At 55.2% G+C, this 86,295-nt stretch carries 75 protein-coding genes (1 of these 75 only partly in view); 39 read left to right on the forward strand and 36 right to left on the reverse strand.

Annotation, left to right across the window (positions count from 1 at the left end; genetic code table 11):
* From ABIE64_RS10160 to ABIE64_RS10210, 11 genes are all read right to left on the reverse strand, one after another.
* Positions 1-725, reverse strand: the 5' portion of a protein-coding gene (locus ABIE64_RS10160; RefSeq protein WP_354377341.1) for an ABC transporter ATP-binding protein. It extends 385 nt beyond the left edge of the window; only the first 725 of its 1,110 coding nucleotides appear in the window; its start codon is at positions 723-725; its stop codon lies off the left edge, out of view.
* Between the two features lie 29 nt (positions 726-754).
* Positions 755-1,633, reverse strand: coding sequence for a carbohydrate ABC transporter permease (locus ABIE64_RS10165; protein WP_354377342.1), 879 nt, complete (start codon positions 1,631-1,633; stop codon positions 755-757).
* Positions 1,633-2,526 (reverse strand): carbohydrate ABC transporter permease, encoded by an 894-nt coding sequence (locus ABIE64_RS10170; RefSeq protein WP_007089755.1) that lies wholly within the window; start codon positions 2,524-2,526, stop codon positions 1,633-1,635. Before ABIE64_RS10170 ends, ABIE64_RS10165 begins: the two co-directional genes overlap by 1 nt.
* 65 nt (positions 2,527-2,591) lie before the next feature.
* On the reverse strand, positions 2,592-3,851 hold the full coding sequence (locus ABIE64_RS10175; RefSeq protein ID WP_354377343.1) for an ABC transporter substrate-binding protein: 1,260 nt from the start codon (positions 3,849-3,851) through the stop codon (positions 2,592-2,594).
* Between the two features lie 272 nt (positions 3,852-4,123).
* Positions 4,124-5,506: a M20 family metallopeptidase gene (locus tag ABIE64_RS10180; RefSeq protein WP_354377344.1), complete on the reverse strand. Its 1,383-nt coding sequence runs from the start codon at positions 5,504-5,506 to the stop codon at positions 4,124-4,126.
* Positions 5,507-5,572: 66 nt separating this feature from the next.
* Positions 5,573-7,159, reverse strand: coding sequence for a gamma-glutamyltransferase (locus ABIE64_RS10185; protein ID WP_354377345.1), 1,587 nt, complete (start codon positions 7,157-7,159; stop codon positions 5,573-5,575).
* Positions 7,156-8,121 carry an ABC transporter ATP-binding protein gene (locus ABIE64_RS10190; RefSeq protein ID WP_007089759.1) on the reverse strand — a complete coding sequence of 322 codons (966 nt, stop codon included), beginning with the start codon at positions 8,119-8,121 and terminating at the stop codon, positions 7,156-7,158. The genes ABIE64_RS10185 and ABIE64_RS10190 overlap by 4 nt, the downstream gene beginning before the upstream one ends.
* Positions 8,121-9,134 carry an ABC transporter ATP-binding protein gene (locus tag ABIE64_RS10195; protein WP_354377346.1) on the reverse strand — a complete coding sequence of 338 codons (1,014 nt, stop codon included), beginning with the start codon at positions 9,132-9,134 and terminating at the stop codon, positions 8,121-8,123. Before ABIE64_RS10195 ends, ABIE64_RS10190 begins: the two co-directional genes overlap by 1 nt.
* A 10-nt stretch (positions 9,135-9,144) precedes the next feature.
* Positions 9,145-10,068: an ABC transporter permease gene (locus ABIE64_RS10200; RefSeq protein WP_007089761.1), complete on the reverse strand. Its 924-nt coding sequence runs from the start codon at positions 10,066-10,068 to the stop codon at positions 9,145-9,147.
* 1 nt (position 10,069) lies between these two features.
* Complete coding sequence (locus tag ABIE64_RS10205) at positions 10,070-10,987, reverse strand: ABC transporter permease (RefSeq protein ID WP_007089762.1); 918 nt, start codon at positions 10,985-10,987, stop codon at positions 10,070-10,072.
* 25 nt (positions 10,988-11,012) lie between these two features.
* Complete coding sequence (locus ABIE64_RS10210; protein ID WP_354377347.1) at positions 11,013-12,530, reverse strand: ABC transporter substrate-binding protein; 1,518 nt, start codon at positions 12,528-12,530, stop codon at positions 11,013-11,015.
* A 178-nt stretch (positions 12,531-12,708) separates the two neighbouring features.
* Between ABIE64_RS10210 and ABIE64_RS10215 the strand changes: the two genes are divergently transcribed.
* The 8 genes from ABIE64_RS10215 (at position 12,709) to ABIE64_RS10250 (ending at position 23,677) form a co-directional block, all read left to right on the forward strand.
* Positions 12,709-13,488, forward strand: a complete 780-nt coding sequence (locus ABIE64_RS10215) for an IclR family transcriptional regulator (RefSeq protein WP_037992128.1) — start codon at positions 12,709-12,711, stop codon at positions 13,486-13,488.
* Positions 13,489-13,675: 187 nt separating this feature from the next.
* Entirely contained in the window at positions 13,676-14,926 is a 1,251-nt protein-coding gene (gene ftsA, locus ABIE64_RS10220; protein ID WP_007089765.1) for a cell division protein FtsA, read from the forward strand.
* A 255-nt stretch (positions 14,927-15,181) separates the two neighbouring features.
* On the forward strand, positions 15,182-16,867 hold the full coding sequence (ftsZ, locus tag ABIE64_RS10225; protein WP_354377348.1) for a cell division protein FtsZ: 1,686 nt from the start codon (positions 15,182-15,184) through the stop codon (positions 16,865-16,867).
* Positions 16,868-17,177: 310 nt separating this feature from the next.
* Positions 17,178-18,146 carry a UDP-3-O-acyl-N-acetylglucosamine deacetylase gene (lpxC, locus tag ABIE64_RS10230; RefSeq protein ID WP_354377349.1) on the forward strand — a complete coding sequence of 323 codons (969 nt, stop codon included), beginning with the start codon at positions 17,178-17,180 and terminating at the stop codon, positions 18,144-18,146.
* A gap of 222 nt (positions 18,147-18,368) precedes the next feature.
* Positions 18,369-19,193 (forward strand): outer membrane protein assembly factor BamD, encoded by an 825-nt coding sequence (locus ABIE64_RS10235; protein WP_007089768.1) that lies wholly within the window; start codon positions 18,369-18,371, stop codon positions 19,191-19,193.
* A gap of 225 nt (positions 19,194-19,418) precedes the next feature.
* The gene (recN, locus tag ABIE64_RS10240) at positions 19,419-21,089 is read left to right on the forward strand and encodes a DNA repair protein RecN (RefSeq protein ID WP_354377350.1); all 1,671 of its coding nucleotides are present in this window, start codon (positions 19,419-19,421) and stop codon (positions 21,087-21,089) included.
* Between the two features lie 91 nt (positions 21,090-21,180).
* Entirely contained in the window at positions 21,181-23,250 is a 2,070-nt protein-coding gene (gene ligA, locus ABIE64_RS10245) for an NAD-dependent DNA ligase LigA (RefSeq protein WP_503012847.1), read from the forward strand.
* Positions 23,251-23,284: 34 nt separating this feature from the next.
* Positions 23,285-23,677: a hypothetical protein gene (locus tag ABIE64_RS10250; RefSeq protein WP_063095085.1), complete on the forward strand. Its 393-nt coding sequence runs from the start codon at positions 23,285-23,287 to the stop codon at positions 23,675-23,677.
* Here ABIE64_RS10250 and ABIE64_RS10255 read toward each other — a convergent pair.
* Positions 23,674-24,888 carry a YuxH family protein gene (locus ABIE64_RS10255; RefSeq protein ID WP_354377352.1) on the reverse strand — a complete coding sequence of 405 codons (1,215 nt, stop codon included), beginning with the start codon at positions 24,886-24,888 and terminating at the stop codon, positions 23,674-23,676. The genes ABIE64_RS10250 and ABIE64_RS10255 overlap by 4 nt on opposite strands.
* A gap of 311 nt (positions 24,889-25,199) precedes the next feature.
* Here ABIE64_RS10255 and ABIE64_RS10260 point away from each other — a divergent pair, with 311 nt between their 5' ends.
* Positions 25,200-25,751, forward strand: a complete 552-nt coding sequence (locus ABIE64_RS10260; RefSeq protein ID WP_007089773.1) for a thermonuclease family protein — start codon at positions 25,200-25,202, stop codon at positions 25,749-25,751.
* A 9-nt stretch (positions 25,752-25,760) separates the two neighbouring features.
* On the opposite strand, the gene ABIE64_RS10265 is transcribed toward ABIE64_RS10260, so the two are convergent.
* Complete coding sequence (locus tag ABIE64_RS10265) at positions 25,761-26,807, reverse strand: DMT family transporter (RefSeq protein ID WP_354377353.1); 1,047 nt, start codon at positions 26,805-26,807, stop codon at positions 25,761-25,763.
* A 141-nt stretch (positions 26,808-26,948) separates the two neighbouring features.
* Between ABIE64_RS10265 and ABIE64_RS10270 the strand changes: the two genes are divergently transcribed.
* Positions 26,949-27,854 (forward strand): LysR family transcriptional regulator, encoded by a 906-nt coding sequence (locus ABIE64_RS10270; RefSeq protein WP_037992114.1) that lies wholly within the window; start codon positions 26,949-26,951, stop codon positions 27,852-27,854.
* Positions 27,855-27,912: 58 nt separating this feature from the next.
* Here ABIE64_RS10270 and mgrA read toward each other — a convergent pair whose 3' ends face one another.
* Positions 27,913-28,968 (reverse strand): L-glyceraldehyde 3-phosphate reductase, encoded by a 1,056-nt coding sequence (mgrA, locus tag ABIE64_RS10275; RefSeq protein ID WP_354377354.1) that lies wholly within the window; start codon positions 28,966-28,968, stop codon positions 27,913-27,915.
* Between the two features lie 162 nt (positions 28,969-29,130).
* Positions 29,131-31,155, reverse strand: a complete 2,025-nt coding sequence (locus ABIE64_RS10280; RefSeq protein ID WP_354377355.1) for an aminopeptidase P family protein — start codon at positions 31,153-31,155, stop codon at positions 29,131-29,133.
* Between the two features lie 276 nt (positions 31,156-31,431).
* Between ABIE64_RS10280 and ABIE64_RS10285 the strand changes: the two genes are divergently transcribed.
* The 3 genes from ABIE64_RS10285 (at position 31,432) to ABIE64_RS10295 (ending at position 33,487) form a co-directional block, all read left to right on the forward strand.
* Positions 31,432-31,629 carry a hypothetical protein gene (locus ABIE64_RS10285; protein ID WP_139834699.1) on the forward strand — a complete coding sequence of 66 codons (198 nt, stop codon included), beginning with the start codon at positions 31,432-31,434 and terminating at the stop codon, positions 31,627-31,629.
* Positions 31,630-31,825: 196 nt separating this feature from the next.
* A complete protein-coding gene (locus tag ABIE64_RS10290; RefSeq protein WP_354377356.1) occupies positions 31,826-32,566 on the forward strand; it encodes an SDR family oxidoreductase in 741 nt (246 codons plus the stop codon).
* Positions 32,567-32,725: 159 nt separating this feature from the next.
* Complete coding sequence (locus tag ABIE64_RS10295; protein WP_354377357.1) at positions 32,726-33,487, forward strand: sulfite exporter TauE/SafE family protein; 762 nt, start codon at positions 32,726-32,728, stop codon at positions 33,485-33,487.
* An 11-nt stretch (positions 33,488-33,498) separates the two neighbouring features.
* Here the strand turns inward: ABIE64_RS10295 and mauJ are convergent, their stop codons facing one another.
* From mauJ to ABIE64_RS10310, 3 genes are read right to left on the reverse strand one after another with little or no spacing between them, the layout of a single operon-like run.
* Positions 33,499-34,257 carry a methylamine utilization protein MauJ gene (mauJ, locus tag ABIE64_RS10300; RefSeq protein WP_354377358.1) on the reverse strand — a complete coding sequence of 253 codons (759 nt, stop codon included), beginning with the start codon at positions 34,255-34,257 and terminating at the stop codon, positions 33,499-33,501.
* 18 nt (positions 34,258-34,275) lie between these two features.
* Positions 34,276-35,157 carry a 50S ribosomal protein L11 methyltransferase gene (locus tag ABIE64_RS10305; protein ID WP_354377360.1) on the reverse strand — a complete coding sequence of 294 codons (882 nt, stop codon included), beginning with the start codon at positions 35,155-35,157 and terminating at the stop codon, positions 34,276-34,278.
* A 60-nt stretch (positions 35,158-35,217) separates the two neighbouring features.
* Positions 35,218-37,575 (reverse strand): ATP-dependent helicase, encoded by a 2,358-nt coding sequence (locus tag ABIE64_RS10310; protein ID WP_007089783.1) that lies wholly within the window; start codon positions 37,573-37,575, stop codon positions 35,218-35,220.
* Between the two features lie 207 nt (positions 37,576-37,782).
* On the opposite strand from ABIE64_RS10310, the gene ABIE64_RS10315 reads away from it, so the two are divergent.
* Entirely contained in the window at positions 37,783-38,514 is a 732-nt protein-coding gene (locus tag ABIE64_RS10315; RefSeq protein WP_354377362.1) for a hypothetical protein, read from the forward strand.
* A 100-nt stretch (positions 38,515-38,614) separates the two neighbouring features.
* Here ABIE64_RS10315 and ABIE64_RS10320 read toward each other — a convergent pair whose 3' ends face one another.
* The gene (locus ABIE64_RS10320) at positions 38,615-40,408 is read right to left on the reverse strand and encodes a chloride channel protein (RefSeq protein WP_063095135.1); all 1,794 of its coding nucleotides are present in this window, start codon (positions 40,406-40,408) and stop codon (positions 38,615-38,617) included.
* Positions 40,409-40,707: 299 nt separating this feature from the next.
* On the opposite strand from ABIE64_RS10320, the gene ABIE64_RS10325 reads away from it, so the two are divergent.
* Positions 40,708-41,952, forward strand: coding sequence for a multidrug effflux MFS transporter (locus ABIE64_RS10325; protein ID WP_354377363.1), 1,245 nt, complete (start codon positions 40,708-40,710; stop codon positions 41,950-41,952).
* A 64-nt stretch (positions 41,953-42,016) separates the two neighbouring features.
* Here the strand turns inward: ABIE64_RS10325 and metH are convergent, their stop codons facing one another.
* The 4 genes from metH to ABIE64_RS10345 form a co-directional block, all read right to left on the reverse strand.
* A complete protein-coding gene (metH, locus tag ABIE64_RS10330) occupies positions 42,017-44,662 on the reverse strand; it encodes a methionine synthase (protein WP_354377364.1) in 2,646 nt (881 codons plus the stop codon).
* Positions 44,663-44,698: 36 nt separating this feature from the next.
* Entirely contained in the window at positions 44,699-45,763 is a 1,065-nt protein-coding gene (locus ABIE64_RS10335; protein ID WP_354377365.1) for a homocysteine S-methyltransferase family protein, read from the reverse strand.
* Positions 45,764-45,810: 47 nt separating this feature from the next.
* Complete coding sequence (metF, locus tag ABIE64_RS10340) at positions 45,811-46,713, reverse strand: methylenetetrahydrofolate reductase (protein ID WP_354377366.1); 903 nt, start codon at positions 46,711-46,713, stop codon at positions 45,811-45,813.
* Between the two features lie 76 nt (positions 46,714-46,789).
* The gene (locus ABIE64_RS10345; protein WP_354377367.1) at positions 46,790-47,767 is read right to left on the reverse strand and encodes an ArsR/SmtB family transcription factor; all 978 of its coding nucleotides are present in this window, start codon (positions 47,765-47,767) and stop codon (positions 46,790-46,792) included.
* Positions 47,768-48,072: 305 nt separating this feature from the next.
* Between ABIE64_RS10345 and ABIE64_RS10350 the strand changes: the two genes are divergently transcribed.
* Positions 48,073-48,858 (forward strand): MlaA family lipoprotein, encoded by a 786-nt coding sequence (locus ABIE64_RS10350; protein WP_341364753.1) that lies wholly within the window; start codon positions 48,073-48,075, stop codon positions 48,856-48,858.
* A 14-nt stretch (positions 48,859-48,872) separates the two neighbouring features.
* On the forward strand, positions 48,873-49,520 hold the full coding sequence (locus ABIE64_RS10355) for an MlaC/ttg2D family ABC transporter substrate-binding protein (RefSeq protein WP_233495338.1): 648 nt from the start codon (positions 48,873-48,875) through the stop codon (positions 49,518-49,520).
* 121 nt (positions 49,521-49,641) lie between these two features.
* On the opposite strand, the gene ettA is transcribed toward ABIE64_RS10355, so the two are convergent.
* Positions 49,642-51,324: an energy-dependent translational throttle protein EttA gene (gene ettA / locus ABIE64_RS10360; protein ID WP_007089794.1), complete on the reverse strand. Its 1,683-nt coding sequence runs from the start codon at positions 51,322-51,324 to the stop codon at positions 49,642-49,644.
* A gap of 538 nt (positions 51,325-51,862) precedes the next feature.
* Between ettA and ABIE64_RS10365 the strand changes: the two genes are divergently transcribed.
* The 8 genes from ABIE64_RS10365 (at position 51,863) to modC (ending at position 59,970) form a co-directional block, all read left to right on the forward strand.
* Positions 51,863-52,120, forward strand: coding sequence for a DUF4212 domain-containing protein (locus ABIE64_RS10365; protein ID WP_007089795.1), 258 nt, complete (start codon positions 51,863-51,865; stop codon positions 52,118-52,120).
* Between the two features lie 36 nt (positions 52,121-52,156).
* Positions 52,157-53,923 (forward strand): sodium:solute symporter family protein, encoded by a 1,767-nt coding sequence (locus tag ABIE64_RS10370; protein WP_354377368.1) that lies wholly within the window; start codon positions 52,157-52,159, stop codon positions 53,921-53,923.
* Positions 53,924-54,036: 113 nt separating this feature from the next.
* Complete coding sequence (locus ABIE64_RS10375; protein WP_354377369.1) at positions 54,037-55,905, forward strand: DUF294 nucleotidyltransferase-like domain-containing protein; 1,869 nt, start codon at positions 54,037-54,039, stop codon at positions 55,903-55,905.
* Positions 55,906-55,907: 2 nt separating this feature from the next.
* Positions 55,908-56,597: an exonuclease domain-containing protein gene (locus tag ABIE64_RS10380; protein ID WP_354377370.1), complete on the forward strand. Its 690-nt coding sequence runs from the start codon at positions 55,908-55,910 to the stop codon at positions 56,595-56,597.
* A gap of 75 nt (positions 56,598-56,672) precedes the next feature.
* Positions 56,673-57,188, forward strand: a complete 516-nt coding sequence (locus tag ABIE64_RS10385; protein ID WP_354377371.1) for a hypothetical protein — start codon at positions 56,673-56,675, stop codon at positions 57,186-57,188.
* A 182-nt stretch (positions 57,189-57,370) separates the two neighbouring features.
* Positions 57,371-58,159 (forward strand): molybdate ABC transporter substrate-binding protein, encoded by a 789-nt coding sequence (gene modA / locus ABIE64_RS10390; protein ID WP_354377372.1) that lies wholly within the window; start codon positions 57,371-57,373, stop codon positions 58,157-58,159.
* Positions 58,160-58,165: 6 nt separating this feature from the next.
* Positions 58,166-58,858: a molybdate ABC transporter permease subunit gene (gene modB / locus ABIE64_RS10395; RefSeq protein WP_085644179.1), complete on the forward strand. Its 693-nt coding sequence runs from the start codon at positions 58,166-58,168 to the stop codon at positions 58,856-58,858.
* Positions 58,855-59,970 carry a molybdenum ABC transporter ATP-binding protein gene (gene modC / locus ABIE64_RS10400; RefSeq protein ID WP_354377373.1) on the forward strand — a complete coding sequence of 372 codons (1,116 nt, stop codon included), beginning with the start codon at positions 58,855-58,857 and terminating at the stop codon, positions 59,968-59,970. The genes modB and modC overlap by 4 nt, the downstream gene beginning before the upstream one ends.
* On the opposite strand, the gene ABIE64_RS10405 is transcribed toward modC, so the two are convergent.
* Positions 59,967-60,347 carry a winged helix-turn-helix domain-containing protein gene (locus ABIE64_RS10405; RefSeq protein ID WP_354377374.1) on the reverse strand — a complete coding sequence of 127 codons (381 nt, stop codon included), beginning with the start codon at positions 60,345-60,347 and terminating at the stop codon, positions 59,967-59,969. The two genes, modC and ABIE64_RS10405, sit on opposite strands and share 4 nt — an antisense overlap.
* Positions 60,348-60,413: 66 nt before the next feature.
* A complete protein-coding gene (locus ABIE64_RS10410) occupies positions 60,414-61,361 on the reverse strand; it encodes a 2-hydroxyacid dehydrogenase (protein WP_354377375.1) in 948 nt (315 codons plus the stop codon).
* A gap of 245 nt (positions 61,362-61,606) precedes the next feature.
* Here ABIE64_RS10410 and ABIE64_RS10415 point away from each other — a divergent pair, with 245 nt between their 5' ends.
* The 4 genes from ABIE64_RS10415 to ABIE64_RS10430 are packed head-to-tail and all read left to right on the forward strand — an operon-like array spanning position 61,607 to position 66,766.
* Positions 61,607-62,860 carry a sarcosine oxidase subunit beta family protein gene (locus tag ABIE64_RS10415; RefSeq protein ID WP_354377376.1) on the forward strand — a complete coding sequence of 418 codons (1,254 nt, stop codon included), beginning with the start codon at positions 61,607-61,609 and terminating at the stop codon, positions 62,858-62,860.
* A gap of 11 nt (positions 62,861-62,871) precedes the next feature.
* The gene (locus tag ABIE64_RS10420; protein ID WP_354377377.1) at positions 62,872-63,192 is read left to right on the forward strand and encodes a sarcosine oxidase subunit delta; all 321 of its coding nucleotides are present in this window, start codon (positions 62,872-62,874) and stop codon (positions 63,190-63,192) included.
* Entirely contained in the window at positions 63,189-66,182 is a 2,994-nt protein-coding gene (locus tag ABIE64_RS10425) for a sarcosine oxidase subunit alpha (protein WP_354377378.1), read from the forward strand. The genes ABIE64_RS10420 and ABIE64_RS10425 overlap by 4 nt, the downstream gene beginning before the upstream one ends.
* A 32-nt stretch (positions 66,183-66,214) precedes the next feature.
* Positions 66,215-66,766 (forward strand): sarcosine oxidase subunit gamma, encoded by a 552-nt coding sequence (locus ABIE64_RS10430; RefSeq protein ID WP_354377379.1) that lies wholly within the window; start codon positions 66,215-66,217, stop codon positions 66,764-66,766.
* A 1,383-nt stretch (positions 66,767-68,149) separates the two neighbouring features.
* Here the strand turns inward: ABIE64_RS10430 and ABIE64_RS10435 are convergent.
* From ABIE64_RS10435 to ABIE64_RS10450, 4 genes are all read right to left on the reverse strand, one after another.
* Entirely contained in the window at positions 68,150-68,845 is a 696-nt protein-coding gene (locus ABIE64_RS10435) for a Crp/Fnr family transcriptional regulator (protein ID WP_062960761.1), read from the reverse strand.
* Positions 68,823-69,599, reverse strand: a complete 777-nt coding sequence (locus ABIE64_RS10440) for a Crp/Fnr family transcriptional regulator (RefSeq protein ID WP_097051928.1) — start codon at positions 69,597-69,599, stop codon at positions 68,823-68,825. Before ABIE64_RS10440 ends, ABIE64_RS10435 begins: the two co-directional genes overlap by 23 nt.
* A gap of 70 nt (positions 69,600-69,669) precedes the next feature.
* The gene (locus ABIE64_RS10445; RefSeq protein WP_007089811.1) at positions 69,670-70,338 is read right to left on the reverse strand and encodes a Crp/Fnr family transcriptional regulator; all 669 of its coding nucleotides are present in this window, start codon (positions 70,336-70,338) and stop codon (positions 69,670-69,672) included.
* Positions 70,325-71,116 carry a CbiX/SirB N-terminal domain-containing protein gene (locus ABIE64_RS10450; protein WP_007089812.1) on the reverse strand — a complete coding sequence of 264 codons (792 nt, stop codon included), beginning with the start codon at positions 71,114-71,116 and terminating at the stop codon, positions 70,325-70,327. Before ABIE64_RS10450 ends, ABIE64_RS10445 begins: the two co-directional genes overlap by 14 nt.
* Positions 71,117-71,315: 199 nt before the next feature.
* On the opposite strand from ABIE64_RS10450, the gene ABIE64_RS10455 reads away from it, so the two are divergent.
* The 10 genes from ABIE64_RS10455 (at position 71,316) to ABIE64_RS10500 (ending at position 80,321) form a co-directional block, all read left to right on the forward strand.
* Entirely contained in the window at positions 71,316-73,043 is a 1,728-nt protein-coding gene (locus ABIE64_RS10455; RefSeq protein WP_354377380.1) for a cytochrome D1 domain-containing protein, read from the forward strand.
* Positions 73,044-73,117: 74 nt separating this feature from the next.
* On the forward strand, positions 73,118-73,948 hold the full coding sequence (cobA, locus tag ABIE64_RS10460) for a uroporphyrinogen-III C-methyltransferase (protein WP_354377381.1): 831 nt from the start codon (positions 73,118-73,120) through the stop codon (positions 73,946-73,948).
* Positions 73,932-74,270, forward strand: a complete 339-nt coding sequence (locus ABIE64_RS10465; protein ID WP_007089815.1) for a c-type cytochrome — start codon at positions 73,932-73,934, stop codon at positions 74,268-74,270. The genes cobA and ABIE64_RS10465 overlap by 17 nt, the downstream gene beginning before the upstream one ends.
* The gene (locus tag ABIE64_RS10470) at positions 74,267-75,490 is read left to right on the forward strand and encodes a cytochrome D1 domain-containing protein (RefSeq protein ID WP_354377382.1); all 1,224 of its coding nucleotides are present in this window, start codon (positions 74,267-74,269) and stop codon (positions 75,488-75,490) included. Before ABIE64_RS10465 ends, ABIE64_RS10470 begins: the two co-directional genes overlap by 4 nt.
* 9 nt (positions 75,491-75,499) lie before the next feature.
* Positions 75,500-75,961, forward strand: coding sequence for an Lrp/AsnC family transcriptional regulator (locus ABIE64_RS10475; RefSeq protein WP_354377383.1), 462 nt, complete (start codon positions 75,500-75,502; stop codon positions 75,959-75,961).
* Positions 75,952-76,503 carry a siroheme decarboxylase subunit beta gene (gene ahbB / locus ABIE64_RS10480; protein WP_354377384.1) on the forward strand — a complete coding sequence of 184 codons (552 nt, stop codon included), beginning with the start codon at positions 75,952-75,954 and terminating at the stop codon, positions 76,501-76,503. The genes ABIE64_RS10475 and ahbB (ABIE64_RS10480) overlap by 10 nt, the downstream gene beginning before the upstream one ends.
* Positions 76,500-76,952 carry an Lrp/AsnC family transcriptional regulator gene (locus ABIE64_RS10485; protein ID WP_082822633.1) on the forward strand — a complete coding sequence of 151 codons (453 nt, stop codon included), beginning with the start codon at positions 76,500-76,502 and terminating at the stop codon, positions 76,950-76,952. Before ahbB (ABIE64_RS10480) ends, ABIE64_RS10485 begins: the two co-directional genes overlap by 4 nt.
* Entirely contained in the window at positions 76,949-77,482 is a 534-nt protein-coding gene (gene ahbB, locus ABIE64_RS10490) for a siroheme decarboxylase subunit beta (protein ID WP_354377385.1), read from the forward strand. The genes ABIE64_RS10485 and ahbB (ABIE64_RS10490) overlap by 4 nt, the downstream gene beginning before the upstream one ends.
* Positions 77,470-78,714, forward strand: a complete 1,245-nt coding sequence (gene nirJ / locus ABIE64_RS10495; protein ID WP_354377386.1) for a heme d1 biosynthesis radical SAM protein NirJ — start codon at positions 77,470-77,472, stop codon at positions 78,712-78,714. Before ahbB (ABIE64_RS10490) ends, nirJ begins: the two co-directional genes overlap by 13 nt.
* Entirely contained in the window at positions 78,711-80,321 is a 1,611-nt protein-coding gene (locus ABIE64_RS10500) for a cytochrome D1 domain-containing protein (protein WP_354377387.1), read from the forward strand. The genes nirJ and ABIE64_RS10500 overlap by 4 nt, the downstream gene beginning before the upstream one ends.
* Positions 80,322-80,337: 16 nt before the next feature.
* Here the strand turns inward: ABIE64_RS10500 and ABIE64_RS10505 are convergent, their stop codons facing one another.
* From ABIE64_RS10505 to ABIE64_RS10530, 6 genes are all read right to left on the reverse strand, one after another.
* A complete protein-coding gene (locus ABIE64_RS10505; RefSeq protein ID WP_354377388.1) occupies positions 80,338-80,703 on the reverse strand; it encodes a cytochrome C oxidase subunit IV family protein in 366 nt (121 codons plus the stop codon).
* A gap of 7 nt (positions 80,704-80,710) precedes the next feature.
* Positions 80,711-81,331, reverse strand: a complete 621-nt coding sequence (locus ABIE64_RS10510) for a cytochrome c oxidase subunit 3 family protein (protein WP_354377389.1) — start codon at positions 81,329-81,331, stop codon at positions 80,711-80,713.
* Positions 81,332-81,345: 14 nt separating this feature from the next.
* Positions 81,346-83,313, reverse strand: coding sequence for a nitric oxide reductase activation protein NorD (locus ABIE64_RS10515; protein WP_354377390.1), 1,968 nt, complete (start codon positions 83,311-83,313; stop codon positions 81,346-81,348).
* Positions 83,314-83,329: 16 nt separating this feature from the next.
* Positions 83,330-84,139, reverse strand: coding sequence for a CbbQ/NirQ/NorQ/GpvN family protein (locus ABIE64_RS10520; RefSeq protein WP_354377391.1), 810 nt, complete (start codon positions 84,137-84,139; stop codon positions 83,330-83,332).
* A gap of 128 nt (positions 84,140-84,267) precedes the next feature.
* Positions 84,268-85,611, reverse strand: coding sequence for a cbb3-type cytochrome c oxidase subunit I (locus ABIE64_RS10525; RefSeq protein ID WP_114110834.1), 1,344 nt, complete (start codon positions 85,609-85,611; stop codon positions 84,268-84,270).
* Between the two features lie 27 nt (positions 85,612-85,638).
* Entirely contained in the window at positions 85,639-86,091 is a 453-nt protein-coding gene (locus tag ABIE64_RS10530; protein ID WP_114110835.1) for a c-type cytochrome, read from the reverse strand.
* Between the last annotated feature and the right edge of the window lie 204 nt (positions 86,092-86,295).

Here is an 86,295-nt window from a genome sequence, read left to right on the forward strand (position 1 = left end):
ATCAGGTTCATCGCAGGCGATCCCATGAAATCGGCAACAAACAGGTTGGCCGGATCGTTGTAAATCTCGGCCGGGGTGCCGTATTGCTGGACAATACCGTCCTTCAGGACCGCGATACGTGTGCCCAGCGTCATGGCTTCGATCTGGTCATGGGTGACATAGACAATCGTGGTGCCGAATGTCTGATGCATGCGTTTGATTTCGGTACGCATATCCACGCGCAGCTTGGCATCAAGGTTTGATAGCGGTTCATCAAACAGGAACAATTGCGGATTACGCACAAGCGCCCGGCCCATCGCAACGCGCTGGCGCTGCCCGCCCGAAAGCTGGCCGGGTTTGCGATCCAGAAGATGTTCGATCTGAAGCGTTTTGGCGACTTCGGCGACCTTGGCGTCGCGCTCATCCTTTGGCATGCCGCGCATTTCAAGGCCAAACGCGATGTTCTGCCCGACATTCATGTTGGGATAAAGCGCATAGCTTTGAAACACCATCGCGATATTGCGCTCCGACGGCGGCAGGTCATCAATGACATTCCCCGCAATACGGATTTCCCCGGTTGTCAGCTTTTCCAGCCCGGCAATGGTATTGAGCAAGGTCGATTTGCCACAACCCGACGGCCCGACAAGCACCAGAAAACCGCCTTCTTCAACATCAAGCGTAATGTCGCGCAGAACCTTGATCGGACCGAAACTTTTGCACACCTTGTCGATTTGCAGAAAGGACATGATAACTTCCCTGTAAGTCTTTTTATGAGCTAACCCTTGACCGCACCGGCCATCAATCCGCGCACGAAATAGCGCCCGGAAACGATGTAAACGATCAGTGTCGGAAGGGCGGCAAGGACAGCACCGGCAAAGTGCACATTGTATTCCTTGACACCGGTCGAGGATGAAACGAGGTTGTTGAGCGCAACCGTCATCGGCATCGAATCAAAATCGGCAAATGACGCCCCGAACAGGAAGTCATTCCAGATATTGGTAAATTGCCAGATCACGGTCACCACAATGATCGGCCCGGAACTCGGCAGAAGAATACGGGTAAAAGTCCGCCAGAACCCGGCCCCGTCCATCTTTGCCGCCTTGATCAGCTCGTCGGGGAATGCCGCATAATAATTGCGGAAAAACAGCGTGGTAAAACCAAGCCCGTACACCACATGCACCAGAACCAGCCCGCCGGTCGTACCTGCCAGACCAATCATGCCCAGCACGCGTGCCATCGGGATCAGCACGATCTGGAACGGGATAAAACAGGCAAACAGCATCAGTCCGAAAATGATCTTGTCGCCCGGAAACCGCCATTTGGTCAGGACATACCCATTCAGCGCCCCAAGCCCGGTCGAGATGGCGACCGCTGGCACCACCATCATGATGCTGTTGATGAAATAGGGTTTAAGTCCCGTCGGCTCGACCCCGATCTGGGCCTCGGACCACGCGGTCAGCCACGGCTCGATGGTGAACATTTCGGGGAACGACATCATGTTTCCGCCCCGGATTTCATCAAGCGTCTTGACCGAATTGACCAGCATGACAAACAGCGGCAGCAGGTAATAAACCGCAAACAGGATCAGGACCGCATAAAGGGCTGCGCGCAAAAGTTTTCCGGTGCCAAAGGAGGATTGTGTTGAACGCGACATCAGCGGCGCTCCCGAAGTTCGGAATAAAGATAGGGCACAATGATCGAGGCAATCATCGCCAGCATGATCACCGCCGACGATGCCCCGACCCCCATCTGATTTCGCGTGAAGGTATAGGAATACATGAAGGTCGCGGGCAGTTCGGTGGCCCGGCCCGGCCCGCCATTGGTCAGCGCAATGACAAGGTCATAGGCCTTGATCGCCAGATGGGCCAGAACCACAAAGGCCGATAGAAACACCGGGCGCAATTGCGGAATGACGATACGGGTATACAGGCTCCATCGGCTGGCACCATCCATCTGGGCGGCCTTGAGGATTTCAGTGTCAATCCCGCGCAAACCCGCCAGAAACATCGCCATGACAAAACCCGACGATTGCCAGACCGCCGCAATCACCACGGTATAGATCGCCATGTCGCGATCCTTGATCCAGTTGAAGGTAAAGCTTTCCCACCCCCAAAGATGCATGGTGTTTTCAAGGCCAAGCCCCGGATCAAGAAACCATTTCCATGCCGTACCGGTGACAATGAAGGACAGCGCCATCGGATACAGATAGATCGGGCGCAAAATGCCTTCACCGCGAATTTTCTGATCCAGCAGGATCGCCAGAACCAGCCCCAGTACCGAACAGATCGCAATGTAAAGAATACCGAAAATCGCAAGGTTTTGCAGGGCAATCAGCCAGTTCCGCTGCCCCCACAGATTGGCATAGTTGCCAAACCCCTCAAGCTCGTAGGAGGGCAGCATCCGGCTATCGGTCAGCGACAGATAGCCGGTGTAAATGATAAATCCGTAAACGAATAAAAGGATCAGAAACAGGCTGGGGCTCAGCACCAGACGGGGCAGAACCTCCCGCAGGGTTGCCTGTGCCTTGCCGGGCAAGGATGATTGCATGGGTGATGCTCCGCACTTTGTCCGGCGGCCGGGATGCTATCCGGCCGCCGGTTTCGTTTTTGGTCTTATTGAGCGGATTCAACCGCGTTGACGAGTTCCTCGACAGCGGCCGCACTGTCATATTCGCCGTTAAAATGCGCGGTAATCACGTCATACATCGCGTTTTTGACCCCGGCCGGAACCGAATGGCCATGCGCCATCGACCCGAACAGTGTGCCCTTTTCATTGGCAGCAGCAAGTTCGGCCATGCCTTTTTTGCCACAGGCATCAAAATCGTCATTGGGCACATCGGTGCGCGCCGGGACCGATCCCTTGACCACGTTGAATGCCGACTGGAAGCTTGGCGACATCACGGCTGATGCCAGTTTCATCTGCGCGTCCTGACGGTCTTCGCCAACCTGGAACATCACGAACTGGTCAGAGTTGAACGTCACTGCATCCTGTGTTCCGGGGAAACGGAAGCACATGAAATCAGTGTCGGGCACCTTGCCGGCATTCAGAAACTCGCCCTTGGCCCAGTCGCCCATGAACTGCACCCCGGCTTCCTTGTTGATCACCATCGCGGTCGCAAGGTTCCAGTCCCGACCCGAGAAATTGTCATCAACATAGGTGCGCAGTTGCGCCATGCGTTCAAACACGGTTTTCATCGTGTCCGACCCCAGCGCGTCCGGATCGGTATTGATCATGGATGCCTGATAGAATTCCGGCCCGCCGGTTGCCATGACGACCGCATCAAAGATCGTGGCGTCCTGCCATGCCTGACCACCGTGGGCGACCGCTGTGTAACCGGCATCCTTGATTTTATCGAGCACCGCAATCAATTCGTCCCAGTTGGTCGGCTGCTTCAGGCCCAGTTCATCAAAGATCGCCTTGTTGGCCCAGACCCAGTTGGTCGAATGGACGTTGACCGGGGCCGCGATCCAGTGACCGTCATATTTCGAAAACTCTTTCAAGGCATCGGGAACAACATCTTCCCAGCCTTCCTTTGCGGCAAGGTCGTCAAGATTGCCCAGAACACCCTCGCCCGCCCAATCCTTGATATCAAAACCAAGCATCTGAACCGCGGTCGGTGCATTGCCCGATGTAACGCGTGCGCGCAGCACGGTCATGGCCTGTTCGCCACCACCACCAGCAACCGGCATGTCGTTCCATGAAACACCCTGATCTTCGAGATCCTTTTTAAGAACCTGAAGCGCCTTCGCTTCGCCGCCCGCCGTCCACCAATGCAGGACTTCCACACTTTGCTGTGCCGATGCGATGCTGGTTGAAAGCCCGAATGCCGCGATCATACCGATCCCGGCACATGTCATTTTGCCAAGAAACATGCTGTTTCCTCCCTGTTGGCTTTTTTGATTTGGCAGTTGATTACTGCAACGTTACAGGTCGGAGTCAAGCGCCTCCTGTAACGTTGCAGTACAGCAAAGCCGCCAACAGGCGCAAAACCTGTGATTGATCAGACTGCGTTATTGCGTCGCAAAATAGTGCATTCGTTATTGCCGGAAACTGGAACGCGGAAGACTCCGCCCCATATAAAAGGGCGCCAGCCATGATCCTGTCATGGTTTCTGGCGCCCGAATTTTCGGATGGCTTGCTATGGTCAGGCGGCGTCGCCGATATCCCAAAACACACCGGCCATCATTTGCAGGGCCTGTCGGCTGAGGCTTTGCAGGATGTGTTCGTTGGGCGCATGCTGAGAGCATGACGCATAGGAATGCGGCACCCAGACGGTTGGCAGATCAAGGATATAGGCAAATGTATCATTGGGCAGCGACCCGCCAAGATTGGGCAGGATTGCCGGTTTGGTTCCGGTGGTCTTGATGATTGAATCGCGTACACGCGTGACCCACGGATGGGACGGGTCAAGCCGGGTTGCCCGGAAGAACCCCTTGGCCGAGGGAATGATTTCAACATCCGTAAAGCCATGTTTATCAAGGTGGCGGCGCAAAGCCGGCAGAATGTCATCCGCATCCGTGCCGACCACATAACGCAACTGGCAATGCGCAATAGCTTCAGGCGCGATGGCGTTGACCGGTTTTTCAGGGTTTCCGGCCTTTGCCGCAAGTACCGCAAAGCTGTTCCAGCCATAAACCTTTTCCGCCAGTGACAGGCTTTCCTCGCCCCAGTCAGGGTTGATTGTCGGCCCGGTTTCGGGTTGGGTGATTGCGCAATCCTTCAGGGCTTCCCGGACTTCGTCATTCAGGCTGTCAGGACGCCATTCCGGCACCTGAATCTGTCCTCGACGATCAACGATGGATGCAATCGCATGCGAAAGGACAATCATCGGGTCTTTCAGCAAACCGCCCCAGTTCCCGGAATGGTGGCCGCCTTCACGATATTTAAGCGACAGCGCAAAATTGATCGCCCCGCGTGACCCCATGAACATGGTCGGGCGTTCGGCACTCAGGCGCGGACCGTCCGATGCAATCAGGACATCGGCGGCAAACAGATCGCGATAATAGGTAAACAGTTCGGCAAGGCCAGGCGACCCCGCCTCTTCGCCCATCTCAATGATGACCTTGCAGTTAAAGCCCAATGCACCACGTGTCTGAATGACCGACCGCAGGGCCGCCAGATTAATGCAATGCTGCACTTTGTTATCCGCCGTACCGCGCCCGTAAATCCGATCACCTTCGATCACCAGCTTGAAAGGTTCAAGGCCTTCGCGCCATTCGCCTTCCTGTGCGAGGATCACATCGCCATGCCCGTATGTCAGAACAGTCTGCAGGTCATCACCTTCGTGTCGTTCGGCAAACAGGAACGGTCCGAAACCGGGCTTGGGATTATCGATGATGCGGGTTTCAAACCCCATATCGCGCACCATCGGAACAATCACATCGGTAAGATACCCATAAAGCGCTTCGAGATTATCGGGCTTCTGGCTTTCGGTTTTCTGCTCGACCATTCGACGCAGTTCGTCGATGAACTGCCCATCTTCAAAATACCGGGTTACATTTTCGATAGCATCAGCACGCGTTGACATTGATTGATCCTTGTTCTTTCCGATAAGCCATCCAATTCCCAAAGGAACGACGGAGCATTTTGTGTTTCACGAACCATCCCGGTTTTCCGCCACCGCATCGCCCCAGGGCGACATGATTTCGGTCATGCCCTGATTGATGTTTCCCTGCCGAAGAACCCCCGCCGGGCAGGCAAAGGCATAGGGGAAAGCGGTCCGGCGCGTGGTCACGCAACGATGCCCTTCCCCCAGAGCCGCAATGATATCGGGCGAAAGACTTTGATCGATGATCACCGTATCGCCGCCGCTGAAATCAACCCGCGCCTGATGGAAGGCGTCTTCGAGGGTCATATCGAAATCCATCAGGCAGGATGTCAGTTGCAGGATGGCTGGCAAAATCTTGCGCCCGCCCGATGCCCCGATGGCAAACCGCCGGTCCTTTTGCTGCCCGATTGCCGGGCAGACATTCATCAAACACCGTTTGTCGGGTGCTAACGAGTTTGGCCGTCCCGGTTCGGGGTCGAACCACAGGATCCCGTTATTCATCAAAAGCCCGCTTCCGGGCAGCACGACCTTGGATCCGAAAATGGACAGCAATGTCTGGGTCACCGCGACCATGTTGCCATGTCGATCCGTCACACTGAAATGCGTGGTGCAGGCGGGGGCGCGACTGTCATCAACGTCCCCCATATCGCGCAACCGGCGTTTATAGGTCGTCTTAAGCGCATCGACATACGCCCCATAGGCATCCACCCCCGGTGACGTCCCCTCAAAATTCTGATGCGACAGGATTTCCAGACATTCGGCAAGGTTTTCACCCGCCGTCATCGCAGGCGGTGTATAGACCGTCCCCCCGCGATAGGATGTTGTCAGCGGATCAGACAAAACAGCCTGATAGGACTTCATGTCATCAAGGGACAAACATCCCCCGGCAGCCCTGACATCGGCAACGAGCCCCGCCGCAAGATCCCCTTCGTAAAATTCGCGCGCGCCTTTATCGGCGATGCGTTGCAGGGTGGCCGCCATCCGGTCAAGATTGATCCGCTTGTCCGAAAGGGCCGTCCATCCGGCAATAGTCGGCCACTGCCCGTCTTCCAGAAAGGTCTCTGCTGCGGTCGGGTTTTTGGCAAGTTCGCGGGTACTAGACGCGATGATAAGGGCGGCATACCAATCAACCGATAGCCCACCCGACGCAAGCTTGGCCGCCGGCGAAACAAGATCACGCCACGGCATCGTGCCAAACCGGTCAAAGGCAAGCTCCATACCGGCAACGGTACCGGGTACCGCAATCGCGGTTGCGCCAATCTGGTTACGATCCCCGACGACCCGCGCCCACGGGAACAGGTCACCCGCAACGCCTTCGCCCGATAACGGATAATCGGCGATATCAAGCCCGGCGGGGGACCGCATCCCGAAGGTAATGCTATAGGTCCGGTCTTCATCGGCACGATAGATCATCATCGCACCGCCACCGGCCGGGCCACTCATCCAGGGTTCGACCACCCCCATGGCAAAGGATGTGGCAATCGCGGCATCAATGGCATCGCCACCGGCGGCAAGAATATCAGCCCCGACCTGGGCCCCGTGCTTATGCTGGGCTGCGACCACCCCACCATTTTCGACGGTGACGACGTTTTTACGGACCGACTGCATGTTGGAAAAATTGTCGCGGATCATTGAACCGCCCCTTCGACCAGATGACATTCAACCCGCTTGCCCTGATGCAGGGTCGCCACCGGTGCCTTGGTCGAACAGATATCAATCGCGCGCGGGCAACGCGGATGGAAATGACATCCACTGGGCGGGTTGATCGGATTGGGGAATACGGCCCCCAATTGCGTGTCGGGCACGCCAAGGGACGGGTCCGGCGTCAGAACGGATTCCAGCAACGCATTGGTATATGGATGATCCGGACCGGCAAACAGCGAAGATGCTTCTGCTTCTTCGACAATGCGCCCCAGATACATGACCGCCACCCTTGTTGCGAGATGTTCGACCACCGCAAGATTGTGGCTGATGAACAGATAGGTAAGCCCGAATTCATTGCGCAAATCCGACAGCAGATTAAGAATTTGCGACTGTACCGACACATCAAGCGCCGATGTCGGTTCATCGCAGATCACGATTTCCGGGCGCATGATCAGGGCGCGCGCAATCGCAACACGCTGACGTTGCCCGCCCGAAAGCTGGCTTGGATAACTGCGCAAAACCCGTTTGGGCAAACCGACAACATCAAGAATATCGGCGGTCTGCTTATCCCAGTCACGCGGATCGCCGACCTTGTGCACCCGCAGCGGCAGCGAGATGATATCTCCAATCGTCTTGCGCGGGTTCAGCGATGAATAGGGATCCTGGAAAATCGGTTGGATACGCCGCGCCAGATAGGATCTGTCATGGCTGGTAATGTCTTCGCCATCGACCAGAACCCGGCCCTGTGTCGGCGTTTCCAGTCCCAGCAAAATACGTGCAAGGGTACTTTTGCCACAGCCGGATTCCCCGACAAGGCCAAGGACCTCTCCCTTTTGCAGTTTCAGGGTCAGTTCATCGACCGCGCGTAGATCCTTGCGTTTGCCAAAGATGCCCTGCTTGATCGAAAAAATCTTCGACACATTTTCAAGTTCAAGAACCGGAACGGACATTATGCTTCCCCCGATTTTGGCTGGTTCATCGACAGGGATGCAGACCTGTCATAATCGTGAACACAGCGATAAAGATGCCCGGCGGGTGAAATCCGGGCCGGTATATCGGACGCACATTGCGCTGTTGCCTCGTCACAGCGGCTTCGGAAAGCACAACCAGCAACATCACCGATAAGAGACGGCACAATACCGGGGATCGAGCCCAGATGTTCGCCAACTGCGGTTTTGCCCGGCACCGGAATGCAATTAAGCAACCCGCGGGTATAAGGGTGCTTTGGCGCGGTAAAGACTTCGGTGGCACTACCGGCTTCGACCATTTCACCGGCATACATGATGGCGACCTTGTCCGCGACGCGGGCCACCACGCCAAGATCGTGGGTAATCAGGATCATCGCCATGTTCAATTCACGCTGAAGATCCTTAAGCAGGCGTAATATCTGGGCCTGAATGGTGACATCAAGGGCGGTTGTCGGTTCATCCGCAATGATCAGATCAGGTTCGCCCATCAGGGCCATGGCAATCATAACGCGTTGGCGCAGACCGCCTGAAAGCTGGTGGGGATATTGTTTCATACGGTTGGCCGCCGCCGTGATCCCGACCTTTTCCAGAAGTTCGATGGCACGGTCACGCGCTACCGTCTTGGGGACCTTGCGATGAAGCAAAAGGGCTTCCATCAGTTGATCGCCAATCGTGTATGCCGGATTAAGCGAGGTCATCGGTTCCTGAAAGATCATCGAAATCCGGTTGCCGCGCAGTTTGCGCATATCCCGATTGGATGCGGTTTGCAGATCGACACCTTCAAAATCCAGAACCTGTGCCGAACGTTGCGCCTGCTTGGGCAGAAGCCCCATGATCGCAAGCGATGTCAGGGATTTGCCACTACCTGATTCACCCACCACACACAGGGTTTCACCGCGCTTCACATCGAAATCAATGCCGCGCACGGCATGCAGCGTTCCGGCTGCCAGCGGGATATCAACCGTCAGGCCGCGAACAGAAAGAATGTTTTCCATGCTGATGCCCCTAGTTGCGGTTTTCAGGTGCGGAAACGTCACGAAGACCGTCACCCAGCAAATTGATCGCCAGAACAAGGATGAACAGCGCGACACCCGGGATGGCAATCATCCAAGGCTGGAACAGAAGCATCTGTTTGCCTTCCGACACCATCAATCCCCAGGACGGAGTTGGCGGTTGCACCCCGAGGCCCAGGAACGACAGGGCAGCTTCAAGCAGGATGGCATGCGCCATTTCAAGCGTCACAATCACGATCAGACTGTTGGCGATATTGGGCATGATTTCGCTAAACAGGATGCGCTTGGTCGAACAGCCGATGGCCTTGGCCGCCGTAACATATTCCATGGATCGCAATTGCAGGGTGGCAGATCGCATCACGACCGCGAAACGATCCCAAAGCAAAAGACCAAGAACCGTAATCACCACCTGAAGTGATCCGCCAAACAGTGCGACCACCGCCAACGCCACCAGAACCACGGGCATCGCAAGACGCACATTGATCAAAAAGGTGACACAGGCATCGACACGTCCGCCGAAATAACCGGCGGCAACGCCCATGCTTGTGCCGATAATGCCGGAAATCAGGGCCGCAATCGCCCCGATGGCCAATGAAATGCGTGCGCCATAAAGCAACCGTGAAAGATAATCCCGCCCCAGATGATCGGTACCAAGAATGTTTTCCCAACTGCCTTTGGCATCCCAGACGGGCGGGATCATTCGATGCATCAAATCCTGATGATAGGGATCATAAGGTGCCAGAAGAGGCGCGAAAAGCGCCATCAGGAAGATGGTCAGAAGCACGATGGCACCAAACATCAGTCCCTTGTGACCAAGGACTTTGGTCAGCAGAACCTGTCGCGGCGTCGGGCCGCTCAGGACTTCAGCTTCAACCTTGGGTGCCACTGTGTTGATGGTTTCGGTCGTGTTGGTCATGTCAGCCCACCCTCATGCGCGGATCAAGCCACGCATTCAACAAATCCGACAGGAAGGTGAAGACGATATAAAACATCGAAAACACCAGAATCAGGGCCTGAACGGTTGGCAGATCGTTGCGACCAATGGATTCCCACGCCAGATAGCCCGCCCCATGCAGGGCAAAGATCGATTCAACGACAATCGACCCGCCTAGCATGAAGCCCATCTGAACGGCGGCCAGACTGACAACCGGGATGATGGCGTTGCGAAGGGCATGCTTGAACATGACCCGGAATTCACCCGCCCCCTTGGCGCGTGCGGTGCGGACATAATCCGCCCCCAGCACATCAAGCATTCCGGCACGGGTCAGGCGCATGATGGCAGGCATCGCGTAATAACCCAGCACGATGGTCGGCATCACAAAGTTCTGCCAACTGTCCGAACCGGAAGGCGGCAGGATGCGAAGCTTGATACTGAACAGGACAATCAGGACCAGGCCAAACCAGAAACTGGGCATGGCCTGCCCCATGACCGAAAGGAATAGCGCAATCCGGTCAATAAGACTGTTGGGGCGAACGGCGGCGGCAACGCCCAACGGCACCGCCGTCAAAAGCGCAAACGAGATTCCGCATACGCCAAGCAACATCGTGACGGACAGGCGTTCGGCAACCAATTGCGACACCGGCAGTTTGAAATAGTAACTTTCGCCGAAATCGCCCCTGATCGCGTTGAACATCCATTCGCCATACTGAACGACCCATGGTCGATCAAAACCGTAATAAACCCTTACAGCCTCGATATCCTCGGCATTTGCCGTTTCACCCGCAATAGCCGCCGCAGGATCCCCCGAAAGATAGAGAAGCGCGAAGCTAAGCATGGAGACGGCAAGCGTCACCAGCAAGGCCAAGCCAAGCCTTTTTAACGTATATACCAACACCGTTCTGAACCCCTGATCCGGAGGATTATTTCCAGTTCATCTGGAAGAAGCGCGGAATTGCATCCGTGGTCGGTGCATATTCCAGATCCTTGGTGAACACGTAGTTCGAGTTATAGGAGAACAACGGCAACCAATAGGCTTCTTCCGCAATGCGCTTCAGGGCTTTGGAATAATATTCCTTGCGCTCCTCGGAATCGACGGAACTGTCGGCAACATCCAGCCATTCCTTGACCTGCTCGTCTTGCGCACTGTCAAGACTGCCAAGCTTGAAATACTGGCTGACGATCGCCGACGCATCATTGATCGAATAGGATCCCCATGTCTGGAACGACATCGGTACTTCGCCCTTCATGCTCAGTTCACGCAGGGCGGAGTATTGCAAAAGCTTGAAATTGCTTTTGATACCGACCGCTTCGAGATAGCCCAGCATCGCTTCGGCATATTCGCGATCACGATAGGCATAGAAGTCAATTTCCAGCCCGTCCGGATAACCAGCTTCGGCAAGAAGCTGCTTGGCTTTTTCAGGGTTGTAATCATAGACCATAACGTCCTGTTCACAGCCGAACTGCGACGGGAAGCAGGCCGAATTGACCACACGGGATTTCCCTTTGAGCATCGATGCAACGATGGCTTCGCGGTCAATGGCATGCGAAATTGCCTGACGCACAAGCTTGTTGGTGAACGGGTTGCTTTCACCGCTGCGACCGGCGGCATCAAATTGCAGATAACCGATGCGCATGGTGCTTTCGTTGGCAACCGTGAATTCACCCATCACACCAAGGCTTTCGGCCTGATCTGGCGGCACCTGCCAGATCCAGTCCAGACCGCCACTGAACAGTTCGGCGGCCTGCGTATTGAAATCGGGAATGGTACGGATATCCAGACGACCGATATTGGCCTGCCCCTTCGGGCTGTCCTTGTGATAATTTTCGTACTTCTCCAGCACGAAATGCTTGCCCGGCTCGACTGAAACAACCTTGTAAGGACCGGTCCCTACAGGATTAAGTCCCATGCCGGTCGGACCGGCTTCGGCGTAATATTCGTTGGGATAAATCGATACCGGCCCGGCAAGATATTCGATTGCTGCGGGGAATGCCGCTTTCAGATGAATGCGGACCTTGAACTGGTCAATCTTCTCGGCACTTTCCATCCAGTTGACGTTGCGCTGGGTTTTCACCCCGTTCTTTTCGTCCGCAACCCAGTTCACGGTCGCGACCACATCGTCGGCGTCGAAAGGCTCGCCATTGTGGAACGTCACACCCTGGCGAAGATTGAATTCAAGGGTTTTGTCATCAACCCATTTCCAGTCCGTCGCCAGATTGCCCTGATACTCGCCGGTATAAGGATCGCGATACACCAGCCCATCCCAGATGGAGCGTTGCAGAATAACGCCTTCACGTGCCGAGTTGAAATAACTGTCGACATTTTCAAGTTCTTTGGAGAATGCGACATTGAGGGTATCGTCTGCTTTGTTGGCAGCGGCTGTTCCAGCAGCGGCCATGACGAGGGCAAAGATTCCAGCCCCCTTAAGGATCTGTTTCATTATAGCCTCCTGATATGCGTGCCTTACTTCACGGTGTTCGCGGCAAGACACATTAGATGCATTTAAAACATCTTGTATTATATTGTAATACAGCGTACTGTATAAAACTACGATAAGGCAACTGGAAGCTGCATGTCAACCAGCACGTTTGCCATTAAAAAACCGAGGAAACGCGACCATGGCGAATGCCAAAGCCCGGCAGCAGGACACCCTTTTTGTCACATCCCTTGAAAAGGGCATGCGGATACTCGAAGCTTTTTCAGAAGACAAAACCGAACTTGGCCTGGCCGATCTTGTAAAGGTTACCGGCCTTGAGAAGAGTGCGGCACAACGATATGCCAACACGCTTTACGAGCTTGGCTATCTGGAAAAGAATCCGGAGACTCGCCGGTTTCGGCCATCCGTCAAATATCTGGAAATGGCGTACAGTTATCTGTGGGCTGATTATCTGGCGCAGCTGGCAATGCCCCGCCTGATCGACCTGAGCCGCCAGACATCCCAAACCATCAACATGGCAGAGCCAATCGGAACCGACATTATTTATGTCGTGCGCATGCCCAACCACCGCACCAATTTCGGGGCTTCTGCGATTGGCCGACGGGTGCCGGCACTGGTTGCCTCGTCCGGGCGCATTATCCTGAGCCGCCAGTCAGATCAGGCCATTCGTGACGCAGTGAACAATTGGCCAATCCGGCAATACACCCCCCGGACAACGATGGATCGCGATGCCATACTCGACAATATCCTGATGGCACGCGAAAAGGGGTATTGCACGACACAGGGGCAGGTTTTACCCGATGAAGTCAACGTTGCCGCCCCGATCTGCAGCATTGACGGAATACCGGTTGGTGCCATCCACTGTTCTTTGCCATCAATCCGATGGACAATCGAACGCGCGGAAGCAGAAATTGCCCCGCTTGTTGTTGAAGCAGCCCAATCGATCGTGCCATCCAGATAAGGTAAAACTCGGTCCGGCCAGACCAAGCGAACGCCAGCACAGCCTCAGACAGACGCACAGCTTTGGAAAATACCGAATAACGCGCCCCTGCCTTAACCAATTTGCAACAGCTTATGGGCGAAAACCGGCATAAGATCTGGCGGACAGAAATCAGATCATAATTTTTAAAAAAGTTCAGAGCATTCAATTGGCACGCAGCAAAACCAGATCAGGCTTGATCGCGGCCTTGGACATCGGCACGTCCAAGGTCTGTTGCTTTATTGCCCGCCGTGAAAAGGGCGAAGCCCCGAAAGTCATCGGCATCGGACATAACATGTCCAAGGGGCTGCAAAGCGGGTCAATTGCCAATCTAGATGCTGCACAGGAAGTTGTCCTTGCGGCGGTGAATGCGGCCGAGAAAATGGCAGGCCACACGATTGATTCCGTCATCGTCAATCTGTCAGGCGGCAGCCCGGAATCAGAAACCCACACGGTTGAACTGCCGCTGGGATCGCGTCCGATTGGCAATCTTGAAATCCGTAAACTGAACGATCAGAAGGACGCCGTTCTGCGCCAGGCGGGTGACGAGTTGATCCACACCGTGCCGCTGGGCTTCAGGGTCGATGCCGCCACAGGTCTTCGTGATCCGCGCGGCATGTACGGGTCTGTCGTCGGGCTTGATCTGCATTTTGTGCGCACCCAGACCGCCCCGCTTCGCAATCTGGAAACCCTTCTGGGGCGTTGCCATCTGAGGATCGAGGAAACGGTCGTCACCCCGCTGGCATCGGGCCTGTCGGCTTTGACTGCCGATCAACGCGACCTTGGCGCGACTGTCATCGATATGGGGGCCGGCACCACAAGCGTTGCCGTCTTCCACGGTGGACAGGTGATCTATACCGCGACCGTACCGGTCGGCGGGGCCCATGTGACGCGCGATATCGCCTATGGGCTCAATACATCGCTTAATCATGCCGAACGCATGAAAACACTGCATGGCAGCGCGCTGACATCGCCATCCGACGATCAGGAAATCCTGGCGGTCCCTGTGATCGGCGATGAAGACGAAAACAACGTCAATCACGTGCCGCGTTCGATGCTGATCAACATCATCAAACCGCGCCTTGAAGAAACGTTTGAGTTGATTCGCGATCAGTTGGACGAGCATGGCCTGTCACAGATCGGCGGCCGTTCCATCGTTCTGACGGGTGGTGCCAGCCAGCTTAACGCGATTGCCGATCTGGCAAGCCAGATGTTCGAACGCCCGGCCACCATTGCCACACCGCACGGGGTATCAGGTCTTGCCGAAGCCACAGCCGGCCCGGCATTTTCGGCCTGTGCAGGTTTGTTGTTGCGCGCCCTTCAGCAGCAGAACGATCCGCTTAGCGAAGCAATGGCTCAAATCCGTCAATCGGGTGGGCGTTGGGGTCGACTTGGCGCATGGTTCAAGGAAAACTTCTAGTTTCCCTGTCCGTTCCAAGGCTTTTCGCGGCCTGCCCGATCCGGCAGGAAAGGCGTTTTACGCAACGCGAAAATTATTTCGCGAAAAAAACGCGATAATTTTCGAAATCTTCCATTGTTATTAATACGGCAATAACTCTTTGCCCGCTAAAACGAATGCCAAGGTCTAATGTCCGGGGGACACCTGAGACTTAGCGTGGCAACGGGAAGGCCGCGCCGATCTTAAGCTCTAAAGCGCGGAGAGGAAGAGCAAACAATGAGCACGATCAATTTTTCCGTTCCTGAAACGGAAGAAAACCTGAAACCGAAGATTACCGTTATCGGCGTCGGTGGCGCTGGCGGAAACGCCGTTAACAACATGATCGCATCCGAACTTGAAGGTTGTGATTTTGTTGTTGCCAACACCGACTCACAGGCCCTGAGCCAGAGCAAAGCCGCACGCAAGATGCAGCTTGGTCGCAAAATCACCCAGGGTCTGGGTGCTGGCGCACGTCCCGATGCGGGCAGTGCGGCCGCCGAAGAATCCATCGAAGACATTCAGGCCCAGCTTGAAGGCAGCCACATGGTGTTCATCACCGCGGGCATGGGCGGCGGTACCGGTACCGGTGCGGCCCCGGTCATTGCACGTGCTGCCAAGGAAGCCGGCATTCTGACGGTTGGGGTCGTTACCAAACCGTTCCATTTCGAAGGCACGCGCCGTATGCGCACTGCCGAACAGGGGATCGAGCAGCTTCAGCAATATGTTGATACGCTGATCATCATTCCGAACCAGAATCTGTTCCGGGTCGCGAATGAAAAAACCACATTCGCAGATGCCTTCCAGATGGCTGATGACGTTCTGCGCAACGGCGTGCGCTCCATCACCGATTTGATGATGGTCCCGGGCCTTGTGAACCTTGACTTTGCCGACATTCGCACCGTCATGAGCGAGATGGGCAAAGCCATGATGGGCACCGGTGAAGCCACGGGTGAAAAACGTGCCCTTGAGGCCGCCGAGGCCGCCATTGCAAATCCGCTTCTGGAAGATGCTTCGATGAAGGGCGCACGTGCGGTCCTGATCAACATCACCGGCGGCATGGATATGGCCCTTTACGAAGTCGACGAAGCCGCGAACCGTATTCGCGAGGAAGTTGCTTCGGAAGCCAACATCATCTTTGGTTCGACGTTCGACCCGACCATCGAAGGCGCACTGCGCGTTTCCGTGGTTGCCACCGGTATCGATGCCGAGGAAGTCCGTCGTCCGCAGCCGACCACCGTTTCGGTTGCCCCGGTCAAACCGGCCGAGCAGGCCGCAAAACCGGCAACCCCATCCTTTGGTCAGCATGGTGCGGCAGCCGCCGTCGCCAGCGCCGCGGACGCCGCCATTGCAAATGGGCATGATGGTTATCAGGGCGGTGCATCAATCGACGAAATTCCGGCAGAACGTTTTGCCGCAACCGGCAGCGCCCAGCAGCCGGAACTGAGCAATCAGCCTGCTGGCAACAATACCGGTTCGATCGAACTGGGTCAGACCGTTCTGAAACCGAAGCCGGTTTCGCGTCCGGCACAGCATTTCACCCCGGCCGAAAAGCCGAAAGAAAACGGTGACATGGCCTTTATCCCGCCGCGCCCGGCCCGTCCGAGCGACGCAGAACAAAATCACAGCCCGGATGTGTTCGAAGCAGCAGATGCCCAGAACGCAACCCCGCCGCGCTTTGGTCTGCGGACCCTGTTTGGTAAAAACAAGGGCGGTAACGAAGACCATTCAGAACAGTCTCACCACGCGGCACCGCGTCAGGCACACCCGCAGCCGCAGGCTCCGGCACCGCGCCAGACCGAAATGTCGCTTGGCGAGAATGCAAACCAGTCCTTGAAGGCGGATCCAGCTTCCCGCGTCAAGACGTCGAATGCGTCTGACGACCTTCTGGAAATTCCGGCCTTCCTGCGTCGTCAGGCCAACTGACGACATTCTCCGCGCGAAGAAGGGGAAGGCTTTGGCCTTCCCCTTTTTTAATGCGGTCCAAGTTTTTTAATGCGGCCCGGTCATCCAAACATCTGCCTCTGCGTAACGTGAAATGATATTCGATCAGATTTTTCACATTATTTCTTTATTTATCAGCTACTTATCCCATTTACAAAGCGTAACAAAGAGTGATTTGTTCTCTTGTCACAGCGCCTGTAGGGTCTGAAACTAAGAAATGGGGTTCATACCTCAAGCGCCGATAGGGCGCATTCATTGACAAACTTGACTGACCTGACTTTTGGGGGTTCCCGTGAACAAAATTGCAGACCTCAGCGCTGCCCTTTCGCATTCGGGCGCATCTGATCATGATGTCGTGTGTCAGCGGACCCTTAAAGCACCCATCGGCTGTGCCGGTGTCGGGCTTCATTCAGGTCATAAAATCCGCATCACCCTTCACCCTGCACCTGAAAATCACGGTATCGTATTCCGCCGCACGGATCTGGATGGCCAGCCGCTGTTTCCGGCACGTTACGATGGTGTGATCGATACGCAGCTTTGCACCTGCCTTGGCGACAGGGATGCCGGGATCAAGATTGGCACCATCGAACATCTGATGGCCGCCCTTGCGGGGCAACGCATCGACAACGTTCTGATCGATATTGATGCCGACGAAGTGCCGGTTATGGATGGCAGTTCGGCACCGTTCAACTTCCTGATCGATTGCGTCGGGATTGAGGAACAGGATGCACCGCGTCAGGTAATTGAGGTTCTGAAACCGGTTGAAGTCGAATACAAGGGCTGCACCGCGCGGATCGAACCGGGGCATGGCTTTGAGGTCGATTTCGAAATCGATTTCGCCAGCAAGGCAATCAACAATCAGCGCATGTCGGTCAAATTCGACGATGGCGTGTTTGTTGCCAATATCGCCCGTGCACGGACTTTCGGCTTCCTGCACGAAGTCGAAGCCATGCGGTCGATGGGCCTTGCACGGGGCGGTTCGCTTGATAACGCCGTTGTCCTTTCGGGCGACGAAGTCATGAACGAAGAAGGTCTTCGTTACGACGACGAATTCGTCCGTCACAAGATTCTTGACGCGCTTGGCGATCTTTACACCGCCGGCAAGCAGTTGCAGGGCAAAGTGACGGCATATAAATCCGGTCACCATGTCAACAACCTGCTTTTGAAGGCGCTGTTTGCCGATGCAAGTGCGTGGCGCGTTGTGCCAATGCGCAAATCGGCCCTTCATGCGGTTGAAGCCCGTGCGCTCGCAACGGCTTGAGAAGCTTTTTTGATATGATCTTGTTTGCAAAAAGCGGTCCCTGGGGGCCGCTTTTTTATTGCGTTTCCCAATCACGGCTTGTGAAACCGCGATCCGGTTTCCGACCGCGATGCAGAAAAGTGCCTGCGGGGTAACACAACCCCTTGCCCTATGCCCGTACAGGCATGGTATAGTCCGGAAAATTCCGCCTGAACGCGTCACAAAGCTTAAGGAAACGTCACAGTGCTTCGTAAGGCTTCCGCCAAGAATGTTATTGCTGCTTGTGGTCTGGCCCTGCTTCTTGCAGCCTGCTCCAGCGACGACAAACCGGCATATGTCGAACGCCCGGTTTCCGAACTTTATAACAGCGCGCAGGACCTTCTGGACGCCAAGGAATACCAGAAGTCAGCCGAGGCCTTTGACGAGGTTGAACGCCAGCACCCCTATTCTGTGTGGGCGACCAAGGCGACCCTGATGTCGGCCTATGCCTATTATCAGGACAACAAGTATGACGACGCGATCACAGCCCTTGATCGCTTTATCTCGCTTCATCCGGCAAACCCGGATGTGCCATACGCCTATTACCTGAAAGCATTGTCCTATTACGAACAGATTTCCGACGTCGGCCGCGATCAGCAGATGACACAGCATGCGATGGATTCGCTTGATGACGTTATCCGCCGTTTCCCCGACAGCCAGTATGCGCGTGACGCGAAACTGAAAAAGGATCTGACGGTTGACCACCTTGCTGGCAAGGAAATGAGTGTTGGCCGTTATTATCAGGATCGTGGTGAATATCTGGCTGCGATCAACCGGTTTAAAATGGTCCTCGACAAATACCAGACCACCACCCATGTCCCCGAAGCACTAGCGCGCCTGACCGAAAGCTATCTGGCACTTGGTCTTGAAGGCGAAGCCAAACGCACCGCGTCGGTGCTGGGTCATAACTTCCCGGGCAGTCCGTGGTATGAGGAATCATACGATCTTCTGGTTGGTGACGGCATAAACACCCGCGAGGGAGAAAGCTGGTGGCATTCGACCACCACCGCCCTTGGTGACTGGTTCTGATTCTTGACGCGTCGCGTGACTTCCGACACGAGAACGCATCAGGAACACCGATTTCTTGTCAGTTGTTTTTCAACATTTTTCGCTCTTTCCTGCGGCACACAGGGATGCGGCAGATTTTGCGTTCTGCCAAAGCTTGCAAGGCGCGCTGTGATTGGGCACTCTGCTTGTCGCGACGCTGCCTGACGGGCACGATCGCACCTGTTTTAACAATGTCAGTATCCCGCAATGCTCCGACGGCTTAGCATCCGAAATGTTGTTCTGATCGACAAGCTGGACCTTGATTTCCGCGACGGGCTTAGTGTGCTTACCGGGGAAACCGGTGCCGGGAAATCGATCCTGCTTGACTCGTTGGGGCTGGCACTTGGCGCACGCGCCGATAGCGGCCTTGTCCGACATGGCACGGACAAATGCAGCGTTACCGCAACCTTCACCCTGCCCGCCGGTCATCCGGTTTACAGGCTTCTGGCCGAACAGGATATCGAGGTTGAGGACGACGAACTGGTGGTGCGTCGTGTTGTCACCTCGGACGGGCGGTCGCGCGCCTATGTCAATGATCAGTCGGTATCGGTCGGCCTTTTGCGCGATGTCGGCAATTACTGTGTCGAAATTCAGGGGCAGTTTGACCAGCACGGATTGCTGGATCCGACAACACATCGCGCGACCCTTGATGCGCACGGCAATCTTGGCAGTCTGGCACTTACGGTGCGCGATCAGTGGCGCGCATGGCGCGATACGCAAAAGGAACTGACAGCGGCGACCAACCGCATCAACAAGGCGCGCGAAGAAGAAGAATGGCTGCGCCACGCGGTTGACGAACTTGAAAAGCTTGGCCCTGAAGAAGGCGAGGAAGAACGCCTTGCCGAGGAACGCCAGTTCCTGATGCATGGGGAAAAGCTTGTTGCAGCCCTGAATGATGCCGCGGGCGAACTTTCGCGCGGCAAGGGTGCCGAAAGTGCGCTTCGCAGTGCACAGCGCCATCTTGAACGCGAATTGCAAAAGGCCGAAGGCCGGTTTGAACCGATCATCGAGGCACTGGACCGTGCCGCCATCGAACTTGAAGAAGCATCGCGTGCGATATCGGTCACCCTTGCTGACCTGAATGTCGATACCGGGCAGCAGGAAACGGTTGAGGAACGGCTGTTTGCGCTGCGCGCGGCCGCGCGCAAATACAATGTACCGGTTGATGGGCTGAATGGCCTGATGAAGGAATACCGCAGCCAGATCGATCAGCTTGAGTTTGGCGAAAAGGAATTGTCGCGCCTGACCGCTGCCGTTGCCGAACATCGGGCCGCCTTTATCGATGCCGCGCAAAAGCTTCATGGCGCACGCAAAGCCGCGGCCGAGACCCTTGATACCGCGATTAACGGTGAACTGCCGCCGCTTCGTATGGAAAAGGCGCGGTTTGTTACCGACATTGCCGAACTGGAAGAAAACGAATGGGGTATCGACGGGATTGATCGCGTCCAGTTCATGGTTGCCACCAACCCCGGCAGTCCGGCCGGACCATTGAACAAGATCGCGTCCGGTGGCGAGCTTTCGCGCTTCCTGCTGGCACTCAAGGTGGTTCTGGCGCGGGTTTCCGCGGTGCCGAGCCTTGTGTTTGATGAAGTCGACAGTGGTGTTGGCGGAGCGACGGCGGCTGCGATTGGCGAACGCCTGCATTTGCTGGCCGAAGAACGCCAGATCCTGGTCATCACGCACAGCCCACAGGTCGCCGCACGTGGACGCACCCACTTCAATATTGCCAAAAGCGAAAATGACGGCAGCATGGTGACGCGTGTGAATGAGCTGGTCGATGGTGCCCGACGCGAAGAAATCGCAAGGATGCTGGCCGGACATTCGATCACCGCCGAAGCCCGTGCTGCGGCAGACAGCCTGTTAGACCAACCCCGCTAGAACGTTTGACAGGGTATTTTCCCTGCCCGTTCCAGCCGCTTGAATACGGATAAAAAGAAATATGAGCGCCGAACAAGGGTCAACCTCGTCCATTGTCCCCGACATGCCCGAAACCCGGACCGAGGCAGGCCGGCAGCATGCCGAAATTTCCGACCGTATTCGCGGCTTTAACGAAGCGTATTATATCAATGATGAACCGCTGGTTCCCGATGCGGAATATGATGCACTGTTCAATCGACTGATCGAACTTGAAGCACGCTATCCGACGCTCAAGAAGAACAGCCCGACGCAGGAAGTTGGTGCCGCCCCGGCCGATGGTTTTGCCAAGATCAAACATGCGCGTCCGATGCTGTCGCTTGCCAACGCATTTTCGCGCGAGGACATTGTTGATTTTCTGGCCCGTATTCGCCGTTTCCTGAACCTGACGGCGCACAGCCCAGTCGAAATCGTTGGCGAACCCAAGATCGATGGTTTGTCACTATCGCTGCGCTATGAAAACCGTGAACTGGTCAGCGCTGCAACGCGTGGCGACGGGACAGAGGGCGAAGACGTCACCGCCAATGTCGCCCATATCACCGACATCCCCAAAATCCTGCCCGAAGATGCACCGGCCGACGTCGTTGAAATCCGTGGCGAGGTTTACATGGCGCGTTCGGCCTTCCAGAAGCTGAATGAAACGCAGACCGAAACAGGTGGTAAAACATTTGCCAATCCGCGCAATGCCGCCGCCGGGTCGCTTCGCCAGCTTGACCCGACCATCAGCGCCAAACGCCCGCTGCGTTTCTTTGCCTACAGCTTTGGCGAACTGTCCGAAAGTCTTGCGCAGACGCATTGGGATTTCATCAGCAAGATCAAGGGTTGGGGCTTTGTCACCAATCCCCACACGACGCTTTTGCACAACACCGACGAGATCATGGCGTTTTACGAGGAACTCGGCAATCAACGGGCCGAACTCGATTACGACATTGACGGCATTGTCTATAAGGTCAACGACTTCGAATTGCAGTTGCGGCTTGGCTTTGTCAGCCGGTCACCGCGCTGGGCAATTGCCCATAAATTCCCGGCCGAACAGGCCCGCACCCGCGTTAAGGCGATTGATATCCAGGTTGGGCGCACTGGCGCACTAACCCCGGTTGCGCGGCTTGAACCCGTCACGGTTGGCGGCGTTGTGGTCTCGAACGCGACCCTTCATAACCGCGACGAAATCGAACGGCTCGGCGTAAGGGTCAATGACCTTGTCGTCATTCAGCGGGCTGGTGATGTGATCCCGCAGGTGGTCGAGGTCATTACTGATGAACGGCCCGATGACGCCGTGCCCTATGACTTCCCGGAAACCTGCCCGAAATGCGGCAGCCACGCCATGCGCGAAGAAGGCGAAGCCGTCACACGATGCAGCGGCGGGCTGATCTGTCCGGCACAGGCGGTTGAACGACTGAAACATTTTGTGTCGCGCAATGCGTTCGATATCGAAGGCATGGGCGGAAAGCATATCGAGGCGTTCTTTGACCTCGGCTGGGTCAAATCACCTGCCGATATTTTCCGGATCGAGGAAAAGCACGGGGACGCCCTTCGAAAGCTTGAAGGCTGGGGCGATAAATCGGCCGAAAAGCTGTTTGCCAGCATCAATGAACGGCGGACCGTGCCGCTGGACAGGTTTATCTATGCCCTTGGCATCCGCCAGATCGGTCAGGCGACGGCAAAGCTTCTGGCGCGGCATTACGGATCGATCACGGAATGGCGCGCAGCGATGAATGATGCCGGAACGCCCGATAGTGACGCGTTGCGTGATCTGATCAATATCGATCAGATCGGCCCCAGTGTGGCCCATGACCTGATTGAATTCATGGCAGAAGAACATAACCGCGATGTTCTTGATGACCTTCAGGCCGTTCTGACCGTCGAAGATGTCGAAGCCCCGCAGGTTACCGACAGCCCCGTCAGCGGCAAAACGGTTGTCTTTACCGGCAAGCTGGAACTGTTTTCGCGTAACGAGGCAAAGGTCAAAGCCGAAAGCCTTGGTGCGAAAGTAGCCGGTTCGGTATCGGCAAAAACCGATTTTCTGGTTGCAGGACCGGGTGCGGGCTCCAAATTAAAGAAAGCAGAAGAATTAGGTGTTACTGTTCTGGATGAACAAGGATGGCTTGATCTGATCGCCAATTGATCAGCGCGGGCAAAGCGGAAGGAAAACGTATCCTATGGAAGACCTTGGCAGCTTTTTTCGCCGCTATGCCGATGCACATCTTAAATTCGAAGCAGACGCCCTTGATGCGTTCTATCACTTCCCGTGCCTGATCAATGACCTGATGGGGGTTCATGCCATCGGCTCGGTGGAGGATCTGCATAAATACAATCAGTCGTTTTTTGATGAATTGAAAAATGCCGATCTGGCGATGGCGAAATCGATGCTGGTCGAACAGCATTCCGCCCTGCCCGGCGGATCGCGCGCCATCGTGTCGTTCCGGTTCGGCAATTCGGAAAACAATCTGATCTTTGATTGTGATTATGCCTTTGCCCTGCTCAAACAGGACGAGACATGGAAAATCGTTTTTGCCCAGCTTGACGAGATCCGATACAGCGACCTGTATTAGGCGCGCGCACGCCCCAGGGTCAGACGCGCACGGGGCAGATCTTTCGCTGTGGCTTTGCCCAGTACCCGTTCAATTTCAACGGGCGCATCAAGAAAACCTGCCAATCCATACCCTTGAAAGTATGAAACGCCTGCCTGCACACCGGCTTCGATCTGCGCCACTGTCTCACAGCGGCAGAAAACTATTTTATTGATCAGATCGGGCGAACATTGGTCAAGTGTCTGCCGGATTTCATCGGGTTCGCAATCCGCCACATGCAGTTTGATGAAGTCGGCGATTTCAGTTTCCTTGGCCAGAAGCTGTGTCAACCGCGACAGCGGAACACGATCAAAGGCCAGTCGAATGCCATGCCTTTGAAAACGTGACAGAATTCCCTGACGGACTTTGGGATTGTTTCGCCACATCAGCAACGGGATTTCCACCGTTAACTTGCGAAGCTGACGGGATGGAATGGTTTTGATCATTCGCTGAAAATTGGCGCTGACAACAGCCACAGGATTCAGGTTCAGAAACCGCGCGACATCACCCGTATAGTTTTCCTTGGTGACGTAGGATAGAACCCGGTTATCCAGAAGCTCTGTAAAACGCGCGAACATCCATTCATCGTTGAGGATTTCCTTGCCCGAGATTTCTTCCATCGCGGCAATAGAAACCCAGAACTCCTCACCGGCAAGCGCAGGCGTGCTTTCCGGCAGCAATTCCCAGATCAGTTGGCTGCGAATATGCATCGAGATGTCAGCCTGGCCAATGATCCGCTCGATTTCGACAAGTTGCCCAAGCTGGGTGACGTTTTTTGGCGGTGCCAGATAGAAATCGAGGAATTCTTCGGCATTTTCGCGTGTGATGGCCCGCATATGACCGACACAGCAGAGCGCAAAAGCAGATGCTTCCTCACTAAGATCGAAGACCTTGCAGTCAAGGCCGCCATATCGGCGTGCCAGCAAAAATGTTCTTACATTTTCGACCAGTTCTTCCATTCGGCTGCGCTGGTCGTTGGGCATCGTCAGGACGAATGTGTGGTCTGATAAAATGCGCGGCGTCAGGTTTTGCAGACAGCCATATTGAAAGTAGCGGACAAATGAACAAAAAACCGTCCGGCTTCGTGTTGTCGGCACACTTGTAAAATCAAGAACGAACGCGCAATGGTCAGGTTTATGAAGGCCGGATTTCTGAATACTGGCGAGCAACTCTTTCGGGACTGTTCTATTCATCCAAGGACCCCTAACGATGCAACTTCATTGTATGTGTCGCTGTTGATCGCGACTTCCTTTAGCGTCCCGGTCTGTGAATTGGATCGTGCTAGGCACAGGTCAAGAGTTATTCTATACTTTAATATAGTACATATCTCTACGGAATCTAATGTGTCCATGTCAAGTAATGGTTGACCGGGCACATGACTTTGAATTGACGATCAGTCACTTAAGATTCGTACTCAACTGCCGCCTGAACCAACACTTTCTTTGATTTCTGTCGACAGACAGCACACGATAGATACTTGGCCGATCACACAGTCAGATAAACCATGAGTCCGATGCATTTCTTCAAAACCATGCTTGTTCTGGGAACGGTTACGGCCTTGTTCGTCGCGAGTCCGGCACTAGCCGACCCCGATTTCGATGAACTGGTTGGCAAGGCGCGTGCGGTTGATGGCGACACGCTGGAGTTTGGTTTCAAACGCGTTGATCTTTGGGGGGCGGACGCGCTTGAACGGTTTCAGCGGTGCATCATGAATGGTCAAACCACGGCATGCGGTGCGGATGCATGGCAGGTCGTTACCAATTTGATTGCAGCCGGGCCAATTACCTGCAAGGTGCAGGGCAAGAACCGGTACCATCGCAACATGGCGATCTGTCGCAATGCCAACGGGATTGATATCGGCCAAAGCATGATTGCACGCGGCATGGCCGTGGCACGGACCGACGAAATGCCATCTTATGCTGCGGCTGAAAACAGCGCACGCCAAAGTCGTTCAGGGGTATGGGCCGGGCAGTTCATCGACCCGCTGCTGTGGCGACGCGGAGAAAGGTTGCCGGAACATCAAACCGAAGTCCGCCGCTGGCAACGTGACGAATAAAGGCCGCTGTCAGGCGCCTTTGCCAGATGCACCAGCAGCCGGTTCGCCGTCTGTGTCTGTCGCGTTGACATCCCCCGAACCACGACCGGTTGCCGAAAAGAACGGACGGGCCAGTAACCTGCCAAGACCGGCCAGTGTCACACCATTCTTGATCGATGCCACACCAACAATGACGATAGCAAAGCCAAGGGCTTGTGCCGTGGTCAGAACTTCGCCCAGCAGTAGCCAGGCAGCAAAGAATGTCATGGCAGGGCCCGAAAGCGAAATCAGTGCGGCCTGTGTCGCCCCGATCCGCCGAATACCTTCAAACAGCAGAAAGAACGGGATCACGGTGCAGAAGATCGAAATGCCCGCGGTCCACAAAACCCCATCGACATTCAGATTTAGCGGCTTGGTGACGATCAGTTCATAGATGATCATTGATACACCTGCCATGGTATTGACCATGGCGGCAAAATGCATTGACCCAATGACCGAAATCATCCGCTGCCCGAAATAAAGGTAACAGGCATAAGTCAGGGCCGAGGCAAACGCCAAAGAAGCCCCCAGCCAAAGCTGATCTGAAACAGCACCGATCCCGTTGGGGGCGAGAACCAGTACCAACCCGATATAAGTGACGACAAAGCAGACAAACTGGCGCAAGGGAGGAAGCCGCCACTTATGCAGGCATTCAAGGATCAGAACGATGGCCGGGAATGTAAAAAGCACGATCCGCGAGACGGTGACATCAATGACCGACACGGCGGTAAAATCAAACAGGGCAGCAGCAAAGAACAGCCCGCCATAAAGCGCACCCCAAAGGATATCGACCGGCTTCATCGTGCGTTCGCCCGGCCGGTGTTTGCCAAACAGATAAACACCGATCCAGAAAAACGGCATCGCGATCAAAAAGCGCAGCAGCAACAAACCATCAACCGTCATGCCGGTGGCATAAACGTATTTCGCCAAAAGCCCCTTCATCGCGAATGCCACGGTGGATAGCAATACAAGGGTCAGCGCCGACCCCGACGGCTTTGCCGTGGTGTTGGCTGCAAATGGCGCGGATGGTTTTGTCATTATTGTCTCCGGTCTCTCTTGGCCTTAACTATCTGCCGCGCTTAGCCATTATTCAATTCGAATTAAATGTTATCAGATATCAGGATTTGCTATATCTAACGACATATCAGCCGGTTCATATGTGTTTTGGATTGCAGATAAATGGACATCAAACAGCTTCGAAGTTTTGTTCACATTGCCGAACTTGGCAGCCTGTCGCGTGCGGCCGACCGGCTGAACCTGTCGCAACCAGCCCTGAGCCGACAGCTTAACCTTCTGGAAGAGGCACTTGATACCCGCCTGCTGGAACGGACCGGACGTGGGGTCAAGCTGACCGAGGCCGGTCAGATGCTGGCCGAACGGGCACGGGTTATTCTCGGCGATCTGGCGCGCCTTGAGGCCGATCTTTCGGCGCGACGCAGCAAGGTGACCGGTCATGTTCATGTCGGTGTGCCGCCCAGTGCGGGGATCGTCATTACCGGCGCACTGGTCGAAGCATTGCGTGAACGCTATCCCGACCTGAATATCTCGATTGCCGAGGATCTGACAGGTGACGTGCAGGAAGGATTGCTTTCGGGCCGTCTTGATATCGGCATCCTGCATGACGGCATGATTTCGCGAAGCCTACATGCCGAACCATTATGGCGCGAAGACCTGTTTCTGATTTCCCATCCGTCGCGCGTTGGCGAAGGCGAAACCGAAATTGCCTATGAAGATGTATTGGCCCTACCGCTTATCATGCCAACGCCAAAACACGGGTTGCGCGCCAAGATGCAGGAAGCAGCATTCCGTGCCGGTCGTCCCCTGACCCCGGTGGTCGAAGCCGATGCGTTGCGGGTTCTGGTCGATCTGGTGCATCGCGATCTGGGCCATACGGTTTTGCCACGAAGCTCGCTTGTGATGGAGCTATCCACCGGACGGCTCAAGGCACGGCGGATCGTTAATCCGCAGCTATCGCGCAAGGTGATGTTGTCGTGGCTTCAGGATCGCCCGCTGAGTACCGGGGCCAAGGCCGTACTTGATACGCTGCGCGATCTGGCGGGCACCATGCCAATGGCGGATAATTAAAAAACAAGACCCCGGCACGAAGAACGTACCGGGGTTTGCTGGAAGGGCTTTGAGGCGATCAGACTGGGGCTTCGGAATCAGATGATTTCTGCCACAGGTTAAGGCCGCCATCGGTCGCGTATTTATCGATCTCAGCCAGTTCCTCGGCACTGAATTCAAGATTGTTCAGGGCATCAAGGCTGTTATCAAGCTGTTCGACATGACGCGCCCCAATCAGGGCCGATGTGATTTCCGGGCGACGCAGCACCCAGGCAATCGCCATCTGTGCCAATGTCTGGCCGCGGCGTTTGGCGATTTCGTTCAGGGCGCGCACACGGTTCAGGTTGTCTTCGGACAACATGCCGGGCTGGAACGATCCTTCAAGGGCTGCACGGGAATTTTCCGGCACACCATCCAGGTATTTGTTGGTCAGAAGCCCTTGCGCAAGCGGCGAGAAAGCAATGCAGCCAATGCCAAGCTCGGACAGCGTATCAAGCAGACCTTCGGTTTCGACCCAGCGGTTCAGCATCGAATAGGATGGCTGATGAATGACGCAGGGCGTGCCCAGATCAGTCAGGATCGCCTGCGCCTTGCGGGTCATTTCGGCGGAATAGGACGAAATGCCGACATAAAGCGCCTTGCCCGAACGCACGATCTGATCGAGTGCGCCCATGGTTTCGGCAAGCGGCGTATTCGGATCAACACGGTGCGAATAGAAAATATCCACGTAATCAAGACCCATCCGCGACAGGCTTTGATCCAGACTTGAAATCAGATATTTGCGCGCCCCCCATTCGCCAAACGGCCCCGGCCACATGCGATAGCCCGCCTTGGTCGAAATTACCAGTTCGTCGCGATGGGATTTCAGATCCTTTGCCAGTACCTTGCCAAAGTTTTCTTCGGCCGATCCGGGGGGCGGACCATAGTTGTTGGCAAGATCGAAATGGATGACACCGCGATCAAAGGCACGCCGGATCATGGCACGCTGCGTTTCAAAAACGTCAACGCCACCAAAGTTCTGCCAAAGGCCAAGCGTGATCTGCGGCAGCATCAGGCCGCTTTTGCCCGAACGGTTATAGGTCGCATTGTCGTATCGCGCGGGATTGGCATTCCAGCCTTCTTCCACTGACGCCATTTATTCCTCCTGATTATTTCCTTTGGGGTCATGCCCACAATTGAATCGATCCAATGCTTTACTCATAAGACAAAAAGACCACGCTGTCAGGCATGTTAAAATGAAAAAACCGCCCCGATATGTCGGGACGGTTTTGCAATGCGCCTTGCCTGAAGACCGAACTTACGCCGCGCGTTTCTTGATCGGTGCCGTTGCCTTTTGCAGCCATTCAAGAAGATCTTCGTCAAGATCGTCGGCATACATCGCATAGACCTGCGCGTGGTAATCGTTCAGCCACTGCAATTCGTCCTTGGTCATCAGTTCCGGATCAATCAGTTTGCGTTCAATCGGCGAGAAGGTCAGCGTTTCAAAGCCCAGCATCGGGCGATCCGCCCCGACCGGACCATCAATCTCGACAACCGCTATCAGGTTTTCAATCCGAATGCCGTATTCGCCTTCCTTATAGAAACCCGGCTCGTTCGACAGGATCATGCCCGGTTTAAGCGCGATCTTGTTCGGAGCCTTGGAAATCCTTTGCGGACCTTCGTGAACACCAAGGTAACTGCCAACGCCATGCCCGGTACCATGGTCGAAATCAAGCCCGGCTTCCCAAAGCGGCGCACGGGCAAGGGTATCAAGCTGTTGGCCGGTGGTGCCAACCGGGAAAATCGCACGCGCAAGCGCGATATGCCCCTTCAGCACACGGGTGAACCGATCCCGATGTTCCTGGGTCGGCTGCCCGATCACGGTTGTACGCGTGATATCGGTGGTACCGTCCAGATACTGCCCGCCACTATCGATCAGGAAAATTTCGCCCGGCGAAAGTTTGCGATTGGTTTCAGGGGTATTGCGATAATGGCAAAGCGCACCGTTCGGGCCGCTGCCCGGGATGGTTTCGAAACTGGTATCGCGGAATAACGGATCTTCGGCACGCAGTGCGAGAAGTTTATCCGCAGCCATGCGTTCATCAATGCTGCCATCGGCAGCAGCTTCGTCGAGCCACGCGAAATAACGAATGATCTTTTCGCCGTCGCGTTTGTGCGCCTTGCGCGATCCTTCAAGCTCGACCTCGTTCTTGCAGGCCTTGGGCAATGCCACCGGATCACGGCCGATCCGCATCGTCGCACCGGCATCGGCAAGCTTCATGCGCAGCCAGTCGGATGCGGTTGCCTCGTCCAGACGGACCGACTGATTGCCCAACGCGCCAAGGGCTTCTTCGAGTTCGCCGGGTTGGCGGAGGGTCGCATCATTTTCAAGCCATTTGACGGTTTCAGCCGCAAACTTGCGTTCATCCATAAACAGATCAACCGATGCATCGCCATGAATGATGGCATATCCCAACGGCAGCGGAATATGGGGTACATCGCCCCCCCGGATATTCAAAAGCCAGGCGATGCTGTCAGGCGCTGAAATCACCGCACTGTCGCATTCCAGCTTTTCGAGCATTTCGGCAATCTGTTTGCGTTTTTCCGCGTTTGATTTACCGGCATGTTCCAGAAGATGCGGGCGCACGGGCGCAACCGGCATGGCGGGCTGTTTATGCCACAGAACATCAATCGGATTGGGTTCGATTGCGACCAGTTCGGCACCGACACCCTTGCACGCACCGCGCAGATGTTCGGCCTGCTGGACGGTATGCAAATGCGGGTCATAGGCCAGCTTCTGGCCCGATTTCAGATTGTCGTGGATCCAGCCGACAACCGGCTCATCGACCAGATGACGGTATTCGTAAATGTCACGGTTGACCTGCTGGCGGACCTGAATGGTGTAACGGCCATCGACAAACACGGCGGCCTTGTCTGCCAGCACCACCGCCGCCCCGGCCGACCCGGTAAAGCCGGTCAGCCACGCCAGACGTTCGGCACAGGCCGGGACATATTCACCCTGATGTTCATCTGATCGCGGCACGACGAAGCCATCGACACCCTTGGCGGCAAGATATTTGCGAAGGGCGTCAACCCGACCAGCGGCATCATAGCCATCCTTGGCATACAGAAATTCCGATTTACGTTCATCACGCAATGCCAGCAGGGCCGATTTCAGATCATCGCCAAGCTTGCCACCGACCAGATCAAGCCAATCGGTTCGCGTATCGCCATTGGCACTGGCAAGAACACCGTCGATCAGATCGACAATGGCAGTAACGTCCTTGTTAACGCCGTCACGTTCAAGCATGGCAGCAAGTTGGGTATCGCCGGGAAGGGTCATCAAAATCCTCGTTTCTATGCGTGGGGCAGCATCCGACCAAAGCTATCTAAGGGTTTTCGCTGATCACTTGCAAGATGGAATGCCATAAAACGCCTTCCTGCGCGTCAGATCAGGTCCGCAATAAACTACACCTGTTCTGGTCCTATACCACCACATGCATCATGGGTATGAAAGCCCTGCAAGCTTCGCAATACAAATTAAGAGATGTTTAATCTATTACAGGCGCGTGACAAAAAGATGACCCGTCGGGACGTCAATTTGCAGGAGACCAAAACGGTGATCCGTTTTCCAATTACTGCCCAAAGCGTTGTTCAATCGCGTCGTCGTCAGACGGCCTATGACGGTCTTGAGCGCCTCACCCTTGCGGAAAGAGCCGCGCTCGGCCTTGATACAGGCCCTGCCAATCTGTCAGACGACGCTGAAAGCCACCATCGGGGTCAGACCCTTTCGGTAGCAGCAATGGGCAGGGAATAGGGATCAATCCCGCCCGCCCAGGTCTTTGATGCCATAGGACGCCACGCAGGATCGAAGGTTCGCGATCCTTGCGGTCTTTTTTTTGTCTTTCCCTCTGAGACGGCCCTGCTACTCCACAGCAGGGCCGTTTCTTTTTGACCCCGGTATAAAACCCGCGCCATAGTGTCGCCCGACATTGATTTTCAGGGAAACATCCATGACAAAAACCGTCCTGATCACCGGCGGCTCCCGCGGGATTGGCCGTGCCACCGCCATTCTGTGCGCGCAAAACGACTGGAACGTCGCCATCAGCTATGTCGGCAACAGGGAAAGTGCCGATGAAACCTGTGCGCTGTGTGAACGGGCTGGACGAACCGGCAATGTTTTCGCCCTGAAATGCGACGTGAAATATGAACAGGACGTTGTTGACCTGTTTCAGGCGACGCTTGACCGGTTCGGAACAATTGATGCGGTTGTCAATAATGCCGGGATCGTTGCCCCCAAAAGCGATCTGGCGGATATGAGCATCGAACGGATGAAATCGGTGTTTGATACCAATGTTCTGGGGGCCTATATCGTTGCCCGCGAGGCCGCACGTGCTCTGTCAAATGCGGGCGGTTCAATCGTCAATGTATCGTCGATGGCCTCCAAACTCGGATCACCGGGCGAATATGTCGATTACGCCGGGTCCAAAGGTGCGATTGACACCCTGACCATTGGTCTTTCGAAGGAACTTGGTCCCAAAGGCATTCGGGTCAATGCGGTGCGACCGGGCATTATCGATACCGACATTCATGGCAGTGTCGGCCGCCCGGAACGGGTTGCCGAACTTGGCCCCAACTGCCCGCTTGGGCGTGCGGGCAAGGCAAACGAAGTCGCCAATCTGATCTATTGGCTGCTGTCAGATAGTGCATCCTATGTCACCGGATCGCTGATTGACGTGTCGGGCGGGCGATAAGCCCGGTCGCAGACAGCCCTATCACCCCGACAATCACAAAAATGTCCTGCGGCATTTATGCATGACGGACATTCCGCCAGCCGCGCATTTGCCGATATTAAAAACGCGGCCTGTCGATACAATTCCGGCGTTGTGTTCTTGTTGGAGCAACGCACATAAATGGACGACTTTTTCTGGTGGATCGTTCTGATCGGCTTTGCCGCACAGCTTGTTGATGGGGCGCTGGGCATGGCCTATGGCCTGACATCGACATCGCTCCTGATCAGCATCGGCCTTCCCCCGGCGCAAGCCAGTGCAACAGTGCACGCCGCCGAGGTTTTCACCACCGCCGTTTCCGGCACATCACATCATTTCGCGCGCAATGTTGACTGGAAAATGGTCAGGACACTGGCGATTGCCGGTTCCATCGGCGGTGCTGCCGGGGCCGCGTTGCTGTCATCAGGGATCGGGGAATATCTTGCGCCGTTTGTCGCCATTTATCTAAGCGCACTAGGCGTTCTGGTCATTGCCAAGGCGGTGCGCAAAGTACAACCGCCTGCGGCCATGCGCGGACTTGCTCCGCTTGGTCTGGTTGGCGGGTTCCTTGACGCGGTTGGCGGCGGCGGATGGGGACCGATCGTATCAAGCACACTGGTCTATCGTGGCCATGCCGAACCGCACCGGATGCTGGGCACCTCGGCGGCATCGGAATTTTTCGTCACGGTGATGATCACCGTGACCTTTGCCGGGCATTTCGGACTGGAAAGTTTCGGGATGGCTGCACTGGCACTGGTGATCGGCGGCGTGCCCGCCGCACCGCTTGCCGCCGTGCTTGTCCGCATCATTCCGCGCAAACCCCTGATGATCGCGGTTGGTTTGCTGATCGTGATCCTTGGCGGGTTCGGGATTTACCGGTTCGCAATTCACCTTTATGCGAATTGAACGTTATGCACTTAATGCCAAATGAATTCTTCGTCTAATTCAAAGTACCGAGCAATTGCCAATCTAGCGAGCATTTGCATTAGCCACAAGGTCTGGCCCACAATATTCATGTCAGCGCAACTATCCGGATTCAAAAAAGGCGGCTTACTGCTGTGAGCTACAAATCCACGACCATTTTCATACAAATACTTGGAAATTTCTTCTGCCGCCAAGGAATAAAGCCCTGACCGTTTCAATTCATCTTTAAATACTGAATTATTACGCGAGAGGTCAGCTACAATATTTTCCATAAAGTTAACTCTTGAAGAACTATTAGGATGCAAATGCTCCAAGATTTTGTAAAAACTTAGAAGACTAAACTGAGGACAATCCGACCTTCCAGAGTTTAACCCTTCACGATATAAGGCAAGCGCAACTTTGTGTTTTTCGGTTGCAATTGGCGACCATATACACGGCCATTTTTCAAAGATGCTGCTCATACCCAGCTTGCTACTGCGAGGAAACGGGCAGGGCTTTGCGGCTCCACAACCACCATTGTGAAGAGCCAAGAATTGATTGTCTTCCCAAGCAACCAAACTTGCAAATTCGCACAAGAGTGAAAGTGCGTCGTCCTGAGAAATTTTATTCGCATCTAAATCAATATGAATAGATGCATCGTATTGTCGAGAGCATGGCAATACGACAAGCACATTTTCACCAAAAGAGAATTCATCCTTTTTTATCGGCCATTGCACTCCGCCAATAACCGAAAAGCTCAAATATCTTGCCACTAATCTCTCTTATAGTAGTTAGCCAACCACCAGCGTCGTCCATTCTTCGACCGGGAAACGTTTGACCAGCGACAGGCCGACATCGCGGTATGCCGACAGAACAAACTGTTCCTGATGAGACAGAAGCCCCGACAGAACCACATAACCGCCATCGGCCAGCGTCCCGCGCAGGTCGCGTGCCATATGGCGCAACGGGCGGGCAAGGATATTGGCACACACAATGTCGTAATAACCGGCATTGCGGATGCGAACGTCGCTAAAGCCGTTGGAATGGATCGCGGTGACCAGATCGGTGATCTTGTTGATCCGGGCATTTTCACGGGCAACACGCACCGATGCGGGGTCAATGTCGGCCATCATCACCGGGCAGCGCCATGTTTTGGCACATGCCATGCCCAGAATGCCGGACCCACAGCCCATATCAAGCGCATTGTGACGATAAGAATGTTTGGCGATCCAATCGATTGCCGCAAGGCAACCCTTGGTCGTTTGATGTTCGCCAGATCCGAATGCCAGACCGGCATCGACCTGCAAACCGGTTTTGGCCACCGGCACGCCGTCTTCCCAGTGCGAGCCATGGACATAGAACCGGCCAACCGAAATCGGCTTGAAGCTGCGCAGATTGTCGCTGACCCAGTCTTTGGGCTCGTAGGTGCCAAATTCGACGACCGGCACGTCAACACCGACCGCAGACGCCATCAGCGATACGGCGGTTTCAACCGCGGTCTTGTCAAGATGATCGCCCGAAAAGCCCTCGACCTTCCAGGGCGCGGTCGGATCGCCCGGCCGTTCGAAATGCGACAGGGCATCGCAATGCTCATACAACGCCTCGGCAAAGGCCGGGGCATATTTGCCATCGACCTCGAAGGTGAAATTATAGCAACGAACGGTTTCGATCATATCGCTTCTCGCAAGATTGCGGCGGCCATTTGACCGCACCAGAAATAATGTCCGGGCGGCTTAACCCGGCAGGATGAAACTGTCGACCACTTTCTTTGTGCCGACACCTTCGAAATGAATTTCAAGCTTGTTGCCATCGACCGACTTGACGGTGCCGGGGCCGAATTTGCGATGACGTACCGCATCGCCGACCTTGTATTTCGATGATTTCGAACTGGTGGTGTAGCTGGTTTCACCGTCCGGCTTGACGTCGATCACGTTTTTGCGCACCCGGTCCTGCCATCCCGCGCTGGCAAACCGGCGTTCACCGGTCCCGCCATAGGGATTATAGCTTTCCGCCGGTTTGTTATCCGCCCAGCTTGGCATTTTCATCCAGTCATCGGCACCCCATGCACCGGGCGATACATTGCCGCGATGATTGCCAAGGCCGGTATCGCTGATGCGTTCGACATGCTCGTCGGGCAATTCATCGACAAAGCGTGACGGCAGGGCCGATTGCCACTGGTTATAAATCCGCCGGTTGGCTGCATAGGAAACAGTGGCACGTTTGCGTGCGCGCGTGATGCCGACATAGGCCAGACGACGTTCTTCCTCAAGGCCCTTCACCCCGCTTTCATCCATGGCGCGCTGATGGGGGAAAACGCCTTCTTCCCAGCCGGGCAGGAAGACATAGTCAAATTCCAACCCCTTGGCCGCATGCAGGGTCATGATGGTGACTTTTTCCTGATCGGCATTCTGTTCGTTTTCCATGACCAGCGACACATGCTCAAGGAAGCTGGTCAGGTTTTCAAACTCGCCAATTGCGGATACCAGTTCTTTAAGGTTTTCGAGACGGCCCGGCGCATCGATTTCCTTCGATGTCCGCCACATATCGGTATAGCCGCTTTCATCAAGAACCGTTTCAAGCACCGCCACATGCGATGTGGTTTCAAGCATCTCGCGCCAGCGTTTGAAATCACCCAGCAATCCGCCAATCGCCTGACGCATTTTGGGTTTGAGTTCCTCGGTCCCGATCAGATCAAGGGCCGCCGCCGGAAGCGACACGGCCTGATCACGCGAATATTGATGCAGGGTTTGCAAGGTGGCCTTCCCCACCCCGCGCTTGGGCACATTGACGATGCGTTCAAACGCAAGGCTGTCATCGGGTTGGGCGACCATGCGGATATAAGCCAGCGCATCGCGGATTTCCTGACGTTCATAGAAACGCGGTCCGCCGACAACCCGGTACGGGATGCCCAATGTGATCAGCCGTTCCTCGAACTCGCGGGTCTGGAACCCGGCGCGAACAAGGATCGCCATCTGGGATGCACCGATGCCACGGCTTTGCAGGGCTTCGATATCCTCGCCGACAAGCCGCGCCTCGGCCTCGCCGTCCCAGACACCTTTGACGAAGACCTTCTCGCCGGTATCAAGTTCGGTCCAAAGCTCCTTGCCCAGACGGCCATCGTTAAAGGTGATCAGCTTGGACGCCGCCGCCAGAATATGGGGCGTGGAACGATAATTCTGTTCGAGCCGGACGACCTTGGCACCGGGGAAATCAGACTCGAAGCGCAGGATGTTGCCGACCTCGGCCCCGCGCCAGCTATAGATCGCCTGATCGTCATCACCGACACAGCAGATATTGCGATGAACCATCGCCAGCGCACGCAGCCAAAGATATTGGGCCACGTTGGTATCCTGATATTCATCGACCAGAACATAGCGGAAGGTTTCCTGATAACGGCGCAGGATTTCCGGGTGTTTCTGAAACAGGGTCAGGCAATGCAGCAAAAGATCGCCGAAATCGGCCGCATTCAGAACCGCAAGGCGTTCCTGATAGATTTTATAAAGGTATTTGGCCCCGCCATTGGCGAACTCGACACTTTCATTGACCCGTTCGGGTGAAAGTCCCTTGTCCTTCCAGCGCTGGATGATCCCCATCAGCTGCTTGGCGGGCCATTTTTTCTGATCGATCTGTTCGGCATCCATGATCTGCTTGAGCAGACGGACCTGATCGTCGCTATCAAGGATCGTGAAGTTTGATTGCAACCCGACCAGTTCGGCATGACGCCGCAACAGGCGGGCGGCCAGCGAGTGGAAAGTCCCCAGCCACCATCCTTCGACCGGACGGCCCAGCGCATGGGCAACACGTTCCTGCATTTCCTTGGCCGCACGATTGGTAAAGGTCACGGCAAGAATTTGCTGCGGATGCAGGCGCTCAGTCTGTCCCTTGGTTTCCAGCAGATGGGCAAGGCGGGTCGTCAAAACGCGCGTTTTCCCCGTCCCGGCACCTGCCAGCACCAGCAACGGGCCATCAAGCGTTTCGACTGCTTCGCGTTGCTCGGCATTCAGATTGGCAAGGTAATCCGGTGCGGGTGCGTCCTGAAGGCGCATTTCCGGGCTTGCGGCGAATTCATCGATTTCAAAGGGATCATCCATCATGTCGGGATATATAACATGCTCTGCAAACGGGGCCAGTATTGGCATTCAATCAAGTGGCGATATCGGGTTGCTTATTGTGCAACAAATCGGGAACGTCGACCAATTTTTTCCCTGAAAATATTTTTCCGCCTGCTTTTATGCGCCAGTTTTTCCTGCGCCTCGCGTGAACAGTCATAACGACAATCACCACGCAAGGAGCCCCTGATGAGCGGCATCAACAGTCTCAGTGCCAGTCTTGCGCAAATATTTAGCCAAACACAATCGACCGGTAGCAGCCAGTCTACCGAAAGCAGTAGCGGCGTAGAAGGCATTGGCGGATTTGCGCTCGCCAGTGCGCAAAGCACGGCCTCGACACAGGCGGTCGACGCGGTTTCGGAAATTGCTGCCAACGGACAGGGCAGCGTCGACCAGCTTTCCGATCAGATCAAAGCCATGCTGCTCGAAATGCAGGAAAGCACCGACACATCGGCCACCGATGGCGGTTTCGATGCGCAGCAACTGTTCGACGACCTTGATACCGATGATGACGGCTCCCTGACCAAGGATGAATTCCTGGCAGGAAAACCCGATGATGTCAGCGATGAAATGGCCGAAAACCTTTGGTCGATGATGGCGGGAAGTGATGCCGAAAGCATTTCCCAAGACGATTACCTGACAAGCATGGCACCCCCACCCGGTGCCACTACGGCCACGGCAACTGCGGATGAAAGCACCGGCAGTTCATCGGACGGTGACAGTGCCGCAACATCCGATACCGAAAGTTACGATCCGCTTGATACCAACGAAGACGGTATTGTCAGCCTTGCCGAAATAATGGCCGCCTCCCCGGCCAATGAAACCGCGTCGGTCAGCAGCACAAGCAACGACGCAGCCACCACCACCAGCAACGGCCCAATACCGTTCGACAACCGTCTGATGGCGCAGTTGATGGCGTAATACCGTTCACTTCCGACGAAGCGATAGCACCAACTTGCTGCCGGCCCCCCCCCGAAATCAAACCGGCAGCATTTTTTTGCCTTCACATTCAGGGACTACCTTAGAAAAGCTTGGGCGGCGCATCACCGCGCTCTTCGCTTTGCAGTTCCAGAAGCGCGTTGTTATAGGCCATCATCGCGTCCTTTTCATGGACGAAGCCCACCATCAGGCGTTCTTCGTCATTATTGATCACCGGCAGGTGCTCCTCGCCGGTTTGTTCCATCAAACGCACGGCCTTTTCGATACTGTCGGTCCTAAGCAGGACCGGCGGCTTGGATCGGGCGACCTGGCCTGCGGTAACTTCTTCGCCCATCGTCGGGTCAAATGCGGCATGGCGCAGATCTGCCAGTGTGATCGTGCCATGCAACCGGCCATCATCATCAACAACAAACAGTTCGGAATAGGGTGCGTTAATCAGTTTTTCCCGGATTCCCGGCATGCCTTCGACAAGCGGCACGGTTTCGTATTCCGCCTTCATGATGTCGGCGACCTTCATCATGCGCAGCAAATTGACTTCCCGGCCCCATCGGGTTGAAAGCCCCCTGCATTTAAGCTGCCACGCGAAAAACGACCCGCCCTGAAACTGATCCATGATGACCGATGCAATCACCGATGCCACCATCACCGCAATGGTCAGGGCATAGTCGCCCGTCAGCTCAAACATCATCAGGGTGGTTGAAATCGGTGCTCCCAGCATGGCAGCGGCGACCGCCCCCATCCCGATCAGCGTATAAGCACCATAGCCCGATGAAAGGTCGGGGAAAACTGCCGTTGCCGTAATCCCGAAAGCCCCGCCCAGCATTGCCCCCAGGAAAAGGGCGGGGCTGAAAATGCCGCCCGCAAAGCCCATACCGATGCAGATCGCGACCATCGCGGCCTTAATAAACAAAAGCTGCATCAGGAATGACCAGTCATAGGCACCGTAAAGCGCATCATTCATTGCGCTGTACCCAACCCCGACAATCTGGGGAAACTGGATCGCAACGATACCAATCACAAGCCCCGCCACCGCAGGCCGTAACCAAAGCGGAATTTTGGATGCCTTGGCGGCCTTCTGCACCACCGGTATCGCGCGTGTTACGCAGATTGCGGTAATTCCCGCGGTGATGCCCAAAAGGATAAAAGCCGGAAATTCAAGGAAGGACTGGATTTCGTGGGCGGGAAGCAAAAAGGCAACATCGGCACCATAATAAAGTCGGGTTATGATCGTGCCGGTCACAGATGCCAGAACAATCGGGGCAAATGCCGTTAATGCGTAGTGACCAAGGGCAACTTCATGGGCAAACAAGGCCCCGGCCAGCGGCGCATTGAACGATGCCGCCACCGCCGATGCAACCCCACAGCCAAGCAAAGTACGCGAAGCGCCGCGCCTTAAATGCAGTATTCGCGCAAGCCACGCACCGAAGGATGCCCCCATATGGGCAACCGGCCCCTCTCGGCCCAGTGACGATCCGGCTCCCAGTGATACAGCACTGACAAATGCGCTTTTGATCCCGCAACGCGATGACATGCGCCCATCGTGAAAGGCCACCGCGTCAATCAGGTCGGCAACACCGTGCGGGCGTTTTTCCGGCAGAAATTTATAGATGAATATGCCGACAAAAAGTCCGCCCAGTGTCGGGGCCGCCATCAGATGCCAGAATGGCAGATCGACAAGATAGTGATGAAGGGCCTCGTCCCCGGTGCCATAAACCAGTGCCTGAAAAAACAGCAATCCTTCGCGAAACACGATTGTTCCACCCCCGGCCATGGCCCCGACCACCAATGCCAGTATCGACAGCACAAGCTGTTCGCTTTTGACAAGGCGACGCAGTTGACTGAGCAGTTGGTTGGACTTGAAAAGCTTTTCTGCCATATCGGGGTACCGGCGGGAACGGGTGAAACAGGATGTGATCATATGATTACAAGTTCCTGCGAATAAAAGGTAAAGGTCGGCAAATCCAATATTTTTTGCCACTATCAGCATTTTTCAGGCACAAATAATGACCTTTGTTCGTTCAAAATGCTGTTTTGATTGGGGAATGACCTGCCTTTCAAAAAACCATCATTGATCTTGCAACGAAAAATAACGCATGTTTGTTGCAATACAGGCCTTTTGGCTGGCGGGACTTGGCCGCACACAACAACAAACTCCTTTTTCAGGACTTCCGATAAATGACTGAAAGTCAAAAATCGGGCGCCACCATCGCCCGTCCGCTCCCCGGTTTTGTCGAATTCGTGGTATTGATGGCGATCACGATTGGTCTGGTCGCGCTTTCGATCGATAACCTGTTACCGGCATTCGGCCCGATTGCCACCGATTACGGCATCGAAGACGGCAACCGCATGCAGTTGCTGATCTATGTCTTCATGATTGCCTTTGGCCTGATGCAGATCGTTTATGGTCCGCTGGCCGACAGCTTTGGCCGCAAGCGTATCTTGATGCTGGGTCTTTCGATTTATGCCATCGGCACGGTCATGGCGATTTTTGCCGACAGTTATGACCACCTTCTGATCGCGCGTTTCGTTCAGGGACTTGGCGCGGCGGCCCCGCGCGTATTGACGATTGCGATTACGCGTGACTGTTTCGAAGGCCGCGAAATGGCGCGTGTCATGTCGTTCGTGATGATGATCTTTATCATCGTGCCGGTCTTTGCCCCGGCATCGGGCAGCCTGATCCTGGCGCTTGCCAACTGGCACATGATTTTTGTCAGCACCCTTGTGCTGGCGATCATTATTGCCGTCTGGTACAGCCTGCGGATGCCCGAAACACTGCATCCGGAATACCGGCATAAACTGTCACTCAGCCGGATTGCGCGCGATATCAAAACCACCATCACCAACCGCCAGGCGCTGGGTTATGCAACGGCGATGGGGCTGATGTTTGCCTGTCTGATGGCTTATATCGGATCGGCACAGCAGATTTTCGAAACCGAGGTTTACGGACTTGGCGTCTGGTTCCCGCTGGTATTCGGGATGATCGCCGCCTGCATGAGCGTTTCATCCTTCGTCAATGCCCGGCTTGTACGCAAGATCGGCATGCACAAACTCTCCCAGGGCGGGCTTCTTGTGATGGCAATCAGCAGCCTGATCAATCTGGGCATTGCATTTGCCTTTGACGGTACCCCGCCGCTTCCGGTGTTTGGTGTGGGTCTTACGGTCACACTTTTCTGCTTTTCGATGACCATGCCAAACTTCAATTCACTGGCGATGGAACCGGTTGGCCGGATTGCCGGCACCGCATCCTCGATGATCGGGGTTTACAGCACCCTGATCGGTGTTGTCGCAGGCGGGATCATCGGCCAGTTGTTCAATGGTACGGTCATTCCGCTGATTGGCGGTTATCTGGCTCTTGCCGTGCTGGCCATCATCATTGTCGGCATCACCGAACGCGGGAAGTTTTTCCACGCGACGCATTGATGACCGACCAAATGTAAAAAAGCCCCGCAGCCGGAAAGCTGCGGGGCTTTTTTGTTTTGTACGATCACGCCTGACGCGGATCGTAATTCAGGTTCGGTGCCAGCCAGCGTTCGGCTTCGGCCAAAGTCATGCCCTTACGCTCGGCATAGCTTTCGACCTGATCGCGTTCGATCTTGCCAAGACCGAAATATTTGGCTTCGGGATGGGCGAAATAGAACCCGCTGACCGAGGAGGCCGGGGTCATGGCACAGCTTTCGGTCAGTCTGACACCGACATTCTTTTCGGCATCAAGCAACTGCCACAGCGTACGCTTTTCCGTATGTTCCGGGCAGGCAGGATAGCCCGGTGCCGGTCGGATACCGCGATAGTTTTCGGCAATCAGTTCCGCATTCGGAAGGTTTTCATCCGCCGCATAGCCCCAAAGTTCCTTACGCACCTTTTCATGCATGCGTTCGGCAAAGGCCTCGGCAAAGCGATCACCCAGCGCCTTTACCAGAATGGCGTTGTAATCGTCATGCTCGGCTTCAAGCTTTTTGGCGATTTCTTCGACCTGCGGCCCGGCGGTGACGACAAAACCACCGATATAGTCGGTCTTACCGGATTCCTTTGGCGCGATATAATCGGCAAGGGCCCGGTTCGGACGTTTGTTGTTTTCACGGAACATCTGCTGGCGAAGCGTGCGCAGCATCACCGGTTCGTTCTGATCAGGTGCCGGGGTGACTTCGATATCGTCACCCACCGAATTGGCTGGCCAGATACCGACAACCGCACAGGGCTTGAACCATTTTTCATCGACAATGCGTTTAAGCATCGCCTTGGCGTCTTCATAAAGACCGCGCGCGGTTTCCCCGACTTTCTCGTCATTCAGAATATCGGGGAAACGGCCATGCAGTTCCCAGGTTTCAAAGAACGGTTTCCAGTCAAACCGTTCAACCAGTTCGGCCAGATCAAAGGTTTCAAACCGGGTGATACCGGGTTTGACCGGTGCGGGAATATCGTAGGCATCCCAATCAAGCTGCACCTTGTTGGCGCGCGCGTCCGCAATGGCAAAACGTTTTTTCTGCAATTGCTGGGCGGCGTGTTTTTCCGCCATCGCGATATATTCTGCACGGATTTCGGCGGCAAAACGTTCACGGTGGGTTTCAGATACAAGCTGGCTTGCAACCCCCACCGCACGCGATGCGTCAATCACGTAAACCACCGACTTGTTATAGTTCGGGGCGATCTTGACTGCGGTATGGACCTTGGACGTGGTTGCGCCACCGATCAGAAGCGGGATATTGAGCCCCTCGCGTTCCATTTCGGCCGCGACATAGGTCATTTCTTCAAGCGATGGCGTGATCAGGCCAGAAAGACCGATCATGTCGACCTTTTCGGCCTTGGCGGTTTCGATGATTTTCTGGGTCGGCACCATCACGCCAAGGTCAAGGACCTCGAAATTGTTACATTGCAGGACCACGCCCACAATGTTCTTGCCGATGTCATGGACATCGCCCTTGACCGTCGCCAGCAGGATTTTGCCGTTGGTTTCGCGCACACCGTCCTTTTCTTCCTCGATGAACGGGATCAGGTAAGCAACGGCCTTTTTCATCACGCGGGCGGATTTGACCACCTGCGGCAGGAACATCTTGCCCGCACCAAACAGGTCACCCACCACATTCATACCGTCCATCAGCGGCCCTTCGATAACGTGAAGGGGCTTATCAGCCTGTTGGCGGGCTTCTTCGGTGTCTTCTTCGACGAACTCGGCAATGCCGTTGACCAGCGCATGGGCCAGTCGTTCATTAACCGGCTTTTTACGCCATTCCAGATCGGCTTTTTTCTCTGGTCCGCCGGTGCCTTTGTATTTTTCGGCAACTTCGAGCAGGCGGTCGGTCGCATCCGGACGACGGTTCAGGATCACGTCCTCGACCCGTTCACGCAGTTCAGCCGGGATTTCCTCATAGACCACGAGCTGACCGGCATTGACGATGCCCATATCCATACCGGCCTGCGTTGCATAATACAGGAACACGGAATGCATCGCTTCGCGGACCGGGTTGTTGCCCCTAAACGAGAAGGAAACGTTGGAAACACCGCCGGAAATCTTGGCGTATGGCAGGCGTTCCTTGATCAGCTTGCAGGCTTCGATGAAATCGACGGCATAATTGTCGTGCTCCTCGATCCCGGTCGCAACCGCAAAGATGTTTGGATCGAAAATGATATCTTCGGGCGGGAAGCCGACCTTGTCGACCAGCACGCGATAGCTGCGTTCGCAAATCTCGATCTTGCGGGTAACGGTATCGGCCTGCCCTTTTTCATCAAACGCCATCACGACGACGGCGGCACCATAACGGCGCAGAAGGCGTGCCTGCTTGATGAAGGGTTCCTCGCCTTCTTTCAGGCTGATCGAGTTGACGATCCCCTTGCCCTGAAGACATTTCAGACCGGCTTCGATCACGTTCCATTTGGAACTGTCGATCATGATCGGCACGCGGGCAATATCGGGTTCAGCCGCCAGAAGATTAACGAATTTGACCATCGCCGTTTCGGCATCCAGCATCGCATCATCCATATTGATGTCGATGATCTGCGCGCCGTTTTCGACCTGCTGACGGGCAACATCAAGGGCTGCGTCGTAATTTTCCTCGACGATCAGGTTTTTGAACTTGATCGATCCTGCGACGTTCGTGCGTTCGCCGATATTGATGAATCTTGAAATGTCACTCATGGGTCTGTTCGATCTCTTTTTTTCAGCTTCCCGGCATCAGGCGGCGTTGAATGGTTCCAGGCCCGAAAGACGCATTTTCGGTTCAATCACAGGCAATTTGCGCGGGGTCGCATTTGCCACCGCATCGGCAATCGCCTTGATGTGGGGTGGCGTCGTGCCACAGCAGCCGCCCAGCAGATTGACCATGCCGGTATCGGCCCATTCCTTGACCAAGGCCGCCATTTCGGCATCCGACTGATCATATTCACCGAACTCGTTGGGCAGGCCCGCATTGGGATAAACCGAAACACGGCATTCGGCAATGCGTGACAGTTCCTGCACATAGGGGCGCAACTGTGCCGCCCCCAATGCACAGTTAAGCCCGATCGAGAACGGCTTGGCATGACGGACCGAATTGTAAAACGCCTCGGTCGTCTGCCCCGAAAGTGTCCGGCCCGACGCATCGGTGATCGTGCCCGAAATCAGAACCGGCACATCTTCACCGCGTTCTTCAAGCACTTCGTCGATGGCAAACAGGGCCGCCTTGGCATTGAGCGTATCGAAAATGGTTTCAACCAGAAGCGTATCCGCCCCGCCATCCAGAAGACCGTTCACAGCTTCCTTATAGGCTTCGCGCAGCTGATCAAAATTAACCCCGCGGAAACCCGGATTGTTCACATCGGGCGAGATTGATGCGGTGCGGTTGGTCGGGCCGATGGCACCATTGACAAAACGCACATCGCCGGGATGGGCGGCTTCCCATTCATCGCAGGCCGCGCGCGCGATTTTGGCACTTTCGTAATTGATCTCGTAGGCAAGGCTTTCCATACCGTAATCGGCCTGCGCAATTGTCGTCGCACTAAAGGTATTGGTCCCCTGAAGGTCCGCACCTGCGGCAATATATTGCAGATGGATATCCTTGATGATGTCGGGCTGGGTCAGGGACAGCAAGTCGTTATTGCCCTTCACATCCTGTTTCCAGTCGGCAAAGCGTTCGCCGCGGTAATCTTCCTCGGTCAGCTTGTGCTTCTGGATCATGGTGCCCATCGCACCATCAAGGATCAGGATTTTGTTTTCGGCCCGTTTACGCAGCAGGGCAATGCGTTCCTTGCGGTCATTCATCATCGTCATCCAGTCGTTTTGATCATGCAGGCTTTCTGGCGGGTGGTTCAGGCAGCAGCCTGTGCAACACCGCGAATACCCAGCGCATGACAGATGGCATATGTCAGTTCGGCACGGTTTAACGTATAGAAATGGAAATCGGTAACACCTTCGGCCATCAGGCCTTCAACCTGTGAAATGGCTTCGTGGAAGGCGACCATGCGGCGCGTATCGGGATCTTCGTCAAGGTCTTCAAACCGCCAATGCAGGCGCTTGGGCACCGATGCGCCGCACATATCGGCAAATTTCAAAAGCGATCCGAAATTGGTCACCGGCAGGATACCCGGCACAATCGGTGCGGTGATCCCGGCGGCAACACATTTGTCACGGAATCGAAGGAACACCTCGTTATCAAAGAAGAACTGCGTGATCGCGCGGTTCGCACCGGCATCGATCTTGTGCTTCAGATATTCGATTTCGAAATCGGCACTGGGCGCATCCGGGTGGGTTTCCGGATAGGCCGAAACCGAAATATCGAAATCCGCAATCCGCTTAAGCCCTTCGACCAGATCAACCGCATAAGGATATCCCCCCGGCGTCGGCACATATTTATCGCCCGCATCAGGCAGGTCACCGCGCAGGGCAACAATCGAACGGATGCCTTCATCCCAGTAGTTGCGCGCGATACCTTCAATTTCTTCCTTGGTGTGACCAACACAGGTCAGGTGGGCGGCCGCCGGAATGCCGGTTTCGCCCTGAATGCGGGTGACACTGCTATGCGTGCGGTCACGGGTTGACCCGCCTGCCCCATAGGTTACCGAAACAAAAGACGGGTTCAACGGGGCCAGACGGTGGATCGAACGCCACATGGTTTCTTCCATCTTTTCCGTTTTCGGCGGAAAGAATTCGAACGAAATCCGCAAATCGCTGCGGGATGTTCCCTGTGGTGCGATGTCGTTTTTAACCGTCATTCTTTTAATCCTGTCTTGTCGTTCCGGTGGAACGGGTCGTTATTCATCATTATTATGGTATCAAGCTGCCGGTTTGTTACTCGGCAGCTTCGTTATGATTGTTCGCTATCTGCGCCTTCTGTTCCTTTGCGGACGCATGTGCAGACCAGATTCGCACAGTCAGGGGCTTGCCCGGCAGGCTTATGACATCGCCGGGCGAAAGTTCACATGCGCGAAACCACGTATTGATCGCCCCGTCTTCAAAGCCAAGCCGCCGATGCGCGTGCTCTTCGCGCAGTTCTTCGCGGTCATGGGTCGCAAAATCAACCACCATCAGCCTGCCATTAGGCGCCAGAACGCGGGCAGCTTCGGCGATGGCGGCTTCGGGGCGTTCGGCGTAATGCAGCACCTGATGCAGGGTCACAACATCAAACATTCCGGCCGGATAAGGCAGTTGATACATATCGGCCTGCCTTACCAGACAGTTCGAAAGATCGGCGCGCTGCAAGCGTGCGCGTGCGACCGCCAGCATCTCGCGCGACATATCAACGCCGACGCCCTCTTCGGCCGTTTTGCCCAGAAGTTCCAGAATCCGGCCCGTACCGGTCCCGATATCAAGAATACGGCCCCCGGAAAGATCGCCGATGGCGTCAATAAGCGCCCGTTCGACCACCGCTTCGTCGATATGAAGTGACCGGATTCGATCCCAGTCATCGGCATTCGCACGGAAATATTCCGTCGCAATCTGTTCGCGCTGCGCCTTGACCTGCTCAAGCCGGGTACGATCAAGCAAGAGGGTTTCGTCATCGCGGGGCAACAGATCAAGAACCGGCTGCAACAGTTCGGCCCCCGGACCTGTATTGGGTGTGCGATAAAAAACCCATGTCCCTTCACGGAATCGGACAAGCAAACCGGCTTCGCACAGCAATTTCAGATGACGTGACACACGTGGCTGGCTCTGCCCGATGATCTGGGTGATCTCGCTGACCGTCAGTTCGCATTCGGCACAGATCGCCAGCAGGCGAAGACGTGTCGCCTCTGCCGCCGCGCGTAACCTTGCAAGGACCTGTTCCATTTCGCTGCCTCCGCTAACTCCGAAAAGACATAAAGATATGTTTATATTTAATCAAGACCTATTTACCCACCCCAAAGGAGTATGGCAAAAAAGCAACACGCCAAATCCCATTGATCGGGCACATAATTTTGTGTGCTGGTGTTTAAACTTTCCCTATGCTAACCACATTGGTATCTGAGACGTGCGCGATGCATGGTCCTGTTTTCTTCGCGGGCAACAGGACAGGTAGCGTTTTTGAAATCCCGATTTCAAAAACGTCTCGGGGTCGGGGAAAGTTTGTATCGAAAATCGTTTGGCAAAAAATAATGAAGCTTCGAACTTTGCTTTCGCTGTGCGCTGGTGCATCTCTGTCCATGCTGACAGCATGCGCGTCCACCCAGCCGGCACAGGACATGAGTGACTATGACCCTCTCGAACCGGTGAACCGGGTCGTGCACGGGGTTAATGGTGCCGTAGACTTTATGGTCCTTTACCCAGCCGCCATGTGGTATCGCGACATTGCACCGCAGCCGGTAAAAACCGCTGTCCGCAGTTTTGTGCGCAACATCGGCGAGCCGGTGAATGCATTGAACTCGCTGCTGCAAGGGGAACCTGATCAGGCGGCTGACACCGTTCAGCGCTTCATCATGAACACCACCATCGGCTTCCTTGGTTTCAATGATGTGGCTGCCGATTTCGGCATCGAATATCATTCAGAAGATTTCGGCCAGACTCTTGGCCATTACGGTATCGGCGGCGGTCCTTACATCGTCCTGCCGCTGCTTGGTCCGTCGAACTTGCGTGATACGACCGGCATTGCCGTTGATTACGTGGCAAACCCGATGACCTGGGGCAGCCGAAACAGCGATACCCTTGATAATCTCTATCTTGGTTCGCTGGCTTTGACCGCACTTGACGCACGCTATCGCACGCTCAACCAGCTCAACGAATTGCAACAGACGTCGATTGACTATTATGCTGCATTGCGTAGCCTGTACCGTCAGCAACGCAACGCCGCCATTCGGAACGGTGCAGATCCTTCGGCACCGAATTTCGAAGACGAAAGCGCTTCTGCCGACTTCGACGATGCGTTTGAAGCTGCGGCAAATTAATGGTTCGATCGAACATGAAAAGCAGATTTACGATTCCCGCACTGGCGGCAGCAATCGTTAGCGCGACCGGCCTTCTGGCCGGTCCTGCATTTGCAGGTAATGCAAACACCGCGCCGTCCCTGACGGTAGAGGTCGCAGTAAGCAGCAACGCATCCGAGGTAATCAAGACTCTTGCGAATGAAGCGATTATCGGCCTGACCGACCAGTCGCTTAGCAACGATACCCGTCGGCAGAACTTTGTTGCGCTGATGGACCGTTACTTCGCAATGGATGTGATTTCCCGGTTTGTTCTGGGACGTTACTGGCGCTCGATCTCCGAGGAAGAACTCAACGAGTTCGCCGATCTTCTTCAGGACTATCTGGCGCTTAACTACGCCAGCCAGTTCAAGGATTTCAATGGCGAGCAGTTCGTTGTCGGCGACGAGAAACAGCAGAACAAGGATACCTTCGTCAATTCGCAGTTTGTCCGCCCGGATGGTCCGCCGGTTTCGATTATCTGGCGTCTGCGTGAATTTGGCGACGAGTACAAAATCATCGACGTCACCGTCGAAGGGCTGAGCATGGGCATCACCCAGCGCGACGAATTCACCGCCGTCATCCAGAAAAACGGCGGCAAGGTCTCTGCGCTGACCGAAAATCTGCGCGAAAAAGTCGGAAAATAACTCCGTCACGACCGTTACGGAAATCAAAAGCCACCGGTGATTTTCCGGTGGCTTTTTTAATGCATCCCCCGATGGGGATAATGAAAGGCCGCCCGGCAGGAAAGTGGGCGGCCTTTTATTGTTAACCGCGCGTCAGCGGCTTGTATTTGATGCGATGCGGGCGGTCGGCCGCGTCACCGTAACGGCGTTTATAATCCGCTTCATATTCCTGATAGTTGCCTTCGAACCATTCGACATGCGAATTGCCTTCGTAAGCCAGGATGTGGGTCGCGATACGGTCAAGGAAGAAACGATCGTGCGAGATAACCACGGCACAGCCGGCAAATTCCAGCAGACCTTCTTCAAGCGCGCGAAGCGTATCGACATCAAGATCGTTGGTCGGTTCATCGAGCAGCAGGACGTTAGAACCGGATTTCAGCATCTTGGCAAGATGAACGCGGTTACGTTCACCACCGGAAAGCTGCCCGACCTTTTTCTGCTGATCCGCCCCCTTGAATGCAAACTGCGACACATAGGCGCGCGAGCTCATCGGGCGTTTACCCAGAAGGATTTCGTCCAGACCGTCGGAAACTTCCTGCCAGACGGTTTTGTTCGGATCAAGCGAGTCACGCGACTGATCGACATAGCCCATCTTGACCGTTTCACCGATCTTGAGCGTCCCAGCATCGGGTGTATCGCTGCCGGTCAGCATTTTGAACAAAGTGGTTTTACCCGCACCGTTCGGACCGATCACACCAACAATCCCGCCCGGCGGCAGACGGAAATGCAGATCATCAAACAGAAGCTTGTCACCAAATGCCTTGGTCAGGCCTTCGGCAGTGATCACCTCGTTACCAAGGCGTTCGGCAATCGGAATAACAATCTTGGTTGAATCCGGAACCGCTTTTGCCGCTTCGGCAACGAGATCGTCATAGGCACGAACACGGGCCTTGGATTTCGCCTGACGGCCTTTCGGGTTCTGACGGATCCAGTCAAGCTCGGATGCCAGCTGTTTCTGACGGCTACCTTCCTGACGGGCTTCCTGTTCCAGACGCTTCTGCTTCTGTTCCAGCCAGGATGAATAGTTGCCTTCATACGGGATGCCCTGACCACGGTCGAGTTCAAGAATCCAGCCGGTAACGTTATCAAGGAAGTAACGATCGTGGGTAACCAGAATGACAGTACCCTGATAATCTTCAAGGTGACGTTCCAGCCACGCCACGGATTCGGCATCCAGATGGTTGGTCGGTTCGTCAAGCAGCAGGATGTCGGGCTTTGCAAGCAACAGACGGCAAAGCGCGACACGGCGGCGTTCGCCACCGGAAAGCTTGGTCACATCTGAATCCTTGGGCGGGCAACGCAGCGCATCCATGGCGATATCAAGCGTACGCTCAAGATCCCAGCCATTGGCCGCATCAATGCGTTCCTGCAATTCACCCTGCTCGGCGAGGAGATTATTCATCTCGTCATCGGTCATCGGCTCGCCAAAGGCCATGCTGATTTCATTGAAACGTGCGAGATCGTCAACGATCTGACCGCAACCTTCCATGACGTTGCCCAGAACATCCTTTTCCGGGTTCAGCTGCGGTTCCTGTTCAAGGTAACCGACGCGAACACCTTCGGCTGGCCATGCTTCGCCGGAATAATCCTTTTCGATGCCCGCCATGATTTTAAGCAGGGTCGACTTACCGGCACCGTTGTTCCCGAGAACACCGATTTTCACACCCGGCAGGAAGGATAGCGTAATGCCTTTGAAAAGTTCGCGACCGCCCGGAAGGATCTTGGTCAGGTCCTTCATGACGTAGATATACTGGTAGGATGCCATTAAATTCCCCATCCAAAATGTGAGAAATCCCGGGCCATGCCGGGACATGCGGATGGTCGCAATGCGACCATCCAGAAAGCTTTGCCCGTTTGTAACCGACCGGCCCCTTACAAACAATGACAAACAATCGCAATCGCTGTGATGCGCTTTGAATCTGCATCGGTGGAAACGACGCGGGCAAAACCGCGCCCGGAAATACACCTCTCGGGGAAAATCAACCGTTAATAATGCATAATCAAGCAAATATACGCGTATTTCGATTAAAAACAGGCTGCCATTGTGCAGCGCAGAAAAACATCGAAAAAATGGCGGTTTTGGTAGGTTTTTGCAGCATTTCCAGCAGGTTGAGAACCCCGGGCGCGCGAATGTCTACGACTAATGATTAGCTTCTTGCGCATTCTGAAAACTGTTATCGAATTCGTTGGCAATGGTGCGTGCAAACACCACCACTGCATCAAAAGCAGGCGGACCGGCACAAAAAAAGAACTCAATAGCCGGTCGGCAGGGAAGTTTTCATTTTCTAGGAAGGAGACGCGCTATGGATGAGCAAAGCGCAGCCTACTGGAAGCGAAACGTAAAACTGGTGACCACCTTGTTGATCATCTGGTTTGTCGTTTCCTACGGTTTCGGCATCTTGTTTGTCGATGTGATGAACAACATCAAGATTGCGGGCTTTGAACTCGGGTTCTGGTTCGCCCAACAGGGGTCCATTTACGTCTTTGTCGCGTTGATTTTCGTTTACGTGTCCAAGATGAACAAACTGGACCGTGAATTCGACGTTCGCGAAGACGACTGACGTCGGTGAAAATTCCGGATCCGGGGAGACAGACAAATGGATCTTACTACCCTTACCTATATCGTCGTCGGCCTGAGCTTCGCGCTGTATATCGGCATCGCGATCTGGTCACGTGCGAGCACCACCGGCGAGTTCTATGTCGCTGGCAAGGGCGTTAACCCGGTCGTCAACGGTATGGCGACCGCCGCAGACTGGATGTCTGCTGCATCCTTTATTTCAATGGCCGGTCTGATTGCCTTCCTTGGCTATGGCGGCTCGGTCTACCTGATGGGCTGGACTGGCGGCTACTGCCTGCTGGCAATGCTTCTGGCACCTTACCTTCGCAAGTACGGTAAATTTACCGTGCCGGAATTCATCGGGGACCGGTACTACTCCAAAACAGCGCGTATCGTTGCTGTTATCTGCCTGATCTTCATTTCCTTCACCTATGTTGCAGGTCAGATGCGCGGTGTCGGTATCGTGTTCTCGCGCTTCCTTGAAGTCGAACTCCTGACCGGCCTGATCGTCGGCATGGGCATCGTCTTCGTTTATGCCGTTCTTGGTGGCATGAAGGGGATTACCTACACCCAGGTGGCGCAATATTGCGTGCTGATCGTTGCCTATACCATTCCGGCAATCTTCATCGCCTTCCAGCTGACCGGCAATCCGCTGCCGCAGCTGGCATTCGGTTCGACGGTTAACGGTACGGGCGATCATATGCTTGATCGTTTAAACCAGATCGTGACCGAACTGGGCTTCCTTGAATATACCACCACCAACAAATCGACGATCGACATCTTCTGCATCACGCTTGCGCTGATGGTCGGTACGGCAGGTCTGCCGCACGTTATCGTCCGCTTCTTCACCGTTCCGAAAGTACGTGATGCACGTTCATCGGCCGGTTGGGCTCTGGTATTCATCGCGCTGCTTTACACCACTGCCCCGGCAGTCGGTGCGATGGCTCGCCTGAACCTGACGGAAACCGTGCAGATCGGTGCGGTTGGTGATCCGGAAGGCAACCTTAAAATCGAAGATCGTCCGGATTGGATGACCCGTTGGGAGGCCACCGGTCTTCTGAAATTTGAAGACAAGAACGGTGATGGTCGTATCCAGTACTATAACGATGCCAATGCCGAATTTGCCGCCAAAGCCGCTGAATATGGCTGGGCCGGTAACGAACTGAGTGTTGACCGGGACATCATGGTTCTGGCCAACCCGGAAATTGCACAGCTTCCGAACTGGGTGATTGCCCTTGTCGCAGCCGGTGGTATTGCCGCCGCACTGTCAACGGCAGCCGGTCTGTTGCTTGTGATTTCCTCGGGCGTTTCGCATGACCTTCTGAAGGGCACGTTTACGCCAGATATGACAGAAGGGCAGGAATTGATGGCCGGGCGGATTGCGGCAGCCGTCGCAATCGTGATTGCCGGTTATCTTGGATACAACCCGCCTGGCTTCGTGGCACAGGTGGTGGCCTTCGCCTTCGGTTTGGCGGCGGCATCACTGTTCCCGGTTATCATCATGGGGATCTTCTCCAAGAAGGTTAACCGCGAAGGTGCGATTGCAGGGATGCTGGTCGGTCTGATCTTCACCATGGGCTATATCATGTCCTACAAGGGCATCTTTATCCCGGTACTGATCGAAAACGTTCCGGCAAACTGGCTGTTCGGCATTTCGCCGGAAGGCATCGGTGTTGTTGGTATGATCCTGAACTTCCTCGTTGCGTTCGGCGTTTCGAAAGTTACCGCAGAACCGCCGGAACATATCCAGCACATGATTGAAGATATCCGTGTTCCGAAAGGAGCCGGTAGCGCCGTTGACCATTAATCGGTCGACTGGTTTGCAAGAAACCTGTTGCTGGCCCCCGGAATTACCTCCGGGGGCCTTTTCTTTTGCCGCGAACTCGGGCAACAATGCATCACGACAGGGAGGAAGGTCATATGAGTCTGGAATTAAAAGAAATCAGCGATTTCCTTAAGCAGCATCACCCGTTCGACCTTTTGCCTGACGACGTGATCAATGCCCTGCCCAAACGCCTGACCGCGCGCTATTTCCGCAAAGGGACGAAAGTCCTCTCACCTGAACAGCAATGCCTGCATCTGCACATCATCCGGACAGGCGGAACCGAAACACGCGATCCCGATGGCCAGCTTCTTGCCCGCCTTGGCGAAGGTGAATGTTTCGGCGTACGCGCGATGTTCCGCAATGGCAAGGCCGCCAACAACATCACCATGCTCGAAGACAGCCTTGTCTATCTGCTGCCCGAAAAGGATTTCCACGATCTGGCGGGGAAATACCCGCAATTCAATTACTTCTTTGAACAGATGGGCGGTGCCCGACTTCGAAGCGGCATGCAGTTGCTTGAAAAGCGTGATGATGATCAGCTTAAACTGATGTCCATCCGGGTTTCCGATCTGATCGCGCGTGATCTGGTCAGTATCGATATCGGCGCATCGATTCTCGAAGCAGGCAAGCTGATGAGCGCCGAACGGGTTTCCTGCCTGCTGATCACGCAAAACGGCGATGAAGTCGCAGGCATCATGACCGATCGCGACCTTCGTAATCGGGTCGTTGCCGAGGCCCGATCGTTTGACGAACCGGTGACCAACATCATGACGCCGAACCCGATCAGCATCGGGCCGGACGATTATGCCTTTGACGCACTTCTGACCATGACGCGTCACAATGTCCGACACCTTCCGGTGATGAAGGACGGTAAGGCGATTGGTATGATCACCACCAATAATCTGCTGGCCCGCCAATCGCTTTCGGCGGTTCATATGGTCGGGCGCATTCGTAAAATGACCAGACCCGCCGATATGGCAAAGGTCATCGCACAGGTGCCCGAACTGCTAAGCAACCTGATCGAAGCCGGGGCGACATCGCGCAATGCCGGGCACATTGTCACAACACTTTCGGATGCGGCAACATCGCGCCTGCTGCAACTGGCCGAGGAAAAATTTGGTCCCCCGCCCGTACCCTATGTCTGGATGGCGGGCGGATCGCAGGGGCGACAGGAACAGACCGCCCTGTCGGATCAGGACAATTGCCTGATCCTTGATGACGCCTATGATCACGATCAACACGGGGACTATTTCAAGTCATTGGCCGATTATGTTTGCGATGGCCTTGATACCGTCGGCTATGTCTATTGCCCCGGCGAAATGATGGCGAAAACCGCCGAATGGCGGCAGCCTGTCCGTGTCTGGCAGCAATATTTCAACAAATGGATCGAACAGCCTGAACCCAAGGCATTGATGCTGTGCTCCGTCTGGTTCGACTTGCGGCCGATCCACGGGACGCGGTCGATTTTTGAAGACCTGCATCGCATGATCATCACCAAAGCCAAGGGCAACCGTATTTTCCTGGCTTACATGGTCGGAAATGCTTTGACCCATCACGTGCCGCTTGGCTTCTTCAAGAATTTCGTGATGGTTCGTGGTGGTGAACATGACCGCACGCTCGATATGAAGCATAACGGGGTTGTACCGATTGTTGATCTTGCGCGTATTCACGCATTGGCCAACGGTGTTGATGCGGTCAACACCTATGAACGGCTGGAGGCCGCAATGACCTTCCCCTCGATCAGCAAACAGGGGGCGTCCGACCTTCTCGATGCATTTGAATTCATCAGCATCACCCGGCTGAAACATCAGGTCCGGCAGATCCGCAACGGGGATCGCCCCGATAACTTCCTGCATCCCGAAAGCCTGTCGGCGTTTGAACGCACCCATCTGAAAGACGCATTTTCGGTGATCAAAAACCTGCAGACCGCCCTTGAGAACGCCTTTGGCAAAAGCGGGACATAACAATGGGTCTGCGTCAGAAAATCGTCGATAGCGACTTTTACCGCCAGATGGTGCAACGTCGGGCGACCGGGCCGCTTCGTTCCTATTACGACATCCCCGCCGCCGATCCCGATATGCCGATCCGGAATGTCGAATTTGTCGCCCTTGATCTGGAAACCACCGGTCTCGATCCGAAACACGATGAAATCGTCTCGATTGGCTTGGTGATCATTCGTCAGCTCGCAGTTGATTTTTCAAGCTGTCAGCATCTTCTGGTGCGGCCGAAAAAGGAACTCAGCGAAAGCTCGGTAATCGTGCACCGCATTTTCGACAGCGACGTCGAACAGGCCCCCGATATCGAGATCGCGCTGGCCCATATCCTACCCATTCTGGCCGGGCGGGTTCTGGTGGCCCATCACGCGCCGATCGAGCTCGGTTTCCTTGGTCATGCCTGCAAACGTTACTTTGGTGCATCTTTGCAGATTCCGACCGTCGATACCCTGGTGCTGGCTCTTCGTGATCTGCACCGGCAGGGACAACCGATGAAATCGGGCGCGCTGAAACTTGAAACGCTGCGCCATACCCATAATCTGCCACCCTATCGTATTCACAATGCCCTGTCGGATGCGATTGCCGCGTCGGGCCTGTTTCTGGCACAGATTGCCAAGCGTGATCCGAAAGGCGAACTTGAGCTTCGCCGCGTGCTGCGTTAATCGGTAATCAGGGGAAACGGGAACACCCGCCAGACCGATCCCGTCATAACAATAAATCAGGGGACTTCTTGCCGGATGTATGTGTTTATTATCACGACCGTTGTGGTCGGTTTTGCCTGTGCCGGTGTGGTCATGTTGCTGTTCCGCCTTTGGGGACGCAAGGCACCGAAATATGTCATCCCCTTTGTCGCGGCGATTGGCATGTTTGCCTATATGATCTGGGATGAATACAGCTGGTTTGACCGCTATGCCGGTCGCCTGCCCGGCCAGATCGATATCGTGCAGACCTTTGCCGATGAAAATCCCTTTGCTCCCTGGACACTGATTTCAGCCCCGATCAACCGCTTTACCGCGATTGACCGGGAAAAGGTCGTCGCTAATCCGGACAATCCTGGTCAGAAACGGGTCACGACCCTGCTTCTGAAAAAGGGTGCCGAAACGCTGGCCCTAACCCATCTGGTGGATTGCAATGGCGGAACACGCGGCTACATCACCGCTCAAACCGCCCTTGATGGCAACGGATTCCCGATTGGCATCGAAGAATGGTTTACGATGGACGAAAACGATCCGCTGCGTTCGGTCTGTGACTGACCTGATCCAATTCAACCGAAAATTCCCAAACAGGATCGGCCATGCCGGTCCTTTCTTTTTTGGCCACCACGCCCCGGCAGGCTCCATCTGATGGCACAGATGGTTGACGTTCCGCTATATTTCACTGAATATAGCGGGAAATGATCATCTGCTCCGTTCATCCTCCAGCCCGGAATTTTGCCATGCGCGATCTGATCCGAACCGCTCTTGCGTCCCTGTTGTTTCTGGCTGCCGCAACCACCGCCCGCGCCGAAGAAATCACGGTCTTTGCCGCCGCCAGCCTGACCGATGCCATGACGCAGGTGGCCCAAAGCTATGCCACGGCAACCGGCGACACATTGCAACTGTCCTATGCCAGTTCATCGACACTGGCCCGTCAGATCGCGGCGGGGGCCCCGGCTGATTTATTCATCTCGGCCAATCAGAAATGGATGACCTGGCTTGCTGATCAGGATCTGATCGCCGCCAACAGCCGCCATGATCTTCTGGCCAATGCGCTTGTTCTGATTGCCCCCGCCAACAGTAACCTTGAACCGATCACAATCAATTCCCAAACCGATCTGACCAACCTGATTGGTGACGAGGACCGCATTGCCGTTGGCGATCCGGACCATGTCCCCGCAGGCATCTATGCCAGGCAGGCACTTGAAAACCTTGGTCAGTGGGAAACCGTCGAACCAAGGCTGGCGCGTGCCGACAATGTGCGCGCCGCCCTGGCACTGGTGGAACGGGGCGAGGCACCGCTTGGCATTGTCTATGCCACCGATGCCGCCATCGCGACCGATGTTAAAATCATTGCCACCTTCCCCGAAAACAGTCATCCGGCCATCACCTATCCGGTTGCCATCACGGACGGACAGACCAAACCCGCAACCGCAAAATTGCTGGCGTGGCTTTTGGGGGATGACGCGGGCACCATTTTTGCGGAATATGGTTTCAAACGCCCGGCAACCAGCCCAAAGACACAATAACAAACCATGATCACACTCACCGAAGCCGAGATCGAAGCCCTGCTGCTAAGCCTGCGCATTTCCGGCGTGGCGGTGATATGTGCCCTGCCCTTTGCCATTCTGGCCGCTGCCCTTCTGGCGCAGGCGCGCTTTCCGGGCAGGATTTTGGTCGATGCACTGGTGCATCTGCCATTGATCCTGCCACCGGTTGTGATGGGCTATCTTTTGCTGATCAGTTTTGGCACCCGCGCGCCGCTTGGCGCGTGGTTGCTGGAAACGTTCGATATCCGCCTGATTTTTAGCTGGACCGGTGCGGCACTGGCCGCGGGGATTGTCAGCTTCCCGTTTCAGGTGCGCGCCATCAGGCTGGCACTGGAAAATATCGACCCCGGCCTTTATCACGCCGCCGAAACGCTGGGGGCCGGGCCGGTTGACCGGTTCTTCAGCCTGACATTGCCGCTGGCCCTGCCCGGTATCATTGCCGGGGCGATTACCGCCTTTGCCGCCAGCCTTGGCGAATTTGGGGCCATCATCACATTCGTGTCCAACGTTCCGGGTGAAACACGCACCCTGCCGCTTGCGATCTATACCGCGATCCAGACACCGGGCGGCGAACTGGCCGCCGCACGCCTTGCGGCCATTTCCATTGGACTTGCCCTGATCGGGCTCGTGCTTTCGGAATTTGCCATGCGCCATATTCGCAAAAGGGCCCGCGCATGAGCATTTCCGTCGATATCCGCCACAAGATCGGCAAGCTCGACCTCCATGCGCAGTTCGACATTGCCGAACCCGGCATTACCGCCCTTTTTGGCCCGTCGGGCAGCGGCAAAACCACGATCATCAATGCGATTGCCGGGTTGCTGCGCCCGGATCAGGGGCGCATCACCATCCACGACCGCCCTCTATTTGACAGCATGCAACGGGTCAATCTGGCACCGCGCAAACGCCGGGTCGGTTATGTCTTTCAGGATGCCAGACTGTTCCCGCATCTGAGTGTCGCGGCCAACTTGTTTTACGCCCATAAACGCAGCGACCGGCCAATGACCCGGTCCGCCTGCGATGATGTCATCGCGATGCTCGGTATCGGCAATCTGTTATCGCGCCGCCCCAACCTTCTTTCCGGCGGCGAGAAACAGCGCGTCTCGCTGGGCCGGGCATTGCTGGGCAATCCGGAAATCCTGTTGCTGGACGAACCGCTCTCGGCCCTTGATCAGGCCCGCAAGAACGAGATCATCCCCTATCTGGAAAATCTGCGCGATGCGCGGCAATTGCCGATCCTTTATGTCAGCCACGCGATTGATGAAGTCGCCCGTCTGGCCGATCATATGGTGGTGATGGAAGGCGGCAAAACGCTTGCCAGCGGATCGGTATTTGACATGCTGGGCCGAACCGACCTTGCCCCGCTTGCCGGGCAGTTCGATACGGGAACCGTACTTCCAGCCACGGTCAAAAGCCGCGACCCGCAGGGGGTCGTAAGCTTCCTTGACTGTGCCGGGCAACGATTTGTCGTGCCCTTCCTTGGCAAGAAATCCGGAAGCCCGGTGCGCCTGCATATCCGGGCGCGTGATGTAATGATTGCCCGAACCGCCCCGACCGGGATCAGTGCTAATAACGTCCTCCCGGTAACGATCCGCGATATCGCCGATAATGGCGGCGATACGCTGGATGTCACGCTGGGGCTGGGTCATGACGATACCGGTGAAAACCGCACAATCCATGCCCGCATCACCCAATGGTCGGCAACACGCCTGAAACTTGCCATCGGGCAAAAGGTCTTTGCGGTGATCAAATCGGTCACGGTCGACGGGCATTTGCGCGCCGACGATCTTTAAGACCCTTCTTCGGTCGGCGGGGATACATCACCCGCCAGTTCATCGGCAAGCTTGCGTAGCTGGTCCGCCAACGCTTCGTTCGCACGGGTTTGCGCATCATCGTAAATCGCAATGATCCGCATCCCCGTCCCGGTCAGGCTGGCCCCGCCACGGCCTGCCCCCCCCATCCGGGTTTCAACAACCGGACTGGCAAAGCTTCTGTTCAATTCTTCAAGCAGCATCCATGCCCGGCGATAGGACATGCCCATCGACCGCGCCGCCGCCGAAATCGACTGTTCACGATCAATCGCGCGCAGCAGATCGATCTTGCCATAACCAAGGCGAACCCCATCGGGCAATTCGATTTTAAGCCGGATTTTAAGGTCGGTTTTGCTCATGACGGACAATCTAGCGCCTTGGTCACATGCGCGCTACTGCCAACCGCGAAACGGGTGTCGATACAATCAGTTAACCGGGCTCACCAGCGTCCCGTCGGCAAACCATTGCGCCAGATTATCGACCACCAACTGCGCCATCGCATCGCGGGTTTCAACCGTGCCGCTGGCGTTGTGGGGATACAGCACGACATTGTCAAACCCGGCAAAGGCACGGTCCATATGCGGTTCATTATGGAACACATCAAGCCCCGCCCCGGCAATCACGCCATCCCGAAGTGCTGCAATCAGGGCCGGTTCATCAATCACCGAACCACGGGCGATATTGATGACAAAACCACGCGGGCCAAGTGCCTTCAAAACGTCGGCATTGATGATCCCCTGTGTCGCCGCCCCGCCGGGGCAGGAAATCATCAAAACATCCGCCCAGTTCGCAAGCCCGATCAGATTGGCTTCATAATGATAATCGACCGGTTTTTTGGACCGTCCGAAATAACCGATTTCCATGCCAATCGGCTCCGCCCGCGACGCAATCGCCTGCCCGATCCGGCCAAGCCCGACAATGCCAAGCTTCTTGCCCCGCGCCGTTGTGGTTAACGGCATCGCTCCCTTTTCCGACCATTGTCCGCTGCGCGCCCAATTGTCGCCAACAACCAGCCGCCGAAGCGTCGCCAGCAGCAGCATGATCGCGGTATCGGCCACATCGTCATTCAAAACATCGGGCGTATTGGAAACGCGAATGCCGCGCGCCGTACAGGCCGCGATATCAATCGCATCATAACCGACCCCGAAACTTGTAATGACCTTAAGGTTCGGCAGCTTCCCGATCAGCTCCGTCGGCACCCCGACCCCGGCGGTCGAAACAAGGGCGGTAATCCTGTCCGCCACTTTGGCCAGAAACGCGTCCTTGTCCGTCGCCTGATCCCAGCGATGCAGTTCGTATTTCGCGGCCAGTTCTTCCATATGACGCGGCCGGATGGCCGAAACAACGAGGATATGTTTGTCAGAACGTGACATCGGGGCTTCTCCGTTGGTGGCGGGAACATCAGATTAGCGGCCCTGCACTTGTAAAACAAGAAAACAGGAAAATTAACAGAACATCGTACATGCCGCCCTGCACTTGCCACCTGTCGCTGCGCCATTGCACACTACCTTTCCGGATGGCGAATATGTACAACAGATATGACGCAAATATCCAATCGCGACGTCGCAAATTCACATCTAATCGTGCAAAATCATGACACTTGGTGGAGCCGCTTCTCATGACGCATTTTTCTGCTTTGTCGCTGTTAAAGAATGCTCTTACAGGACAAAAGAACTGGCAGGCGCAATGGCCCGACAGCCAACCAAAGGCCGAATATGACGTCGTCATTGTCGGTGCTGGCGGTCACGGGCTTGGCGCGGCTTACTATCTGGCCAAGGAACATGGCATTACCAATGTCGCCGTGATCGACAAGGGTTGGCTTGGTGGTGGCAATACCGGGCGTAACACCACGATCATCCGGTCAAACTATCTTTATGATGAAAGTGCCCGTCTTTATGACCATGCCGTTGATCTTTGGGAAGGTCTTAGCCAGGATCTGAATTACAACGTCATGTTTTCGCGCCGCGGCGTTCTGATGCTCGCGCATAATGTTCATGACGTTCAATCGTTTCAGCGCCACATCCATTCCAACCGCCTGAACGGTGTCGACAACCGCTGGCTCACGGCCGAGGAAGCCAAGGAATTCTGCCCACCGCTAAATATTTCGCCCAACGCACGCTATCCGGTCGTCGGTGCCGCCCTTCAGATGCGTGCCGGAACCGCCCGCCACGATGCGGTTGCGTGGGGCTATGCGCGCGGGGCATCGCAACGCGGTGTCGACATCATCCAGAACTGCCCGGTCGCCGCGATCCGCCGGGGGCCGGATGGCGCGGTCGAAGGCGTTGAAACCGCCAAGGGCTTTATTCGTGCGAAAAAGGTCGCGGTTTCGGCTGCCGGTCACACCAGCGTCGTTATGGAAACCGCCGGTGTGCGCATGCCCCTTGAAAGCTATCCGCTTCAGGCACTGGTATCCGAACCGGTCAAGCCGATCTTCCCCTGTGTCGTCATGTCCAACACCGTGCATGCCTATATCAGCCAGTCGGACAAGGGCGAACTCGTGATCGGATCGGGCACCGATCAATATACCAGTTATTCCCAGCGTGGCGGCCTGCCGCTGATCGAACATACGGTTGCCGCGATCTGCGAGATTTTCCCGATCTTCAACCGCATGCGGATGTTGCGCAAATGGGGCGGTATTGTGGATGTGACCCCGGATCGCTCCCCGATCCTTGGCATGACCCCGGTACCCGGTCTTTACGTCAATTGCGGCTGGGGCACGGGCGGGTTCAAGGCCACACCGGGAGCTGCCCATACCCTTGCATGGACAGTTGCCAAAGGCACCCCGCATGACATCAACGCCCCCTTCACGCTGGACCGTTTCCGGACCGGCCGTCTGATTGACGAAGCGGCCGCAGCCGCCGTCGCACACTGAGGAGAACGAACATGCTTCTCATCCATTGCCCCTATTGCGATGAAACGCTGCCGGAACTGGAATTCACCTATGGCGGCGAAGCCCATATCGCGCGTCCGGAAAATCCGGCGGACAAAACCGATGATGAATGGCGCGATTTCCTGTTCATCCGCACCAATGTCAAAGGCCCCCATTTCGAACGCTGGCGTCACGCCCATGGCTGTGGCCGGTTCTTTAACGCCGTGCGCGATACCGTTTCGGACCGGTTCCTGACGACATACAAGGCAGGCGATGCGCGCCCTGATCTTGCTGTTTTGCTTGAAGATGCCGCAAAGAAGGAGCCTTCGAAATGACCGCTTTCCGTGTTCCGGGGCGTGGCCGGGTCCTTCATAATCGGCCGGTTTCATTCACCTTTGACGGTGATACCTATCAGGGGCTGGAGGGCGACACTGTCGCATCTGCCCTGATCGCCAATGGTGTTCACCTGATGGGGCGTTCGTTCAAATATCATCGTCCACGCGGCCCGATTGCCGCAGGCTCGGAAGAACCAAACGCCCTGATCGGAACACGCCGCGGCAAGGGGCAGTTTGAACCCAACACGCGTGCAACCGTGCAGGAAATCTGGAATGGGCTTAAAACCAACAGCCAGAACAAATATCCCAGCCTGAAATTCGATATCGGCGCGATCAATGACCGCCTTTACATGCTGTTTTCCGCCGGGTTCTATTACAAGACCTTCATGTGGCCCCGCTCGTTCTGGGACAAGGTTTACGAACCCTTCATCCGCGCGGCTGCCGGTCTTGGCGTATCGCCGACCGAACCTGATCCGGACAATTACGCGTCACGTTATCTGCATACCGATATTCTGGTTGTCGGTGCCGGTCCTGCCGGTCTTGCCGCCGTACGTGCCGCCGCAGAATCCGGACTGCGCGTAACGCTGGTCGATGAAAATGCCGAACCGGGCGGAACGATTTTAAGCGAACCACAGGCAAAAATTGACGGCAAACCGGCATGGGATTGGCTGGAGGCCGAGCTTGATACCCTGACCGAACTTGGTGTGCGGATCATGACCCGCACCACAGCCATTGGCTATTACCATCAGAACATGATCGGCCTGTGTCAGAAACTGACCGATCATCTCGAAAAACCGGCCGCCAGCACCCCGCGGGAACGCATGTGGCGGGTGCGCGCCAAACAGGTCATTCTGGCGCAGGGTGCCCTTGAAAAGCCGCTGGTATTTGATGGCAATGATCGTCCGGGCGTGATGCTGGCCGGGTCGGCGCAAACCTATCTGAACCGCTATGGCGTGCGCGTGGGTAACAGGGCCGTCGCGGTCACCAGCCATGACAGCGCATGGTATGCGGCCTTTGATCTGGCATCTGCCGGAACGAAGATCGAAGCCATTGTCGACACCCGCCCGAACCCGAATGCCGACCTTGTCAAAGAAGCCACATCACGCGGGATCACGGTCTTTGCCGGTTATACCACAACCGGCACCTCGGGCCGCCTGCGCATCAAATCGGTGCGGATCAACAAGGTTGAAAATGGCACCGTTCTGGCCGCCCAGACATTGGCTTGCGACAGCCTTCTGGTTTGCGGGGGCTGGACCCCGTCGCTCCATCTGTTTTCCCATACCAAGGGATCGCTTAAATGGGATGACGACAGCCAGACCTTCCTGCCCGACCGCATTACCGAGGATTGCCAGATCGCCGGTGCCGGTCGTGGCCTTTGGGGGATCGAAGCCGCCCTTAATGACGGGTTCGCGATGGGGGCTGTTGCGGCCAGGGCGCTTGGCAAAACCACAACGGTCAAAACGCTTTCGGTTGCCGATGACCGCCCCGGTTCGGGTGCCAGCCACACCGAACTTCCGACCGACCTTGATGCTGGCAAGGCCCGCGCCTTTGTCGATTATCAGAACGATGTGACGGCCAAGGATCTGCGCCTTGCCGTGCGCGAAGGCATGCGCTCGATCGAACATGTCAAACGCTACACCACCAATGGCATGGCAACCGATCAGGGCAAGATGTCAAACATCAACGGCCTGAACATTGCCGCCGATGCACTTGGCAAGAAACAGCCCGAAGTCGGCCTGACCACCTTCCGCCCGCCCTATACCCCGACGACGTTCGGGGCGTTTGTCGGCTATCACAAGGGCGATCATTTCGAAGTCACCCGCAAACCCCCCATCGATAGCTGGGCCGAAGAAAACGGTGCGGTGTTCGAACCGGTCAGCCTGTGGCGTCGTGCATGGTATTTCCCCAAGGACGGCGAAGACATGGACGCCGCCGTGCGTCGCGAATGCCGCGAAACGCGCAAATCGCTTGGCATGTTTGACGCATCCACCCTTGGCAAGATCGAGGTGGTCGGCCCCGATGCGGTCGAATTCATGAACCGCATGTATACCAACCCCTGGACCAAACTTGCCCCCGGTCGCACCCGTTATGGCCTTTTGCTTGGCGATGATGGCTATATCCGCGATGACGGCGTGATTGGCCGTCTGACCGATGACCGTTTCCACATCACCACCACCACCGGCGGGGCTGCGCGTGTATTGAACATGATGGAAGATTACCTTCAGACGGAATGGCCGGATCTGAAAGTCTGGCTGACCTCGACCACCGAACAATGGGCGACCATTGCGCTGAACGGTCCGAATGCGCGCAATCTTCTGGCCCCGTTTGTCGAGGGGCTCGATATTTCCGACGAAGCCTTCCCGCATATGTCGATTGCCGAATGCTCGGTTGCCGGTTTCCCGGCCCGCCTGTTCCGGGTCAGCTTCACGGGCGAGCTTGGCTTTGAGGTCAATGTCCCTGCCCGTCATGGCCGCGCCCTTTGGGAAACGCTGTTCGCGGCGGGTCAGAAATACGATATCTGCCCCTATGGCACCGAAACCATGCATGTCCTGCGTGCCGAAAAGGGCTTCATCATTGTCGGTCAGGATACCGACGGGACGGTGACGCCTTATGACGCGGGTTCCGGATGGGCGGTTGGCAAAAACAAGCCCGACTTTGTCGGAATGCGGGCCCTTAACCGCCCGGACCTGACGGCAGAAGGCCGCAAACAACTGGTCGGGCTTCTGACCGATGATGGCGTATCCAAACTTGAAGAAGGCGCGCAGATTGTCCTTGATCCGAACCAGCCGATCCCGATGAAGATGGTCGGCCACGTGACATCATCCTATCACAGCGACGCGGCAGGTCGCCCGATTGCCCTTGCCCTGATCGAAGGCGGCCACGGCAAGACCGGCGAAACGGTTTATATCCCAATGCCCGACCGGACGATCAGGGCCACCATCACCGGCACGGTCTTTTACGACCCCGAAAATGCGCGTCTCAAACTTTAAATTCCAAGGTCATACAAGCGGAGATGACTGCAATGACTGCACATATCGACCTGTCCAAAGCCGGGATACTGGCCGAAAGCGCCGCCGTGCGTGTAGCACTTCCGCCCCCTGTCGCCCGCTTTTCCCTTCGGGCCGCAACGCCCGAACAGAAAGCCCTGTCAAAGGCGCTTGGCGTAACCCTTCCGGCCAAAATCGGTCAGTGCGGGCGCAAAGGGAACGTTGAAATCATATGCCTTGGCCCGGACGAATGGACGATCATCGCCCCCGAAGATCAGGCCGCGACGATCACCGATGCCTGTGCGGCGATCTATGCCCAAACCCCGCACAGCCTGACGGAAATTTCCGACCGTGAGGTTACCGTGCGTATCACAGGCCCGAAGGCCAGCGACCTTATCACCATCGGATGCCCGCGCGACCTCGATCAGCTACCAACCGGCGAAGCACGCCGCACGGTTTTTGATGGTGTCACGACGGTGCTGTGGCGGGATGGCGAACAGGATTACCGCCTCGATCTCTGGCGCTCCTTCGCCCCGCATGTCATCGCCCTTCTCGAAACGGGATGCGCTGAACTTGCGGGCGAATAACCCGATGCCCGGGACCGTTGCAAAGCTGCCGTAAACCGGGACCAACACTGCGATATGACGCCTCGACCCATGGCTTTCCGCGCAAGAGCCACGCCACGAACCCCAACCCGCCACCAGCCGACGACGGCCCCAACGACAAACCACCTCCGCCAAAACCGGACGTCCCACAACCCGGGAAGTCCGGACGAACGCGGGGCTTCAGCATCCCAGCCAACGCGGCAGCAGACAGGCCGCCTTCGACCTCACGGCCTACTCCGGTCTTCCGGCCATGGCGACATTTCCGGCAACCGATGAAGTCCGGACACATTTCGGGCATTCACCAACCTCTCCAACGGGCGGTCTCCGGGTCCACGTTCCGCTCCGATCACTCCCGGCCACGGCAGCACTTCCCGCAACCGATGAAGTCCGGACACACTTCGGGCGTTCGCCATCCTCGCCAACGGACGGTCTCCGGGCCCACGTCCCGCTCCCATCACTCCCGGCCATGTCGACATTTCCGGTAACCGATGAAGTCCGGACACATTTCGGGCATTCGCCATCCTCGGCAACGGACGGTCTGCGGGCCCACGTCCCGCTCCGATCACTCCCAGCCATGGCGATATTTTCGGTAACCAATGGAGCCCGGACACATTTCGGGCTCATGGGCCCCGCCGGTCCACCCTTGACGGGCCACAGCTCAACGCTGCCCCCCTGCTGCCATCGTTGCCGCTCCCGGCAAATTTAAAGCTCCCTCCTCAAAAAGACGCACCTCTCCCGTCATGACAAATGATCGGGTTAGCCCCCCCTAGCCCTCGTACTAGTCCTCGTCCTAGCCTTCGGGCAGAATGCCGCCATTATGGCTCCGCCATCCGCCGCCCCATATCCTGCGGAATGCCCCGCCGCCCTGCCTGTGTCTATTTCCGCGTCTTTGCCGCTGCATCCTGATATCCTCTTTCCTTCAGCCCCAAACGCAAAAACCCGCAAGGCACAAGGCCTTGCGGGTTTCCGTCCGGGTGCATTTCTCCCGTTGACTTTACTCTTATGCCACAGAAAAAAGAACAAATCAAGAACTTTTTAAGGAAGCCGAATGGGAAGGAGGATTCGACACGACGCAGCCTGCGCGCTCGGAAATCTAGAAACAACTCTCATGGGTACGTCCACCAGAAATGGCTATTCGCTATTGCGTGGCAATTGATGAGCCCCACCCTACGCGCCCCATCGGATGCCCGGTTCGGCTTCGGGAAAATCCTCAATTACAGCACCACCAACAGATCCGAATACCGGGAATATAAAAGCAGCCTGCTGCTTCGGCAGCATATGTGCCACAGCCTTTTTGTTCACGAAGAGGAAAACCCTTTTGCAGACATTTCCACGTCGCGACAGGTAAGACCAGCCGTCATAATTCTAGCGCGAAAGCTCGTACAGAACCGCCCGGTCAAGGATGCGCAGTTTCGGTCCGGCGGCGATTGCGCCTGTTGCCTCTAGCTTTCGAAGCGAGCGCGAGAATGTTTCTGGCGTAATGCCGATCCGGCTTGCGATCTGACGTTTTTCAGGAAAGTTCGTCTCGTCCTCGCCACCCAGATTCTCGCCACTTCTTTCTTCGAAATCAATCAGGAAAGACGCAATTCTCTGGATCGGTTTGGTGTGGCGAATTTTGAAAATTTCTTCGAGGAAGAATCGTTCCCACCGCAGAAGTCCGGCAAGGACTTCGGCCATGACATCGGGCGCACTGCGTAAAACGGAAAGATAGGTATCGCGCGGAATGGCGATGATCTCGCAATCTTCCATGACTTCGCATTCCACCGGATATGCCCGACCGGCCAACGAAACGGCTTCGGCGAATGCCCCCGGTTGGGTCAGGAAATGCATGACGGTTTCTTCGCCCTGCGGGGAAACCTTTACAAGGCGCAAGTGCCCGGAAAGCAGAACATAGAAGTTACGGGCAACATCACCGGCACGAAACAGATGTTCGCCGCGCGAATGGCATTCAACCCGACATTTTGCCATCAGATTATCAAGCCGCACCCCGCCAAGAGCAGACAGAAACGGGACCTGTCGGACGATATCGTAATCGATTTCAGACAGCGGTCTTGAACGCATCTTCGCCCCCTTCCTTGGCATCATTCCCAGACAACCCGCACCAATCGGCCAGCATTTCCGCATCTGCAATCCGGATAATGTGACCATTGGCATGTTGCGAAACACCAATTTCAGAAAGTTTCTTAAGCGCGCGAGAGATCGTTTCGCTGGTCATTCCCAACTTGCGGGCCAAGGCAGACTTTTCAATGGTCAGGGGTGTTTCATGCACACCGTCAATCGGCACCGCATCTGCCAGGAAATAGATCCCCAGACGTTGTGCCGCAGACCGGCATTTAAGTTCTTCGGCCTGTCGCAACATCTGACACAACCGTTCTGTCATGGCCGACATCATGGTCAGTGCACGGTCGAAATGGGCCGCAAGAAAATCAGCAAAGCCAGCACCATCAATACGAACCGCGGTTGTTGCCTCCAAGGTACGAACCGAAACCGCATAACAGCCATCGGGCACCAATGCGCATTCCCCGACAAGCTGACCATTCCCCAGAAGATCAATGACCCCGTCTTTACCGTCCTGATCCTTGAAAGACAATTCGACATGCCCGTTCACAATCAGATAAAGCGCTGACGCCGGTTCATCTGCCGAAATCATCATTGTATCAGTGTCAAACCTGACCCACCGGCATAGGGATGCCAGTTCAAGGATATCTTCCTGCGGCCATGTTCGGAAATAGTTCGCAAAGCGAAGAACACCGGAAATGCGTTCGACATCATTCATCACGGCATCGTCCATTGTAGAAAAAAGGGAAGATTGCATTTACTGGAATAACTCTAACATCAGCCCAGATGATCAAGTTTGTTCCAGATCAATTTTGATCGGAAAACGCTTATCGGCGCGAGAACTGCCTTAGCCCTTCTACATCAAGGATGCTCATCCTTGTATCCCGGGCAATAAATCCGTCGTCTTCAAGTTTGCGCAATGCACGTGAGAATGTTTCCGGGGTGACACCGATCCGGTTTGCGATGACATGCTTGGGTACGATTTCCGCATCGTCAGACTGCGAGAGCAAAAACCCGGCAAGGCGCTGCGATGGGCTTCGCTGGCGCAAATCATTGAGCTCCCTGTAGAAAAACCGTTCCCTCTCGATCAATGACTGCATCATCCGACCAATCATCGCCTTGTCATTCCTCAGGCGATTGACCAGTTGTAGCCTGCTGATTGCGATGATCTGGCTGCCCGGATCGCATTCGGCAGATACCGGATACTTTTGTCCGGAAAGGACCACAGCCTCGGCAAAAGACTCGCCTGCTGAAACAAGATGAAAAAGGGCGACACGCCCGTCACCGAGAATTCGAAACAGACGCACCTGCCCCTTGATGACAATAAAGAACTGTTCGGCGGGCTCCCCCTCGCTAAACAGCAATTCACGGCCGTTATAAATCACAACGGTCGCACCATTTGTCATCGATACGATTTCATCGCGCGAGAAGGCAGAAAGAACTGCCACCTTCGACATCAGACTGAAATCCGCATCATTCAGGTTACGGCGTGACATGATCGGCTCCAAACTCTGTCCGAGCTGACTGCGATGGTTGACAACTGCTTTTGCGATGATGTCGGCCGCAATTCAAATGATCGGCCAACAGCGAAGACAACTCCCACCACGTGCCAACCGGCGCGAGCATGCCGACTTTCTCATCAGACCGGGAATTAACAGAAGCCGGAATATCAATGCGGCAATGCGCCCCATCCCCCGTCATAAGGGGAACAAAAAGGGCATTTCTGCACCTTGTCATGTTTCGCCAGTTGGCGAGAGACGGTTGGCCATCAATCTGGACATTGTAGATTTCGTCGTGATCAAGATGGTGCGAAAGTATCGCTCGCAACTGCTGCATTTCGGGCGACGGGCAGATGTCCTGCTTCTGCCCGTGAGCCACCAGAAAAATTGCCTTTTTATCCTTTTGATTTCCACCGGCCTTTAATCGCTGGGCAATTCGTGCCGCCAACATGCGGTCATATCCAGACAAATGTCCTGCGAACGGCAGAAGTGCCTCCGCTTCCAACCGGGCATCGGCAACAAGTGCGGACAGTTCCGCCACCAAACCGGCGCCCGGCGTAAAGAACAGGGGGAAGACAAGCACGTCAGACGCCGAATTCCGCGTCATGACCTTCAACACATTTCCCGCTGATGGCGTTGATCGCAAAAATGAAAGGCGGATGTCGAAATGCGGTAACTGACGTTGCAGATGCGCGGAAAACATCCCGCCGGGCACTGCACCAGTTCGTCGCGTTCCATGCGCGACAATCATCAAAACCGGATCGCAGACGGACATAACCATTCCCCTGTTTCACTCTCTCTGAACGCATTTTGCGGGCTTTTCCCCCAAGCGTATTGACTCCCGTCAAGAGTGGCACGGCTCAAAACCACAATGTTCATATGGTTATTTGATCATCATCAAGGCTGGCTCGCGTCGAAAGATCAAATCTCCGCAACCGGGAGCGAAGGCTTTCATTTTCCTAATGGAGGGACGCATGAAACTCACAACTCGGCTGAGACGGTCGGCAGCGCCGCTTGCACTTGGTTTCGGCCTTATCTTTGCCTCGGTGGCAATCGCCCAGGAAAAACATCCTGAAAGCGAAAGCACCTATGAACCCAGTCTCGAGTCACTTCCGACCGATGGGTCGCAACCCGGTACACACGAAGGTGTGCCAACGATGACGGCCGATGAATTCAATCAGGGCCGCAAGATTTTCTTTGAACGTTGCGCAGGTTGCCACGGCGTGTTGCGCAATGGTGCAACGGGCCCGGCCCTGACAACGGACCGCACCCGCGCTCTTGGTTATGACTATCTGCATGACTTCATTACCTATGGATCGCCAGCTGGTATGCCAAACTGGGGAACCTCCGGAGATTTGACAGAAGAGCAAATCGACATCATGGCGCGATATGTCATGCAGGACCCGCCTCAACCGCCAGAATGGGGCATGGCCGCGATGAAAGAAAGCTGGAAAGTCATTGTTCCAGTCGACCAGCGCCCGACCCAAAAAATGAATGATCTCGATATCGAGAATCTGTTCTCGGTCACACTTCGTGATGCGGGTCAGATCGCACTGATCGACGGCCACGACTACAAGATCAAATATGTCATCGACACTGGATATGCCGTTCATATTTCACGTGTATCCGCGTCCGGGCGTTACCTCATGGTTATCGGTCGCGATGCAAAAATCGATATGATCGACCTATGGATGAAGGATCCCAAGATCGTTGCAACGATCAAAGTTGGTTTGGAAGCTCGTTCAGTCGAAACTTCTAAAATGAAAGGTTGGGAGGATCGTTACGCGATTGCGGGCTCATACTGGCCACCACAATTCACAATTATGGATGGCGAAACGCTTGAGCCACTTAAAATCGTCTCTACTCGCGGCATGACATATGATGAACAGGAATATCACCCTGAGCCTCGCGTTGCCGCGATTGTATCCTCACATTACAACCCGGAATTTGTCGTTAACGTTAAGGAAACCGGCAAGGTACTTCTGGTAAATTACGAAGATCTCGACGCCTTGCAAGTCACTTCAATAAGTGCCGAACGGTTTCTCCATGACGGTGGTTTTGATTCATCCGGTCGATATTTCATGGTTGCCGCCAATGCTCGTGACACAGTCGCCGTTATAGATACCAAAGAACGTAAACTGACCAAACTTGTCGAGGTCGGCACAACCCCGCATCCGGGTCGCGGGGCGAACTTCATCCACCCGGAACTCGGTCCGGTCTGGGCAACCAGTCATCTTGGCGATGACACCATTGCATTGATCGGTACCGATCCGGAAAAACATCCGGAAAATGCGTGGAAAATGGCGGCATCCATTGACGGGCTCGGTGGCGGTTCACTGTTTATCAAAACCCACCCGAATTCGAAAAACCTTTGGGTTGATGCGCCGCTAAACTCGGATGCCGAAATTTATCATTCGGTTGGTGTCCTTGACATCAACAACCTTGATGCCGGTGTTGAAACACTGCCGATTGCCGAATGGGCCGATCTGGGCGACGAAGGTGCCCAGCGCGTCGTTCAGGGTGAATATAACAAACAGGGTACTGAAATCTGGTTCTCTGTCTGGAACGGCAAAGCTGAAAAGTCAGCCATTGTGATTGTTGATGACAAAACCCGGAAGCTCAAGAAGGTCATCAAAGATGATCGCCTTGTGACCCCGACGGGCAAATTCAACATCTACAACACCCAACACGACATCTACTGATCTGCAGAACCGGAGGCCATCCACGGCCTCCGGACTTCCCGCATTTGAAACCTTGCCAAAACAGGGGAAAAGCCATGCAAAAATCCGGGCGTATTTATCTTGTCGGAGCCGGGCCAGGCGATCCTGAATTGCTGACCATAAAGGCAGCACGCCTTCTCGACCGCGCGGATGCCGTTATCTATGACCGGCTTGTCTCCGATGAAATACTTGAACTGGCCAACCCGTTTGCAGAACGCGTTTATGTCGGAAAATCCACAGGATCCCACAGCCTGAAGCAGTCCGAAATCAATACGCTTCTGGTTCATATGGCCAGAAAACATTGCCACATCGTTCGTCTGAAGGGCGGGGATCCGTATATTTTCGGACGCGGGGGTGAAGAGGCAGAATGGCTCAGCCTGCATGATGTTCCGTTTGAAGTTGTTCCCGGAATTACAGCCGCCGCAGGATGCATGGCACAACTTAATCTACCGCTGACCCATCGCGGTCTGGCAACCAGTGTACGTTTTGTCACCGGTCACATGCAGGCAGACGCAGAACCCCATCACGACTGGCGTTCTTTGGCCGATCCGGACACTACGCTTGCGATTTACATGGGGGTCAAAACCATGCCGGTAATCGCAGGCAAACTGCTTGAACATGGGCTGCCCACCGATACGCCGGTGATGATTATCGAAAATGGTTCAACACCGGATCAAAGACATTTCCGCAGCACATTGGGCAATGTCTGTGACGACCTGAACCGGCTGGATTTTGATCCGCCCTGCATGATTGTCATTGGCCGCGTCATTTCACTGGCGGATCGACTATCGCTGCCCGAGGCCAAACTTCTATCCGAAAGCCGGTTTGACCAAAACGCAGCACCCGACTTCCCCGATGGGGGTCTACGTTATGCCCATACTGCGTAATTCCCTCGTGATCCTGATCACCACGCTCGCTTTGGCGGGGACCTATTCAGTAAGTGCAGAAAACGCGACTTCTTCCCGAAGCCCCCATGCGCTGGAGCAAATGGTGCGTCAGGATTGCGGTTCCTGTCATGGCCTAACGTTTAAGGGAGGTCTGGGATCGCCCCTTTTACCGGAAAGCCTTGCGGCTTACAGCGTCGAGGATTTGACAACCATCATCCTCGACGGATTGCCCGGGACAGCCATGCCACCCTGGCGCGCAATCGTGACACCCGACGAGGCCACGTGGATGGCCCGCTATCTGAAAACAGGAGAACCCGAATGATGCGCATTGCATTTTCGGCCCGCATTCCTTCCACCGCGTTACAGGCAACCCGCAACCTTTTGGTTGTTGGGGGCATTTTGCTTTTGGCGGGCTGCGCAAATATCTCATCCGTTCGCGGGACGGCTGATCTGGCAACCGTCGTTGCCCGGGCCACTGGCGAAGTTGCCATCCTTGACACCAGCACCCGGCAATTTATCGGGATCGTTGAAGGCCTTGGCGATCTGTCACATGCATCGATCGTCTATTCCCGGGACGGACGGTTCGCATTCGTCTTTGGCCGCGACGGGGGATTGACCAAGGTAGACATTCTCAAACATGAGGTTGTCGTTAGAACCTTGCAAGCGGGCAACAGTATTGGCGGAGCCATCAGCCAGGACGGCAGACTGGTGGCGGTTGCCAATTACGAACCCGGCGGTGTCCGCGTTTTCGATAGTGAAACCCTCGAACTGCTGGCCGATATTCCTGCAATCATTGACGGCAGTTCGGATCGTTCAAAAGTCATCGGGCTGGTTGATGCGCCGGGGAACCGGTTTGTTTTCAGCCTTTGGGATTCCGGCGAAATCTGGATAGCCGACTTCTCAACCGGCAACGAACCAAAGATCAGCCGCTACAAAGATATCGGAACACAGCCCTACGATGCGCTGATCACATCCGGCGGTCGTTATTACATTGCCGGTCTGTTTGGCGAAGACGGCATGGCATTGCTTGATCTTTGGTATCCGGAAAATGGCGTGCGCCGCATCCTTGATCATTATGGCATGGGTGAAGAACGCTTACCCGTTTACAAAATGCCCCATCTTGAAGGCTGGGCGATTGCGGGGAAACGCGCATTTGTACCCGCCATCGGTCGCCACGAAGTTCTCGTGATTGACACCGAAAACTGGCAGAAGATCGGACGTATTCCCGTCCATGGACAGCCCGTTTTCGTCATGGCCCATCCCGATAACAGGCATGTCTGGGTCAATTTCTCGGTCCCGGATTACGACACGGTCCAGATAATCGACACGGAAAATCTGGCAATCGTCGGAGAACTGAAACCCGGCACCGGTGTCCTGCATATGGAATTCAGTCCACGTGGCGATCAGGTCTGGCTGTCGGTGCGCGATGACAACAAGGTCGTTGGATACAATCCCTACACGCTCCAGCCGATTGCCGAACTTCCGCTCCCCAGTCCCAGCGGCATTTTCATGTCTGACCGTGCCGGTCGGATCGGGTTGTAGGAGGCCATCATGAGCACCGAACTCACCAGCCTTCAGACCCGGCTGATCGAACATTTTCAGCGCGGATTTCCGACGACGCCACGCCCGTTTGAAACCATCGCCAGTGAACTGGGCACCAACGAAGACACGGTGATTTCCGCCATTTCCGATTTGAAGGACAAAGGTTATCTCGACCGGATTGGCGCGACCTATGCGACCGGGCGCGCAGGGGCATCAAGCCTTGCGGCGATGGAAGTTCCAAATGATCAGCTTGAAAAAATTGCCGCCCAAGTCGGCCACTTTACCGAAATCAATCACAATTACGAACGCGAAGATAAACTCAATCTATGGTTCGTCGTGACCACCGCCGATCAGGCCAGTCTGGACACGACAATCAAGGCAATCGAAACCAAAACCGGCTTACCGGTATATCGGATGCCGATGATCGAACATTACCGTCTCGATTTGGGATTTGCGTTGAAATGGAACTGAGCAATCTTCAACACCGGCTGATCGAAAGACTGCGCGACGGCTTGCCACTTGGCAAACATCCATATGCCGACATCGCCAATGACCTCGGAGCGACCGAGGGAACGGTGATCGAAACGCTTGAACAGCTTATCGCCCACAAGGTTATCAACCGCTTTGGCATGATCATCCGTCATCGCGCACTTGGTTATCAGGCCAATGCGATGTGCGTTTTCGATATCGGTGATGATGCGGCACCCGACATTGGCAAGGCGATGGCAGCCCTTCCCTATGTCACATTGTGTTACCGCCGGGAACGGGTTGCCGGGGTTTGGCCATACAATCTTTATTGCATGATCCATGGTCGAGACCGGCTGACAGTTCGGGCACAAATCCGCCACCTGATTGCGCGTCTGGAACTGCATGATGCGCCCCACAAGGTTCTTTTCAGCAAGCAATGCTTCACCCAGCGGGCGGGCAAATATGGCGCCCCGAGGGCATCCGTATCCTTGCCGGCGCCAACAGAAACTCGCGCAATTCCCGATGAAGTCAGGGAAATATCATGAACAAGCTTGAACGCGACCTGATCAACAATATGCAGGGTGGTTTTCCGATCTGCGCGCACCCGTTCCAGGTGCTGGCCGAACGTCTTGGTTATGACGAACAAACCGTCATTGACGGTGTCAAAAGGCTGATCGCGGACAGATATGTCAGCCGGTTTGGGCCGCTTTACAACACGGAAAGACTTGGTGGTGCTGTAACCCTTGCCGCGATTGCAGTCCCACCTGATCGCTTTGACGAGGTCGCGGAACAGGTCAACGCATGCGAGGAAGTCGCCCACAATTACGCCCGTGAAGATGTTCTTAACATGTGGTTTGTGATCCTTGCCGAGGATGAAGAAGCGCTTCAGGACGTCATAAAGCGGATCGAAAACACAACCGGGCTTGGGGTTCTGAGCTTCCCAAAGGAACAGGAATACTTCCTTGAATTGCATCTGGAGGTTCCCGAAAAATGATTTCCTTTCTGAACCAACCAGAACTACCGGAACTTGACGAAATCGATCATGCCCTGATCCGTGCGACGCAAACCGGATTGCCTTTAAGTCCCACGCCATACGGGGATATCGCGTTGGGCCTTGGACTTGGCCCGGATGAAGTTGAACAGCGCTTGCAACGTTTGCTTGATGTTGGCGTCATTCGCCGTATCGGCATCATCCCCAACCATTATCGGCTGGGTTATCGCGCCAATGGCATGAGCGTTTGGGACATCGACGATAAAACCGTTGATGCCATGGGCGAGATGATCGGAAAGCTGGATTTCGTATCGCACTGCTATCGTAGGCCGCGCCACCTGCCCGATTGGCCATTCAACCTGTTTGCCATGGTTCACGGAACAACACGCGAAACGGTCGAGGCCAAGGTTCAGGATATCCGCGACCTTTTGGCCGAGAATGTCCGCGACCACCGCATTCTATACAGCAACCGAATTCTTAAAAAAACCGGCCTGCGTTGGCGCAAAAGCGGAGAAAAGAAATGTTGCGGTTAAGCCAGTATATCCGTGCTGCCATCGGCATTGCCGAAAATGGCACGACCCCCGTTGCTAACCCGCGCAAACATGCCCCGCTTTCCAATCGTGGGCCTGTCGTTATCTGGAACCTGATCCGGCGGTGCAACCTGACCTGCAGGCATTGTTATGCCTCCGCCGTTGATAAGGATTTCCCGGGCGAGCTGACGACAAAACAGGTTTTCAGCACCATAGAAAATCTGCGCGATTTCAATGTTCCGGTGCTGATCCTGTCGGGTGGCGAACCGCTTATGCGGCCCGATATTTTTGATATTTCGGCCTATGCCAAGGAACTTGGTTTCTATGTCGCACTGTCAAGCAACGGAACCCTGATCGATGATAAAAACATAAATCAGATCGCAGCCGCCAATTATGACTATGTTGGCATCAGTCTGGACGGGCTTGGCGCAACACATGATTATTTCCGCCGTCTTGAAGGCGGGTTTGATCTTGCCCTTCGAGGGGCAAAACTATGCCGCGATGCCGGATTGCCGGTTGGCATCCGTTTCACCATGACCCGCGAAAATTATCAGGACCTACCCGGCCTTCTTGACCTTGTTGAACAGGAAAAGATCGACAAGTTCTATTTTTCACATCTGAACTATGCCGGTCGCGGAAACCACAACCGCAAGGACCATGCATTCTACAATATGACCCGCGAGGCACTTTTGATGATGTTTGCCCGTTGCGAGGCAGACGTCAAGGCAGGCATCGCGCGCGACTATGTGACGGGCAACAACGATACCGACGGGGTGTTCCTGAAATTCTGGATTGACGAACATTACCCGGCGGCATCCAACCAGATCGGGAAAATGCTGCAACGCTGGGGCGGGAACGCATCGGGTGTGAATGTTGCCAATATCGACAATCTGGGCAATGTCCATCCCGATACCATGTGGTGGCAACACACATTGGGCAATGTCCTGAAACGGCCGTTCTCGGAAATCTGGCAGGATGTCAGCGATCCTTTGATGGCCGGTCTAAAGCAACGCCCCCGTCTTGTGCATGGTCGCTGCGGCGAATGCCAATATCGCGATATTTGCGGCGGCAACACGCGAACGCGCGCCTATCAACTAACCGGTGATCCATGGGCCGAGGATCCCGGCTGTTATCTTGATGATGCCGAACTTGGCATTACTGGCGACCATAACCGTCTTGAAACCGTTCCGTTTTCCGCAACCAAACGCCACGGTCAGGTGGAGGTCACATCATGACCACCATCGTCAAGGCTGCCTTGGCGCGGATTTGCCTTGGCACGGTATTGGTATCCGGTTTGATCAGCACCACAAACGCCTTTGGTCAAACCGCCCTTTCATCAACCCAGATAGCCGATGCCAATGCGTTATATGCAACACATTGTGCCGCCTGTCACAATGGCGACCGGCTGGGTGGAATGGGTCCTGCCCTTTTACCCGAAAGCCTCGGGAAACTGCGCGGTAACGGCATTTCGGATGTCATCCGCGATGGCCGCGCGGCAACGCAGATGCCGGCCTTTGGCGAAACCCTTGCCGCAACGGAAATCACCCTTCTGGCAGACTGGTTGCGACAACCGATGGACAGGTCGCCAGAATGGGGCATGTCCGAAATCGTCCAAAGTCACGATGTTTTCATCGATCCGGCGGAACTGCCCGACAAACCAAAATTCGAAGGTGATCCTCTAAACCTGTTCACAATTGTCGAGGCGGGCGATCATCACGTCACGATCCTTGATGGTGACACGTTCGAACCCCTTGATCGTTTTCCGACCCGCTTTGCCTTGCATGGCGGGGCAAAATATTCACCAGACGGTCGGTTTGTATATCTGGCGTCGCGTGATGGATGGGTCCAGATGTATGACCTTTATTCCCTGCAAACCATTGCTGAAATCCGGGTCGGCCTGAATACGCGAAATGTGGCGGTATCAGATGATGGTCGCTATGTGATGGCGGGCAACATGCTGCCGCACAATCTGGTTCTGCTTGATGCACGCGATCTGACGCCGATACGCGAATTTGCCGTTATCGGTGATGATGGTAAATCATCGCGCGTTTCGGCGGTCTATACCGCCCCTCCGCGTCAAAGCTTCATCGTTGCCCTGAAAGACCTGCCCGAAGTTTGGGAAATTTCCTATGCCGATGATCCACGTCCGGTCTATCCCGGTTTCGTTCACAACTACGAAGCCAACATGATCGAAGCACTGGATGTTCAGAACGGCCCATTTCCGGTAAGGCGTATTCGCCTTGATGACGGTCTGGATGATTTCTTCTTCGATCAGGATTATCGCCATCTGATCGGGGCGGCGCGCAATGGCCGCGATGGACAGGTGATCAACCTGAATGTCGGCCGAAAGGTGGCCGACATTGCCTTGGAAGGTATGCCCCATCTTGGTTCGGGCATTACCTTTGACTATCAGGGCCATTCGGTGCTGGCGACACCGCACCTGAAAGATTCCAAAATCAGCGTCATCGACATGGAAAGCTGGCAGACCATCAAAACCATCGCAACAAAAGGCCCCGGATTTTTCACGCGCAGCCATGACAACACGCCTTATGCCTGGGTCGATGTATTCTTTGGCCCGGACAAGGATGTTGTCCATATCATCGACAAACGCACACTCGAAATCGTTAAAACGCTCCGCCCCGAACCCGGCAAGGTCGCGGCCCATGTCGAATTTGACCGCAGCGGCAAACACGCGCTGCTCTCAATCTGGGACGATGACGGTGCAATCATCGTTTACGATGCCCAAACATTTGAAGAAATCAAACGCATCCCAATGAAAAAGCCGGTTGGGAAATATAACGTGTTCAACAAAATCACTTATTCCGCCGGCACCAGCCATTAAAACCGGTTCAAACGGCTTAGCGGTTCATTAAAATCATGGCTGCCTGTGCGGCGAGAACACCTGCGAAAATCACGATCAGAAACGCGACGAACAATCCCCGCCATCCGCCCGCAGACGGACCAAGCCCAAGATAATATCGCAAAATCAGCCACGCCTTGAAGCTCCCGACCATCATAATCGTCATGGCGGGCACAATGCCAAGCATCGCACCTGTGCGATCATCACCGATCAGGGCAAGAACCATCGACATGACAGTCGTGCCACTGGCGAGCAACCACACAAAAATCGCCATGCGCGATGAAAGACCATGCCCGTCGCTTGGCATCGTGGACGAGGCTGAAATATCGTCGGTTTCTGTCGCGACTGGACAATGTCGGTCCATGGTTTCCTCACCGCAGAAGATAGATCACGGGAAACACCAATACCCAGACCATATCGATCATGTGCCAGAATGCCGTTCCGGTTTCGATATTTGTCAGGTTCGGCCAAACGGCAACGATGCCCAGCACCCCAAGCCCCATCACCACATGCAGGGCATGAAAGCCGGTGATCAGGTAGTAAAGCGTGAAAAACGTGCTGGTTTCCAAACCGATCCCGGCATCGATTTTGGTGCCATATTCAATAAGCTTCACGATCAGAAAAACGATGCCCAAAACGGCTGTCCCCGCCAGCCAGACCCGGCATTGCAAAACTGCATCCTTTTTGATGGCGCGCACGGCAAAAACAGCAAAAAGGCCGCTTGTCAGAAGAACAAGCGTATTGATCCCGCCCATGACGCGATCAAGGTGAAGCTGATCATTGGCAAATTCCGCCGGGTCACCAATTCTTGCCGCGGAAAATGTCAGAAGGAACGCCCCAAAGACAACCAATTCCGACAGGATCAGAACCCACATCAACGGATGCCCCGGCAACGCTTCAAGCCCACCCCAAGCATCCGAAGCAGATTGCGGGTCATGATCCATCAGGCCGGAATCGTCATGCTGCGCAATCGTGTCCTGATCGGGTTCCATGTGACACCCCGTTTTCAACGTACAAGCTGACGGTAAATGCGTGGCAATGCCGCAGGAAGATTTTCCAGTTTGCTGACAATCGCATGTCCGCCAGCGCCAAATATGTAGGGAAAGTAATCCTGTGCCTTGCGGTCCACCGTTACTCCGAAAAGCCCGATACCGGCCTTTCGGCATTCGCGCACGGCACGACGGCTGTCCTCGATCCCGTAACGACCTTCGTAATGGTCGATGTCATTTGGCTTTCCGTCCGTAATCACCAACATCAACCGGTGTTGATGCGGACGATCCCCCAGCAATTTTCCGATATGACGGATTGCTGACCCCAACCGGGTGTAATAACCCGGCCGAAGCTTCTGTATCCTTTCCTGGGTACGAGACGACCAATCCTCGTCGAAATCCTTGATCGCATTGATCCGCACCCAATCCCGACGACGTGACGTAAAGCTGAAGATACCAAACTCGTCCCCACATGCATCCAGCCCACCGGCCAGCACCGAAAGCGCCTGCTTTTCGACATCAAGAACCCGGTGATCCTGTATCCATGCATCGGTCGACAGTGACACATCAATCAGCACAGCAACCGACAGGTCGCGTGCCCGCCGGACGGTGTTCAGATACAGCCTGTCGCTGAGTTCTCCACTGCCTTTCTGGTCACAGCGGGCGCGCACCAATGCTTCGAGATCAAGCTCGCTTCCATCACTTTGCGCGCGCAGAATTTCATGGCGCGGCCGAAACGCTTCGAATTGGCGGCGAACCTGGCGGATTTGTCGCCGTTCAGTTTCACCCGGACGCCAGACATCACACTCACTGACTTTTTCATCACCGGATTGCATGATGACTTTGCAGAAATCCGGGCGATACGATTGATGACGGTAATCCCATTCCGGATAGGTCCATTCACCAATCACGCGTCCTTCATCAGCTTCGCGGGGCGGAAGGTCCAGATCGAAACGCAATTTGGTTGCCGCTTTGCGTTTGCAGTCGGAAATTTCCATTTCGTCAAGCTCGTCGGCCGCTTTTTTCGCGTCCTGCTCGTCCTCGTCATCCATCGGCCGATTGACATTGACCATCTCGGCAATCGAAAGGATTTTTTCAAACCGGTTTAACGCCAGCGGATCATTCCGACCAGCCTGATCATTCTTGCGCCGGCGGGCTCGCTTTTTGCGTTCCTGACTGCCGTCTGATGAATTTCCATCCTCGTCCATGTCGGTATCGGCAACACGACTGGCCTTGCCCGAACAAATGGCTTCGCCCCAAAGCGGAACGGGAAGGAACGGCGCATAACGACGCGGTTGCATACCCGCAACATCAATCATGCCCGCAATATCGCCATTTGCGTCAACGGCATTAACAACAGGCCACAGATCGTTTGCGTCCTGTTGATCCGCAGCCCCAAGAATCTTCAGAACACATTCTTCGATCTGCTGTTCGCATCGGGGCAAAGGACGCACCGGCCGCAACACAAGAAACGCGTCATACAGGCGTTGACGCAAACCGATGATGCCGGGGAAATGGCGACATACATCTTGATCGGTTTGCCGTGCCCGGGAAAGCCGCATGATATCGGCCAATAACGGGCTTTGCGCAACGTCCAGCGAAATGGCTTGTGGTACCGAAACCGCGAACCATGCCATCAGCCAGATATAAAAATCACGGTTAAGATCACGGGACGGAAACAGTGAAATGGACGCGGGCAGCTTTACCGATGCCTCGTTCATTTCGGCCATCGTGATCTGTTCATCCACCAGACCGATCCGCTGCCGCCAGCGTAACCGATGCCCCGAAACCCGTTTATCGATCTGGGCAAATTCCCGCGCCGGATCGCCACCAAGGGTGCGAAAGATCACCGGCAAATGACTGCGCAATTCGGCAAACGTGATCGCGTGCTCAGCATGATCGCGATAGCTTTCCTGATTGCGCGACGCAATCCGGTGCCAGATCATGCCGACCTGTTCTTCGAATTCCAGAAAATCGAAACTCATCATCGCCTCCCGGCTGTCAGCCCCGGATAATCCCGATGGCCTCGCGAAGGCCCGCCTTGATATCCGCGTCATCCGACAGGGGTTCGATGATGGCCGCATTGATGGCGTCATCAAATGCAACATTGGCCATCAAAAGCGTCGCGCCATAGACCAGCAACCGGGTTGAAACAGCTTCTTCAAGATCAATACCGGTAAGCTTGCGAATATTGCCAGCGACACGCACCAGAAGGGCTGCGCGTTCAACATCGATCCCGGTTTCACGCATGATCACCGCTTTTTCGGTTTTCTCGTCCGGGAAATCGAACTCGACCGCCAGAAAACGTTGCCGGGTCGATGGTTTCAGTTGCTTCAAAAGGTTCTGGTAACCGGGGTTATAGGACACCACCAGCATGAAATTGGCCGGCGCTTCCAGAAGCTCGCCCGTCCGGTCCAGCGGCAAAAGACGCCGATCATCGGTCAATGGGTGAAGCACCACCGTCACGTCCTTGCGCGCCTCCACCACCTCATCGAGATAGCAGATCCCACCGTGGCGGACCGCGCGCGTCAACGGGCCATCCACCCAAACGGTTTCCCCGCCCTTGATCAGATAGCGCCCCGTCAGATCCGCCGCCGTCAAATCGTCATGGCAGGAAACGGTATAAAGCGGAACACCAAGCTTTGCCGCCATATGCGATACAAAACGCGTTTTCCCGCAACCGGTCGGCCCCTTCAGCAACAAGGGCAGATGCTGCTGCCAAGCCGTTTCAAACAACTGCTGTTCATTGCCGGTAGACTGATAATAAGGAACGTCCTGATCAGGGAGTACGTCTTTAAGAGCGGTCTGCATGTGAATGCTCCTTGGAAAATAGAAAGGCCGAAAATGACAACGACCGGTCGCGGGAACCAACCGGTCGTTGTCCGCCATGTGTCGTCATGGAAGAGAGCATGAAATCGAACACACAGACTTGATTGCCGTCATTCGGCGGGCTGACGTGCCCCTGCGGTTACGCGGGCACCTCGCGGTGCGACCACAAGCGACCAGATGATCATGGTGACACCGATCAGCACGACTACCCCCGCTCCCAAACGCATCCAGTAGAACAGGGCAACCTGATCCTGCACCTCCATGTAATTCATCCCCAGAACACGTTGCAGATGGGTCTGAACGACACCCGCAAATGTCAGGGTAAAGGTCATGAATGCCATCGCACTGGTCGTGATCCAGAAGCCCCACATATTGAGCTGCTGGTTATAAGGTTCACGCCCGCGAAGATAAGGCAGCGCATAGGTGAAGATTGCCAGATTAAGCATCACATAGGCCCCGTAGAAAGCCAGATGGCCATGTGCTGCGGTAATCTGAGTCCCGTGGGTGTAGTAATTGATTGACGACAGGGTATGCATGAAGCCCCATACGCCCGCGCCAAAAAACGCCATGACCGAACAGCCAAGCGACCAAAGTAGGGCCGCCTTGTTCGGATGATCCCGACCACCTTTCCACACCATGTAGAAACAGAAAACCACCATGGCAAAGAAAGGAACGACTTCCAGCGTGGAAAACACATTGCCGATCCACTGCCAATATCCCGGGGTTCCGATCCAGTAATAGTGATGGCCGGTACCCAGAATGCCGGTAAACAGCGAAAGTGAAACCATGACATAAAGCCATTTTTCAACGACTTCGCGATCAACACCCGTCATCTTGATCATCAGAAACGCCAGGATCGACGCCATGATCAGTTCCCATACGCCTTCAACCCAAAGATGCACGACATACCACCAGTACATCTTGTCCACTGCAAGGTTCGACGGGTTATAGAACGCAAACAGGAACAGCAATGCGACGAACCAAAGGGCAACCATCAGTACGTTTGATACTGCGGTTTTCCGGCCCTTGAGCAATGTCAGCGTAGTGTTGTAAAGGAACATCAGCGCCACCACGACGATACCGACCTTGATCGGCAAGGGCTGTTCAAGGAACTCGCGTCCTTCGTGATAGCCAAGGATGTATCCGACAACTGCGGCAGCGGTTGCCGCCATGAACAGCCAGAACTGGATGATCGCCATTTTCGGGCTGTGCAGTTCGGTTTCGCATTCTTCAGGCAGCAAATAATAAGCCGCTCCGAAATACCCCATCAACAACCAGACGATCAGGGCATTGGTATGGATCATGCGAATGACGTTGAACGGCAGCAGTTCGGACAAGACGTTTGGAAAAACATAGACAGTGCCCGCCACCACGCCGAACAGAATCTGGGCTGCGAACAATGTCAGCGCGCCGTATATGTAATACAGCGCAACCTTTTGCGATTGATATTTCATTGTAGCCTCGTTTCCATCAGCACCGGATTATCCCGCCTCGTTTGGCGGCCAGTTCTGGGTGTTGATTTCACTGGTCCATTTCAGGAAGTCGACAAGCTCGTCGAGCTCCTGATCTGTAAGGTTGAATTGCGGCATCTGGCGGCGGCCTTCGATGCCTGTAGGTTGTGCGGCCATCCATGCCTTAAGCATATCGCGCGCACCTTCTGGATCATCTTTACCGCCATACCGCACCCAAACATTGCCAAGTTCAGGTGCGAAATAGGCACCCTCTCCCAAAAGCGTATGGCAGTTGATGCATGAATTGCGTTCCCAGACATGCTTGCCGGCAACAACCGATGGCGTCAACTGGTCCTGATTGCTGGACTCATTGACGATATAGTTGTGGCTGTGCAAGGTCAGTCCGATAAAGATGACCAGAAAGAAGATCGTTCCGCCGTAGAAGATGTTCCGGGCGGCAGATTTTGTCAGTCGTTCCGACATGTGAACGGATCCTCACTCCGATTGGCAGTTCAATGCCGCTCTGTCCCCAAAACGGCGTCAGGCAATCATTTCCCGACTGGACGTTTCCCACCTTGACTACCGTCAAACGAAAAAGCAGCGGTGTTATGTGTCAAGCACCGCTGCATGATATTGGCGCATTCTTGCATTTGCCCTTACGATCATTTTACGCATGACGGCGACAAG

Origin of the sequence: Thalassospira sp. MBR-102 (genome assembly GCF_040549275.1) — a bacterium.
Taxonomy (GTDB): domain Bacteria; phylum Pseudomonadota; class Alphaproteobacteria; order Rhodospirillales; family Thalassospiraceae; genus Thalassospira; species Thalassospira xiamenensis.

Bases quoted from the DNA above. Each gene is read 5' to 3' on its own strand.
- ABIE64_RS10410 (WP_354377375.1), bottom strand. From the start codon at position 61,361: ATGTCACGTTCTGACAAACATATCCTCGTTGTTTCGGCCATCCGGCCG.
- ABIE64_RS10270 (WP_037992114.1), top strand. From the start codon at position 26,949: ATGGACATCAAACAGCTTCGAAGTTTTGTTCACATTGCCGAACTTGGC.
- ABIE64_RS10305 (WP_354377360.1), bottom strand. From the start codon at position 35,157: ATGATCGAAACCGTTCGTTGCTATAATTTCACCTTCGAGGTCGATGGC.
- ABIE64_RS10505 (WP_354377388.1), bottom strand. From the start codon at position 80,703: ATGGACCGACATTGTCCAGTCGCGACAGAAACCGACGATATTTCAGCC.
- ABIE64_RS10405 (WP_354377374.1), bottom strand. From the start codon at position 60,347: ATGAGCAAAACCGACCTTAAAATCCGGCTTAAAATCGAATTGCCCGAT.
- ABIE64_RS10350 (WP_341364753.1), top strand. From the start codon at position 48,073: ATGAAGCTTCGAACTTTGCTTTCGCTGTGCGCTGGTGCATCTCTGTCC.
- ABIE64_RS10525 (WP_114110834.1), bottom strand. From the start codon at position 85,611: ATGAAATATCAATCGCAAAAGGTTGCGCTGTATTACATATACGGCGCG.
- ABIE64_RS10200 (WP_007089761.1), bottom strand. From the start codon at position 10,068: ATGACCAACACGACCGAAACCATCAACACAGTGGCACCCAAGGTTGAA.
- ABIE64_RS10445 (WP_007089811.1), bottom strand. From the start codon at position 70,338: ATGTCACGCCGTAACCTGAATGATGCGGATTTCAGTCTGATGTCGAAG.
- modA (WP_354377372.1), top strand. From the start codon at position 57,371: ATGCGCGATCTGATCCGAACCGCTCTTGCGTCCCTGTTGTTTCTGGCT.
- ABIE64_RS10365 (WP_007089795.1), top strand. From the start codon at position 51,863: ATGGATGAGCAAAGCGCAGCCTACTGGAAGCGAAACGTAAAACTGGTG.
- ABIE64_RS10325 (WP_354377363.1), top strand. From the start codon at position 40,708: ATGACTGAAAGTCAAAAATCGGGCGCCACCATCGCCCGTCCGCTCCCC.
- ABIE64_RS10265 (WP_354377353.1), bottom strand. From the start codon at position 26,807: ATGACAAAACCATCCGCGCCATTTGCAGCCAACACCACGGCAAAGCCG.
- ABIE64_RS10475 (WP_354377383.1), top strand. From the start codon at position 75,500: ATGAGCACCGAACTCACCAGCCTTCAGACCCGGCTGATCGAACATTTT.
- ABIE64_RS10470 (WP_354377382.1), top strand. From the start codon at position 74,267: ATGATGCGCATTGCATTTTCGGCCCGCATTCCTTCCACCGCGTTACAG.
- ABIE64_RS10440 (WP_097051928.1), bottom strand. From the start codon at position 69,599: ATGCAATCTTCCCTTTTTTCTACAATGGACGATGCCGTGATGAATGAT.
- ABIE64_RS10510 (WP_354377389.1), bottom strand. From the start codon at position 81,331: ATGGAACCCGATCAGGACACGATTGCGCAGCATGACGATTCCGGCCTG.
- metH (WP_354377364.1), bottom strand. From the start codon at position 44,662: ATGAGTGACATTTCAAGATTCATCAATATCGGCGAACGCACGAACGTC.
- ABIE64_RS10465 (WP_007089815.1), top strand. From the start codon at position 73,932: ATGCCCATACTGCGTAATTCCCTCGTGATCCTGATCACCACGCTCGCT.
- ABIE64_RS10290 (WP_354377356.1), top strand. From the start codon at position 31,826: ATGACAAAAACCGTCCTGATCACCGGCGGCTCCCGCGGGATTGGCCGT.
- ABIE64_RS10175 (WP_354377343.1), bottom strand. From the start codon at position 3,851: ATGTTTCTTGGCAAAATGACATGTGCCGGGATCGGTATGATCGCGGCA.
- ABIE64_RS10335 (WP_354377365.1), bottom strand. From the start codon at position 45,763: ATGAATGACCGCAAGGAACGCATTGCCCTGCTGCGTAAACGGGCCGAA.
- ABIE64_RS10180 (WP_354377344.1), bottom strand. From the start codon at position 5,506: ATGTCAACGCGTGCTGATGCTATCGAAAATGTAACCCGGTATTTTGAA.
- recN (WP_354377350.1), top strand. From the start codon at position 19,419: ATGCTCCGACGGCTTAGCATCCGAAATGTTGTTCTGATCGACAAGCTG.
- ABIE64_RS10450 (WP_007089812.1), bottom strand. From the start codon at position 71,116: ATGTCCGTCTGCGATCCGGTTTTGATGATTGTCGCGCATGGAACGCGA.
- ABIE64_RS10380 (WP_354377370.1), top strand. From the start codon at position 55,908: ATGGGTCTGCGTCAGAAAATCGTCGATAGCGACTTTTACCGCCAGATG.
- ABIE64_RS10520 (WP_354377391.1), bottom strand. From the start codon at position 84,139: ATGCAGACCGCTCTTAAAGACGTACTCCCTGATCAGGACGTTCCTTAT.
- ABIE64_RS10415 (WP_354377376.1), top strand. From the start codon at position 61,607: ATGACGCATTTTTCTGCTTTGTCGCTGTTAAAGAATGCTCTTACAGGA.
- ftsZ (WP_354377348.1), top strand. From the start codon at position 15,182: ATGAGCACGATCAATTTTTCCGTTCCTGAAACGGAAGAAAACCTGAAA.
- ABIE64_RS10435 (WP_062960761.1), bottom strand. From the start codon at position 68,845: ATGCGTTCAAGACCGCTGTCTGAAATCGATTACGATATCGTCCGACAG.
- ABIE64_RS10375 (WP_354377369.1), top strand. From the start codon at position 54,037: ATGAGTCTGGAATTAAAAGAAATCAGCGATTTCCTTAAGCAGCATCAC.
- ABIE64_RS10250 (WP_063095085.1), top strand. From the start codon at position 23,285: ATGGAAGACCTTGGCAGCTTTTTTCGCCGCTATGCCGATGCACATCTT.
- ABIE64_RS10370 (WP_354377368.1), top strand. From the start codon at position 52,157: ATGGATCTTACTACCCTTACCTATATCGTCGTCGGCCTGAGCTTCGCG.
- ABIE64_RS10260 (WP_007089773.1), top strand. From the start codon at position 25,200: ATGAGTCCGATGCATTTCTTCAAAACCATGCTTGTTCTGGGAACGGTT.
- ABIE64_RS10345 (WP_354377367.1), bottom strand. From the start codon at position 47,767: ATGGAACAGGTCCTTGCAAGGTTACGCGCGGCGGCAGAGGCGACACGT.
- ABIE64_RS10515 (WP_354377390.1), bottom strand. From the start codon at position 83,313: ATGAGTTTCGATTTTCTGGAATTCGAAGAACAGGTCGGCATGATCTGG.
- ABIE64_RS10455 (WP_354377380.1), top strand. From the start codon at position 71,316: ATGAAACTCACAACTCGGCTGAGACGGTCGGCAGCGCCGCTTGCACTT.
- ABIE64_RS10385 (WP_354377371.1), top strand. From the start codon at position 56,673: ATGTATGTGTTTATTATCACGACCGTTGTGGTCGGTTTTGCCTGTGCC.
- ABIE64_RS10425 (WP_354377378.1), top strand. From the start codon at position 63,189: ATGACCGCTTTCCGTGTTCCGGGGCGTGGCCGGGTCCTTCATAATCGG.
- ahbB (WP_354377384.1), top strand. From the start codon at position 75,952: ATGGAACTGAGCAATCTTCAACACCGGCTGATCGAAAGACTGCGCGAC.
- ABIE64_RS10165 (WP_354377342.1), bottom strand. From the start codon at position 1,633: ATGTCGCGTTCAACACAATCCTCCTTTGGCACCGGAAAACTTTTGCGC.
- ahbB (WP_354377385.1), top strand. From the start codon at position 76,949: ATGATTTCCTTTCTGAACCAACCAGAACTACCGGAACTTGACGAAATC.
- ABIE64_RS10315 (WP_354377362.1), top strand. From the start codon at position 37,783: ATGAGCGGCATCAACAGTCTCAGTGCCAGTCTTGCGCAAATATTTAGC.
- ABIE64_RS10295 (WP_354377357.1), top strand. From the start codon at position 32,726: ATGGACGACTTTTTCTGGTGGATCGTTCTGATCGGCTTTGCCGCACAG.
- nirJ (WP_354377386.1), top strand. From the start codon at position 77,470: ATGTTGCGGTTAAGCCAGTATATCCGTGCTGCCATCGGCATTGCCGAA.
- ABIE64_RS10190 (WP_007089759.1), bottom strand. From the start codon at position 8,121: ATGTCCGTTCCGGTTCTTGAACTTGAAAATGTGTCGAAGATTTTTTCG.
- ABIE64_RS10310 (WP_007089783.1), bottom strand. From the start codon at position 37,575: ATGGATGATCCCTTTGAAATCGATGAATTCGCCGCAAGCCCGGAAATG.
- ABIE64_RS10485 (WP_082822633.1), top strand. From the start codon at position 76,500: ATGAACAAGCTTGAACGCGACCTGATCAACAATATGCAGGGTGGTTTT.
- ABIE64_RS10210 (WP_354377347.1), bottom strand. From the start codon at position 12,530: ATGAAACAGATCCTTAAGGGGGCTGGAATCTTTGCCCTCGTCATGGCC.
- ABIE64_RS10185 (WP_354377345.1), bottom strand. From the start codon at position 7,159: ATGATCCGCGACAATTTTTCCAACATGCAGTCGGTCCGTAAAAACGTC.
- ABIE64_RS10430 (WP_354377379.1), top strand. From the start codon at position 66,215: ATGACTGCACATATCGACCTGTCCAAAGCCGGGATACTGGCCGAAAGC.
- mgrA (WP_354377354.1), bottom strand. From the start codon at position 28,968: ATGGCGTCAGTGGAAGAAGGCTGGAATGCCAATCCCGCGCGATACGAC.
- ABIE64_RS10500 (WP_354377387.1), top strand. From the start codon at position 78,711: ATGACCACCATCGTCAAGGCTGCCTTGGCGCGGATTTGCCTTGGCACG.
- ABIE64_RS10420 (WP_354377377.1), top strand. From the start codon at position 62,872: ATGCTTCTCATCCATTGCCCCTATTGCGATGAAACGCTGCCGGAACTG.
- ABIE64_RS10355 (WP_233495338.1), top strand. From the start codon at position 48,873: ATGAAAAGCAGATTTACGATTCCCGCACTGGCGGCAGCAATCGTTAGC.
- ABIE64_RS10195 (WP_354377346.1), bottom strand. From the start codon at position 9,134: ATGGAAAACATTCTTTCTGTTCGCGGCCTGACGGTTGATATCCCGCTG.
- ABIE64_RS10255 (WP_354377352.1), bottom strand. From the start codon at position 24,888: ATGAATAGAACAGTCCCGAAAGAGTTGCTCGCCAGTATTCAGAAATCC.
- modC (WP_354377373.1), top strand. From the start codon at position 58,855: ATGAGCATTTCCGTCGATATCCGCCACAAGATCGGCAAGCTCGACCTC.
- modB (WP_085644179.1), top strand. From the start codon at position 58,166: ATGATCACACTCACCGAAGCCGAGATCGAAGCCCTGCTGCTAAGCCTG.
- ABIE64_RS10215 (WP_037992128.1), top strand. From the start codon at position 12,709: ATGGCGAATGCCAAAGCCCGGCAGCAGGACACCCTTTTTGTCACATCC.
- ABIE64_RS10280 (WP_354377355.1), bottom strand. From the start codon at position 31,155: ATGACCCTTCCCGGCGATACCCAACTTGCTGCCATGCTTGAACGTGAC.
- cobA (WP_354377381.1), top strand. From the start codon at position 73,118: ATGCAAAAATCCGGGCGTATTTATCTTGTCGGAGCCGGGCCAGGCGAT.
- ABIE64_RS10320 (WP_063095135.1), bottom strand. From the start codon at position 40,408: ATGGCAGAAAAGCTTTTCAAGTCCAACCAACTGCTCAGTCAACTGCGT.
- ABIE64_RS10530 (WP_114110835.1), bottom strand. From the start codon at position 86,091: ATGTCGGAACGACTGACAAAATCTGCCGCCCGGAACATCTTCTACGGC.
- ettA (WP_007089794.1), bottom strand. From the start codon at position 51,324: ATGGCATCCTACCAGTATATCTACGTCATGAAGGACCTGACCAAGATC.
- metF (WP_354377366.1), bottom strand. From the start codon at position 46,713: ATGACGGTTAAAAACGACATCGCACCACAGGGAACATCCCGCAGCGAT.
- ABIE64_RS10170 (WP_007089755.1), bottom strand. From the start codon at position 2,526: ATGCAATCATCCTTGCCCGGCAAGGCACAGGCAACCCTGCGGGAGGTT.